Here is a 114134-nt window from a genome sequence, read left to right on the forward strand (position 1 = left end):
TCCTAGGAGTCATACACTTTGTCCATAGCGCGCGGCCCATAGCTCGCGTAGCGAACCAGGAGAGGATTTCCGCCATGGCCTACGGGCCTCCCCCGTCGCCCGGCCCAGGGCAGCAGCCCGGTCAGCAGCAGGCCCCCTGGCAGCAACCTGGAAGCATGTGGCAGCAGCCGCAGCAGCCTCCGCCGCCGCAGCAGCAGCCCGGTGGGATGGGCTGGCAGCAGCCGCCGCAGCCCCAGGGCGGGGGCACCGTCCAGATGCCCGAGCAGCAGTTCGGGCAGCAGTTCGGACAGCAGGGTCCGGTCAGCAATGACGAGCGCACATGGTCGCTCATGGCTTACGTGGGGCAGTTCCTCGTCGGTGCGATCGCACCGGCCGTGGTCTACCTCGGCAAGGCCCGTACGCCGTTCGTGCGCAAGCACGCGGTCCAAGGCCTCAACATGGCACTCGCGGCCATCGCCGTCTGGATCGTCGGCGGGTTGCTGTCGCTGGCCGTCGACGTGCTCATCTGGGTGCCGCTGCTCTTCACGGCCGTCGTGATGTTCTTCCTCGTCTACGCCGGACGGGCCGCCAACCGGGGCGAGTTCCGGCGCGTTCCGGCCGTGGTCGCCTGGCCGCTGCTGAAGAAGTAACCGCACCGACGGCGGACGTGCCTGGAGCGGGCGGCTACTTCTTGCCCTTGTCGGCGGGTTCGCCGCCGGTGGACAGCGCCGCGACGAAGGCCTCCTGCGGAACGTCGACCCGCCCGATGGTCTTCATCCGCTTCTTGCCCTCCTTCTGCTTCTCCAGCAGCTTGCGCTTCCGGGAGATGTCGCCGCCGTAGCACTTGGCGAGGACGTCCTTGCGGATGGCGCGGATGTTCTCCCGCGCGATGATCCGCGCGCCGATCGCGGCCTGGATCGGCACCTCGTACTGCTGGCGCGGGATCAGTTCCTTGAGCTTGGACGTCATCATCAGCCCGTACTCGCGGGACTTGTCACGGTGGACGATCTGGCTGAACGCGTCCACCGACTCGCCCTGGAGCAGGATGTCGACCTTGACCAGGTCGGCCTCCAACTCGCCGCTCGGCTCGTAGTCCAGCGACGCGTACCCGCGGGTGCGCGACTTCAGCTGGTCGAAGAAGTCGAAGATGATCTCGGCGAGGGGCAGCGTGTAGCGGATCTCGACGCGGTCCTCCGACAGGTAGTCCATGCCGAGCAGCGCGCCGCGGCGGCCCTGGCACAGCTCCATGATCGCGCCGATGTGCTCCGACGGGGTCAGCAGCGTCGCCTTCACCACCGGCTCGTAAACGTTCCCGATCTTGCCCTCGGGGAACTCGCTGGGGTTGGTGACGGTGTGCTCCGTCCCGTCCTCCATGACCACCCGGTACACCACGTTCGGCGCGGTCGAGATCAGCGACAGGTCGAACTCGCGCTCCAGCCGCTCCCGGACGATCTCCATGTGCAGCAGCCCGAGGAACCCGCATCGGAAGCCGAACCCGAGCGCCGCCGACGTCTCCGGCTCGTAGACCAGCGCGGCGTCGTTGAGGCGCAGCTTGTCGAGCGCGTCCCGCAGCTCGGGGTACTGGTCGCCGTCCACCGGGTAAAGGCCGGAGAACACCATCGGCTTCGGGTCGCGGTAGCCGCCGAGCGCCTCGGGCGCCTGCCGGGACGCGCCGGTCACGGTGTCGCCGACCCGCGCCTGCCGGACGTCCTTCACCCCGGTGATCAGGTATCCGACCTCGCCGACGCCGAGGCCCTGGACCGGCTTCGGCTCGGGGGAGATCACCCCGACCTCCAGCGTCTCGTGCGCGGCGCCGGTGGACATCATCAGGCTCTTCTCGCGCCGCGACAGACGCCCGTCAATGATCCGGACGTAGGTCACCACGCCCCGGTAGGTGTCGTACACCGAGTCGAAGATCAGCGCGCGGGCCGGGCCGTCCGGGTCGCCCTGCGGCGCCGGCACCTCCTCGACGATCTTGTCGAGCAGCTCGCGGACGCCCTCGCCCGTCTTGCCGGACACCCGCAGCACGTCGCCGGGCTCGCAGCCGATGATCCCGGCCAGCTCCTCGGCGTACTTGTCCGGCTGCGCCGCCGGCAGGTCGATCTTGTTGAGGACGGGGATCAGGTGGAGGTCGGCCTCCAGGGCCAGGTACAGGTTGGCCAGCGTCTGCGCCTCGATGCCCTGCGCCGCGTCCACCAGCAGGACGGCGCCCTCGCAGGCCGCCAGCGACCGCGACACCTCGTAGGAGAAGTCCACGTGCCCCGGCGTGTCGATCAGGTTGAGGACGTGGTCGACGCCGCCGGACGTCCACGGCAGCCGCACCGCCTGGCTCTTGATCGTGATGCCGCGCTCGCGTTCGATGTCCATCCGGTCGAGGTACTGGGCGCGCATCTGGCGCTCCTCGACCACGCCGGTCAACTGCAGCATCCGGTCCGCGAGCGTCGACTTGCCGTGGTCGATGTGCGCGATGATGCAGAAGTTGCGGATGATCGCGGGGTCGGTCTTGTCAGGCTCAGGCGCTGGCACCGTGGTCCGTTTCGCAAAACTCACTGGTGGACATGAATGTGTACCTCCATGGTCCCATGCCGGGCGCGATGCTTCGTGCACGGCCTGGTTTGGGGCGGCCCCCGGTGATTGGTAGGCTGTGCGACTGCGTGTGGCGTAGCGTCGTGCCCCGGGGGCACCGTCCCGCCCCCGTTCAGACATTCGTCAGGGCCTGCGCACGAGCAGGCGACTATCGCGACCAAGCTGAGGCACTACGACGTGGCTAACATCAAGTCCCAGATCAAGCGCAACAAGCAGAACGAGAAGGCCCGCCTGCGCAACAAGGCCGTCAAGTCGGAGCTGAAGACGGCGATCCGCAAGTTCCGCGAGGCCGCCGAGGAGGGCCGCGTCGAGGACGCCGTCGCCCTGCAGCGCCACGCCGCCCGCAAGCTGGACAAGGCCGTCAGCAAGGGCGTCATCCACAAGAACCAGGCCGCCAACCGCAAGTCGGCGATCGCCAAGCGCGCCGCCGCCCTCCAGGCCAAGTAGGGCCCGTCGCACGCCCGGGGCCGGCCGCGAGAGCCGGCCCCGCCCTATGCCGATGGACGAACGCCGCACGGTCAAGATCTCCAAGTATCTCGCCCTGCATCTGCGGCACCGCCCCGAACGGATCGGCCTCACGGTGGACGCCGAAGGATGGGCCGACGTCACCGAGCTACTCGAGGCCGCCACCCGCCACGGGTTCCCCTTCACGCGCGCCGAACTCGAACACGCCGTCGCGAACAACGACAAGAAACGCTTCGAGTTGGACGGCGACCGGATCCGCGCCGTCCAGGGGCATTCGATCCCCGTCGAGTTGAACCTTCCTCCGACGCCGCCACCGGAGTTCCTCTACCACGGCACGGTGCGACGATCCCTGGACTCGATCCTGCGCAACGGGCTGAAGCCCATGGGCAGGCACGCCGTGCACCTCTCCCCCGACCGCGCCACGGCCCGGCGTGTCGGCGCCCGCCGCGGCAGACCCGTCGTCCTCACCGTGCACGCCGGACGGATGGCCGCCGACGGGCACGAATTCCGCGTCAGCTCCAATGAGGTCTGGCTGGTCGATTCCGTTCCGCCGGAATATCTTCGCGAATGACCTCGGCGGCCGCCCAGTTCGGCAGGTGCCGCACCCATTCCGGACCCGGCTCCAACCCGAACAGATATCGGTACGGCACGATGTCACGAATGGCCCGGTGAACGTCCAGCCGGTCGTCGATCATGTGGGTGATTCCGAGTTCCCGGCAATGCCCCGCCTTCTCCGCCCGCTTCCGGCAGAACCGGACGTTCCCCCTGCGCAGCCCGGTCCTCCCGTAGAAGTCATGATGGTCGAGCCAGGCCAGCGTCCGTCTCCGCACCCGGTCACCGCACTTGGAGATGATCCAGACCCGTCCGTCGAACGCCTCGACCAGCCCCGGCAGCACCTCGTACACCCCCGCGGTCGCCGGCGAGGCGAGCGCCTCCTCGAAACTCCCACCGAGGAACGCCGTGTCCTCCTCGCCCGGCGCGAGCAACCCACCGTGAATGACCCGGCCGAAGTCGACGCCGAGCCGATGTTCCCTGTTCATACCTCAACTCTCGACGCCTCCCCCCTAAAACAGAACTATAAAGTGCACCCTTATCTATAACCTGTACCTATGGACCTGGCTCGTCTCTCGACCGACGCGCTCGCCTCGTTCGCGGTCTTCGCCGAGCACCTCAACTTCACCCGCGCCGCCGAGGAACTCCACATCTCCCAGCCGGCCCTCCACACCAAGGTGCGCAAACTCGCCGACACCCTCGGCCGCCCCCTCTACACCCGGCACGGCCGCCGCCTGGCCCTCACCCCCGCCGGCGAACACGTCGCCCGTTTCGCCCACGAACTCGACGCCCGCATGACGACGTTCCTCGCGGACGTCCAGGGCACCGCCCCCACCCGCGTCCCGACCCTCGCCGCCGGTGAGGGTGCCTACCTGTACCTGCTCGGCGACGTCGTCCGCCCCGGAATCCGCCTCATCAACGGCGACCGGTCCCGTACCCTCACCGCCGTCCGCACGGGCCGCGCCGATCTAGGCGTCGCCGTCCTGGACGTCCTGCCCACCGACGTGGAGACCGTCCTCCTCGCCACCTACCCGCAGGTCCTGGTCATGCCGGACGACCACCCCCTGGCCGACCGGACCCACCTCACCCTCGCCGACCTCTCGGGCACGTCCCTGGTCGTCCCCCCGCCCACCGGCCCGCACCGCATCACCCTCGAACGCGCCCTCCGCGCCGCGAACGTCCCCTGGTCACTCGCCGTCGAGGCCGAGGGCTGGCCCCTCCTCCTGCACTTCGTCTCCCTACGCGTCGGCCTGGCCGTCGTCAACGGATGCGTCGTCCCTCCACCCGGCCTGGTCCAACGCGAGATCACCGATCTCCCCGCCGTCCCCTACTACGCCCTCCACCTCCCAGCCCGCGCCACCGACCCCCTGGTCACAGACCTCCTAACCACCATCCGCACCACACTCCCGAAAACCCCACCCAAACTCACCTAAAACCCCTAGGAACACCGACCCAACACAACAACCTCGATCATCCGCGTCGAGGTTCTCGACACCCCCATCCCCCAACCAAGACTCCCGGCCGCCCTACGGGCGGGCGGAAACGGCCTCGAAGAGAACAGGACCTTCCCCTGGAAATCCCATGCGCCTGGAATAACCCTCACCACCGCGCACAACATCACCCAAAGCCTGACGGCACGATTCCGTCCGCCTCATCCTCAACCCAACGGGGCCCTTGGCCTCGCCGGCCGCCTGACCCGCCACTACGTCACTGAAGGAAGCCAACGGCCTGAGGTCGAAGGCCGAGTACTCCTTACCACCGCGCCCGGACACCGGAAAACGCGAATGGCCGTCCCGAGCGGCTCCCGTGACAGGGCCGCAGAACAGGTGACCTATGAAGCGCTTCTCAGGGCTCGGGCGGCAACGATTTCGGTGATGGCCTTCTCCAACGCGTACGTGGTGTCCGCGGCCCCGCCCTTGACCTGCTCATCGGCCTCGGCGACCACCGTCAGCGCCCGCGCGACCCCCGCACCCGACCAGCCCCGCAGTTGCCTCTGCACCCGCTCGATCTTCCACGGCGGCATGCCCAGCTCCTTCGCCAGCGCCGCGCCGCGTGCGCCTCGGGGGGCACCGCCGACCTTCGCCAGCCCCCGGACGCCCGTGGCGAGCGCGCTGACGATCAACAGCGGCGCCACCCCCGTCGCCAGGGCCCACCGCAACTGCTCCAGCGCCTCGGCGAGCTGCCCTTCGATGGCCTTGTCCGCCACCGCGAACCCGGTGACCTCGGCGCGTCCCCGGTAGTACCGCGCCACCGCGGCGTCGTCGACCTTGCCACCGGTGTCGGCGACCAGCTGGCTGCACGCCGCCGCGAGCTCGCGCAGGTCGCTTCCGACCGCGTCGACCAGCCCTCGCGCCGCGTCCGCGGAGATCTTCCCGCCCGCGCGGCGCATCTCGGTCCGGACGAAATCGATCCGCTCCCCCGCCTTGGTGACCTTCGGACACGAGACCTTGCGCGCCTTCAGCTTGGTCAGCCCGTCCACCAGCGCCTTGCCCTTGGCGCCGCCATGGTGGACGGCCACGAACACGACATCGTCCGCGGGCGTCTTGGCGTACTTCAGGACCTCAGCCGTCAGATCCTTCCCGAGGTCCTGCGCCGACCGCACCACGATGACCTTCGTGCCCCCGAACAACGACGGCGACGTCAGCTCCGCGATCCGCCCGGACTCCAACCCGCCCGGTCCAAGGTCGATCACCTCGGTCTCCGGATCCTCCGCCCGCACGGACGCGACGACATCCCCGATCGCCCGCTCCACGAGCAGCTCTTCGTCACCGACGATCACGACGATGGGCTCAACCGACATCCCAGCAGCATGCCACGCCCCCAGGCCCCCCACGACCAGATCCCCAGCCCCCAAGAGATGCACTTAGCACCTCAACACGGCGCGGTGGCGGGGTGGTCAGTGGTGTGGGACGGCTGCTATGCCGGTGGTGGTGCGGATTATGGCGATGTCTCCCTCCTGGTCGGTGCGGTGGATCTGGGTGCGGAGGCTGCGGAGGAGGGTGAGGGTGGTCGGGGAGGGATGGCCGTAGTCGTTGTCCTCACCGGCGGAGATCAGAGAGACGGAGGCCTGGGCGGCGGCGAGGAAGCCGGGGGCCTGGCTGCGGGAGCCGTGGTGGGGAACCTTCAGGACCTGCACGTGTGGGACGGCGCTTTCCAGGGCTCGTTGGGCCTCGGCCTCGACGTCGCCCGTGAGGAGGGCGCTGAAGCCCGGCTTGCGGGCGACGAGGACGACGCTGGCGTTGTTGATCGTGGTGCCGTCGTCCTTGGGTGAGAGGGTCGGGCCGGTGGTCGGCGGGGCGAGGACCGAGAGGGTCAGCGGGCCGATGCGCCATTGCTGGCCCGCCTGGGCGGGGCGGGGCAGGAAGTTCCGGGCGAGGCTCGCCTCGCGGCCGGACGTGCGGGGCGTGGTCAGGATTGTGTGTACGTCGCGGCCGCGAAGCACACCGGATGTGCCGTTGATGTGGTCGGCGTGCGGGTGGGTCAGGATGAGCAGCGGCACATCGTGGACGTGGAGGCGCCGCAGGCACTGGTCGATCGATGCGGGTTCGGGGCCGGTGTCCACGACGACGGCCTGGCCGGGGCCGGTGGAGAGGGCGAGGGCGTCGCCCTGGCCGACGTCGCAGGCGACCATCTGCCAGTTCGGCGGCGGCCAGCCGGGGGCGGTGACGCGTAGCGCGATGACCGCGATGAGGACACCGGTCATCGCGGCGGCCGTGAGCAGGCGGAGGCGGCGGCTGCGCAGGACCAGGACGGTGACCCCGACGGCCAGGAGGAGGGCGGCGGCGCCGGCGCCGCCGTTCGTCCAGGGGATCGTGGCGTAGGGCAGGGCGGCGGCGGTCCGGGCCACCCGGATGATCCAGCCGACGGCGAGCCCGGCGGGCCATACGATCAACTGGGCGAGTGGTAGGGAAAAGGGCGCGGTGACGGCGGCGAGGGCGCCGAGGAGGGTGGCGGGCGCGACGGCCGGAGCCGCCAGCAGGTTCGCGAACACCGAGACGACGCCCACCTCGCCGGAGAGCATCACCAGGACCGGGGCCACGGCGAACTGGGCGGCCGCCGCGACGGCGAGGGCGTCGGCGAAGGGACCGGGCAGGTGACGCGCCAGCCGTTCACGCCACGGGGGCGCGAGGACGAGCAGGCCCGCGGTCGCCAGGACCGACAGCGTGAACCCGTACGAACGGGCCAGTTCGGGGTCGATCAGTACGAGGAGGAGGACGGCGGCGGCCAGCGCGGGCACGCCCTGGCGTTGGCGTCCGGTGAACAGCGCCAGCATGCCGATGAGGCCCATGAGCGCCGCCCTGAGGACGCTCGGCTCCGGGCGGGCCACCACGACGAACGCGAGTACCGCGAGGACGGCGAGGGGCGGGGCTCGGCGCCGTCCGAGCCCGACGAGGCGGCACAGTCCGAGGACGGCCCCGATGACGATCGCCAGGTTCGCGCCCGAGACGACCAGAAGGTGGGTGAGCCCGGCGGTGCGGAAGTCCTCCGCCAAGGCCGGGTCGAGGCGGGAGGTGTCACCGACGACCATGCCGGGCAGGACGCCGCGCTGGTCGGGTGGGAGTTTCGCCGACGCGGCCCGTAGCCGAGCCCGCATGAACTCGGCGGCGCGCTGAACGCGGGAGGGAGGCCCGAGGACGGACGGTGGCCCCCGCACGATCACCACGGCGGCGAGTAGGTCAGCGCCCTGGGGCAGCATGAACCGGCCGTGGAGCCGGACCCGCTGGCTGGGAATCAAGCGGAGCCACCCGGCGTCGGCCGCGAGCAGGAGGACGGGGACCCGAACCCGGGTCTGGGAGATCACCTCCATCCGGGCCCGGACGATGACCATCGGTCGGTGCTTTCCGGGCTTGGCGTGCGGGTCGGCGGTCACGACCGCCTCCGCGGCGGCGGAGCCGCCCAGACGAGCGACGTCCCGCACCGGCCCGGTGTCGACGGCCGTGGCCCGCAGCGCCACCCCGGTCGCGGACGCGGCGGCGCAGACGAGGGCGACTCCCACCAGCCGCCGCCGGGACGCCGCCGCGCGAGTGTCGCCACCCGAGCCGAATCGCCGCGCCGAGCCGAGATCGAGTCGTCGGGTCAGAGCCCGTAATGCCGCTGTCGTGGCTGAGCCCCATCGGGCCACACGCGCGTCAGGGTTTCGCCGCGGCGGACCGTCCCGGTTCGTGGGCGCTCCCTGCCAACTCCCTCGGGCCTGCCTGCGAGTAGGGCGTCCCCAAGGTGGACCCGGTGGTACGGGCTCTTGAGGCGCTGAAGATGAGCCCGGGGGCGTTGGGGACGATTCCCGGCGCGTGGAAGACGGGTTCGGAGGCGTGTCAGGTGAACTGGGCGGTGGCGGAGGGGTGGGAGTTGTGCGTCGAAATCTCGTGGCAGAGGAGGGTGGGCGGCGTGTCAGGAGATAGGCCGCTGTTAAGGCGGTCAGGGCGGCAAGGACGAGCGTGACGACGGCGGGGAGACCGAGAGTGGTGGCCGCCGCGATCCACGTGGCGAGGGCAGGGGCGAGCAGGCGAAGGTCATGGTTCATACGCGCACCATCGGTTCACTGTGAGCTGGATGCCGTGGCAGAGGAGGGTGGACGGCGTGTCAGGACGTAGGCCGCTGTTAAGGCGGTGAAGGCAGCTAGGACGAGCGTGATGGTGGCGGGGACGTCGAGAGGGATGGCCGCTGCGATCCACGTGGGGAGGGCCGGGGCGAGTAGGCGGAGGTCGTGGGTCATACGCGGACCATTGGTTTCAGGTCGGCGAAGCGGCGTGCGCCTATACCGCTGACGTCCTGGAGTTGTTCGACCGAGCGGAAGCCTCCGTGCTGGGTGCGGAAGTCGACGATGCGCTGGGCGAGGACGGGGCCGACGCCGGGGAGGTCGTCCAACTGGTCGACGGTCGCGGTGTTGAGGTCGAGGGGGGCGCCGGGCGCGCCGGGGCCGCCGGGTGGGGACGGGACGGGGCCGGGAGCCGGGGAAGGGCGGGCGACGCCAACGGGGATCTGTTCGCCGTCCACGAGTTTCCGGGCGAGGTTGAGGGGGCCGGTCTGCGCGCCGGGCCGCACCCCGCCCGCCGCCTTGATCGCCTCGGCGACCCGGGAGCCGGACGGCAGGGTCACCACTCCCGGACGCTTGACCTTGCCGAGGACGTGCACGACCACCGAGGAGGCGGCGGCCGGGCTCAGGGACGCGGTGGGACTGGCGGGGGCGACGGTGGCGCTGGGGAGTGGGGCGACGGGGCCGGGGCGGGGCCGGGCCAGCCACAGGTAGCCGGCGGCGACGGCCGCGGCGATCACGCCGATGACGACGAGGACGCGGATGTTCGATCGGTCGGGGGTCGCGCGGATACGGGCCGACGGTGGCGTCTGCGGCGGGGGTGGGCGGTCGGAGACGGCGTGCAGCCGGTCCCGGGCATCGGGTCTCATGGCGCACGACGGTAGGTCTGTCTCCTGGTGCGGCGCCTACGCTCCGGAGATTGTGGATAACTCTCGGTCAGCGGCGCTCGGCGGCCACCGCGGCGGCGATGAGCAGGGCCGTGAGGAGGGCGGCGACCGGGGTCAGCGTGTCAGGCTCGGAGAGGTGGACGCCGCCGAAGACGGCGATGGCCAGGACGTTGGAGAGAAGTACCCCGGTGTTCGACAGCGCGGAGACGGCGGACGCCTGGCCGGGGCCCACGGAGTTCGTGATCCGCTCGACCAGGGGGCTGAACCCCGCGGCGTGGCCCGCTCCGGCGCTGAACAGCAGCGGGACGGACGGTATCGTCGGCCAGCCGTCGCGGGTGAGCAGCGCCAAGGCGGTGGCGGCGACGGCGAACGTGAGCAGGCCGAACGTGGGGAGATGGGTTCTCCCGCGTAGGCGTGTCCAGCCGAGTCCGGCGGTGGCGAACCCGACCGTGTACGGGATGAAGGTCAACCCTGCTCGGAGCGGAGAGAATTCCAGGATGTTCTGCAGGTAGAGGGCCAGGCTGAACAGGAAGCCCGTGTAGGCGCCCATCACCGCGCAGGCCGCGAACAGACCCGGTCGGACGGCGCGGCCGCGCAGGACGGTCAGGTCGAGGAGCGGTGACGGCGTCCGTCGTTCATGGGCACCGAACAAGACGAGGACGAGACAACCCGCGGCCAGGGACGGCCACGTCCAGTTCGGCCAGCCCTGCTCCCTGCCGAGGACGAGTGGCACGACGCAGGCCGCCATCCCGCAGGAGAGCAGCGCCACGCCCGGCAGGTCCAGCCGCGTGGCCTTAGTGGGTTCAGGAGGCATCAACCGTGGGCCCACAGCGAGGAGCAACGCGCCGATCGGAACGTTGACCAGGAATATGGGACGCCAACTGTCACCGGCGCTGACGATGACCCCTCCGGCGATCTGTCCCAGCGCGACGCCCAGCGCGAGCACCATCGAGTACAGGCCGAGTGCGCGTGCCCGTGCCGCTCCTTCGAAGGACAACTGGATGAGCGAGAGGACCTGTGGCAGGAGCAGCGCCGCCGACGCGCCCTGGCAGATCCTCGCGGCGACGAGGACGGCACCCGACGGCGCCAGGCCGCAGGCCAGGGACGTCACGGTGAAGCCGAGCAGGCCGAGGAAGAACATCGTGCGGTGCCCGTACTTGTCGCCCAGGCGTGCGCCGGTGACGACGAGTACCGCGAGGGCGAAGATGTAGCCGCCCGTGACGAGTTGCAGCAGCGCGCCCGACGAGTCCAGGCTCGCCGCGATGTTCGGCAGCGCCACCGCCACGATGGAGCCGTCCATCGACACCATCGTCTGTCCCGTGAGGAGGACCACCAGCAGCCACCGTTTGACCATTCAGTGAGTGTGCGCGGCAGTGGGAACGTGGCGCTTGAAGATTCTTGTCGTCCGTACGATGGCGACCATGCTGGAGTCGGCGGTGGTGACGGTGACGGAGGACTTCGCCGTCCGGACCGTGAGGTGTCATGTTCATCGGTCCGGATGGTCCGAACCTGAACCGGCCACGGGGCACTCGCTCGTTCTCGTACGGGACGGACGGTTCCGCATGCGGTCCCGTCATGGACGCGCCGTCATCGACTCCACGACCGGATACGCGCAGGCTCCCGGTGAGGAGGGTCAGTTCGCTCATCCAGCGGGGGGTGACGTGTGCACCGCGATCACCCTCGCCCCGCACCTGTGGAAAGGCCCGTCCGGAACGGTCAGGGTCAGTGCGCGCGCCGACCTGGCGCATCGGCTGCTGTTGCGGGCCGGTCCGGACGTGGCGTACGAGGCGGCCGAACGGCTGCTCGACCTCCTCGCCCGGCTGGCTCCGGGCGAGGGCGGTCGCGTGCGCCGCCGCGCGTTGGTGGACGAGGCGCGTGAGGCGATCGTCGGCGGGCATCCGCAGGCCGCCGGGCTGATCCCGCTGGCCCGGCTTCTGGAGGTCTCCCCCTCCCACCTCAGCCGGACGTTCCGCCAGGAGACCGGTATGTCCGTCACCCGCTATCGCAACCGGGTCCGGGTGGGCCTCGCGCTCGACCGGATCGAGCGGGGCGAACAGGACCTGGCGGGCCTCGCCGCCGATCTCGGGTTCGCCGACCACGCGCATCTCACCCGGACGGTGAAGGCGGAGACGGGGCATCCTCCCGCCGCCCTCCGGCGCCTCTTCCGTCCCGGCACGTGCCCGCTCGAACGGGTCGCGGGTTCTGGGTCAGGGCTGTACGGGGACGCCGCCGCGCCAGATCCGCAGCGCGCGGAGCCCGAACGCCCAGGCGAAGGCGCCCTCGTGGTCGGCGTCCCACAGAACGATGTCGGCGAGCATGCCCGGCGCGAGGGATCCGCGGTCGCCGACGCGTAGGGCCGCGGCGCCGCCGAGGGTGGCCGCGCGGAGGGCCTCGGTGACGCTGAGGCCGAACATCGCGACCGACAGCCCGATGACGAGCGGCATGGACGTGATGCCGCACTGGCCGGGGTTGTGGTCGGTGCCGAGCGCGACGGTGACCCCGCGGTCGATCATCTGCCGGACGGGCGCGGGCGCGCGGCTGCTGTTGAGGGCGCTGCCGGGGCAGACGGTGGCGGTGACGCCGGCGTGGGCGAGGGCCTTGATGTCGTCGTCGTTGGCCTGGGTGAGCAGGTCGGCGGACGCGCAGCCGACCTCGGCGGCGACCTGCGCGGCGCCGACGCGCTCGTTGGCGCAGGCGTGCATCCGCGCCTTGAGGCCGGCGCGCTTGCCGGTGAGCAGCAGGGCTCGGGCCTCTTCGGCGCTGAAGTGGCCCTCGTCGCAGTACACGTCGATCGAGTCGGCTCCGGCCACGGCGGCGTCGCCCGCCCACAGGCGGACGGCCTCGATGTAGTCGCGGCGGCGGCCGAAGAACTCGGGCGGCAGGATGTGCGCGGCGAGGAACGTCGCGTGGATGCGCGGCATGGACGGCTCGCCCTCCAGCGACCGCAGCATCCGGATGTCGGCGAGTTCGCCGTCGCGGGTGAGGTGGTATCCGGTCTTGGCCTCGACGGTGGTGGTCCCGGCGAGGATCCACTGGCGGAGCCGTTCGCGGACGCCGTTGCAGAGCGTCCAGGGGTCGGTTCCACGGGTGACGGTCACGGTGGAGTTGACGCCGCCGCCCGCGGCGGTGATGGCGGAGTGGGACGATCCGCTGGTGCGCATCGCGAGTTCCGCCCACCGGTTGCCCGCGTAGACGGGGTGGGAGTGCGCGTCGATGAGGCCGGGTGTGACGAGACCGCCGCCGAGGTTCTCGACGTGGTCGACGTCGACGATGTCGTCGATGACGCCGGGAACGCGCTGCGGCAGGTCGGACGCGGGCCCGGCCCAGACGATCCGGTCCTCGTGGATGAGCACGGCGGCGTTGCTGCAGACGTCGGTACCCGTCCAGAGCCTGCCGATGTTCGTCAACAGCCTCACGGTCATAGGGTCACCGGCCCGGCTGGGGCAGGACGCGCTTCAACGCGGTCATGGGGGCCGTGTGGCATCGGTGCGGGCCGCCCGCCCTCGTTCCAGTGTTCGGACCTACCATGGACTGCGCCACCTGCTCTCGATCCGAAACGCCGACTGGGTGCCGACGGCTCACCTGGGTGGGTCGGGTGGTCGGGGGACCACCATTGGCAACGAGACCGGAGATATCGGTTTCGTCACGGTAGTGCACCGAAGGCCCGTCCGACAACCTCTGATCGCAGCACATCGACAGCCATCACCCCGCCCCTTAGCTCTACGACCGTACGGATTCCCACCGGGTCGTCAAGCCGAATGGGAAAGCTGTCACCGTTCGGCGACCAGGATCGCCCCATGAGCCAATTTCGGACAGTGCAGAACCGGCTTCTACCCAGTCCGTTATCTGGTCCTCCAGTGCGACCTCGAACCAGTCCGTAAAAGAGGTCATGCGAAAGCCCGGAACCCGCGAACACTCGCCGGGCCGGGCCATGGCGGCCCGGCCCGGCGGGTGTCGTCAGACGGTCGGTGCCGCGGTCTCGTACCGGGACAGCTCCCCGGCGAGGTCCGCGGGCATCCTGGCGTGGAGCATCGTGCCCTCGGCCAGGTGTTCCTGAGCGAGCACCTCGCCGCGATCGTGCACCTGCGCGACGAGGTCGCCGCGCTCGTAGGGCACCAGGACGCGCAGCTCGCTCTCCAGCCCGGGCAGCTCCGCCTCGATGACCGCGCGCAGCTCCTCGATGCCGTACCCGGTGCGGGCGGACACGACGACGCTGTGCGTCTCCCGGCGCTGGAGGCGGGCGATCGTGAGGTCGTCGGCGGCGTCAGCCTTGTTGATGACGATGATCTCGGGGATGCCGTCCGCGCCGATCTCCCGCAGGACCTCCCGGACGGCGTCGATCTGCGCCTCCGGGTCGGCGTCGGAGCCGTCCACGACGTGCAGGACGAGCCCCGCGTCGGTGACCTCCTCCAGCGTCGACCGGAACGCCTCGACGAGCTGGTGCGGCAGGTGCCGGACGAACCCGACGGTGTCGGCGAGGGTGTAGGCGCGCCCGGCGGACGTCTCCGCGCGCCGGACCGTGGGGTCGAGGGTGGCGAACAGCGCGTCCTCCACCAGGACCCCGGCGCCGGTGAGCCGGTTGAGCAGCGACGACTTGCCCGCGTTGGTGTAGCCCGCGATCGCGACGGCGGGCACCGCGTGGCGGCGGCGCTCGCCGCGCTTGGTGTCGCGCGACTTGGACATCTCGGCGAGTTGCCGGCGCAGCTTGGCCATCCGGGTGCGGATCCGCCGCCGGTCCAGCTCGATCTTCGTCTCGCCGGGGCCGCGGCCGCCGATCCCGACGCCGCCGGCGGCGCGCCCGCCGACCTGCCGGGACAGGTTGCCGCCCCAGCCGCGCAGCCGTGGCAGCAGGTAGTCCAGCTGCGCGAGCTCCACCTGGGCCTTGCCCTCGCGGCTCTTGGCGTGCTGGGCGAAGATGTCCAGGATCAGCGCGGTCCGGTCGATGACCTTGACCTGGACGACCTCCTCCAGGTGCCGAAGCTGGCTCGGCGCCAGCTCGCCGTCGCAGATGACGGTGTCGGCGCCGGTGGCGATGACGATGTCGCGCAGCTCCGCGGCCTTGCCGGAGCCGATGTAGGTCGCGGGATCGGGGCGCGACCGCCGCTGGACGAGGCCCTCCAGAACGTGGGACCCCGCCGTCTCGGCGAGGAGCGCCAGTTCGCGCAGGGAGTTCTCGGCGGCCTCGGCGGTGCCCTCCGTCCAGACGCCGACGAGGACGACGCGTTCCAGCCGGAGTGCCCGGTATTCGACTTCGGTGACGTCGGTCAGCTCGGTGGACAGGCCCGCGACCCGGCGCAGTGCCCGCCGGTCCTCAAGGTCGAGGGCGCCCGTCAGGGGCTCCTCGACGGTCGGGTCCTGAGTCTCGAACTCGGTCTGGTCTGCAGAGAAAGGTTGAGTCATATGTCCTCAGTGCAACGCCGCGGCGCGGCCGTGTCTTCCCCTCGATCGTCTCACGCGCCGTCCACGGAGGTCACGCGGAATTTCCGTGGCCGGGACGATGGCGTCCCGGAGCGGGACGAGCGGTCGCCGCGCCGGCACCGCCACCCGCTGGGTTGACGCAGGCCCGGACGGGGACGTGTCCGAATGAAAGACGTGTCCGGATGAAACCCGTATCCCGCTTTGACCGGTCTCGGAACCGCCGAGTACCGTTCTCCACATAACAGAAGTGGAATTTCGCTATACGAAAGGAAGGCCGATGGCTGGACCTGACGGTGTCGAGATCAAGGGCCCCCTCGGCGACCGGTACGAGGAGATCCTGACCCCCGAGGCGCTCGGCCTGCTCGCCTCCCTTCAGCGCGAGCTCGGCGCCCGGCGCCGGGAACTGCTGGACGCCCGCGCCGAACGCCAGCGCGCGCTCTCCCGGGGCGGCACGCTCGACTTCCTCCCCGAGACCGCGAACGTCAGGGAGGACGACTCCTGGCGCGTCGCCGACCCCGCCCCCGGCCTGGAGGACCGCCGCGTCGAGATCACCGGCCCCACCGACCGGAAGATGACGATCAACGCGCTGAACTCCGGCGCCAAGGTGTGGCTCGCCGACTTCGAGGACGCCAACACCCCGCTGTGGAACAACATGATCGAAGGGCAGCTCAACCTCCGGGACGCCCTCGACCGCACCGTCGACTTCACCGACCCCAAGAGCGGGAAGACCTACGCGCTCAAGGACGACTCCGAACTCGCGACCATCGTCGTCCGCCCGCGCGGGTGGCACCTGGAGGAGAAGCACCTCCTCGTCGACGGCGAGCCCATGTCCGGGTCGCTGTTCGACTTCGGGCTGTACTTCTTCCACTGCGCCCGGCGGCAACTGGACAAGGGCAAGGGCCCCTACTTCTACCTGCCGAAGTTGGAGAGCCACCTTGAGGCGCGCCTGTGGAACGACGCGTTCAACCTCGCCCAGGACGCCCTGGACGTCCCGCGCGGCACCATCCGCGCGACCGTGCTGATCGAGACGATCCCGGCCGCGTTCGAGATGGAGGAGATCCTCTACGAACTGCGCGACCACTCCGCCGGCCTGAACGCGGGCCGCTGGGACTACCTGTTCTCCGTGATCAAGAAGTTCCGGGACCGGGGCGCGGACTTCGTCCTGCCCGAGCGGAACTCGATCACGATGACCGCGCCGTTCATGCGGGCCTACACCGAGCTGCTCGTCCGGACGTGCCACAAGCGCGGCGCGCACGCGATCGGCGGGATGGCCGCGTTCATCCCGTCCCGCCGCGACGAGGAGGTCAACAGGGTCGCGCTGGAGAAGGTCCGCGCCGACAAGACCCGCGAGTCCGGCGACGGCTTCGACGGCTCCTGGGTCGCGCACCCCGACCTCGTGCCGGTCTGCCGGGAGGTCTTCGACGGCGTCCTCGGCGAGCGGCCGAACCAGCGCGACCGGCTGCGCGAGGACGTCCGGGTCTCCGCCGCCGACCTGCTCGACATCAAGTCCACGCCGGGTGAGATCACCGAGGCGGGCCTGCGCAACGACATCGACGTGGCGCTGCGCTACCTCGCCACCTGGCTGGACGGCGCGGGCGCCGTCGCGATCCACAACCTGATGGAGGACGCCGCCACCGCCGAGATCGCCCGCTCCCAGGTCTGGCAGTGGATCTACAACGGCGTGCCCACCGCCGACGGCCGCAAGATCACCAAGGAGTGGGTCGAGGAGCTGCTGGACGAGGAGCTCACGAAGATCCGCGAGGAGCTGGGGCAGGCGTACAACGAGCCCCGGTTCGACCAGGCCGTGACGCTGTTCAAGGAGGTCACCCTCGCCGACGAGTATTCCGAGTTCCTCACCACCCCCGCCTACCAGCGGATGCCGTGACCTCAGCCGTGACCCCACTCCGGCGGGCACCCTTGCGGCGGCCTCGGGCGCGGAGGAGGGTGGGGTGATGGACGCACGACTCGCCGCGCTGGCGGATCGGCTGCGCGGGCTGCTCGGGGCCGAGCAGGTGATCACCGATCCGGTGCGGCTGCGCACGTACGAGTGCGACGGGCTGACCAGCCACCGGTCGACGCCCGCGATCGTCGTGTTGCCCGACACCGCCGAGCAGGTCGCCGCGATCGTGCGGGAGTGCGCGGCGGCCGGGGTGCCGTACGTGGCGCGCGGGTCCGGGACGGGCCTGTCGGGCGGGGCGCTGCCGCACGCGGACGGCGTCCTGGTCGTGACGTCCCGGATGCGCCGGATCCTGGAGATCGACATCCCGGGGCAGCGGGCCGTGGTGGAGCCCGGGGTGATCAACCTGGACGTGACGCGGGCGGTTCGCCCGTACGGGTACTACTTCGCGCCCGACCCGTCCAGCCAGCAGATCTGCTCGGTCGGCGGGAACGTCGCGGAGAACTCCGGCGGCGCGCACTGCCTGAAGTACGGGTTCACCGCGCATCACGTGCTGGCCTGCGAGATCGTCACGCCGGACGGCGAGCTCGTGGAGCTGACGGCCGACGGGCCCGGCTACGACCTGCTGGGCGTGTTCGTCGGCGCGGAGGGCACGCTCGGCATCACCACCAAGATCACCGTTCGGCTGACGCGGGTGCCGGAGACCGTGCAGACGCTGCTGGCGGCGTTCGACTCGATCGAGGCGGGCGGCGGCGCGGTGTCGGCGATCATCGCGGCGGGCGTCGTGCCGGCGGCGATCGAGATGATGGACGCGCTGTCGATCGAGGCGGCGGAGGCCGCGGTGCGCTGCGAGTACCCGCCGGGTGCGGGCGCGGTGCTGATCGTGGAGCTGGACGGTCCGGAGCCGGAGGTCGCGGCGCAGTTCGCCGAGGTCGAACGGCTGTGCCGGGACGCGGGCGCGTTCGAGATCCGCGTCGCCGCGGACGACGCGGAGCGGGCGCTGATCTGGAAGGGCCGCAAGTCGGCGTTCGCCGCGGTCGGCCGGATCAGCCCGGCCTACATCGTCCAGGACGGCGTGATCCCGCGCACGGCGTTGCCGCGCGTGCTGGCCAGGATCGACGCGCTGTCGGCCGAGTCCGGCGTGCGGGTGGCGAACGTGTTCCACGCGGGAGACGGAAACCTGCATCCGCTGGTGCTGTTCGACGACGCCGTGCCGGGCGCGGAGCAGCGCGCCGAAGAAGTGTCGGGCGCGATCCTCGACCTGTGCATCGAACACGGAGGTTCCATCACCGGCGAGCACGGCGTGGGCGTGGACAAGTCCCGGTACATGCCCCGCATGTTCACCGACGCCGACCTCGACACGATGCAGATGGTGCGGTGCGGTTTCGACCCCGCGGGCCTGTGCAACCCGGGCAAGGTGTTCCCGACACCGCGCCTGTGCGGTGAGGTGCCCGGCGTGCGCCGGGGCGCCCACCCGTTCGAGGGAAAGGCGGACCTCTTCTGATGCGGCCCCTGGACGCCCTGGCGAAGGTCTGCGGCGACGTGCGGCCCGGTGATCCGGCGGACGGCGTGCTCGGTGTGGAGCCCGCCGTGGTCGCCGCGCCCCGGAACGTGGCCGAGGCCGCGGACGTCATGCGCGTCGCCGCCGAGAACGGGCTGGCGGTCGTCCCTCGCGGCGCCGAGACCCGCCTGGACTGGGGGGCGCCCCCGGAACGATGCGATCTGCTGGTCGACACTCATCGACTGGACGGTCTCATCGAGCACGCCGCCGGGGACCTGGTGGCGACCGTACAGGCCGGTCTGCCGATGGAACGGTTCGGCGAGATGCTCGCCGGACGGGGGCAGCGGCTCGCGTTGGACGTTCCCCTGCCGGGTTCCACGGTCGGCGGCACGATCGCCGCGGGCGTGGCCGGTCCCCTGCGTTCGCTGTACGGGACGCCGCGCAACCTGGTCATCGGGCTGACGATCGTCCGGGCGGACGGGCAGATCGCGCGTTCCGGCGGGAAGGTCGTCAAGAACGTCGCCGGATACGATCTGGGACGGCTCTTCTGCGGCTCGTTCGGCACTCTGGGGCTCATCGTGGAAGCGACGTTCCGGCTGCATCCCGTGCCCTCGTCGACCGTTCATGTGGCGCGTTCCGTCAACGGCCCGCAGGACGCGCATGACACCGTCCAACGGATCCTTCATTCGGCGGTCGCGCCGAGCGCGGTGGAGTACATCAGTCCGGGCACGGTCGCGGTCCTTCTGGAGGGAGTGCCGGACGGTGTCGCCGCACGCGCTCGAAAGACGGCCGAACTCCTCGGCGAGGGCGCCGAAATCACCGACACCGCCCCTGACGGCTGGGGACAGTACCCGGACGGCACCACTCTCCTCGACGTCACCGCTCCACCTCCCGCACTACGCGACCTGCTCACCATCCTCGGCCCGGACACCGCCGCCACCTGGAGCGGCAGCGGACACGGCCACGTGGCCCTTCCCGCGGACACGTCACCCGGCGAGGTCGCCGAAATCGTGACCCGTCTACGGAACACACTGAGCGGACACCGTGGCGGCGCCGTCGTCCGATACGCCCCGCAGAAGGTGCGCGACGAGATCGACCTGTGGGGTCCCGTCCCGGCGCTTACGCTCATGCGGCGCGTGAAGGACCAGTTCGACCCGCGACACCGGCTGTCCCCCGGTCGTTTCACAGGAGGCATCTGATGAGCGACCAGGACGATCTTCCGAAACTCCTCGGTGACTGTGTGCACTGCGGTTTCTGCCTCCCCACATGCCCGACGTACGTGCTGTGGGGCGAGGAGATGGACTCCCCCAGGGGCCGCATCCATCTCATGCAGCAGCACGCCGACGGAACATCGCTGAGCGGCCCGATGGTGGAGCATTTCGACCGTTGCCTGGGCTGCATGGCGTGTGTGACGTCCTGCCCGTCCGGTGTTCAGTACGACCGGCTCATCGAGATGACACGGGCCGAGGTCGAACGCGAACACCCACGCTCGATGAAGGAACGTGCCATACGGGGATTGGTCTTCCAACTGTTCCCGTACAGGCGGCGGCTCCGTGCGCTGCGTGGGCCTCTGCGCGCGTACCAGAAATCGGGTCTGGACAAGCTCATTCGGCGCAGCGGCGTCCTGGAGCGCGTCTCGCCGTCGATCGCGGCAATGGAACGGCTCGCACCGCCCCTCGGCAAGGCACCGAGACTGCCGGAACGGGTCGCCGCCCGCGGTGAACGCCGCGCGACGGTCGGGATGCTGACGGGATGCGTGCAGGCGGAGTTCTTCCCGGGCGTCAACGCGGCCACGGCCCGCGTCCTGGCCATGGAGGGCTGCGATGTGGTGATCCCGCCCGACCAGGGGTGCTGCGGGGCGCTGTCGCTGCACTCCGGCCGGGAGGACGAGGCCCGCGCGTTCGCCCGCCGCACGGTCGAGACGTTCGAGTGCGTCGACGTGATCGTGGTGAACTCCGCGGGCTGCGGGTCGGCGATGAAGGAGTACCGGGCCCTGCTCGCCGACGATCCCGCCTGGTCGGGCCGGGCGGACGCGCTGTCGGCCAAGACTCGGGACCTGGCCGAGTTCCTCGTTGAACTCGGCCCCCGCGCGGAACGCCGACCCGTCCCGGTGACCGTCGCCTACCACGACGCCTGCCACCTCGCCCACGCGCAGGGCGTCCGGACCCAGCCCCGCACCCTGCTGGCCGGGATCCCCGAACTGACCGTCCGCGAGATCGCCGAACCGGACGTGTGCTGCGGCTCCGCCGGAACCTACAACCTGTTCCAGCCGGAGGCCGCCGCGGAACTCGGCGACCGCAAGGCCCTGAACGTGGCCGCCACCGAAGCCGAACTGCTGGTCGCCGCCAATCCCGGCTGCTCGATGCAGATCGCCACCGCGCTACGCCATCACGGCGCCGCCATCGCCGTCGCCCACACCGCCCAGGTCCTGGACGCCTCTCTCCGAGGCCTCGGCCGGGACACCCTCATCCCCCACACTCCACGCGCGACGACCTAGACGACCTGGACGGCCTAGAGGTCAAGGCGGCCGCCACAGCGGTTGACTCGGGCGGCCTGACGCGCACATGATCACGGCCCGGTCACATGGATCTCTACAGGGCGGCCGAATCAGGGACTTTCGGTCGCCCAGTTCACCGCACAGTTGGACAGAAGATCCTTGATCTTTCAACGCACTACGGCGGGACCATCACCCGCGCCGTACCCGGTCAACCGCCCGGCGGACGGTGCCGCACGCGGCGCTCCGCGGTCTGGCCGGACGACCGTGACCAGGGGGATTCCGTTCTCACCGTCCGATTCCACGGTTAACATCACGGCACATACCCATACGTCCGTGACGACGTGGTCCGGACCGAACCGATGAGCGGTGTCCTGAGAAGGACGGCGCCGAGACTGCTGGACAGGAAGCCGCAAGCTTTAACATTCCATTACCTTCGGTTCGAGGAGCGCATGGTGGAGACGGCAGAACACGACCGCGGGGCGGGCCCCGTCGCGTTCCCGCTCGCGCTCGGCGCCGTGCTCCTCGTCGCCGCTTCCCTCGTCCTCGGCACCGGGCTACCCGCTGACCTGCGGATGGTCTGGTGGCATCCGGAGATTCTCGTCGCGCTCGCCTGGACGCCGGTCGGCGCGATGCTGCTGCGGCACCGGCGCGGGCTGACGGTCGGCTGGCTGATGCTCGGCGCCGGCTTCAACGCCTCGGTGTACGTCCTCGCCCTCAACCTGTCCCCATGGTTCGAGCTGCGCGGATGGCCCGGGGCCGGGTTCGTCGAGTGGCTCGCCACCTGGCTCTGGGCCATTGACACCTACACCCTGACGCTCATCCTTCCGCTGATCTTCCCGAACGGACGGCTCGTGTCCCGCTGGTTCCGCCCGGTGCTCCTGCTCGCCTGCCTCGTCCCGGTCATCGTCTGCGTCCATCTGACGATCGACCCGGGCGTGCGGCGCTGGCACAACGGCGTGTCGATCTATCCGTTCGAGACGATCCCGCTGCCGATCACCGTGGTCATCCTCTCCACCCTGGCCGCGGCCCTGTTCTCCCTGGCGGTCCGGTTCGTCCAGTCGCCGCCGGACGTCCGGCGGCAGATCGGCTGGGTGGTCTATCCCGGCCTGGTCGCCGAGGGGATCATCTACATCGGAGAGAACGGCCCGATCGGAGATCCGTTGCGCAACCTCACCATCGTCGCCGTCCCGATCTGCATCGCCTTCGCGATCACCCGGTACCGGCTCTACGACATCGACCTCGTCGTCAGCAGGACGCTCGTCTACGCGGGCCTCGTCGCCGTCATCACCGGCGTCTACTTCGCGCTGGTCGGCGCCGCGAGCCTGCTCGCGCACGGCCAGGGCGCCCTCGCCGGGCTCGCGGGCGCGATCGTCGCGGGCGCGTTCTTCGAACCCGCCCGGCGGCGCCTCCAGCGGGCCGTGGACGGGCTCATCCACGGCGAGCGCGACCCGTACCGGATCGCCGACCGGCTCAACCGGCGGTTGCAGACCGCCGCCGACCCGGGCGCCGCGCTCGCCGTCGCCGCCGAGGTCGCGCGCTCGGCCCTGCACGCCACCGGCGTCACCATCGAGGTGCTGGACCGCGACGGCCGGACGATCTCCGCGGAGGACGGCGTCCTCGGCCGGCGGCCGCAGCTCATCCCGCTGGTGTGGCACGGGGAGCCCGTGGGCCGGCTGCTGTTCGGCGTCACCCGCACGCCCGACGCCCGGCTGTCGGGCATCCTGGCCCGCAACCTCGCCGAACTGGCGAACGCGGCGCGGTTGGCCGCCGACGTGCAGCGGTCCCGGGAGCACATCCTGCGGACCCGGGAGGAGGAGCGGCGGCGTCTGCGGCGCGACCTGCACGACGGTCTCGGCCCGACGCTGGCGAGCCTCGCCATGACGGTCGACGCGGCGCGCATCACGCTGAAGAGCGACCCCGAGGCCGTCGACGCCCTCCTGGAGAACCTGCGGGCGACGATGGGCCGCACCATCGGCGACATCAGGGAGCTCGTCTACGGACTGCGCCCGCCCGCGCTGGACGATCTGGGGCTGGAGGGCGCGATCCAGGCCCTCGGCGGCGTCGTCGCGACCGGCGACGGCCCGAAGGTCAACGTTCAGGTGGACGGCGACCTGAAGGGCCTTCCCGCGGCCGCCGAGGTCGCCGCGTACCGGATCGTGCAGGAGGCGCTCACCAACGTCCACCGGCACGCCAACGCCGACTCCGCGGTCGTGCGGCTGCATCTGAACGGCGACCTGCACGTCACGGTCGACGACAACGGTGTGGGGCTGCCTTCCCGGGTGCGTTCCGGCATCGGCATGTCCTCGATGCGGGAACGCGCGGCCGAACTGGGTGGGTCGTGCACCGTCGGGCCCGGCCCGCAGGGCGGGACCCTCGTTCGCGCCAGGCTGCCCGTCAACGGCTTTCATCCTTGACGCGTCATACGACGACCACAACGACCGCTGAGTCATCACCGGACCCCCGCTCGCCGCCGGAGCCCCCGCGTCGCCCGGCGTCACCCGGTGGGAGGGCCGGTGACCGCCCCCCGCCAAGAAGGTCGCCACCGGCCCTCGGGCTCCGTACGGCACCGGGGCTCCCATCCCGATCCGTACGGGCCATTCACCAGAGGGTGTGCAAGAAAGAAGTTATTCGGCGAAAGGTCCCGTTGATGAGGGACACCTGTCCCGATCGATCCGGGACCTCCCCGGACGCGGATCTCGCCCTGGTCGGACCGGGAATCCGTCAGAGCCAGCCGGGGCGCGTCTCGCCGTCGGCGACGAGGACCGCGGGCCCCGTCAACCGGCCGGACGTCCCGTCGAGCGCGACCCTCACCCGCCCGCCGGGAACGTCCACCGTCCACTCGGACACGTCGAGGCCCGCCCCGGAGAGCCCTGCCCGCGCGGCGGCGGCGACCGCGACCGTCCCGGTACCGCACGAACGCGTCTCACCGGAACCCCGCTCGAACACCCGCATCTCCACGTGCCGCTCCCCCACGAAGCGGAAGAACTCGACGTTCACCCCGTCAGGGAAGGCGGCGGGATCGAAGCCCGGGGCGCGCGACAGGTCCAGCGCCGCGACCGGGCCGTCCATCCGGCACGCGAGATGCGGATTCCCCACGGAGACGCGCTCTCCCGGGAACACCGTCCCCGCCAGGGACGCCTCGCTGGGCCCGAGCAGCTCGACCTGCCCCATTCCCACGCTCACGTCCCCGGACGGGCCGAGCGTCACCCGCCGCAGCCCCGCCCGGGTCGCCACGTCCCACTCGCCGGGCGCGGCGAGCCCCGCCTCGACCAGGTAGCGGGCGAAGACGCGCAGGCCGTTGCCGCACATCTCGGCGACGCTCCCGTCGGCGTTGCGGTAGTCCATGAACCACTCGGCGTCGGAGTACGGCTCCGCGTCCGGGCCCGCGACCTTCGTCCGGACGGCCCGCAGGACTCCGTCGGCGCCGATCCCGGCGCGCCGGTCGCACAGCCGCGCCACGGCGTCAGGCGTGAGATCCAGAGCCCCGTCCGGATCGGGAAGGATCACGAAGTCGTTCTCGGTGCCATGTCCCTTGACGAACCGCATCCCTCGATCCTAGTTCCCCGGCCCGGCTCCTCGACCGGCCAGAGCCAGGGCGCGTTCTACCAGGTCAGAGGTGTCGGAGGGCAGCCACTGGACGCGCGGGTCGCGGCGGAACCAGGACTCCTGCCTGCGGGCGAACCGCCGCGTCGTCCGGACGGTGTCGTCTCGGGCCTCCTCCTGCGTGCACTCCCCCGACAGGAACCTCAGCACCTGCGCGTAACCGAGGGCCCGGCCGGCGGTCAGCCCGTCCCGCAGGCCGTGTTTCTCCAGCTCTCGGACCTCGTCGACCAGCCCCGCGTCCCACATCCGTCGCACCCGCGCGGCGATGCGCTCGTCGAGCTCGTCCCTCGGGACGCTCAGCCCGATCTGTGTGACGGCCCCGTAGCGGTACCGGTACTCGGGGAGCGACGCCGTGAACGGACGGCCGGTGATCTCGATGACCTCCAGCGCCCGGACGATCCGGCGGCCGTTGCTCGGCAGGATCGCCGCCGCTGCGGCCGGATCGACCCCGCGCAGGCGTTCGTGCAGCGCGCCTGGCCCGACCTCCGCCAGTTCCCCGTCGAGGCGCGCCCGGACGGCCGGATCCGTCCCCGGGAACTCGAGTTCGTCGAGCGCGGCCCGCACGTACAGGCCCGACCCGCCGACGAGGATCGGCAGCCGTCCCCGCCCCCGGATGTCCGCGATGGCGTCGGCGCCGAGCCGCTGGTACTCGGCCACGTTCGCGGTCACGGTCACGTCCCAGACGTCGAGCAGATGGTGCCGGACGCCGCGCATCTCGGCGCGGGACAGCTTGGCGGTGCCGATGTCCATGCCGCGGTACAACTGCATGGAGTCGGCGTTGACCGCCTCCCCGCCCAGCCTGAGGGCCAGTTCCACGGCGAGATCGGACTTTCCCGCGGCCGTCGCGCCGACGACCGCGATCACATCTGGTGAGGTCACAGGCTTAATTGTGGCAACAGAACGGGTATAGCCGGGTTGTACGGGTGTCGCGCGTATTTCGCGCGTCGCCGCCGAACGACAGACGAGGGATCCGGGGGGATGGTCGTATGTCCATCGTCGACAAGGTCAAGCAGATGCTCGGGCAACACCCCGACAAGGCCAGGCACGGCGTCGAGAAGGCCGGCGACAAGCTCGACGAACGCACCGGCGGCAAGTACTCCGACAAGGTCGACAAGGCGCAGGACAAGGCGGGCGACTACATCGACCGCGAGGGCGGCGGCCAGCCCGGCGGCATGGGCGGCCAAGCCGGTGGCATGGGCGGTGGCATGGGCGGTGGCACGGCACCGGGCGACGAGCCGGGTGGCGGTCAACAGCCCTGACCCGTGACCGACCAGGCCGCCACCACATAGCCCACTCCGTACGGTGCTTCATCGGCGAGCAGCTCCGCCATGAAGCGGGCCCGCCTGGCGCGGGCCGCGCCGGCCAGTACCTGCCACGCCGCGCGACCGGCCGCGCGGACTTCCCAGGAGGTCTGAGGGTCCAGCGCGGCCAGGGCGTCGGCATCTGCGGCCCCGAGCGCCCGCGCCACCGCCTCGTCATGGGGTCGCGCCCGCTCGTCGAAGTATCCGGGCGCCTGCTCCGACCGGCACGCCGACCCGTCGCCCATCACCAGCAGCGCGACCCGGTCGGCCGACGCCGCGAGTTCCCGTCCGAGGTTCAGGCACTCCTCCGGTGAGGCGTCGAACGCGACCGCCTGGTACCGCACCCCGGAGGAGGCGAGCCCCGCGCCCTGCCGCTGAAGCAGCCAGCGTCCGATGGTGAGGGAGAGCGGTAGCGCCTCAGCGTCGACGTGGGGCTCGTCGGGGCTCGTCCAGGCAAGGCCGTAGGGCCGCAGCGTGGCGTAGGCGTCCGGGCCGTAGGAGCGCGTCTCAGGGCCGCCGCCGACCACGACGAGCGCGTCCCCGCCCCGGACGCGTCGCACGGCCTCGTCGCACGCGGCGCGCAACGCGTCCAGCTCCGGTGCGGCCTCTCCCGCCATCTCGGGTACGAGGACGGGCGGATGCGGGCACACCGCAGCCGATACGAGCACACTGCCTCCTGGGACCGGGTCCGCGCATGAGGGCACCACGAGGGAACACGCGCGGAACTCCCCCGATGATGCCGGAGGTCAGCGGTGGACCGCGCAGCCCGACACGGGCGCGTCGGCCACGGTGGGCCGTCCGATGGTCGGCATTCCGAGCGAAACGCCCTTCTCGCCGCCCGCGCCGCCCTGGCGGGCCTCCCACGCGTCACCGGCACGCGTCCGGCGGACGTCCAGGACGGGCTTGTCGGCGACCAGGTGATGCGGCGCGGCGTAGGTGACCTCGACGGTGACCATGTCGCCGGGGCGCACCGGCTCGTCGGGCGCGCCGAAGTGGACCAGCCGGTTGTCGCGCGCCCGCCCCGACAGGCGGCGCGTCGCCTCGTCCTTGCGGCCCTCGCCCTCGGAGACCAGGACCTCCAGGGTGCGGCCGAGCTGCTTCTTGTTCTCCGCCCAGGAGATCTCCTCCTGGAGGGCGACGAGCCGCTCGTACCGTTCCTGGACGATCTCCTTCGGCAGCTGCCCGTCCATGGTCGCGGCGGGCGTGCCGGGTCGCTTGGAGTACTGGAACGTGAACGCCGACGCGAACCGCGCCTCCCGCACCACGTGCAGGGTCTCCTCGAAGTCGGCCTCGGTCTCGCCGGGGAAGCCCACGATGATGTCGGTGGTGATCGCCGCGTCGGGGATCGCCGCCCGGACCTTCTCGATGATGCCGAGGTAGCGCTCCTGCCGGTACGACCGGCGCATCGCCCGCAGCACCGCGTCCGACCCGGACTGGAGCGGCATGTGCAGCGACGGCGTCACGTTCGGCGTCTCGGCCATGGCGGCGATGACGTCGTCGGTGAAGTCCTTCGGGTGCGGCGAGGTGAACCGGACCCGCTCCAGCCCCTTCACGCCGCCGCACGCCCGCAGCAGCCCCGCGAAGGCCGACTGGCCACGGGAGGTCATGGCACGGACCTCGTCCGGCGCGTCCGCCAGGGCCCCGAACCCGGAGCCGTAGGCGTTGACGTTCTGGCCGAGCAGCGTGATCTCCAGGACGCCGTCGGCGACGAGGGCCTCCACCTCGGCGAGGATCTCACCGGGCCTGCGGTCCCTCTCCTTGCCGCGCAGCGACGGGACGATGCAGAACGTGCACGTGTTGTTGCAGCCGACGGAGATCGACACCCATGCCGCGTACGGGGACTCCCGGCGCGTCGGCAGCGTCGACGGGAACGTCACCAGCGACTCTTCGATCTCGACCTGCGCCTCGTCCTGGACGCGGGCGCGCTCCAGCAGCGCGGGCAGCGACCCGATGTTGTGGGTGCCGAACACCACGTCCACCCAGGGGGCGCGCCTGACGATGGTGTCGCGGTCCTTCTGCGCGAGGCAGCCGCCGACGGCGATCTGCATACCGGGATGGCCGTCCTTGACGGGCCTGAGATGCCCCAGGTTGCCGTACAGCCGGTTGTCCGCGTTCTCCCGCACCGCGCAGGTGTTGAACACGACCACGTCGGGTTCGGCGTCCCCGGCGCGCACATATCCGGCCGACTCCAGGAGCCCGGACAGCCGCTCGGAGTCGTGGACGTTCATCTGGCACCCGTAGGTACGGATCTCGTACGTACGGGGAGCCGTCTCGATAGGCGCATTCATGACGGTTATCAAGGGTACGGGCCTGACCCGACATCACGGAACGGGTTAACCCTCACACGTCCCCAGCACCGTTGATCACAGTGCGCCACGGCGGACCCCGTCCGACATGGGTTTTCGTGATCGTATCGGTACCGCGCGGCGACTTTCGCTTCGCCGGCGATGACGTAAAGTCCGACCGCATGACCGACAGCGAAGGCGGGCCCGACCTCTCCAAGGACGGGCCGGAGGACACCATCGCGCCGGCCGCCTCCGGTGACCGGCCACTCGTCGTGGTCGAGAACGTCAACAAGCATTTCGGGGAGCTGCACGTCCTCAAGGACATCAACCTCACCGTTGATCCCGGCGAGGTCGTCGTCGTCATCGGCCCGTCCGGCGGTGGCAAGTCGACCCTGTGCCGTTCGATAAATCGGCTGGAACCAATCGACAGCGGAACAATCCGCGTGGACGGGAAGGAACTGCCCAAAGAAGGCAAGGAGCTGGCGAGGCTCCGCGCCGACGTGGGCATGGTGTTCCAGGCGTTCAATCTCTTCGCCCACAAGTCGATCCTGGAGAACGTCACGCTCGGGCCGGTCAAGGTCCGCAGGCAGGGCAAGCAGGAGTCCGAGAAGCACGCGATGGAGCTGCTGGAGCGGGTCGGCATCGCCGACCAGGCGCACAAGTACCCCGCCCAGCTGTCGGGCGGTCAGCAGCAGCGCGCCGCGATCGCGCGTTCCCTCGCGATGCGGCCCAAGGTGATGCTCTTCGACGAGCCGACCTCGGCGCTCGACCCGGAAATGGTCAACGAGGTCCTCGACGTCATGACCGGCCTGGCCCGCGAGGGCATGACGATGATCGTCGTCACGCACGAGATGGGGTTCGCGCGGCGGGCGGCGCAGAAGGTCGTGTTCATGGCCGACGGCCAGATCGTGGAGGAGAACACGCCCGACGAGTTCTTCACCAATGCGCGCACCGAGCGCGCCAAGGACTTCCTTTCCAAGATCCTCACCCACTGAGTCATCGACCGTGCGGCGTGCTCCCACGGACCTGGATCAAGGGACGAGATGATTCACCGAGCCGCGGGACCCCGGCAGAGAGCAGAGGTAGGACGAGAAATGCGAGTACGTCGTTTCGGCGCCCTGATCGGGGCGGGTATGGCGCTGTCACTGGCCCTCACCGCGTGCGGCAGTGACAAGGAGAAGACCGAGGCCAAGACGGTCGTGCAGAAGGCCAAAGAAGACAAGAAGCTCACGGTCGGCATCAAGTACGACCAGCCGGCCCTCGGCCTGAAGAAGCCCGACGGCACCTACGACGGCTTCGACGTCGACGTCGCCAAGTACGTCGCGAAGCAGCTCGGCGTCCCCGAGAGCGGCATCACGTTCAAGGAGACGACGTCCGCCAACCGCGAGGCGTTCATCGGCGGCGGCCAGGTCGACCTGATCTTCGCCACGTACTCCATCACGGAGGCGCGCAAGGCGCAGGTGACCTTCGGCGGTCCCTACTACGTGGCGCACCAGGACACGATGGTCGTCGCCGACAACGACGACATCAAGACGGCGAAGGACCTCAAGGGCCGGAAGCTGTGCAAGGCGGCGGGGTCCAACTCGTTCCGCCGGATCACCGAGCCGCCGCCGGACGGCAAGCTCAACATCAAGGGCGTCACCCTGGTGGACGCCGGCAGCTACTCCGAGTGCGTGAGCAAGCTGAAGGCGGGCGCCCTGGACGCGGTCAGCACCGACGACCTGATCCTGGCCGGGTTCGCCAACCAGCAGAAGGGCTCCTTCAAGGTCATCAACGACCCCTTCACCGACGAGAAGTACGGCGTCGGCATCAAGAAGGGCGACACCGAGACCTGCGAGGCCGTCAACAAGGCCATCACCCAGATGTACTCCGACGGCACCGCGGCGAAGCTGCTCGACAAGCACTTCGCCGGCACGGGGCTGCAACTCGTCAAGACCGCGCCGCCGATGGAGGGGTGCGCCTGACCACGGGTCGGGTGACGCGCGTCATGACGCCCGTCACGTACGGCGCCCGTCGCGCCGGCGCGTGACCCGCGGCGTCCGTCACGTCGGCGCGTCCTCGCGGGAGCTCCCGGGGGACGCGCCGGCCTGGCCTGACAACCACGACCTCCTCATCCTCGGTCGGCCCGAGGGCCGCACCGTGCCTCAGCGGACAGGCCGGATGACACTTCACTGCTGGAACGCCATGAAACAGCCGAGCAATGTTTGACTTCGACCCGTTCTTCGACAACTTCGACGAGATCCTCAACGGGTTCGCGGCGACCCTGCGCCTGGCGGCCGCCGCCGCCGTGCTCTCCCTGATCATCGGCACGCTCCTGGCGAGCTTCCGGGTCTCTCCCGTCCCCGTGCTGCGCGCCTTCGGGACGGGCTACGTCAACGTCCTCCGGAACACGCCGCTCACCCTGGTGCTGCTGATGTGCAGCCTCGGCCTCAACGACATCCTCGCGCTGAAGTTCTCGGACACGACGTCCACCTCGTACTACTGGTGGGCGGTCCTCGGCCTCTCGGCGTACACGGGGGCCTTCGTCTGCGAGACGCTCCGGGCCGGGGTCAACACCGTCCCGCTGGGTCAGGCGGAGGCGGCGCGCTCGATCGGGCTGACCTTCACCCAGTCGCTGCGGATCATCATCCTGCCCCAGGCGTTCCGGGCGATCATCGCGCCGCTGGGCAGCGTCTTCATCGCGATGATCAAGAACACGACGGTGGCGGCCGCGGCGAGCTACGCCGAGGTGGCGCTGGTCACCAAGACGATCGTGGACAAGCCCACGTTCGCCGACGGCGTCATCCCTCTGTTCCTCGGGGTGGCCATCGGCTTCCTGATCCTCACCCTGCCGACCGGATACTTCTTCGGCTGGCTCGCCAAGCGGATGGCGGTGGCGCGATGAGCAAGGAAGCGACCGTACTCTTCGACGTCCCCGGGCCGCGGGCGCGGGCGCGGAACATGCTGCTCACCGTCGTGGTGTCGGTGGTGTTCGCCGCCGTCCTCACCGCGCTGGTCTGGCGTCTGGACGCCAAGGGGCAGTTCGAGGAGAAGCTCTGGACGCCCTTCACCAAGTGGGAGGTCTGGCGGGGCCTGCTCCTGCCCGGCCTGGTGAACACGCTGAAGGCCGCCGCGGTGGCGACGGTGCTGGCGCTGCTGTTCGGCGCCGTGTTCGGCCTGGCCCGCCTGTCGGACCACTGGTGGATCCGCGTGCCCGCCGGGGTCGTCGTCGAGTTCTTCCGCGGCATCCCGCTGCTGATCCTGATCTTCCTGGCCTTCTTCGTGCCGAACAAGGTCAGCCCGCAGATCGCCGAGTCGCCGTTCGGGCAGGCCCAGCGGATATCGGTGGACTACTTCTTCTCCATCTTCGGGGTCGAGATCAACGCCGGGGTCGTCACCGTGCCCGCGTTCGCCGCGGTGGTGTTCGGCCTGACCATGTACAACGGCTCGGTGCTCGCCGAGGTGGTGCGCGCCGGGGTCCTGTCGATCCCGAAGGGACAGTCGGAGGCCGCCTACTCCATCGGCCTGCGCAAGAACGGCGTGATGCGGCTCGTGCTCCTGCCGCAGGCCGTCACCGCGATGATGCCCGCGATCGTGAGCCAGATCGTCGTCCTGCTGAAGGACACCGCGCTCGGGTTCATCATCGCCTACGGCGAACTCCTGTCCGCGGGCTTCCGGACGGTCCCCGCCAACTACCACAACAACGTGCTCCAGGCGGGCATCATCGTCGCGATCATCTACATCGCGCTCAACATGTCGCTGAGCCGGTTCGCGACCTGGCTGGAGAGGCGCAGCCGCCGCAGTCGCAGGACACAGGCCAAGACCCTCGGCGCGGGCGGCCCACCGCCCGTCGCGGGAGTGGGGGTCACCCAGCAGTCCGTCTGACCGGACCTCACCTCCGCGTCGGGGCGTCGCCGAAGGTCGGCGGCGCCCCGACGCCGTCCGCGGGCGGCGTTCCGTTTCGACGCGGCGTCTTCGAGGTATACGGGCACCGATGGACGTTCGGGACGAGGAAGCCGTGAACACGGGTGTCACCCCTGGGTCCGCTGGTCGTTCACTTGTATCTTTCCGAATTCAAACCGTCGGTCATGGCCCCAACACGTCCCCGTATGCGGGACGATTCCTGGTATGACCGCTCGTGCGACCCTCCCCTACGGCTCATGGCCCTCACCCATCTCCGCGGCCGATGTCGCCCGCGCCCGGCTGCGCCTCAGCTTCCCCACCGTCGCGGGCAACGACGTGTGGTGGCAGGAGACCCGACCCGAGGAGGGCGGGCGGACGACGGTCATCCACCTCAAGGGCGGGCATCGCACCGAGCTGCTCCCGGCTCCCTGGGACGCGCGCACCCGCGTCCACGAGTACGGCGGGCGGTCGTACCTGCCGGTCAGCGGCGAGCGCGGCACGTCGATCGTGTTCGCGAACTACGAGGACCAGCGGCTCCACCGGCTCGACGAGGGCGACGCGAAACCGTACCCGCTGACCCCCGAACCGGCCGTTCCGGCGGGGCTGCGGTACGCCGACTTCGTCCTGTCTCCTGACGGCACGGAGATCTGGTGCGTCTGCGAAGGCCACATAGCCGCGCCACCCGAGCCCGCGGACGCTCCCCAGAGCGGACCGGCCACGGACGGCGACCCGGCCGGGGAGAACGAGGCGGACACGGCGGACCGGGCGGAAGCGGCGGGTCCCCCGCCCGTGGTGGGCATCCGGCGCGCGATCGTCGCCATCCCCCTCGACGGCAGCGCCGCCGACGACGCGGGGGCGATCCGCGAACTCGTCACCGGCGCCGACTTCTACGCCTCCCCCGCGCCGTCCCCGAGCGGCGGGCACCTGGCGTGGGTGCAGTGGAACCACCCGCGCATGCCGTGGGACGGCACCGAACTGCGCGTCGCCGCGATCGAGGCCGGCACGACCGTCGCGCCCCGCACCGTCAAGGGCGGGCTCACCGAGTCGGCGCTGGCGCCGCTGTGGCGTGACGACCAGTCCCTGTACGTCATCTCCGACTGGCCCGGCTGGTGGAACGTCTACCAGGTCGGCCTGCACGGCGAGTCGCCGCAGGCGCTGTACCCGGCGGAGGAGGAGTTCGCGGGCCCGCTGTGGCAGCTCGGCGGCATGCCCTACGGGCTGCTCGGCGACGGCCGGCTCGCCGTCCTGCACGGCGAGGGGAACCTGCGCCTCGGCGTGTACGACCCCGAGACGCTGGAACTCGTCGACCTGGAGGTCCCGTACGAGCACTGGCAGACGCAGCTCTCCACGGACGGCACCACGATCGTCGGCGTCGCGGGCGGACCCGGCCTGCCGACGTCCGTCGTCCGGGTCGACACCGCGACGGGCCGTGTCGAGGGGCTGCGCCGGGAACTGGCCGACCTTCCCGACGCCGCGTACCTGTCCAGGCCCCGCGCCGAACGGCTCGACGGGCCGTTCGGACGTCCCGTCCACGCCTACGTCTACCCGCCCGCCAACCCGGAGGCCGCCGGACCGGACGACGAACTGCCGCCGTACGTGGTGTTCGTGCACGGCGGTCCCACCGGCCGCGCCTCCACGCTCCTCGACCTGGAACGGGCGTACTTCACCAGCCGCGGCATCGGCGTCATCGACGTCAACTACGGCGGCTCCACCGGATACGGCCGCGCCTACCGCGAACGGCTCCGCCGCCAATGGGGCATCGTGGACGTCGAGGACGCCGTCGCCGCCGCCCGCGCCCTCGTGGACGGCGGCATCGCCGACCCCGCCCGCCTCGCCATCCGCGGCGGCTCCGCGGGCGGCTGGACCACACTCGCCTGCGTCACCCAGACCGACGTGTTCAAGGCCGCCACGTCCTACTACGGCGTCAGCGACCTACAGAGCTTCATCGAGGCCACCCACGACTTCGAGTCGCAGTACCTGTTCGGTCTCATCGGCCCCCTCCCCGGCTTCGAACGCGCCTACGAGGAACGGTCACCGCTGAGCAGCGCCGACAAGACGGCCTGCCCCGTCCTGCTCCTCCAAGGCCTCAACGACCCGGTGGTCCCACCGGACCAGTCGGAACAGTTCGCGCTGGCGCTGGCGGCTAAGAAGGTGCCGTACGCGTACCTGACGTTCGAAGGCGAGTCGCACGGATTCCGCCGCGCCGACACCGTCATCCGCTGCCTGGAGGCCGAACTCGCCTTCTACGGTCAGACCCTCGGCTTCGAGCCACGCGGCGTCGAACCCATCGACCTGACCGTCGGCTGACCCCTCAGCGCGCGAACTCGATCGCCCGGGACTCCCGGACGACCGTGACGCGGATCTGCCCGGGATACGTCAACTCGTCCTCGACCTGCTTGGCGATGTCCCGCGCGATGACCTGCGCCTGGATGTCGTCCACGGAGTCGGGCTTCACCATCACCCGGATCTCCCGTCCGGCCTGCATCGCGAAGACCTTCTCCACGCCCTCATGCTTTTCGCGAGCGATCTCCTCAAGCCGTTCGAGCCGCTTCACGTACGCCTCCAGCGACTCCCTGCGCGCGCCCGGCCGGCTCCCGCTGATCGCGTCCGCGGCCTGCGTCAACACCGCCTCGACCGTCCGGACCTCCACCTCGTTGTGGTGCGCCTCGATGGCGTGCACGACGTCCTCGTGTTCGCCGTACCGGCGCGCGATCTCCGCCCCGATCAGCGCGTGGCTGCCCTCCACCTCATGGGTGAGCGCCTTGCCGATGTCGTGCAGCAACGTGCACCGCTTCGTGCTCTCCACCGGCAGCCCCAACTCACTCGCCATGATCCCCGCGATGTGCGCCGACTCGATCAGATGCTTCAGCACGTTCTGCCCATAGGACGTCCGGTACCGCAACTGCCCCAACAACGCGATCAGCTCGGGATGCATGTCCCCGATGCCGACCTCGACCAGCGCGTCCTCACCGGCCCGGACGCACAGCTGCTCCACCTCGCTCTTACTGCGCTCGTAGATCTCCTCGATCCGCTGCGGATGGATCCGCCCGTCCAGGACGAGCTTCTCCAACGTCAACCGCCCCACCTCACGCCGCACCGGGTCGAAACAGCTCAGCAGCACCGCCTCCGGCGTGTCATCGATGATCAGGTTCACCCCGGTCGTCGTCTCGAACGCCCGGATGTTGCGCCCCTCCCGACCGATGATGCGGCCCTTCATCTCATCGCTCGGCAGATGCAACACCGACACCACCGACTCCGCCGTCTGCTCGCTCGCGACCCGCTGGATCGCCAACGTCACGATCTTGCGGGCCCGCTTGTCGCCCTCCGCCCGCGCCGCGTTCTCGATCTCCCGCACGATCGGGATCGACTCCCGCTTCGCCTGGTTCTCGATCGCCGCGACCAGCTCGTTCTTCGCCTGCTCCGCGGTGAGCCCCGCCGCCCGCTCCAGAACCCTGCGCCGCGCCTCCTCGACCCCGGCGAGCTCCTCCTTACGGGCCTCCAGCTCCCGCGTCGACTCGGCGAGCCGCCCGGACCACTCCTCCAACCGCCGCACCTCGTCGTCCAGCCGCTGCTCCCGCTCCGCGAGCCGCGCCTCCCGACGCTCCAAATCCTCCCGGACCGTCCGCAGATCCTCCCGCTGCGACCGGCCCTCCTCCTCGACGTCCGTACGCGCCCGCGCCACGATCCGCCGCGCCTCCTGCTCCGCCTTCTCCACGATGGCCAAGGCGTCCCGCTCCACCCCCGCCTTGAACTCATCGGCCTCGCTCCGCGCCCGAGCCACCTCCGCCGCGGCCCTGCCCGGCGCACCCGGACGCCGCAGCACAAGCACGAGAGCGACCAGGGTCACCAGCAGCGCTGCGCCCAGCAGGACGCTCTCCATGAGGCAGATCCTTCCTCGCCGCGGGCCCGTCCGGAGTACGGACCCTGCCTAACGAGGATTTACTCGCACCAGCGGACGGCCGAACACCCGGACCGCGCCCCGCGCCGCCCGCCCTGTCCGGTCGACGAACCTGTCCTCTATGCCTCTCAGCTGCTGGAACGTGCTCGATCGTATGGCAATCCGCAAGATGCGGAGTAACTCCTCACTGCCGTAACGGTAAGCGGCATAGAGGTAATGAGCAAGCAATGTTTATTGCAGTGCACTCCTCCTTCGGCCCTGAAGGGCCTCCATCGTCGTGAACTGCGGTGCGATCGCTGGCATCGCTCCGACTCGCCTTGCGGCTCGCTGCGCGATCAGGTTCTTGCTTCGCTTGAACCTGCCTTCGGACGCGATCGCAGGGGCCGAGGTCGTCGCGGGGTTGCGCAGACGGGCTTAGGTCAGCTCGCACGGACGGCTGAGGCGTTTATGACAGTGCACTTCTCCTTCGGGCCCGGAGGGCCCTCGATCGTCGTGAACTGCGGTGCGATCGCTGGCATCGCTCCGGCTCGCCTTGCGGCTCGCTGCGCGATCAGGTTCTTGTGTGACGAGCTGTTAATTACAGCAGGCGTTTTGGCTGGTAGGTCGCTGCGCGGCCGGGGTTTGTGGGATCGAACTTGTTGTTGCGGTAGTGCGGAGAGTGGTCTCCTCGTGGCCGGCATCGTCGCGCTTTGGGGATGGTGCCTTATTGCGACGGTGGGGTCTACGGGGGTGGTTGGCGCTGTTGTGTCGGGTCTGGGTGCGTTAGTCGGGGGGTGGGGGGTCGGGGAAGGTTTCGGGGGGTGCGCCCTCGTTGGTTAGGGCCTCTTTGGTTATGCGGTAGGCGAGGGCCGGGGAGTAGCCCTTGCGGGCGAGCATGCCTACCAGGCGGCGCATGCGTTTGGTGGGATCCAGGCCTGCGGTGGACGGGAGTTTGCGGGCTACCAGGGCGCGGGCCGTCTGTTCCTCCTGGGCGGGATCCAGGGACTCGACGGCCTCGTTGACGGTCTCCTCGGCGACGCCGCGGTGGCGGAGTTCGGCTGCCAGGGCTCGTTTGGCGAGGCCTCGACCCCTGTGGCGGGACTGGACCCAGGCCTGAGCGAACGCCTCGTCGTCGATGAGGCCCACGTCGTCGAAGCGGACGAGGACGTTCTCGGCGACGTCGTCGGGGACGTTCTTGCGGCGGAGCGCGTCGGCGAGTTGGGCTCGGGTGCGTGGGGACGTCGCGAGCATGCGGAGGCAGGTCTCGCGGGCCAGGGCTTCGGGGTCGTTCATGTCGCCGTGGGAGCGGCGGCGCCATCGGGGAAGGTCCGCGCACCGGGGTGCCGGGTAAGGCGCCGCCGCCCTGTATACGAGATCATCGCTTACTCGTCGTCAAGAGTCACCCACATCGAGGGATTCCTGGTCAGGAATCACCCACCTTGGCCTTGGAGGTCTTCCGCCCGGCGGGCTTCGGGGCGGCGGACAGGGGCGCGGGGGCGGCGTCGGGAGCGGCGGGGTCGGCCTCCTGGTCGACCTTGGGGCCGATGCCGAGCTTCTCCTTGATCTTCTTCTCGATGCCGTCGGCGAGGTCGGGGTTGGCCTTGAGGAAGTTGCGGGCGTTCTCCTTGCCCTGGCCGAGCTGGTCGCCGTCGTAGGTGTACCAGGCGCCGGACTTGCGGACGAAGCCGTGCTCCACGCCGAGGTCGATCAGGCCGCCCTCGCGACTGATGCCCTGGCCGTAGAGCAGGTCGAAGTCGGCGACGCGGAACGGCGGGGCCATCTTGTTCTTGACGACCTTGACGCGGACGCGGTTGCCGACGGCCTCGGTGCCGTCCTTGAGGGTCTCGATACGGCGGACGTCCAGCCGGACGGAGGCGTAGAACTTCAGCGCCCGGCCGCCGGTGGTGGTCTCCGGGGAGCCGAACATCACGCCGACCTTCTCGCGCAGCTGGTTGATGAAGATGGCGGTGGTCTTGGTCTGGTTGATGGCGCCGGTGAGCTTGCGCAGGGCCTGTGACATGAGGCGGGCCTGGAGGCCGACGTGGCTGTCGCCCATCTCGCCCTCGATCTCGGCGCGGGGGACGAGCGCGGCGACGGAGTCGATGACGACGATGTCGATCGCGCCGGAGCGGATCAGCATGTCGGTGATCTCCAGGGCCTGCTCGCCGGTGTCGGGCTGGGAGACCAGCAGGGCGTCGATGTCGACGCCGAGCTTGGCGGCGTACTCGGGGTCGAGCGCGTGCTCGGCGTCCACGAACGCGGCGATGCCGCCCTTCTTCTGGACGCTGGCCACGGCGTGCAGGGCGATGGAGGTCTTGCCGGAGCCCTCCGGGCCGTACACCTCGACGACACGGCCGCGCGGCAGGCCGCCGATGCCGAGCGCGATGTCGAGGGAGATCGCGCCGGTGGGGATGACCTCGACGGGGGCGCGCGCCTCCTCGCCCATCCGCATGACCGAACCCTTGCCGAACTGCCGCTCGATCTGGGCGAGTGCGGTCTCGAGAGCCTTCTCCCGGTCGTTCGCTGCCATGTGAGCTTTCCTTCTCGTCGTGGTGTCGGCTCTCGGCCGTTTGCGATGTCGACGGCGACGTTACGGCGGGCCTCCGACACTTTCGAGACTCCGGCGGAACTGTGGATGACGCCGGTGTGCTCGCATCAGCGTACCGAACATAGGTTCGATCATCGTCCGGTACGGCGATTCGGGGCGGATTCTCCGTGCGCTCCATGGTCTCGACCCCGTACGCTGGCGCCGTCCACGGAGGGTTCCATCATGACGCTGACCGTTCTCTTCTGCGTCGATCCGCTCCACCCTCGGCGCGTTGACCCCCATTTCGCCCGCGAGGCCGCGGCCGTCCGCGACCACTACGGAGAGATCGCCCTGATCGACCACGACGCCCTGCGGCGCGGCGATCTGGACGACGCGGTGCGCGGGGTGCCGGCCGACCTGGGTCCCGTCTGGTATCGCGGCTGGATGCTGACGGGTGAGGAGTACGCGGCCGTCGCCGCCGAGTTGAAGCGGCGGGGGACGATGCTGCTCACGCACCCGGACGACTATCGGCGCGCCCACGAGCTGCCCGGCTGGCACGACACCTTCGCGGGGCTGACCCCGCACAGTGTGTGGCGGCCCCTGCGGGTCGGTGAGGACCCCGGCGATCTGAGCGTGCTGGGGGAACTGGTCCGGCCACTGCGAAGCGGGCCCGGCGTGGTCAAGGACTACGTGAAGTCGTGCAAGCACGAGTGGGAGGAGGCGTGTTTCGTCCCCGACGTGAAGAACCTCGCCCAGCTCCACGACGTCGCGTCGAAGATGGTGGCGCTCCGGGACGACCACCTGGCGGGCGGGCTCGTCGTCCGCGAGTTCGAGGAGTACGACGGTGACGGTGAGGCGCGCGTGTGGTGGGTGGACGGTGAGCCCGCCCTGATCGGGCCGCATCCGGACAGCCCCGGCATGGAGCCCGATCCTGATCTGGCGGAGGTCGCCCCGGCCGTGCGCGCCCTGGGCTGCCGTTTCATCACGACCGATCTCGCCCGCCGGACGGACGGCGCGTGGCGGGTCGTGGAGGTCGGTGACGGCCAGGTCAGTGATCTGCCGTCGTCGGTGGACGCGATGGACCTGTACGCGCATCTGCCCGTCCCTGACTGACCTCTATCGCAAAGTCGAGGGGACGTCGAAGGTCGCGACGACGGCCTGCCAGACCCGCTTGGCGGATTCCCCGTCGGCCAGGGCCTGTTCGATGGTGCGGCCGTCCAGTTCGGCCATGACGTAGTCCTTGGCGACGCTCTCGGCGTAGGCCTCGCCGAACTGCTGCCGCATTCGATCCCAGAAGACTGTGAGCCGCACCCGTCCACGCTATCCGACCGGGACTGTCGGACCGGCGAGGCAGTATGGGTGCATGCGTGGTGACGTGCTCGAACGCTTCTCCCCGGCGACCCGTGCCTGGTTCTCGGGGGCCTTCGCCGCGCCCACGCCGGCCCAGGCGGGGGCGTGGGAGTCGATTTCGAGTGGTGACAACACGCTCGTGGTGGCGCCGACCGGGTCCGGTAAGACGCTCGCGGCGTTCCTGTGGTCACTCGACCGGCTCGCCACGGAGGCGGCCGTGGAGGATCCGCTGCGGCGCTGCCGCGTCCTGTACGTGTCGCCGCTGAAGGCTCTCGCCGTGGACGTGGAGCGGAACCTGCGCGCCCCGCTGACGGGCATCCGCCAGGCGGCGCGGCGGCTCGACCTGCCGGAGCCGGGCGTCCGCGTCGGGATGCGGTCGGGCGACACCCCGGCCGACGAACGGCGGCGGCTGGCCGTCAAACCGCCCGACATCCTGATCACGACGCCGGAGTCGCTGTTCCTGATCCTCACGTCGCGGGCGCGCGAGTCGCTGCGCGGCGTCGAGACGGTCATCGTGGACGAGGTGCACGCCGTGGCGGGCACCAAGCGCGGGGCGCACCTGGCCCTGTCCCTGGAACGTCTCGACGCTCTACTCGATCGGCCGGCGCAGCGGATCGGGCTGTCGGCGACCGTCCGTCCCACCGACGAGGTGGCGGCGTTCCTCGGCGGGACGAGGCCCGCGACGGTCGTCCAGCCGCGCGCCGACAAGGTCTTCGACCTCGACATCGTCGTTCCCGTGGAGGACATGGGCGAGGTGGGCGGGTTCGTCGATGACGCGGGGACGGCCGATCCGCGCCAGCGCAGTATCTGGCCGCATGTCGAGGACCGTCTGCTCGATCTCATCGAGGCGCACCGTTCGACGCTCGTGTTCGCCAACTCGCGGCGGCTGGCCGAACGGCTCTGCGGACGGTTGAACGAACTGGCCTACGAACGCGCCACGGGCGGGCCCCTGCCGGAGGACCACTCCCCCGCGGAGATGATGGCCGAGGCGGGGTCGTCCAGGGGCGCGCCGCGGGAGATCGCCCGCGCGCACCACGGTTCCGTGTCCAAGGAGGAGCGGGCCGGCATCGAGAACGCTCTGAAGGAGGGGCGGCTCCCTGCGGTCGTGGCGACCTCCAGCCTGGAACTGGGCATCGACATGGGCGCGGTCGATCTGGTCGTACAGGTGGAGTCGCCGCCGTCGGTGGCCAACGGGCTCCAGCGAGTCGGACGGGCGGGTCACCAGGTCGGCGCCGTGTCCAAGGGGGTCATCTTCCCCAAGTACCGGGGTGACCTCGTCCAGACGGCGGTGGTGGCCGAACGGATGCGCGGCGGCGAGATCGAGGAGCTGCGCTACCCGCGCAACCCGCTGGACGTCCTCGCCCAGCAGATCGTCGCGATGGTCTCGATGGACGAGTGGTCCGTCGACGAGCTGGAGGCCCTGGTCAGACGAGCCGCGCCCTACGCCACGCTGCCTCGTTCGGCGCTGGAGGCGACCCTGGACATGCTCGCCGGGCGGTACCCCAGCGACGAGTTCGGGGAGCTGCGCCCACGCCTGGTCTGGGACCGTGTGACGGGCGTCCTGCGCGACCGTCCGGGGGCGCAGCGGCTCGCGGTGACCAGCGGCGGGACGATCCCGGACCGTGGCCTGTTCGGCGTGTTCCTCGTCGGTGAGAAGGCGTCGCGGGTCGGCGAACTCGACGAGGAGATGGTGTACGAGTCGCGGGTCGGGGACGTGTTCGTACTCGGCGCCAGCTCGTGGCGCATCGAGGACATCACGCCCGACCGTGTGCTCGTCTCCCCCGCGCCGGGCCAGCCCGGCAAGCTGCCGTTCTGGCATGGCGACACGCTGGGGCGTCCCGCCGAGCTGGGCCGGGCCCTCGGCTCGTTCACCCGCCGGTTGGCCGGGCTGCCCATCGAGGAGGCCCGCGCGCAGGTCTCCGCCGCCGGGTTGGACGACTGGGCGGCCGCGAACCTCGTGTCGTACGTGTCCGAGCAACGGGAGGCCACCGGGCACGTCCCGGACGACCGCACGCTGGTCGTCGAACGGTTCCGTGACGAACTCGGCGACTGGCGCGTGGTCGTCCATTCGCCGCTGGGCGCCCGGCTGCACGCGCCGTGGGCGCTCGCCATCGCGGGCCGCCTGCGTGAGCGGTACGGCGTCGACGCGCAGGCGATGCACGCCGACGACGGCATCGTCATCCGCATCCCCGACATGGACGAGCCGCCCGGGCTCGACCTGGCCGTCTTCGACGCCGACGACATCGAACGGGTCGTGGTGGACGAGCTGGGCGGTTCGGCGCTGTTCGCGGCCCGGTTCCGGGAGTGCGCGGCGCGTTCGCTGCTCCTCCCTCGCCGCCGTCCGGACAAGCGGATGCCGCTGTGGCAGCAGCGCCAGCGGGCGGCGCAACTGCTGGCGGTGGCGAGCAAGTACCCGTCGTTCCCCATCGTCCTGGAGACGATGCGGGAGTGCCTCCAGGACGTGTTCGACGTCCCGGGCCTGGTGCAGTTGATGCGCGACATGGCGGGACGCAAGGTCCGCATGGTCGAGGTGGAGACGCCCGAGCCGTCGCCGTACGCGCGTTCTCTGCTGTTCCGCTACATCGGCGCGTTCATGTACGAGGGCGACTCGCCCCTCGCCGAACGCCGCGCGCAGGCGTTGGCACTGGACTCCGCGCTGCTCGCCGAGCTGCTCGGCCAGGCCGATCTGCGGGAGCTGCTCGATCCGGACGCGGTCGCCGAGATCGAAGGCGAACTCCAGCGCCTCGTCGCCGATCGTCGCGCCCGCGATCTGGAGGGCGTCGCCGACCTCCTGCGGATCCTCGGTCCCCTCACGACGGCCGAGGTCGCGGAGCGGACGCTCCCCGCCGGCGACGGGACGGACGACGGCGTGCTCGTGCAGGCGTCGCGGTGGCTGGCGGAGCTGGAGGGGACGCGGCGGGCGATCCGCGTCAGGATCGCCGGCGCGGAGCACTGGGCCGCGGTGGAGGACGCCGGGAGGCTCAGGGACGCGCTCGGCGCGCCGCTGCCCGTGGGCGTTCCGGAGGCGTTCCTCGAACCGGTCGCCGATCCGCTCGGCGACCTGATCTCCCGGTACGCGCGCACGCACGGCCCCTTCCGGGTGGGCGACCCGGCGGCGCGGTTCGGGCTCGGCGCCGCCGTGGTCGTGGAGGCGCTGCGGCGGTTGTCGGGCGCGGGACGCGTCGTCGAGGGCGAGTTCCTGCCCGTGGAGGCCGTGACCGGCCCGCTCACCACCGAATGGTGCGACGCGGGAGTGTTGCGGACGCTCCGCCGCCGTTCCCTGGCCCGGCTGCGCGCCGAGGTCGAACCGTCCCCGCCGGAGTCGCTCGGGCTCTTCCTGCCGGCCTGGCACGGCATCTCCGGCGGCTCCCGGCTGCGCGGGGTGGACGCGCTCGGCCAGGCGATCGAGCAGCTCCAGGGCTCGGCGGTGCCCGCGTCGGCGCTGGAGTCGCTGGTCCTGCCGGCGCGGGTCGCCGGCTACTCCCCGGCGATGCTGGACGAGCTGACGTCAGCGGGCGAGGTCGTGTGGGCGGGTCAGGGCGCGCTGCCGGGCGGGGACGGCTGGGTGTCGCTGTACCTGGCCGACACCGCGCCGCTGCTCATGCCGGAACCCGCGGAGATCACCCTCACGCCCGTGCACGAGGCCGTCCTGGACGCGCTGGGCGACGGCGGCGCGCTGTTCTTCCGGACGCTCTCCGACCGGGTCAATCAGCACGTCACGGCCGGTGACGCCGATCTGGTCACCGCCGTGTGGGACCTGGTCTGGGGGGGCCGTCTCACGAACGACACGATGGCCCCGCTGCGCGCCGCGCTGGGGTCCGGCCGTCCCACGCACCGGTCCCGGACGACGCGCCGTGGACGGCCCGTCCTGCCGTCCAGGACGGGCCCGCCGACCGTCGCCGGCCGGTGGTGGCCGCTTCCCGAACGGGAGGCGGGCGTCACCGTCCGGTCGCACGCTCTGGCCGAGGCGCTGCTGGAGCGGTACGGCATCGTCATCCGCGGCGCCGTCGCCGCCGAACGCACCCCCGGCGGGTTCTCCGCCGTCTACCCGGTGCTGCGCGCGTTCGAGGAGACCGGTCGTTGCCGCCGCGGCTACTTCGTGGAGGGTCTCGGCGCGGCCCAGTTCGCGCTCCCCGGGGCCGTCGACCGGCTCCGCGCGCTCCGCCCGACGGCGACGCCGCCGGACGACCTCTCGGCGCTGTGGGAGACGCCCCGCAAGCCGGGGAACCGGGCCCTCGTCCTGGCAGCCGCCGACCCCGCCAACCCGTACGGAGCCGCGCTGCCCTGGCCGGAGCGCGGCGACGAGACGACCTCCGGGCACAGGCCGGGCCGCAAGGCGGGGGCGCTGGTCGCGCTGGTCGAGGGCCGGCTGGTCCTCTACGTCGAACGCGGCGGCCGGACGCTGCTGACCTGGGACGACGACCGGGACGTCCTGCAACCGGCGGTCGACGCGCTGGCCCTCGCCGTCCGGGAGGGCGCGCTCGGCAAGCTCACCGTCGAACGTGCCGACGGCGCCGCGATCACCGACTCACCACTGGCGGCGGCACTGGAGTCCGCCGGCTTCCACCCCACACCCCGCGGCCTACGCCTACGCGCCTGATCAGGACCCGCACGGCTCACCACCGGTGGCGGCCTTGGAGACCGCCGGGTTCCATCCCACGCCCGCGGCCTGTGCCTGCGCGCCTGACCGGGGCTCGAGCGGGTCGCGCGGGTCAGCGGCGGCGGCCCTTGAACATGGTGATCAGGCCGCGCAGGGCGCGTTCGTCGAGGGAGCCGAACGGGTTGTCGTGGACGAGGTACGTCCAGGTCGCCGAGGGACGCTGGAGTCCGGCGGCGTCGAGGTCGATGCCGTCCTCGGACGCGGTGAGGGCCTCGAACGCCGCGATCGAGCGTTCCCGCGCGTCGGACAGGAGCCGTTTGCCCGCCGGGACGGCCTCCCGGTTGAACTCGACGAGCGGGTCGAGCCCCCGGCCGAGCGACCGCAGGTGGATGCCCTCGCGCAGGTCGGCGAGGTAGGCGAGGTGCTCGGACCAGCAGCGGTCCAGCTGGTACAGGACGATCTGGCGGGCGGCCGCGGCCACCGCCTCCGCGCCCGCGATCTTGGTGAGTTCGGCGTGCCGTTCGGGGGCGCCCGCGGCCATGGCACGGTCGGCGGCGTCGCCGCGCAGCACGGCGTCGCGTTCGGCGAGGACCTCCTGCCGTTGCAGGCCGATCAGCTGGTTGTAGCGCCAGGTGTTGCGGTGGAGTTCGAGGTCGACGCCCTCGGCGACGCGCTGCGCGTGCCCGACGATCCAGTGCGCGCCCTTGTCGGTGACGAGGCCGTCGTCGTCGGCGGGCGCCTTCGACTTCTCGTCGGGCGCGAACCGGGTGACGAGGTCGTCCTGGAGGCTGGTGAAGAACACCGACCCGCCGGGGTCGCCCTGCCGCCCCGCGCGGCCTCTGAGCTGGTCGTCGAGGCGGCTGCTGTGGTAGCGGCCGGTGCCGATGACCAGCAGGCCGCCGGCTTCGACGACCCTGTCGTGGTCGGAGCCGGACGCGTCGGCGGGGGCGGTGCCGGGCGCGGCGGACGGGTTGCCGCCGAGCCGGATGTCGGTGCCGCGGCCCGCCATCTGCGTGGAGACGGTGATCGCCCCGTACGCCCCGGCCTCGGCGATGATCGCCGCCTCCTCGGCGTCGTTCTTGGCGTTGAGGACGACGCGGTCGAGCCCGGCGCGGGCGAGGCGGCGCGCGAGGCGTTCGGACTCGGCGACGTCGGCGGTGCCGACCAGCACGGGACGTCCGGTGGCGTGCGCGGCGGCGATCTCCTCGACGATCGCGACCTCCTTGTCGGCGGAGGTCGCGTAGAGGCGGTCGGGTTCGTCGACGCGGACGCAGTCCCGGTTCGGCGGGACGACGGCGATCTGCAACCCGTAGAACTCGGTGAGCTGCCCGGCGACGGCCATCGCCGTACCGGTCATGCCGCAGCGGACCGGGTAGCGCCCGATCAACTCCTGGACGGTGATCGAGTCGAGGATCTCGCCGCTCGGGGACGCCTCCAGCGCCTCCTTCGCCTCCACGGCGGCCTGGAGCCCGTCCGGCCACCGCTGGAGCAGCGCGACCCGTCCCCGGGACTCGCTGATCAGCTTCACCTCGCCGTCGCGGACGATGTAGTCGACGTCGCGGCGCAGCAGCACCTCGGCGTGCAGGGCGACGTTCACGGCGGTGAGGGTGCGCAGCTGGTCGGGCGCGTAGAGGTCGAGGCCGTCGTCGCCGCCGAGGACGCGTTCCACCTCCTGCGCCCCCGCCGGGGTGAGCTGGACGCTGCGGGCCTCGTCGTCGGTGGCGTAGTGCAGGCCGGGCCGCAGCCGACGGACCAGGTCGGCGTACCGCGGGTCGGCGCCGTCGAGGTCGGTGGCGCCCGCGAGGACGAGCGGCACCATCGCCTCGTCCACCAGCACCGAGTCGGCCTCGTCGACCAGCGCGACGGACGGCTCGGGCTGGACGACGGCGTCGGCGCTCGTGGCGACCCGGTCGCGCAGCAGGTCGAAGCCGATCTCGCTGACGGGCGCGTAGGTGACGTCCGCCCGGTACGCGGCGCGGCGCTCGTCGGGGGTGGACGACTGCCCGACCCACGCGACGGAAACGCCGAGCATCTCGTACAGCGGCCCCATCCATTCGGCGTCGCGGCGCGCGAGGTAGTCGTTGACCGACATGACGTGGACCCGGTCGCCGCGCAGCGCGTATCCGGTGGCGGCCAGCGCCCCCGACAGGGTCTTGCCCTCGCCGGTGGCCATCTCGGCGACATGCCCGGAGAGCAGGGCGAGCGTTCCGACGAGCTGCACGTCGAACGGACGCTCACCGAGCGTGCGGCGCGCGGCCTCCCGGCCGAGGGCGCACAGTTCGGCGAGGTCCTCCTCGCGGCGGAGGTCGGACGCGGCCGCGGTCAGGTCGTCGTCGGTCAGTTTCCGGACGCGCGTCTCCCGCTCGCCCGCCTCGGCCACCACGGCGCGGAACGGCGCGAGATCGACGCTGCCCGGCTTCTGGACGAGTCTCCGAAACCGGTCACGCAGCGCCATGGCGTCCCCTAGTTTCTACGGTCACGACTCCCCCAACGGGCTGGTGCGGGACTGCGTTCCCACCATGATCCCAGGGCGGATCCCCGGGTCGTCCCGGATCTTCTCCCCATTGGGTCTGACCTCGAATTCATTCCCTGGACGGATCCCTCTCGGCCTCTCGTTTGGGACGATGAGGTCATCACGGGGTTTGCGGTGGCGAGGGGAAACGTCACCGCGGAACGGGGTTCGTCATGACACCTACCGCTCGCAAGGCCGCGGCGCTCCGGCGCAAGCGGCAGATCATCAGCCGGACGGTCATCGACCGCGCGCTGAACGACCCGCGGCGCCACCGGGAAGAGGTCGCCGCCGCTCCCGCCAAGTAAACAGTGTCCGCCGAGTAAGCGGCAACCGCCAACCAAGACACCCCTCAACGAGCGCCTCCGCCGTCCGGCGGGGGCGCTGACGGTTTCCGGGGCCTGGGACGCGCCGCCTTTCGGGGTCTAGGACGCACCGGCCGCCGAGAACACGTCGTCGCGGGCCTGCTCCAGCGCCGCGTGCAGGGCGCCGCGCAGCACGGGGTTCCCCTCCACCTCGGTCATGGCCACGGTCGGGCGGGTGGGGCTGATACGGCCGACGATCTCCTCGATGCGGGTGGCGAGCGGTCGGCCGCCGGCACGGCCGAGGTTGCCCGACAGCACCACGAGCCCCGGGTCCAGGACGATGTTGACCGAGGTCACGCCGTAGGAGATGCGGCGGGCGAGATCGTCGAGGAACGGGCCGCCGCGCTCCGGGTCGGCGGCGGCCGCGCGGACGCAGTCCACGGCCGTCGGCTCGGTGACGCCGTACTCGTGGGCGAGGGCGCGGACCGCGTCCGCGCCGACCAGCGCGCCGTAGCCGCCCGCCAGAGTCGGGATCCCCCAGGTCGTCGACTCGGTGACGCCCTCGTCCTGGGGGGCGCGGCGGGCGGCGCCGAGCGGCAGCGGCGCGCCGGGCACGGGCAGGTAGCCGATCTCCCCGGCGCCGCCGGACCTGCCGCGGTGCAGCCGTCCGCCCAGCATCACCGACAGGCCCATGCCGCGGTCGAGCCACACGAGGGCGAAGTCGTCGGCGCCGTGCGCGGCGCCGTAGGCGCGCTCGGCGATGGCGGCGAGGTTGACGTCGTTCTCGATCGTCACGGGACGCCGCAGGTCGGTCCGCAGGGCGGCGAGGACGCCCTCGTGCCAGGAGGGCAGGTCGAAGGAGAACTGGACGTCGCCGGAGCGCGGGTCCACGACACCGGGCGTGCCGATGACGAACGCGCTCAGTTTGGACAGCGCGACCTTGGCGGAACGGCACGCTTTGACAACGGCGCTGTGGACCATCCTGACCGGTTCGTCGGCGCCGTTCGGGTCGACGGTGACCTGTGCGACGATCCGCCCGGTGATGTCGGCGACGCCGGCGGTGACCCCGTCCGGGCCCACCTCGAGTCCCGCGACATAGGCGCTCGAAGGGACGACCGCGTACAGTGCGGCGTTGGGGCCACGGCCTCCGGCCTGCGATCCGACGACCGAGACCAGGCCCCGGGTCTCCAGCCTGGACAGCAGCTGGGAGGCGGTGACCTTGGACAGACCGGTGTGCTCACCGATCTGGGCGCGGGTCAGCGGGCCCTGCCGGACGAGCAGGTCCAGCGCCGCGCGATCGTTGAGTTCGCGCAGGAGCCTCGGCGTCCCCGGGCGGTTGGCGACCATGCTGGCTACCCCTCGATTGTCTTCAGTGTCTCAATCCGCTAACGGCAGTTTTGTTTAGGAAAGTTTCTTGTTAGTTTACGCCCAAGCGTCGACCGGTCCGGTACCCCGGACCGGGGGCGCGCGCAGAGCGCGGACTGGCGAGCAGGGCGCCCGCGAGCGTTGCGACCGCAAGAGGAGCATGGCTGGACCCTAAAGGGTCGCCATCTCCCCTTGCACCGCAGGCCACAAGGCCGCGCGAGGCGATGCCGGAAAGGATCTCCAGTGAAGTACATCAAGGTTGCGGCCGTCGCGGCCGCGATCGCCCTGGCCGCCACGGCCTGCGGGGGCGACGGTGACGGCGAGGAAGGCGCGGGCAAGGACCCGGCGCAGCTCAAAGTGTGGATGATGGGCGAGGGAACCCCGGAGCAGACGAAGTTCCTCGACGCCGTCGAAGCGGAGTTCAAGACCAAGCACCCGAACACCGACGTGCAGATCAAGTACGTCCCCTGGCCGCAGGTGGCTACAACGTTCCAAAAGGCGGCGGCCGGAGGTGAGGGGCCCGACGTCACGGAGCTGGGCAACACCGACGTCCAGTCCCACATCGAGCAGGGAAACCTGGCCGACATCACCGACGAGTACGACGACTGGGCCGACTCCAAGACGCTGAACAAGACGGCGCTCGCCAACGACCAGGCGGACGGCAAGACCTACGCGGTGCCGTGGTACGGCGGCGTCCGGGCCATCTGGCACCGCAAGGACTGGTTCCAGGAGCTCGGCATCCAGCAGCCGAAGAACTGGGCCGACCTCGTCGCCGCGGCGAAGAAGATCCAGGACGAGAAGAAGGTCCCCGGCATCGGGGTGCCGACCGACCAGACCAACGCGCTGCTCAGCTTCATCTGGGGCAACGGGGGCGAAGTCGCCGTCAAGGAGGGCGACAAGTGGGTCGGCAAGCTCGACCAGCCGCAGGCCGTCGAGGCGGTGAACTTCGTCGCGGGCCTCATCTCCAAGGAGAAGGTCGCGCCCGAGAAGTACATCGGCCTGGACGAGCTGGAGGGCCCGCAGCGCGACTTCGCGCTCGGCAAGCTCGGCATGTACATCGACGGCAGCTGGTCCCTGAAGGAACTGAAGAAGATCTCCGACAAGGACGCCTCCCAGTGGGCCGTCTTCCCGATCCCGAGCAAGAGCGGCGGCAACGCCCCGGTCCTCGCGGGCGGTTCCGACCTCGGCGTCTGGAAGGACACCAAGGCCAAGAAGGCGGCGTTCGACTACATCACCGTCCTCAACAACGCGAAGAACGCCAAGGCCTGGGCCGACTACAGCGGCTTCTCGTCGATGCGCTCGGACGTGGCGTTCACCGACCCGCAGCTTGCGGCCTTCACCAGCATCGCCACGAACACCAAGTTCGCGCCGATCAGCACGGGCTGGGGCGAGTTCGAGCAGGCCAAGAAGGTGCTGCCGAACGCCCTCAAGGCCATCGTGCAGGGCAAGTCCGCCGATGAGGAGTTGAAGAAGGCGAACGAGCAGGCCAACACCCTGCTGAACCAGTAGTCATCGGCTGATCGGAACGTCCATGCTCGACACCGCACCGGCGGTGGGGAAGGCGCCCGGCCGGAGATCGTCCGGCCGGGCGCGGTCCCGCCGCAGGCCCCGTCTCGGTCCCTACCTGCTGATCGCGCCGACCGTGATCGTGATCGCCGTCCTGATGTTCTGGCCGATGATCCAGATCGGGATCATGTCGTTCCAGAAGGTCGGCAACCGCCAGTTGCGCGGCGAGCCGGCGGAGCCGGTCGGCACCGAGAACTTCGACAAGATCCTCAACGACCCGTTCTTCTGGCAGACCGTCCGGCACACCGTGCTGTTCGCCATCGTGGCGGTGTCACTGACGCTGGTCATCGGGACGCTCATCGGGCTCCTGCTGAACAGGCTCGGCAAGAAGATGTCGTCCTTCGTCGCGGGCGGCGTGATGGTCGCCTGGGCCACCCCGCCCGTCACCGCGGCCATCATCTTCACCTGGCTGTTCGGCTCCACGGGCGGCGTCGTCAACTGGTTCCTCGACCTGCTGCCGAACTTCCTCGTCGGCGGCGGCTGGTCCGACTACAACTGGTTCGCCACCCCGCTGTCCACCTACACCGTCCTCACGGTGTGCGTGGTGTGGCAGGCGTGCCCGTTCATCGCCGTGTCCGTGCTGGCCGGGCTGAAGAGCATCCCCGGCGAACTGTACGAGGCGGCGCGGGTGGACGGCTCGGGCCCGTGGCGGACGTTCTGGAGCCTCACCTACCCGATGCTCAAGCCGATCTTCCTCGTGCTGCTGGTCATGTCGATCATCTGGGACTTCAAGGTCTTCACCCAGCTGTTCATCATGTCCGGAATGGCGAACCGCGACGCGTTCAACCTGTCGCTGTACGCCTACTCCGAGGCGTTCGGCTCGCTTAATCCGAAGCTCGGCATGGGCTCGGCGATCGCGCTGGTGCTCACGGTGATCCTGCTCATCGTCACCGCCCTCTACGTGCGGGTCATGGTGCGTCAGGGGGAGACGAAATGACGTTCGCGACCACGAAGCGGCGGGCGGGCACGGGCCACCGCCGTCCCGCCGGACCGCACCGCCTGCGGCGCAAGATCCTGCTGAACGGCGCGGGGGTGCTGGTCTTCTTCCTCGCCGTGTTCCCGGTCTTCTGGATGGCGTCCACCGCCTTCAAGCCCAACACCGAGATCTTCAGCACGACCCCGAAACCGTTCCCGTCCGACCCGACGCTGGACCACTTCGACCTGGTCCTGAACGGCGGCATCGCGGAGGTCAGCTTCTGGGAGTACTTCCGCAACAGCGCCATCCTGGCGATCGTCACCGTCGTGGCGTCGAGCCTGCTCGCGCTGATGGCGGCCGTCGCGGTGGCCCGGTTCCGCTTCCGGTTCCGCACCACCTTCCTGATCATGCTGCTGATCGTGCAGATGGTGCCGCTGGAGGCGCTGGTCATCCCGCTGTTCCTCGACCTGAAGCAGCTCGACCTGCTGAACAGCCTGGCCGGGCTGGCCCTCGTCTACATCGGCTTCGCCGTGCCGTTCGCGATCTGGATGCTGCGGGGATTCGTCGCCGCGGTACCGCCCGAACTGGAGGAGGCCGCCGCCATCGACGGCGCCGGCCCCATCCGGACGTTCTTCACCGTCCTGCTCCCGCTGGTCGCTCCCGGGCTGGTGGCGACCAGCATCTTCTCCTTCATCACCGCGTGGAACGAGTTCATCTTCGCGTTCACGTTCCTCGACGACCAGAACAAGTACACCCTCCCGATCATGCTGCAGTTCTTCTTCGGACGCAGCGGCAACGCTTGGGGGCCCATCATGGCAGCGTCCACGCTGCTCACCATTCCCGTCATCGCGTTCTTCCTCCTCGTCCAGCGCCGTATGGTGTCCGGCCTGACCGCCGGGGCGGTGAAGGGGTGACGACCGACGACATCACCACCGCGGCCGAGCTCGGCCGGCTGGCCCGCGGCACCCTGCTCCCGTCCTTCCCGGGCCCGACCGCGCCGCGCTGGCTGCTGGACGAACTGGAGGCCGGCCTCGCCGGCGTCACCCTGTTCGCCCTCACCGGCAACGTGCAGAGCCCCGAGTCCCTGGCCGCGCTCACCGCGCAGATGCGCAAGGCCGGCGACCCGTTCGTCACGATCGACGAGGAGGGCGGCGACGTCACCCGCCTCGGCGGTCACCAGACCGGCAGCCCCTACCCGGGCAACGCGGCGCTCGGCGCCGTGGACGACCCGGAGCTGACCCGGCGGATCTACCGCTCCCTGGGCGCGGAGCTGGCCGAGGTCGGCGTCAACTTCAACTTCGCGCCGTCGGTGGACGTCAACACCGCCGACGACAACCCGGTGATCGGCACCCGCTCGTTCGGCTCCGATCCCGACCTCGTCGCCCGGCACGCCGCCGCGTCCGTCACCGGGACGCAGGAGGCGGGCGTCGCGGCCTGCGCGAAGCACTTCCCCGGCCACGGCGCGACCGTGGACGACTCCCACCTGTCGATCCCGCTCGTCGACGCCGACCTGGACCTGCTGGACCGGCGCGAGCTGGTCCCGTTCCGGGCGGCGATCGAGGCCGGCACCCGCGCGGTGATGACCGGGCATCTCAACCTGCCCACCATCACCCGCGGTGTGCCGGCGACCCTCTCCCCCGCCGCCATCACCGGACTCCTGCGGGAACGGCTCGGCTACGAGGGCGTCATCGTCACCGACGCCCTCGACATGGAGGGCGCGAGCGGCGCGATCGGCATCCCGGAGGCGTCCGTGCGGGCCCTCATCGCGGGCGCCGACCTGCTGTGCCTCGGCCCGAACGAGCACGCCGAGACGCTCCGGGCGACGCTCGCCGCCATCGGTGCGGCCGTCCAGACCGGGCGGCTGTCCCCGGACCGGCTGCGGGCCTCGGCCGAGCGCACCCAGCGGCTCAAGGAGTGGCTCGCCGCCCCCTCGCCCGCCGTCATCGACCGCGCCGCCGGACTGGAGGCCGCCCGCCGCGCCATCCGCGTGTCGGGCTCACTGCCCGGCTGGGAGTCGGCGCCGCTCGTCGTCGAGTCGGAGGCCACCGGCAACATCGCGGTCGGTCCGACCCCGTGGGGCCTCGGCCCCTGGGCGCCCGACGCGATCCACGCGGACGGCGCGGACGGGACGGAGGACCAGGCCATCGCCCGCGCCCGGGGCCGCGGCCTGGTCGTCGTGCTGCGCGACGCCCACCGGCACGCGGGCCAGCGGGCGCTCGCCACGGCGCTGCTGCGGGCCCGTCCCGACACCGTCGTCGTGGAGATGGGCCTGCCCGTCTGGCGTCCCGGCTCCGCCGTCTACATGGCCACCTACGGGGCCGCCGCCGCCAACGCCCAGGCCGCCGCCGAGCTGCTCGGGCTGACCCCGGCCGCCTGAAGGCCGCCTGAAGGCCACCTGAGGCCGCCTGATGAACCCGCGACGCGCCCGCCGGACACAGAGCCCGGTTCCGGCGGGCGCGTCGTGCCGGGGCCGAGCGGTCTGATCGGCAAGGGATAATGGTCCTATGAGATTGTCCGCCCGGGTCGACTACGCGTTGCGCGCCGCCGCCGAGCTGGCGGTCGCCGGGAGCCGGCCGGTGACCGCGGTACAGCTCGCCGAGGCGCAGCAGATCCCGCCCAAATTCCTGGAGAACATCCTCGGCCAACTGCGCCGGTCCGGCCTCGTCCGGAGCCAGCGGGGACCCGAGGGCGGCTACTGGCTGGCCCGCCCGGCCGACCAGATCTCCCTCGCCGACATCATCCGCGCCATCGACGGGCCGCTGCTCGGCGTGCGGGGCGAACGTCCCGAGCACGTCGGGTACGAAGGGCCCGCCCGTTCGCTCCAGGACGTCTGGATCGCGCTGCGCGCCAGCGAGCGCGCCATCCTGGAGCACGTCAAGCTCGGGCACATCGCCACGGGCGAACTGCCCGACCCCGTCCGCAAGCTCACCGAGGACCCGGCCGCCTGGGAAAGCCCGTCGTTCATCTGAGGCCCTTCCATGCCGGAAGGTGACGTCGTCTGGCTGACCGCCCGGCGCCTCGGCGAGGCGCTCGCCGGGCGGCCCTTGCTGCGCTCGGACTTTCGCGTCCCCCGCCTGGCGACCGCGGACCTGCGCGGGCGGACGGTCCTGGACTCCGCGTCCCGCGGCAAGCACCTCCTGCTCCGCGTCGAGGGCGGCCTCACCGTCCACACGCACCTGATGATGGAGGGACGCTGGGTCGTCCGCCGCGCCGGCCCGCCACCGCGCGACCACCGCGTCCGGCTGGTCCTCGCGAACGCCGAATGGCAGGCCGTCGGCTACTCGCTCGGCCTGGTCGAGTTGCTGCGCACGGCCGACGAGGCCGGGGCCGTCGGCCATCTCGGCCCCGACCTGCTCGACGCCGCCTGGGGCCCGGACATGGTCGCGCGGGCGGTGGCCCGCCTGGCCGAGGACCCGGAACGACCGATCGGCGAGGCGCTGCTCGACCAGACCCGGCTGGCGGGAATCGGCAACGTCTACAAGGCCGAGATCCTGTTCCTGCGGGGTGTTCACCCGTGGACGCCCGTTGGACGCGTCCCCGACCTCGACGGCCTCGTGGAGCTTTCTCACAGGCTCCTGGACCTCAACAAGGATCGGCACGGCCACATCACCACCGGTGACCTCGCGCGGGGCCGCGAACACTGGGTCTACGGCCGCGGGTCTCGCCCCTGCCGACGTTGCGGAACCCGTATCGAGCGCGCCACGCAAACGTCGCAAGGTGCCCAGCGCGTCACGTACTGGTGCCCCTACTGCCAACCGCCGCCTACCGCACCACCAACGCGCCGTTGACGATGGTCAGGCTCGCCTGAGGGGCGCCTTCGCCGCAGTCCGGGCCGTTCGGGGCCGTGGCCTCGGGGATGAGTTCGATCCGCCGGTTGAGAAACGTCCGGCCCTGGGAGTCGCGCAGCCTGAGGGTGACCCGGACGATCGACGCCGGCAGGTCCTCGACGTGGGCGAAGCCGTGCTTGGCCCCCTCGGATTCGGCGGAGGCGCCGCAGGAGTCGTCGGGGTCGTCGCGGTCGCAGTCCATGGGAACGGCCCTGGACGACGGCCTGAACCTGACCGGGGTCTCCCGGCACGTGCCGTCCCAGCACACCCGCAGGGACGCCGACGACACGCGGGCGGCGTCCGGGGCCGGGATGTCGACGCTGAGGCCGGGCCGTGCCCCGGTCGCCGCGCACTCCCGCTCCGCGCCGTTCCCCACGGCGCCGCACCCGGCGACGGCGAACAGCGCGGCGCCGAGTGCCGCGGATCTCAGGAGCGGGACGTCCATGATCCATGATCACCCGAACGGAGGAACATCCCGAAATAAACCGGAAAACGGTCTCGCACAGCAGGCGGCCCCGGCCCGCCGTAATGGCGTGGGCCGGGGCCGGTCTCCGGTCGGGGCGCCGGGATCGCTGTGAGCGCGCCGCCGGGAGTCGCCGGGCCGAGGGATCGGCCCGGGTCAGATCTGCGCCTGGAACATCCAGTGCTGCTTCTCGAGTTCGCCGGTGATGCTGATGAGCAGGTCCTGCGTCACCTGGTCCGGTTCGTCGGTGGCGCTGATGCGTTCGCGGAACCGGGCGATGAGCTGCGCCAGGACGTCGACGACCGCGGCGACGACCTTGTCGTCGTCGAGGTAACCGGCCTCCAGCTGCGGGATCTTCGTCCGGTCGGCGACCGTACGGGCGCGCCCGTCCGGGCTCACACCGATCGCCACGGCGCGTTCGGCGACGTCGTCCTGCCCGGTGCGGGCCAGTGCGACGATCTCGTCCAGATGCTCGTGAACGACCTTGAAGTTGCGTCCGGTGAGGTTCCAGTGCGCCTGCTTGGCGAACAGCGAAAGATCGATGAGATCGATGAGGGAACCCTGAAGAGCCTCCCCCGCGACCTTCAGGGCCTCGTCGTTGAGCGGGCTCTTGATTGCCGTCATGGTGGGCTCCTTCCGCATCGTTACGGTATGTCCGTTACAACACGGGACCCTCCCCGCGAATGCCGCGTTCATGCGTGAGACCGCGCACACCCGCGGCCCCGGTCGGGCATGAACGCTCGACGCTCGACTCGGCGCTCGACAAGCGAGAGCCGATCAGGCCGCCACCATGTCGGCGCGGAACTCCCCGGTGATCTCCTCGGGCGTCTCCGGGATGTTCTCGGTCGTGATGCGCTCGTGCTCCGGCGCGCCCGCCATGACGGGCTCGTGCTGCAGCTCGGCGAGGGCCAGTTGGTCCGCCACGTCCCTCAGCACATGGGACAGCGGAACACCGAGCGCCTTGCAGATCGAGGACAGCAGTTCCGACGAAGCCTCTTTCTGCCCTCGTTCGACCTCGGACAGGTAGCCGAGTGACACCCGCGCCGCCGCGGACACCTCACGGAGGGTGCGTCCCTGGCGCAGCCGCAGCTGCCGCAGTACGTCACCGAGCAGCTGGCGAAGCAGGACCATCGTCTCGCTCCCTCCCTCAGTTCGGACCATCTGCCGGTTCCACCGTACCCGCCCTGACGGTGGGCATGGCAGACCGTTGAATTCGTGTTCGCTCGGAACGTAACGCTGTAATCAGCCTCAGACTTCCCGATCCGTCTGAGCCGCGTCGCTCCGATCGTCGACGTCGAGCCCGAGAAGGACGCGTCGCAGCAGCTCAAGGGCGTGCACGACGGTCATCCGGCGGATCACGTCGCGGACCTCGATCCCGGTGCCCGGCACGGGGAGTCGCGGAGCGATCACGATGGAGAGTTCTCCGGGTCCGGCCAAACCGATGAAGATCGTGCCGACCGGACGGCCGTCCTGCGGGTCGGGACCGGCCACACCCGTCACGGCGAGCCCGTAGGTCGCGTCGAGCGCGTCCCGCGCCCCGGCGGCCATCGCGGCGGCCACGTCCGGGTGGACGGCGCCGTGCTCGGCCAACAGGTCCGCAGGGACGCCGAGGAGCCGTTCCTTGGCCTCGGTCGCGTAGGTCACCAGGCCGCCCCCGAACGCCACGGACGAGCCCGGCATCGCGGTCAGCTCCGCGCCGATGAGCCCGCCGGTCAGCGACTCGGCGGTGGCGACGGTCGCGCCGCGCTCGGCGAGCAGCCGGTGGACGACCCGGTCGAGCGACTCGTTCCCGGTCCCGTACACGACCGGGCCGAGCAGGTCCCGCACGCGCGCCTCCGCGTCCGCGAGCCGGGCGGCGGCGCCGGGGCCGGTGACGGTGATCCGGATCTTCACCTGGGCGGGTTCGGGCAGGTAGGCCAGACGCACGTCGTCCATCGCCTCGACCTCGGCGAGCCGCGTCGCGACATCCGACTCCCACATCCCGACGGTGCGCAGCGTGCGGCGCGCGACGACCGGCCGCGCGCCCAGGTCCGCCAGTTCGGGCAGTACCGCCTCGTCCATGATGGTGCGCATCTCGTGCGGGACGCCGGGCAGCGCGTACACGATCCCGCCGGGCAGTTCGACGCGCAGCCCCGGCGCCGAGCCCGCGGAGTTGCGCAGGACCTTCGCGCCCTCCGGGACGTCCGCCATGCGCAGCGCCATCGGTCGCAGCTCGCGTCCCGCCCGCGCGACCCGGTCGCGCAGGCGCCGCTCCAGGTCCGGATCCCGGACGAGGGCGACACCCGCCGCCGCGGCCAGCGCGTCCCGGGTCAGGTCGTCGTAGGTGGGGCCGAGCCCACCGGTGGTGATCACCGCGTCGGCGCGCCCCAGCGCGGACGTCACCGCCTCGATGATGACGTCGAGGTGGTCGCCGACGACCACGCTGCGGGTCACCTCCAGGCCGTGGTCGGCGAGCCGGCGCCCGAGCCACGCCGCGTTCCCGTTGACCGTGTCGCCGAGCAGCAGCTCGTCCCCGACGGTGAGCAGTTCGACCCGCATCACGTCCCCCATCCCCGCTCTTCACCGGCCTCTTCGTCAGCCGCCTCATCAGCACGGCGTCCCGAAATCTACCGGTAGCGGCCCCGCCGGACGGGCCCGGCCACCGCCCGGTTGACCGAGAAAACGACCGAATGAGGACGTGGTGGATGCAGGCCGATCGTATCGGTCCAATCGGGTTTCCCTTTTCGCTCGCCCGGGAAAAGGGAGGGCCGCGCTTTGTAGCCCCCATGGAGCGTGTCCCGCCGCAGCGTGCGGTGGGAGCCGTGGCAGGGGCGCGGATCGTCGCCGCGCGTCCCGGCCGCCACGTCCACCAATTCCCGGAGGCGCAGGTCACAATGTGAGTCAAACCTCAGCCGCACGATTCGTCCGCCCGGGGATTCGCGGGGATAATCGCTACCGCGGCGCCGACGAGCGGGGCTGCGGGACTACGACCGGGGTGGGCGTGGTCCCGCAGCCCACCCGTCCGGCGTGCCGTCGGACGCACCTCCCAGGCGCCACGCCCGGACGACGTAGTCGGCGCCCGTGACGACCGTGACGACCACCGCCGCCCCCATCGTGACCCAGCGCAGCGGGTCCAGCGGGCCGGGCAGGATGTACAGGCCGATCGCGATGACCTGAAGCATCGTCTTCAGCTTCCCGCCCTTGCTGGCCGGGATGACCCCGCGGCGGATCACGACGAACCGCAGCACGGTGACGCCGATCTCGCGGACCATGATGGCGGCCGTCACCCACCACCACAGCTCCCCCATGACGGACAGGCTGACCAGCGCCCCGCCGGTGAGCGCCTTGTCGGCGATCGGGTCGGCGATCTTGCCGAAGTCGGTGACCAGGCCCCGGGCCCGCGCGATATCTCCGTCGATCTTGTCGGTGATCGAGGCGATCGCGAAGACGGCGAACGCGGCGAGGCGCCAGCCGGTGCCGTCCAGGAAGAACAGCCAGACGAAGACGGGCACCAGCGCGATCCGGACGAGCGTCAGCGCGTTCGCCACGTTCCACACACCGGCCGGCGGCGGGTCCTGCGAGCCCGCCACCGGATCCGGAGCGCCCGCGATCATGTCAGGTCCGCGACGAGGTCCACGCCGTCGCTGCCGGTGACGCGGGCGGTGACGAACTCCCCGACGGCCGGGGCGGCGCCGCGGACCCGGACCGTCCCGTCCACCTCGGGCGCCTGGTGCGCGGCGCGGCCCTCCGGCTCGCCGTCCTCGGTCTTGCCCTCCAGCAGGACGTGGACCCGCGAACCGATCCGGTCCTCGGCGCGCTGCGCGGTCAGCTCGTCGGCGAGGCTCGACAGCTCCTCGACGCGGGCGGCGACCTCGGCGGGGTCGAGCTTGCCGTCCAGGGTCGCCGCCTCGGTTCCGTCCTCGTCGGAGTAGCCGAACACGCCGACCGCGTCCAGGCGCGCGGCGGTCAGGAACTCCGCCAGCTCGTCGACGTCGTCCTCGGACTCGCCGGGGAACCCGACGATGAAGTTCGACCGGACGCCCGCGTCAGGGGCGAGGGCGCGGATCTGGTCGAGCAGCCCCAGGAACCGCTCCCGGTCGCCGAACCGCCGCATCGACCGCAGCACCGGACCGCTCGCGTGCTGGAACGACAGGTCGAAGTACGGTGCGACGCCGGGCGTACCGCAGATCGCCTCGATCAGCCCGGGGCGCGTCTCGGCGGGCTGGAGGTAGCTGACGCGGACGCGTTCGACGCCGTCCACGGCCGCGAGCCGCGGCAGCAGCTTCTCCAGCGCCCGCAGGTCGCCGAGGTCCTTGCCGTAGGACGTGGAGTTCTCGCTCACCAGCACCAGTTCGCGGACGCCGTGCCCGGCGAGCCACCGGGCCTCCTCCAGCACCTCCGCCGGCGGACGCGACACGTACGCGCCGCGGAACGCCGGGATGGCGCAGAACGAGCAGCGCCGGTCGCAGCCGGACGCCAGCTTCAGCGGCGCGACCGGGCCGCCGCCGAGCCGCCGCCGCAGCACCCGCGGCCCGGACGCCGGCGCCAGACCGGCCGGAAGGTCGTCCGGCGCGGAACGTCCCTCGAACGAGGCGTGCCCGGGGGTCGCGACACCGGACGCGGAACGCTCGACCGGGGAGATTGGCAGCAGCGTCCGGCGGTCACGCGGGACGTGCGCGTCGCGCCTGCGTCCGGCCATGACGTCGTCGAGCCGGTCACCGATGCCCGCGTAGTCGTCGAAGCTGAGGATCGCGTCGGCCTCCGGCAGCGCCTCCGCCAGTTCCCTGCCGTACCGCTCGGCCATACAACCCGCCGCGACGACCTTCGCGCCGGAGTCGTGCGCGGCGAGCAGCGTGTCGATGGAGTCCTTCTTGGCGGCCTCGATGAACCCGCAGGTGTTGACGACGACCACGTCCGCGCCGTCCGCGCCGTCGGCCAGGTCCCAGCCCGCGTCCTCGATGCGCGCGGCGAGCTCCTCGGAATCGACCTCGTTGCGGGCGCAGCCGAGCGTGATGAGCGAAACCTTGCGGCGAGTAGACATCCCCCTAAGGTAATCGCCCCGGACTCCCCGGAGGACCGGCGCCTCGCCTCCTCAGTCGGATCGTCGGGAAGCGGGACGGCCGCCCGCGCCCGGTCAGGCGGTCTCGGGGTCGTCCCTGTCGAAGCTCAACCGCTGGACGCCTTTGCCCTTGCCGGGTGAGCCGAGGTCCTTGCCGTTGACGGTCAGGTCGACGCTGCCGCCCACGCCGATCACGAGCCTGACCTTCTTCTTGGCGGTGAAGTCCTTCTGGTCGCCCTTGCGGAGCATGCCGCTGAACAGCGTCTTCCCGCCGTCACCGCGCACGTTCAGCCATGTCGTGAACTTGGCCTCGACCCGCACGTCGACCTTGGTGCGCGGCGCGACCGCGACCGGATCGCCGCTCTTGGGCGGCGCGGGCCTGGCCGGCGCCGACGTCGTGGGCGCGGGCGTCCCGGCGACCTGCCGCGCCGTGCGCCGCTCGGGCCCGCCGCCCTGCCCGACCACATGGAACACCCCGTAGATCACCACGGCGGCGAGGGCCAGCGCCATCGCGGCGCTCCAGTTCGGCGACCTGCGCTCGCGGAACGCGACGGGCTGCTCCGGCTCGAACGCCGACACGGCCGAGACGGGCTGCGGCGCGCCGCCGTGCGTCGCGTCGAACTCGGCGACGAGGGGCTCCGGATCGATGCCGATGACGCGGCTGATACTGCGAATGTGCCCGCGGGCGTAGAAATTGCCGCCGCAGGCGGCGAAATCGTCGGCTTCGATGCCACGGATCACCGTTTCGCGTATCCGCGTCTGGAGACTCACCTGTGTCACCGAGAGACCGGCCCGCTGACGCTCCTCCCCCAAGGTCTCACCGATGCTCACGCCGGGCCTCCTTCGAGGGCAGCTCGTCGCCGAACTCCTGCGACACCAGTCTAGAAACGGCAATGCCCACTGGGCGACAGCCAACACGTTCGAAACAGGGCAAGATTTCGCATCATTCCGCAATGCCCCCGCCCCGTTCGGGCCCGCCCGAACGGGGCGGCGTGTCAGGCTCCGCCGCGCAGTTCCGCGAGCACCCCGGGAAGGTCGTCCGGCTTGGTCAGCACGTCCCGCGCCTTGGAGCCCTCGCTGGGGCCGACGATCTCGCGGCTCTCCATCAGGTCCATGAGTCGGCCCGCCTTGGCGAACCCGACGCGGAGCTTGCGCTGGAGCATCGACGTCGATCCGAACTGCGTGGACACGACCAGCTCGATGGCCTGGACGAGCAGGTCCATGTCGTCGCCGATCTCCTCGTCGATCTCCTTCTTCGGCCCGGCGGCGGCGCCGACGTCCTCCCGGTAGTTCGCCTCCATCTGCTTCTTGCAGTGGTCGACGATGCCGTGGATCTCCTTCTCCGCCACGTAGGCGTTCTGGATCCGCATCGGCTTGCTCGCGCCCATCGGCAGGAACAGCGCGTCGCCCTGCCCGACCAGTTTCTCCGCGCCCGGCTGGTCGAGGATGACCCGGCTGTCGGCCAGCGACGACGTCGCGAACGCCAGCCGGGACGGCACGTTCGCCTTGATGAGCCCGGTCACCACGTCCACCGACGGACGCTGCGTCGCCAGCACCAGATGGATCCCGGCCGCCCGCGCGAGCTGGGTGATGCGCACGACCGAGTCCTCGACGTCGCGGGGCGCGACCATCATCAGGTCGGCCAGCTCGTCCACGATGACCAGCATGTACGGGTACGGGGTGTAGACCCGTTCGCTGCCGGGCGGCGGCTTCAGCTTCCCGGCCTTGACGGCCTTGTTGAAGTCGTCGATGTGCCGGTACCCCGACGCCGCGAGGTCGTCGTAGCGGCGGTCCATCTCACCGACGACCCAGTCCAGCGCCTCGGCCGCCTTCTTCGGGTTCGTGATGATCGGCGTGATCAGGTGCGGGATGCCCTGGTACATCGTCAGCTCGACCCGCTTGGGGTCGACGAGGATCATCCGCACCTCGTCGGGCGTCGCGCGCATCAGCACGGACGTGATGAGCCCGTTGATGCACGTCGACTTGCCCGCCCCGGTGGCGCCCGCGATGAGGATGTGCGGCATCTTCGCCAGGTTCGCCACGACCGTGCGTCCCTCGACGTCCTTGCCGAGTCCGACGATCATCGGGTGGTGCTCGTTGGTCGCGGCGGGCGAGCGGAGCACGTCACCGAGGCTGACGATGTCCTTGTCGGTGTTGGGGATCTCCACCCCGATCGCCGACTTGCCGGGGATCGGGGAGATGATCCGCACGTCCGCGCTCTTCACCGCGTAGGCGATGTTCTTGGTCAGCGCGATGACCTTCTCGACCTTCACCGCCGGGCCCAGCTCGATCTCGTACCGGGTGATCGTCGGACCGCGGGTGAACCCGGTCACCTGCGCGTCGATGTCGAACTGCTCCAGCACCCCGGTGAGCGCGTTGACGACCGTGTCGTTGGCCTTGGTGCGGGGCTTGGCGACGCTGCCGGGCCGCAGCGCCGACGGGTCGGGCAGGACGTAGATCTCGCCGGACGAAGACAGCGGCAGCTGCTCGGACCGGCGCGGCGCGGGCGTCGGGTCCGGCACGTCGGCCGCCCGCGGCGTGGACGCGCCCGCGACGAGATCGTCGTGGACGGTGTGGTCGTCGTGGTCGCCGCGGTCGTCGTCCCGGTCGTGGTCGTCCGGCGGCGCCTCCTCGTCGACCGGCGGCGCGGGCGGGGGGACGTCGGCCTGGAACGGGTCCGGTTCGAAGAGGTCGTCGGCCAGCTCGCGCCGGGGACGGTCGGCCTTCTTCGGGGCGTCGTCCAGGAGCGGAGAGTCATAGGGCCTGGAGTGCTCGCCGACCTCCAGCTCGTCGCCGTCCCCGCCGTCGGACTTCTTCCGGCGGCGGCGCTTCTTCGGCGCGGCGTCGTCCCCGGCGGCGTCCTTGTCGTCCGTGGCCGGACGTGGGGCACGGCTCTGCAACGTCGCCACGGCCCAGAGGTCGGAGACCCGCTCGGGCACCCGGTTGATCGGCGTCGCGGTCACGACCAGCACGCCGAACCCGGACAGGAGCAGCAGCAGCGGGACCGCCACCCATCCGCTCAGCGCCGCCTCCAGTGGGGCCGACACGACCCAGCCGACGACGCCGCCGGACGCGCGGACGCCGTCCATGTCCTTGGCTGGTGAGGGGACGCCCGCCGCGATGTGCAGGATGCCGAGCACGCCCACGCCGAGCGCGGTCATGCCGATGACGACGCGTCCGGTGTCCTCGTGCTGCTCGGGGTGGCGCAGCGTCCGCCACGCCAGCAGGGCCAGCAGGACGGGCAGCGCCATCGCCGGCAGTCCGAGGCCGCCCCGCACGACCTTCTCCAGCGCGATCGTGACGACGCCGTCCGGGCGGAACCAGGTCACCGAGGCCAGCACGATGGACGAGCCGAGCAGCGCGAGCCCGAGCCCGTCGCGCCGGTGCTCGGGGTCGAGGTTGCGGGCGCCATGCCCGTAGGCGCGGAAGACCGAGCCGACCGCGACGGCCGCGAGCAGGTACAGCTTGAACAGGAGCTTGAAGAACCCGAGGAACGCCTGGGAGATCGGGTCGGGCTTCTGCGGGGCACGCCCCCGGCCCGAGCCGCGACCCCCCTTGGGACCGCCGCTGGCGCGCTTCCGGGGGGACGACCCTGCGGGCTTGCGAGCCGCGCTGCCCCCCGCACGCGAAGAGGTTTTCGCACCCCCGGACGCACGTGTGGCCATGGTTATGAGAGTAACCAAGGACCCAAGAGGTTCCCGGGATGCGGGCGGGCGTGTTGACACGCCCGCCCGCGTCCCGTCGGAACCGCGGACCGCTACACCTCCACGACCACCGGGACGATCATGGGGCGGCGGCGGTAGTTGTCGCTCACCCACTTGCCGACCGTGCGGCGGATGAGCTGGCTGATCTGGTGCAGGTCGTTGACGCCGTCGCCGGCGGCCTCCCGCAGCACGCCCTCGATCCGCTCGATGACCTCTTCGAAGTCCTCGTTGACGATGCCGGCGCCGCGGGCGTGCACCTCCGGCCCGGCGACGACCTTGCCGGACGTGGAGTCGATGCCGACGACGATGGACACGAAGCCCTCCTCGCCGAGGATGCGCCGGTCCTTCAGGGACGTCTCGGTGACCTCCCCGACCGACAGGCCGTCGACGTACACGTATCCGGCCGGGACCGCACCGACGATCTTGGCGCGGCCGTCGACGAGGTCGACGACGACGCCGTCCTCGGCGATGACGATGCCCTCCTCGGGGACACCGGTCAGCGCGGCGAGCTTGGCGTGGGCGCGCAGATGCCGCCATTCGCCGTGGATCGGCACGAAGTTGGCCGGTTTCGTCACGTTCAACACGTACAGCAGCTCGCCGGCGGGGGCGTGCCCGGACACGTGCACGAGCGCGTTGGCCTTGTGCACGACGCGGGCGCCCCACCGGGTGAGGCCGTTGATGACACGGTTGACCGCGTTCTCGTTGCCGGGGATCAGCGAGGACGCCAGGATCACCGTGTCGCGTTCGGTGATCCGGATGGAGTGGTCGCGGTTCGCCATCCTCGACAGCGCCGACATCGGCTCGCCCTGCGACCCGGTGCACACCAGCACCAACCGGTCGCCGGGGATGTCGTCCAGCTCCTTCTGGTCGACCATGATGCCGTCGGGGACGTCGAGGTAGCCGAGTTCGCGCGCCACGCCCATGTTGCGGACCATCGACCGCCCGACGAAGCAGACCTTGCGGCCGTTGGCGACCGCGGCGTCGAGGACCTGCTGGACGCGGTGGACGTGCGAGGCGAAGCAGGCGACGATGAGCCGCTCCTGCGCGGTGCGGAACACCTCGTCCACGACCGGGCCGATGTTGCGCTCGCTGGTGACGAAGCCGGGCACCTCGGCGTTGGTCGAGTCGGACATCAGCAGGTCGACGCCCTCGGCGCCGAGCCGCGCGAAGCCGGGCAGGTCGGTGAGCCGTCCGTCCAGCGGAAGCTGGTCCATCTTGAAGTCGCCGGTGTGCAGGACGAGCCCGGCGGACGTGCGGACGGCGACGGCGAGCGCGTCGGGGATCGAGTGGTTGACGGCGAGGAACTCGCAGTCGAACGGTCCGAGGCTCCGGCGCTCCCCCTCCACGACCATGTCGGTGACGGGTTTGATGCGGTGCTCGGCGAGCTTGGCCTCCAGTAGCGCGAGCGTCAGTTTCGAGCCGACCAGCGGGATGTCGCGGCGCTCCCGCAGCAGGTACGGGACGGCGCCGATGTGGTCCTCGTGGCCATGGGTGAGGATGACGGCCTCGATGTCGTCGAGCCGATCCCTGATGTACTCGAAGTCGGGCAGGATCAGGTCGATTCCGGGCTGCTCGGTCTCGGGGAACAGGACGCCGCAGTCGATGACGAGCAGGCGACCGCCGTGCTCGAACACCGTCATGTTGCGACCGATCTCCCCGAGCCCGCCGAGCGCGACGATGCGCAGGCCCCCCTCGGGCGGCTCGGGCGGGTCCGAGAGCTCCGGGTGAGGATGGCTCACCGGGCGACCTCCGGGATCGCGACCTCCGGCACTTTGACTCCCCCTATCGTCAGGTCTTCACGCAGGCGCGCCGCGAACTCGGGCGTGGCCTCCACGAGCGGCGCGCGGAGCGGGCCGCCTCCGGGGAGACCGAGCAGGTTCAGCGCTGCCTTGACGGCGATGGCGCCCTGCGTACGGGTCATGATGGCGGCGACCACGGGCAGCAGTCGCCGGTGGATGTCCAGCGCACGCGCGGTCTCGCCGGCGCGATACGCATCGATCATCTCATGCAGTTCGACGCCGACGACATGTCCGATCACGCTGACGAACCCGGCCGCGCCGACCGACAGCCAGGGCAGGTTCAGGTTGTCGTCGCCGGAGTACCAGACGAGGTCGGTCTCCGCCATGACCATGGACGCGCCGAACAGGTCCCCCTTGGCGTCCTTGACGGCGATGATCCGCGGATGCTCGGCGAGCTGGATCAGCGTGTCGTTCTGGATCGGCACCCCGGCGCGGCCCGGGATGTCGTACAGCATGGCCGGCAGGTCCGTCGCGTCGGCCACCGCGGTGAAGTGGCGGATGAGCCCTTCCTGCGGGGGCTTGTTGTAGTACGGCGTGACCACCAGCAGACCGTGCGCGCCCGCGGCCTCGGCCTGCCGCGCGAGTTTCAGGGTGTGCTCCGTGTGGTTGGTTCCGGCACCGGCGACGACCACGGCGCGGTCGCCGACCGCCTCGATGACCGCGCGCAGAAGCTGCTGTTTCTCGTCGTCGCTCGTGGTCGGCGACTCTCCCGTGGTCCCGTTGACGACGAGGCCGTCGTGGCGCCGCTCGTCGACCAGGTGGGTCGCGAGGCGCGCGGCGCCGTCGTAGTCGACGCCGCCGTCCGGCAGGAACGGGGTGACCATAGCGGTCAGCATCCGCCCGAACGGAGCGTCAGGTGTTGTGCTGGGTGCCATGCATCGAACGGTACCGTTCCGACCGTGTCAGGTGGACCCGCAGGTCCCAGTGACCTTCACCCGAAACGGGCGCCGCGGCGCCGCGCGTGCGCGGCGATGTATGGAGGAAGCCGCCGCCACACGCTCGGGGGTACGCGTGGCGACGGCTCCATCTCCACATCGTCGCACGCAAATGGGTCGTTACGGGGTCAGTCCGGCCACTTCCCGGACTCGGTTGGATAACGTGACCCGTTGGTCATGTGCCGGCGCCGGACACGGCGGTCCGGGGAAGCCAGACGGCGCGATAGAGCGCCCATTCGTCCGGCCCGGTGGTCCAGTCCGCGTACACGCCGACGCCGTAGGGACGTTTCGGCGGACGTTCCAGATCGTCGATGCCGCGTCGGACGCCGCGCAGCGCGACGTCCAGGTCCTCGGCCCAGTGCATGAGGGGACGGTACGTCGGAACGCCGATGAAGACGGTCGTGCGGTCGCCGATGAGCTCCAGCGTCGTGCGGGTGTGCCGGGCGAAGTGCCATCCGGCCAGCGCGCCGGTCGGGAGCGCCGTGTCATAGGTCATGATCGCGACCTGGTCGGCGAGGTCCGCGACGGCGCGCAGGAAGTCGCGGTTCGGGCGCGGCGGCTCGTGGTACCTGCCGCCGCGCGGCAGCAGGGTCTTGTAGACGGGTTGGACGGTGTCCATCAGCGTCGCCTGCTCCAGCGCCACCGACAGCAGGCGTCCCCGGGACCGGGTGAGCTCACGGGTCTGCCGCATGAGCGTGATGAAGGCGGCGTCGTCGGGGTAGATGGGTTCGAAGTCGTAGTGGATGCCGTCGAACCCGAGATCGAGGAAGGCCGCGTCGGTCCTGAGCACCTGCGCGCGGACCTTCGGGTCGTCCAGTTCGATGACGCCGTCGCCGTCCACCACCCGGATCTGTCCGAGGTAGGCCTGGGCGCGCACGCCGGGCGCGTACTTGCGGACGGCGTCGATCAACTGGCGCGCGTAGCGGTACTTGTGCGGGGGCACCGTCCCGTCGGCCTCGAACGGCCCGGTGTGGAAGTACACGTCGGTGATGCGGTTGTGCCGTAGCCGTTCGGCGAGCTCGCGGTACTCGGCGTCACTGTGCGGCTCACCCACCCACTGGTGCCGGGCCCAGAGCGCGTTCACCTCGGTGCCGCGCGCCTCCGGCTCCTGCTGCCACCACACCCACGCCCCGGCGAACACGAGCGCGACGAGTCCGAGCACGTAGGCGACGGTCCAGCCCGTCCAGCGCAAGATTCTGCCCGGCATCCCACGAACCCGCCCGCTCTTCGCCATCCCGCAATGATCCCGGATCGAACGGACGGACCGGGCGCGTCGCACCGCGTTCGGCCCTCGCGCGGCCCTTCCGCGGCCCATGGAACGATCATGATTGGGATGTGATCGCGCGCCGCGTGCGGCGGCGGTTGACACCGGGGGAACCCTGATGACAGAGGTCAACCGTCCATCGGGATGGAGGTCGAACCGACATGCGAGTACGACCGGATCAGACCGAACCACGACCGCTGATCAGCACCCGCGCCCTGGTGATCATCCTGACGGCGGTCGGCGCCGCCGTCCTCGCCGCCCTGGCCCCGCGGGCGGCGATCCCGATCGGGGTGGGCGTCGGGGTCGTCACGCTCCTCGCCCAGATCGTCCGGGACTGACCTCACCGACCGTCCGGCGGGGACAGGGACGCGGACGGAGACGCGGCCGGGGCCGGGGCCGGGGTCGCCGGCCGCGACGCCTGCCGGACGCGGGCGCGCTGGGTCAGGGCCACGCAGACCAGCACGGCCACGGCCGCGAGGGCGGTGGTGGCGTCGATCCGCTCGAAGAGGAAGATCCCCGACCAGACGAGGGTCAGCAGCGGTTGGACGAGCTGGACCTGGCTGGCCCGCGCGATCCCGGCCCGCGCCAGGCCCTCGTACCAGGCGAAGAAGCCGATGTAGGCGGAGAAGGCGGAGACGTAGCCGAAGCCGAGGACGGCGCGTCCTGTCCAGTCGGGCTCGGTCGTGGCGAGCAGCCAGGCGGTCACCGGGACGGTGACGGGCGCGGACAGCACGAGCGCCCAGGAGATGACGCGCCAGCCCGGCATGTCGCGGGTCAGCCGCGCGCCCTCGGTGTAGCCGGCCGCCGCGGCGACGAGCGCGGCGAACAGCAGCAGGTCGGCGGGCGTGAGGTGGCCCGCGCCGCGGACGAGCGCGAAGCCGGTGACGCAGGCGGCGCCCGTCCCGGCCGCGAGCCAGAACGCGCGGGACGGCCGTTCCCCGGCGCGGACGACGCCGAACACCGCGGTGGCGGCCGGCAGCAGCCCGACCACGACGGCGGAGTGGGAGGAGGACGCGCCGTGGTCGAGCGCGAGCGTGCTGAGGACGGGGAAACCGAAGACCACTCCGACCACGGCGACGGCGAACGCCGGGAGCTGGTCGCGGCGCGGTGGACGGGCCCGCACCGATAGCAGTGCGACGGCGGCCAGGACGCTCGCCGTGGCGGCGCGGCCGACCCCGATGAGGTACGGGTCGAGGCCCTCCAGCCCGAAGACCGTGCTGGGAAGGGTGAAGGAGAAGATCAGGACACCGATTCCGGCGAGCCAGAGGCCCGGCCCGAGACCGACGACCGCTATCGGCTCGGGGTCAGTAGCGCTACTGTGGTCTCTCATGAAACACGATAGCAGTGCGATGGCGCTGGCCGACGCGCTGCGTGCCGACGTCCGGCGGATGAGCCCCGGGGAGCGGCTGCCGTCGAGCCGGAGCCTGGTCGAGCGGCACCGGGTCGGCCCGGCGACGGTGTCGCGTGCGCTGGGTCTGCTGGCCGCCGAGGGGCTGGTGGTGACACGGCCCGGCAGCGGCGCGTTCGCCGTCGGCCGCCGCGAGACCGTCACCGAACCGGCCGACTTCGGCTGGCAGGCCGTGACGCTCGGCGACAGGTCCGTCGACTCGGCCGGGGTGTCGTGGCTGCTCACCCCGCCACCGGAGGGCGTGATCGCGCTCAGCGGCGGATATCTGCATCCGACGCTGCAACCGACGCGGGCGCTCGCCACGGCGGCGGCGCGGGCGGCGCGGCGCCCGGACGCCTGGGAGATGCCCCGCCTCGGCGGGATGCCGGAGCTGCGCGCCTGGGTGGCCCGGACGGTCGGCGGCGCCGTCTCCCCCGCCGACGTGGTGATCACCAACGGCGGGCAGCAGTCGCTGACGACCGTCCTGCGGGCGCTGCTCCCCCCAGGCGCGCCGGTGCTGGTCGAGTCGCCGACGTATCTGGGCGTCCTCGCCCTCGCGCGGGCGAGCGGGCTGCATCCGGTGCCCGTCCCGGTGGACGCGCACGGGGTCCGCCCCGACCTGCTCGCCGAGGCGTTCGCGATGAGCGGGGCCCGGGTCTTCTACTGCCAGCCCGCGTTCCACAATCCGACCGGGACCGTGCTGGGCGAGGATCGGCGCTCGCGGGTCCTCGACGTGGCGCGCGCCGCGGGCGCCTTCGTGATCGAGGACGACTTCGCGCGGCATCTCGGGCTCGTCCCGCCCCCGCCGCCGCTGGTCACCCGGGACGCCGACGGACGCGTCGTGCACATCGCGTCGCTGACGAAGGCCACGGCGCCGAGCCTGCGCGTCGCGGCGGTGATCGCCCGCGGCCCGGTCGCCGAGCGGATCCGTGCCACCCAGCTGGTCGAGGAGTTCTTCCCGGCCAGGCCGCTCCAGGAGACGCTGCTTGAGCTGGTCAGCTCGCCCGGCTGGCCGCGGCACCTGCGCGCCGTCCGCGCGGCGCTGCGCTCGCGCCGGGACGCGGTGCTCGCCGCCCTCGCCCGTGACCTGCCCGAGCTGCGGGTGAACCGGCCGGACGGCGGGCTCCACGTGTGGGCGCGGCTGCCGGACGGCGTGGACGACACCGCGCTCGCCGAGGCCGCGTTGCGCGCCGGTGTCCTGGTCAGCGCCGGGCGCCCCTTCTTCCCCGCCGAGGCTCCCGCCCCGCACCTGCGGATCAGCTACGGGACGGCGGCGTCGGAGGCGGAGCTGGCGGAGGGCGTCCAGCGTCTCAGCGCCGTCCTGCGGTCATGACTAGGCTGAATCGTGAACCGGCGGGAGGGGTGATGGTCGACGCTCAGGACGACCCCGCGCTGCTGCTCAGGGACTTCGTCAACACGCTCAACGTCGAGGACGCCGCCGACGAGTTCGCGACCCCCGCCGCGCTCGCCGGATGGCTCGCCGGGCGCCGTCTCGTCCCGGCCGGCGCGACGGCCACCGATCTCGACCTGGCCACCGCGGTCACGCTCCGGGAGGGCCTGCGCGAGGCGTGGTCGGCCCACCACGGGCCGCGCCCCGCCGACCTTCCCGCCGACCTCCCCGACGATCTGGAGGACGCCCTGGCCGCCCTGCCGCTGCGGCTCACCCTCGCCGGAGCGTCGCCGGGGCTCGTCCCCGTCGACCCGTCCGCGACGCCCGCCGCCGCGCTGGCCCGCCTCGCCGCCGCGATCATGAACGCGGTCGCCGCCGGGACGTGGCCGCGGCTGAAGGTCTGCCAGGAGGACACCTGCCGGTGGGCGTTCCTGGACACGTCCAAGAACCGGTCCCGGACCTGGTGCTCGATGAGCGTCTGCGGCAACCGCACCAAGACACGCGCCTACCGGGCCCGCCGCAGGAACTGACCGTGCCCGCCGCCGGCCCGCCGTGCCCCGCGATCTAAGGTGGGCGGTGATCCCGGACGAGAGGACGTGCCACGTCATGGCCGATGTCGGAGTGCGGCCCGCCCGGCGCGCGGACGCCGCCGCGGTCGCCGGCGTCCAGGTGCGGGCGTGGCGGCAAGGCTACCGCGACCTGCTGCCCGCGGACGTCCTCGCCGAGGTGACCGCGCCCGCCGCGCTGGAGGTGTGGCGGGACAGGTGGGCGGACGCGGCGACGGCGCCGCCGAGCCCGCGCCACCGGCTGCTCGTCGCGGTGGCGTCCGACCTCGTCGTCGGGTTCGCCGCGCACGGACCGGCCGAGGACCCCGACCTCGCCCCGGAGCGGACCGCGGAGCTGATCACACTGCTGGTCGACCCGCCGCACACCCGCGCCGGGCACGGCAGTCGGCTGCTCGCCGCGACCGCCGACCTGCTGCGCGAGGACGGCTTCGACACCCTGATCACCTGGGTGTTCGAGGACGACGAGGTGACGCGGACGTTCCTCGGCTCCGCCGGATGGGCGCCCGACGGGACGTCCCGGACGCTCGACATGGGCGAGCCCGTCCGGCAGATCCGCCTGCACACCGACATCAGCGGTTGAGCAGGGGCCGGTTAAGGCCACCACGGCCCCGGCCATATCTTTGAGTCCGTGCCCGAGTCCACCTCCCTGTCGCCGCCGCGTGCCCCGGCGGCCGAACCCGCCGCCGGAGACCGCAGGCGCTGGCTCGGCATGGTCGTGATGAGCCTCGGCGTCTCCCTGGTCGTGGTGGACGCGACGATCGTCGGCGTACTGCTGCCGCGGATCGTCACCGAGCTGGGCCTGACGACGTCCGACGCCGAATGGGTCACCTCCGTCTACGCGCTGGTGTTCGCGGCGCTGCTGATCCCGTTCGGACGCGCCGGTGACCTGTTCGGGCGACGCCGGATGTTCGTCCTCGGCGTGGCGGTGTTCGCGACGGCGAGCGTCGCCGCCGCGCTCGCGGGCGGCGGTTCGGCACTCATCGGCGCACGCGCGCTCCAAGGCGTCGGCGCGTCGATGATCCTGCCCGCGACGCTGTCCACCGTGCACACCGTGTTCACCGGGCGGGACCGCGCCGTCGCGTTCGGGATCTGGGGCTCGATGATCAGCGGCATGGCGGCGCTCGGCCCGCTGGCGGGCGGCGCCCTGGCCGCGGGCGGCGGCTGGCGCTGGGCCTTCGCGGTCAACCTGCCGCTCGGCGCCGCGCTGATCGTCGGGGCGCTGCGGCTGATGCCCGAGACCCGCCAGGGTCTGCCCGCGAACGCGCGGCGCGACATCGACTGGACGGGCGGGCTGCTGGCCGCGCTCGGCCTCGGCGCGCTGGTGTGCGGGATCATCGAGGGGCCCTCCTACGGCTGGTGGGCCGCGACGCGCCCCTTCTCGATCGGCGGGCTCGACTGGCCGGAGTCCGGGATCTCGCCCGTCCCGGTCGTCCTCGCGCTGGGCGTCCTGCTGCTCGCGGCGCTGGTCGCCGTCGAACGGTCGCGGGCGGCGGCCGGACGGTCCGTGATGCTCGACCTCGACCTGTTCCGCATCCCGAACTTCCGCCGGGGGAACCTGGCGTCGGCCCTCGTCAACGTCGGGGAGCTCGGGCTCCTGTTCGTCCTGCCGCTGTTCCTGCTCGGCGTGCACGGCACCTCCCCGTTGCAGATCAGCGTCGCGATCCTGCCGCTCGCCGCGGGCGCGTTCCTCTCCGGCGGCTACGCGGGCAGGCTCGCCGACCGGCACGGCGCGCACCGGGTCGTGCAGATCGGCATGGTGCTGGAGGTCGCCGCGGTCACCGCGCTGGGCCTCACCGTGTCGGCGTCCACGGGCGGGCTGGGGCTCGCGCCGTGGATGCTGCTGTACGGGTTCGGTCTCGGGCTGACGTCCGCGCAACTGACGAACGTGTCGCTGGCGGACGTCCCGCCCGCGCGGGCCGGGCAGGCGTCCGGCACCCAGTCCACGGCCCGGCAGGTCGGGGCCGCGCTCGGCATCGCCGCCGTCGGAACGGTGTTCGCGACGAGCCTCGGGCACTCCATGGCCGACCGGCTCTCCGGCTCCGCGCTCCCCCCGGAGCAGCGCGCCGCGATCGTCCACGACCTGCGTGAGAGCGCCGGGACCTACGGGCGCGAGCTGCACGCCACGCCCGCACGCGCCGCCGAGGCCCGCGCCGCCGACGCGAGCCTCGCCGTCGCGACCAGGTACGCCGCGCTCACCACCGCCGCGATCCTCGCGCTCGGCTTCGCCATGACGCTGCGGCTGCGCCCCGGCGATGATCGGCGTCCGGCAGAATCCGAGGGGATAGTCCCCCTGTCGTCCCAGGAGAACAAGCGGTAACCGTGGCCACGCTTTCCCAATGGGTCGCCGGATCCCGGCCCCGCACCCTGCCCGCGTCCCTCGTCCCCGTCGTCGTCGGCACCGGCGTCGCCGTGGGCGAGGGCGGCGCCGTCTGGTGGCGCGCCGTACTCGCCGGGTTCGTGTCCGTCGCCCTGCAGGTCGGCGTGAACTACTCCAACGACTACAGCGACGGGGTCCGCGGGACCGACGAGGCCCGCGTCGGCCCGCTCCGCCTCGTCGGGTCGAAGGTCGCGCCGCCGAAACAGGTCCTCGCCGCCGCGTGCGGCTGCTTCTTCGCCGCCGGCGTCGCCGGGCTCGTCCTCGCCGCCGTGACGAGCTGGTGGCTGCTGCTCGTCGGGGCCGCCGCGATCCTCGCGGCCTGGTTCTACACGGGCGGGCGGACCCCGTACGGGTACCGGGCGCTCGGCGAGGTCTCGGTGTTCGTCTTCTTCGGCCTCGTCGCCGTGGTCGGGACGACGTACGTGCAGGTGGAGGGCCTGCCGTGGGAGGCGTGGGCCGCGGCCGTCCCGGTCGGGCTGCTGGCCTGCGGGCTGCTGGCCGCCAACAACCTGCGCGACATCCCCACCGACCGCGAGGCCGGCAAGCGGACCCTCGCCGTGCTGCTCGGCGACCCCTGGACCCGCGTCCTGTACGCGGCGTGCACCGCGCTGCCGTTCATGGTCGTCCTGGCGCTGGGGGCGCCGCATCCGTGGGCGCTGATCGCGCTGCTCGCGGCGCCGCTGTCGCTTCCGCCGACGCAGAAGGTGCTGGGCGGCGCGACCGGTCCCGCCCTGATTCCCGTGCTGGGCGAGACCGGCCGGTTGCAGGTCGCCTACGGCGCGCTGCTGGCGGTGGGCCTGGCGCTCTGAGCGTTCGCGCCCCGCTCCGCGAGCAGGACGGCCCCGGTGACGCCCATGAGCAGCCCGGCGAGCAACCCGCACAGGACCGTCAGGTTGAGCGCGCTCGTCGAGCCCGAGTCGAGGAACTCCGGCTGACTGAGCACGGTGAGGAGTTCGTACAGCGACCAGGCGAACGTGGCGCCCGTCCCGATCCAGGCGCCCGCCAGCGGCACCGCGAACCGCGCCGGACGACGGCCCCGCTGGACGATCAACAGCAACGTCACCGCGCCCGCGACCGCCAGCAGGCCCATCACGCCGTCGATCGTCTGGTGGGCCGGACCCCGACGGGCGAGTTCCTCGGCGCGGATTCCGGCCGTCCCGCCGAACGCCCAGTAGAACTGCACGGCCGCGAAGACCGCCGCGAACACTCCCGCCGTACGCGCCATGAGCACCTGCAACCCGTGCGTCGCGCCCCGGGCGACATCCTTGGTGCGGACGGTGAACACGTCCGGCCACCGGTCCCTCGCGTACAGGAGGAAGGCGACGAGCAGCCCGACCCCCTGCACCGTGAAACCCGTGTACACGACGCCGTACACCCAGCTCTGGAGCTCGTCACCGGCCCCTGACTGGATCAGCGGCTCGTCGGAGAAAAGCGTCTGCACGGCGACACCGATCGGGAGGGCCAGGCCGATCGGCGCGAGCAGCCCCGCGCCGACCCAGATCGGCGTCAGCACCATCCAGGCCGGGACGCGCCGCCCCCAGGGAAACGTGAACGCCAGCACGACCAGCACGGCCACCGCGTCCATGCCCATGGTGATCGCGTTGCCCACGTAGAGCGCGGAGGACTTGGCCGCCTCCGCGTCGTTCCACCCCACCGTGCTGCCGGACAGCCAAGCGAGCTTGATGGTGAGGTAGGGAACGCACGCGGCGACGGTCACCGCGCACACGGCCAGCCGGAGACGCCCCGGCCCCCGGTGCGCGGTCGACGCCCACCGGTTGAGAACTGAAACGGTCATGGTCAGACGATGGCGAAACCCGTTCCCGTGCCGCCTCCCGCCGCCGGGTGAAACGGAGGCCGCCGCTCCCCCACGCGGGGGAGTCGTGCGCTCAGCGCGGCGCCGCTTCCGACCCCCAGTCGATCTCCGGGAGACCGGCGTCGACCAGTGCCTTGTTCACGGCGCTGAACGGACGCGTCCCGAAGAACTTCTTGGCGCTGAGCGGGCTCGGATGCGCCGACTCGATCACGGTGTGGTGCGGCCCGGTGACGAGCCGGGCCTTCTTGCGGGCGTAGGCGCCCCAGAGCACGAACACCACCCGTTCGGTCTTGTCGTTCAGTGCCCGGATCGCGGCGTCGGTGAAGTCCTCCCAGCCCTTGCCGGCGTGCGAGCCCGCCTCACCGGCCCGAACGGTCAGCACCGCGTTGAGCAGCAGGACGCCCTGCGCCGCCCACCGGGTCAGGTCGCCGGACTTCGCTACCGGCACGTCGAGATCGGTGGCCAGTTCCTTGTAGATGTTGCGCAGCGACGGAGGCACCCGGACCCCGTCGCGGACGCTGAAGCTGAGCCCGTGCGCCTGACCGGGCCCGTGGTAGGGGTCCTGCCCGAGGATCAGGACGCGCGCACCGTCGAACGGGCAGTGGCGGAACGCGCTGAAGAGGTCCTCACGCGGCGGGTAGACGGTCTGCTGCGCGTACTCCCCCGCGACGAACGCTCCCAGCGCGGCGGTGGCGATCGGGTCGAGCAGCGGGTCGAGCCGCTCCCGCCAGTCGCCGGGCAGCATTTCCATCAGGTCGAGGGACATTGTTTTCGGGCCTCCGAGGACGTGATCGCCAGTGCGGCTCACCCTAGTCCGCGGCACTGACACGCCAGGGCGGAATTCCGGGAGCGAAACCATCCCGACCCTAGGATGAAGCCATATGCCCGATTCCCCCCGTCGGCGGCGGCTCCTAGCGTCCGTCCCGCTCACCGCGCTCACCGTCCTCACCTTCGGCGCGGGCTGCGGCGGCTCGTCCGGGCCGACCACGCTCACCGTCCTCGCCTCCTCGTCGCTGACCGAGGCGCTCGACGAGATCGGCACGGCCTACCACCACAAGCACCCCGACGTCAGGCTCCACTTCGAGTTCGGCGACGCGCCCAGGATCGCCGACCGGCTGTCCGGCCACCATCCCGGCGATGTGGTGGTGACGGCCGACCACGTGAGCCTGAACGACTCCGACGAGGCTCTCACCGGACGGCGCCGGACCGTCGCGCACACGTCCCTGACCATCGCCGTCGCGCCCGGCAACCCGCACCGCCTCCGCGGCCTGGACGACCTGACACGCCCCCGGCTGCGCGTCGCGGTCGGCGCCGACACCGTCCCCGTGGGCCGCTACACCCGCCAGGTTCTCGCCAAGGCGGGGCTGACCGTCCGGTGGAGCTCCCAGGAGATCAGCGCCCGCGCCGTCCTGGACCGGGTCCGGTCCGGCGAGGCGGACGCCGGGCTCGTCTACGTCACCGACCTGCGCTCGGCGGGCGTCGCCGTGAGCAGCGTCCCCATCCCGGCGACCCAGAACGTCACCGTCACCTTCCCCGCCGCAGCCATCGGGGACAGCGACCACAAAGAGGCCGCGAGCGCGTTCGTTTCATGGCTGGTGACACCGACCGCCCAGAAGCTACTCAACAAGCACGGCTTCGCCACCCCAACCTCCCCCCAGTAAGGCTCACCGGAGGCGATCACAGGATCCGGGTACGCTGACTACACACGGTCCTCTAGGATGACGGGAGCCGAACGTGATGGAGGAATCACCCAAAGTGAGCATTATTGCCGCTGCCTGCCGCTATCACGAGCTCCCCGACACCCCCTACAACCTCTGGATGCGGGACGAACTCGCCGATGCACTGGAACTCCCCCACGACGGCACTCGTGTCGAAATCATCGGTGGGGAGATGATCGTGTCACCAGGGCCTGACTATGGCCACAACGCCGTCATCCGCGGTATCCAGCAGCGATTCTTCGCCGCGGAACTGACGGACCCCTCGTTCCCATGGCGCTGCATCACCACCCAGGACGTGAAACTGAGCGACATCCACGATGGCTACATTCCCGACCTGTGCGTGCTGAGCGTGGAGAACGACAAGCAAGCACGGACCGCGCAGCTCAAGAAGCTGCCTCCCCGGTCGCTGGAACTCGTGGTCGAAGTCACCTCGCCGAACAACGCGTTCGTTGACCGCGAACCTCGTCGCCGCCATCCCGCCTTCACGAAATGGATCGGGTACGCCAGGGTGGGCGTCCCGTACTATCTGCTGGTCGATCGCGACCCGCGGGAGGCGCGGACAACGCTGTTCACCCAGCCCGACCCAACCAGCGGCGAGTATCGGGAGTCGGTGAGCTGGGCTTTCGGGGAGGCCGTGAAACTTCCCGAGCCGTTCTGTCTGGAGATCCCCACGGATGAATGGGAGCCGTGGCAGCGGAGCTGAGGACTTCTCTGGGCCCTGTCATTGTCACATCCTCCTCACTCGGTTCGTCAGTGCTGTGACGTGACCGACGAGGGGGATGTTCGATGGACCAGCGCGAGTTCTTGGCGGACGAGTTCGAGAAGCACCGCGTGCACCTCAAAGCGGTGGCCTACCGGATGCTCGGCTCGCTCAGCGAGGCGGAGGACGCCGTCCAGGAGGCGTGGCTGAGGCTCAACCGCTCCGACGCGGACGGAATCGATAACCTGGGCGGCTGGCTGACCACGGTCGTGGGCCGCCTCTGCCTGGACATCCTGCGTTCCCGCACCGCACGGCGCGAGGAACCCCTGGAGGAACGCCTCCCGGACCCGATCATCGGCCCGGCGTCCGGTGTCGACCCCGAACACGAGGCGTTGATGGCCGATTCCGTCGGCCTCGCGCTGTTGGTGGTCCTGGAGTCCCTTACTCCCGCCGAGCGGCTCGCGTTCGTCCTGCACGACACCTTCGCCATACCGTTCGAGGACATCGCCCCCATCGTCGGACGGTCCCCGGCCGCGGCGCGGCAACTCGCCAGCCGGGCCCGCCGCCGGGTGCGGGGCGCCGCGCCCGATCCCGAACGCGACCGGGCCCGCCAGCGCGAGGTCGTCGACGCGTTCCAGGCGGCGGCGCGCGGCGGCGACTTCCAGGCCCTTCTCGCCGTCCTGGCTCCCGACGTCGTGCTGCGCGCCGACCTCGGGATCCGCGGCCGGAAGGTGGTCCGCGGCGCGGAGGCCGTCGCCGGTCAGGCGCTCCTGTTCCGCCGGGTGGGCGGCGAGTCCCGGCCCGCGCTGGTCAACGGCACGGCCGGGATGATCGGCTCCATCAACGGACGGACCACGTCCGTGCTGTCCTTCGTGATCGTGGACGGCAGGGTGTCCGCCATCGACATCCTCGCCGACCCCGACCGCCTGGCCGACCTCGACCTCAGCGTCCTCGACTGAGCGGGATCACAGCCCGAGCAGGCCCTCGATTCCGATCGTGAGGCGGTCGAGCCCCGCGACCTTGCGGACGGCGAGAAGGACGCCCGGCATGAACGACTCGCGGTTCATCGAGTCGTGCCGGATGGTGAACAGCTCACCGTGCCCGCCGAGAACGACCTCCTGATGGGCGACGGCGCCGGACATACGAACCGCGTGAACGCGGACACCGTCCACGTCGGCGCCGCGGGCTCCAGCGATCTCGGACGTGGTGGCGTCCGGCGACGGCGCCACCCCGGCCTCGGCGCGGGCGGCGGCGACCAGTTCGGCGGTGCGGTAGGCGGTGCCGGACGGGGCGTCGGCCTTGTTCGGATGGTGCGTCTCGACGATCTCGACGGACTCGAAGAGCGGGGCCGCCTTCTGCGCGAAGTGCATCATCAGCACCGCGCCGATGCCGAAGTTCGGGGCGATGACGACGTTGCCCGCCGACTCGTCGGTCAGCCAGGACCGGACCGTGTCGACCCGCGACGGGTCGAACCCGCTGGTGCCGACGACGGCGTGCAGGCCGTGTTCGACGCACCATTTGAGGTTGTCCATGACGACGCCGGGGTGGGTGAAGTCGACGACGACCTCGGCGGCGGCCAGCTCATCGAGCGCGTCACCCTGGTCGACGGCGGCGACGAGCTCCATGTCGTCGGCCCCCTCCACGGCGCGGCACACCTCGATGCCCATCCGGCCCCGCGCGCCCAGCACCCCGACCTCGATCACGTGTGTTCCTCCCGGTTGGCGTCCCGCCGAGCCTATCGCTCAGAAGCGCTTACCGAGCTCCCGCGCCTCCGCGTAAGCGGCACGACGCCCGGCTTCGGCGTCGGCGGTGGCCAGGTTAGGGCGGAACATCACGGAGCTGATGTCGTCGATCCCGGCCCAACGCAGCCACCCCTCCAGAAACGGCACCTGATGATCGCTCCCGAACGCGGCCGGCCGCCCCTCCCCGTAGACGGCACTGGTGTAGACGACGGCGGCCTTCTTACCACTCAGCAGACCGCTGTAGCCCTTCTCGGGATCGAAGGTGAACACCCACCCCGGCTGGGACACCACATCGACGAACTGCTTCAGGATGTATGGAACGCTCGTGTTCCACATGGGAACGCTGAACAGGTAACGGTCATAGGAGTCGAACCGCTCGAAGACCCGCCGAAGAGCCTCCCAGGCAGCAGCCTGCTCACCGGACAGCTCTTCCCCCGCGAAAACGGCCATCTTGGCCCCCGCCGCCGCGGGTCCGAACTCGGGCAGCGTGCCGTCCCACAGGTCATAGTGATCGACGACATCACCATGAACCTCGCGATAGGCGTCCACGAACACCCCGGCGAGCGCCAACGACTCCGACGCGCCCCCTCGCGGCGAAGCAGAAACATGCAGCAAACGAGACACGAGCACTCCTCCAAAGATCCGGACCAAGGTCCACTTACCACTGAAGAGAAGATTAGCGGACCTCAGTCCGCTTAGCAAGCCACACCTCACCACTCCAAGCCGCCGTGATCGAGTCCAAGGGCCCGGCCGCGGGCTGAGGCGACCGAATCAAGAACGATCGCGCAGTGAGCCGACGCGATGCAGCGATCGCCCGCAGTGCACGTGAACACAGCGACCTCAGCCTGCCTTCGCAACCACGCAACCACCTCGACCACTGCGATCGCGTCCAAAGGCAGGTTCGAGCGAAGCGAGAACCTGATCGCGCAGCGAGCGGCAAGGCGAGACGGAGCGATGCAAGCGATCGCACCAATTTCTCGACGATGGAGGCCCGCCAGGGCCGAAGGAGGAGAGAAATTAAATAGACACAGGCCCTATGACGGTGAGGGCTTGGGGGGTGGTGAGGATGTCTTGGGCGATCGCGCGGATGTCGTCGAGGGTGACGGATTCGATGCGGGCCAGGACCTCGTCGACGGGGAGGAGGGATTCGTAGACGAGTTCGCTCTTGCCGATGCGGCTCATGCGGGAGCCGGTGTCCTCCAGGCCGAGGACCATCGCGCCGCGTAGTTGGCCTTTTCCGCGTTCGAGTTCCTCGGCGGTGAGGCCGGTGGTGACGGCCTTGTCGAGTTCGTCGCGGCAGATGGACAGGACCTCTTCGGCCTTGGCGGGCTGGCAGCCCGCGTAGACGCCGAAGATGCCGGAGTCGGCGTACTGGGCGGTGTAGCTGTACACCGAGTACGCCAGGCCGCGCTTCTCGCGGATCTCCTGGAAGAGGCGGGAGGACATGCCGCCGCCGAGTGCCGCGTTGAGCACGCCGAGGGCGAAGCGGCGGTCGTCGGTGCGGGAGACGCCGGCGCCGCCGAGGATGATGTGGGCCTGCTCGGTGTCCTTCTCGATCACGACGCGCCGGGGGTCGATCGGGACGGGGGTGCCGTCGAGGCGGGGCGGGGCGGGTTCGGCGTCGCCGGTGAGGTGCGGTTCGAACGCGCGGGCGACCAGGCCGACGACCTCGTCGTGGTCGATGTTGCCGGCCACCGACACCACGAGGTTGGACGGGACGTAGTGCCTGCGGTAGTAGCCGTGGATGCGGTCGCGGGAGAGCGCGTTGATGGAGTCCTCGGTGCCGAGGATGGGACGTCCGAGGGGGGTGTCGCCGTAGAGCGCGGTGGCGAACTCGTCGTGGATCAGGTCGCCGGGGTCGTCGTCGCGCATGTGGATCTCTTCGAGGATCACGCCGCGTTCGGCCTCGACGTCCTCGGGACGGTTCACCGACGCCACGACCATGTCGGAGACGACGTCCACGGCGAGCGGCAGGTCGGCGTCCAGGACCCGCGCGTAGTAGCAGGTGTACTCCTTGGCGGTGAACGCGTTGAGGTCGCCGCCGACCGCGTCGATCGCCGCGGAGATCTCCAGCGCGGACCGCCGTTTCGTGCCCTTGAACAGCACGTGTTCGAGGTAGTGGCTGGCTCCGGCGTCGGCGGGGGCCTCGTCGCGGGAGCCGACCGCGGACCAGATGCCGAACGCGGCGGACCGCACGGTCGGCATCGTCTCGGTGATGATCCGTAGCCCGCCGGGGAGGACGGTGCGGCGTACCGCGCCGGCGCCGTCGGTGTGGATCGTGGTGGTGGTGCCGGGCTCCTGCGCCCTCGCCGGCAGGGTCACGTGTCGCTCACATTCAGATGCGGCCGACCAGCCGTCCCGCGTGGGGACGGCCGGTCGGTCATCGGCCGGGGTCAGGAGTTGCGCTGGCCTGCGTCGTCGCCGCCACGGCGGGTGCGGCGGCGGCGCGGGCGGCGCTCGCCGTCGTCACGGCGTTCCCGGCGCTCGCCGGAGTCGCCGCCGGTGGACTCGGCGGCGGGGGCGTCGCCCTCATCGGAGTCGCCCTTGTCGGCGGCCTCGCGATCGATCACCTCGACCGGCACCAGCGACAGCTTGCCGCGCTGATCGATCTCGGTGACCTCGACCTGGATCTTCTCGCCGACGCCCATCACGTCCTCGACGTTCTCGATCCGGGCGCCGCCGTGCAGCTTGCGGATCTGCGAGACGTGCAGCAGGCCGTCCTTGCCGGGCAGCAGCGACACGAACGCGCCGAACGTGGTGGTCTTGACGACGGTGCCGAGGAACCGCTCGCCGACCTCCGGCATGTGCGGGTTCGCGATCGAGTTGATCGCCTGCCGGGCCGCCTCGGCGGACGGGCCGTCGGTGGCGCCGACGTAGATCGTGCCGTCGTCCTCGATCGTGATGTCGGCGCCGGTGTCGTCCTGGATCGAGTTGATCATCTTGCCCTTGGGGCCGATGACCTCGCCGATCTTGTCGACGGGGACCTTGATGGTGATGATCCGCGGCGCGTTCGGGCTCATCTCGGCGGGCGCCTCGATGGCCTCCTGCATGACGTCCAGGATCGCGAGGCGGGCGCCCTTGGCCTGCTTCAGCGCGGCGGCCAGCACGGAGGCGGGAATGCCGTCGAGCTTGGTGTCGAGCTGGAGCGCGGTGATCACGTCACGGGTGCCGGCGACCTTGAAGTCCATGTCGCCGAAGGCGTCCTCGGCGCCGAGGATGTCGGTCAGCGTGACGTACTCGCCGCCCTCGTTGATGAGGCCCATGGCGATGCCCGCGACCATCTGCTTGAGCGGGACTCCCGCGTCCAGCAGCGACATGGTCGACGCGCACACCGAGCCCATCGACGTGGACCCGTTCGACCCGAGCGCCTCCGACACCTGCCGGATCGCGTACGGGAACTCCTCGCGGCTCGGCAGCACCGGGATCAGGGCGCGCTCGGCGAGCGCGCCGTGCCCGATCTCGCGGCGCTTCGGCGAGCCGACGCGGCCGGTCTCACCGGTGGAGTACGGCGGGAAGTTGTAGTTGTGCATGTACCGCTTGGTGCGCTCGGGGTTGAGCGTGTCGATCATCTGCTCCATGCGGAGCATGTTCAGCGTGGTCACGCCGAGGATCTGCGTCTCGCCGCGCTCGAACAGCGCCGACCCGTGCACCCGCGGGACGACGTGCGCCTCGGCGGTGAGCTGCCGGATGTCCTTCGGGCCGCGGCCGTCGATGCGCAGCCCGTCGCGGACGACCCGCTCGCGGACGAGCTTCTTGGTCACGGCGCGGTACGCGGCGGAGATCTCCTTCTCGCGGCCCTCGAAGGTCTCGGCGAGCTTCTCCGCGACGGCCGTCTTGATCTCGTCCAGGCGGCTCTCGCGCTCCTGCTTGCCGACGATCGTGAGGGCCTGCGCGAGGTCCTCGGTGACGGCGTCGGAGACGGCGGCGTACACGTCGTCCTGGTAGTCCAGGAAGATCGGGTACTCGGCGGTCTCCTTGGCGGCGACGGCGGCGAGTTCGCTCTGCGCCTGGCAGAGGGCCTTGATGAACGGCTTGGCCGCCTCCAGGCCCTCGGCGACGGTCTCCTCGGTGGGGGCGGCGGCGCCCTCGCCGACGAGCTTCAGGGTGTCGCGGGTGGACTCGGCCTCCACCATCATGATCGCGACGTCGCCGTCCTCCAGGACGCGTCCGGCGACCACCATGTCGAAGGTGGCGTTCTCCAGCTCGGGGTGGGTCGGGAAGCCGATCCAGCGGCCCTCGATCAGCGCGACGCGGACGCCGCCGATCGGGCCGGAGAACGGCAGGCCCGCCAGCTGCGTGGACATCGAGGCCGCGTTGATCGCGACGACGTCGTACAGGTGGTCGGGATGCAACGCCATGATCGTCTCAACGATCTGGATCTCGTTGCGCAGGCCCTTGACGAACGACGGGCGCAGCGGCCGGTCGATCAGGCGGCAGGTCAGGATCGCGTCCTCGGACGGCCGGCCCTCCCGCCGGAAGAACGAGCCGGGGATGCGCCCGGCCGCGTACATCCGCTCCTCGACGTCCACGGTCAGCGGGAAGAAGTCGAGGGTCTCCTTCGGCTTCTTCGACGCGGTGGTCGCCGACAGCACCATCGTCTCGTCGTCGAGATAGGCGACGGCGGAGCCGGCGGCCTGGCGGGCCAGCCGGCCCGTCTCGAAGCGGATGGTGCGGGTGCCGAAGTCGCCGTTGTCGATGACGGCCTCGGTGCTGTGGGCGCCGTCGATGCGCACGGCTTCTGTCACGGGAAACCTCCTCAGGGTTCCATGTCGGTCCTCGCGGCCGTTTCCCGTGGTTTCACGCTGCCGGTCTTCGATCGAAGCGCCCGGATCGAGATGTCCGCCGATGCGGCGGAACGGATCCGGAAGCCACTACCGAGGACCGGCCCGCACCAGCGGTGTCCGCGAGGCTTGTCTACAGTTGTCCGGCCCGCCCGCGCCTGCCGGGGCGGTCGGGCGGCCGGTGCGCCGGTGGCGGCCCGTCCAGCGGGACCCGGCGCGTTCGGACGGCGCGTCGCTCACCCCGTCCGGCCATGGACGCTCGGCCCACGGCGGGCCATAAAGGAAGGGAGTGGCCCGGCGGGCCACTCCCTCACCGTCCTAGCGGCGCAGACCGAGTCGCTCGATCAGCTGCCGGTAACGGTTGATGTCCTTGTTGGCGAGGTACTTCAGGAGCCGGCGACGACGGCCGACCAGCAGCAGCAGACCGCGGCGGCTGTGGTGGTCGTGCTTGTGCTCCTTGAGGTGCTCGGTCAGATCGTTGATCCGACGCGTGAGCAGCGCGACCTGGACCTCCGGGGATCCGGTGTCACCCTCAGTGGTCGCGTACTCCGAGATGATCTTGTTCTTGGTGGCGGTGTCGAGCGACACGTGGCTCCTTCGATGCGATCGTCACCCGCAGATCCGAAAGCCCGTCGGGCGGGGTCCGCATGGTGCGTGAAGAGATTGGCGGGCCGCATGAGGGTGCAGCCAGCCGCGCCGGAACTCTTCCCGGCGACTATTCACCGTACCATGTCGGAAAGGCCCTCGGTCACGAAGAGGAAAGCCCCGTTGTCGCAGGGTACGCATTCCGCCGGAACCTAAACGGAGGTGATCTCCCGGGCGCGGGCCACGTCCCGGTGCATCTCCTCGATCAGCGCCTCGACGGACTCGAACTTGAGCGTGTCCCGGATCCGCGCGACGAAGTCGACGGCCATGTGCTCGCCGTAGAGGTCGAGGTCGTCACGGTCCAGCGCGTACGCCTCGACGGTCCGCTCGCCCGTGCCCTCGAACGTCGGGTTCGTTCCGATGGAGATCGCGGCGGGCCAGCTGAAGTCGGGATAGCGGCCCGAGTCGCAGACCAGCCGGCCCGCGTACACCCCGTCCGCGGGGATCGCCGTGTGCGGCGGCGTCTCCAGGTTCGCGGTGGGGAAGCCGAGCGCGCGTCCGCGCATGTGGCCCCGCACGACGACGCCCTCGACGCGGTGCGGACGGCCGAGCGCCCGCGCCGCCGTCTCGACGTCGCCCGCGTCGAGCCGCCCGCGGATGTAGCTGGACGAGATCGTGTCGCCGTTGGCGACCAGCGGCACGCCCTCGGCGGTGAAGTCGTACTTCTCGCCGAGCTCCCGCAGCAGCGCCACGTCGCCCTTGGCTCTGTGCCCGAACCGGAAGTCCTCGCCGACGACGACGTGCGACGCGTGCAGCCGGTCGACCAGGACCGACTGGACGAACTCGTCCGGCGCCATCTTCGACAGCTCCAGCGTGAACGGCACGACGACGACGGCGTCGGTGCCGAGCCCCTCCAGCAGCTCGATGCGGCGCCGGGTGGTGGCGAGCACCGGCGGGTGCGTGCCGGGCCGGACGACCTCGTCCGGATGCGGGTCGAACGTGATCACCACGGATCGCAGGCCACGGCGACGCGCCTCCTCGGCGGCGGATCCGACGATCCGCTGGTGGCCGCGGTGCACACCGTCGAACACCCCGATCGTGATGACAGAACGGCCCCAGTCTGCGGGAACCTCGTCGAGGCCATTCCAGCGCCGCACCATTCACTCCCTGTGTAGGACGTGCCTGCCCGTTCTTGCTGCCGTCCTAAGAGTGCCATGCGCGGGCGGGCTAGTCGGAACCCGGGTTCACCCCGACTGGTACACCACGAACGATACGGCGATGTACTGCAGGATGTAGGCGGCGAGCGTGCAGGCGTGGAAGACCTCGTGGTACCCGAACCAGCGCGGCGACGGGTCCGGGCGGCGCAGCCCGTACACGACTCCGCCGACGCTGTAGCAGATGCCGCCCGCCGCGACCATGACGCAGGCCGCGACGCCCGCGCCGGACAGGAGCTGCGGCATGAAGAACACCGCGACCCAGCCGAGCACGATGTAGAGCGTGACGTAGAGGGCCCGCGGCGCGCCGATCCAGACCGTCCGGAACACGACGCCGAGGACGGCGCCCGTCCACACGATGATCAGGACGGTGAGGCGGACGCCGCCGTCGAGCGCGAGGACGGCGAACGGCGTGTAGGTCCCCGCGATGATCAGGTAGATGTTGGCGTGGTCGAAGCGGCGCAGGACCTCCAGCAGCCGGTGCGAGGTCTGGCGGTGGTACGTTCCCGAGATCCCGAACAGCATCGCCGACGTCGCCACGTACACCGCCGACGCCAGCCGCGCCTGCACGCTCGGGCCGAGCGCGACCAGGACGAGTCCGGCGACCAGAACGGCGGGGAACGCGCCGATGTGCAGCCAGCCGCGCAGCCGGGGACGGGTCGGGGACGCTACCTGGGCGTCGTGCTTCACGGTGGTCACGGGCACCTCCTCACAAAGCCTACGCACTAGTAGGTTACGCGAGCGTAGGTTGGTACGCACCGTTTTCTCCGGTGATGATGGCCACCGGTGGACAGGTTCGTCCAGGTCCCGTGAGCGATCAGGAGATGAACACCGCGAGAGGCCGGGCGACGGCGCCGCGCTCCTCGACGAGCGCCAGCAGGGCGCCGTCGGGCGCGAAGACCCCGATGGGCCCCGGGCCCAGTCCCGCGGCGGGAAGGCGCCCGCCGTGGGCGACCTTGCGGGCGTCGTCGTCCGACACGTCCCGGCGCGGGAACGCCGCGGCGACCGCCTCGCCCATCGGAAGGATCTCCATCTTCTCGGCGAGCCGGTCGAGCGTCCGGGCCATGCCCAGGTCGTAGGGGCCGACCCGGGTGCGGCGCAGCGCCGTGAGATGGCCGCCGCAGCCGAGGGACGCGCCGAGATCGCGGGCCAGGGCCCGGATGTAGGTGCCGGACGAGCAGGTGACGGAGGCGTCCACGTCGATCACGTCGCCGTCGCGCCGGACGTCCAGGACGGCGAAGTCGTGCACGGTCACCGACCGGGCGGCGAGTTCGACCTCCTCGCCCCTGCGGGCCATCCGGTAGGCCCGCTCACCGTTCACCTTGATCGCGCTGACCTGGGGCGGGACCTGCCGGATCGGCCCGGTCAGCGCCGCGACGCCCGCGTCGAGCGCCGGGCCGGTGACGGACGCGGCGGACGCCGTCGCGGTGACCTCGCCCTCGGCGTCGTCGGTGTTGGTCGACACGCCGAGCCGGATCGTGGCCTCGTAGACCTTGTCCGTCAGCGCGAGATGCCCGAGAAGGCGCGTGGCCTTGCCGACCCCGAGGACGAGGACCCCCGTCGCCATCGGGTCCAGCGTGCCCGCGTGCCCGACGCGGCGGGTCTTCGCCAGCCGCCGCATCCTGCCGACCACGTCGTGGGACGTCCAGCCGGACGGCTTGTCCACGATGACGAGTCCCGAGTTCTCCACACCCGCTCCGAAGTCTTCAGTCCCGGTCGCCGGGCACGCGCAGCGCGGCGCGCAACCGGTCGATGATCGAGGCGGGCTCGCCGCCCATGGTGAACGCCGCGGCGGTGCGGTGCCCGCCGCCGCCGAGCTCGACACAGGCGCGGCCGACGTCGACCGAGCCCTTCGACCGGGTCGACACGTACCACTCGCCCCGGTCGTTCTCCTTGCAGACGACCGCGACCTCCGCCTCGTCGGTGCGTCTGAGCTGGTCGATGACTCCTTCGAGCTGGTCGTACTCGACGTCGCGGGCGACCCGGTCGGACCGCGCGACGGTCGTCCACACCAGCCCGCGCCCACCGGCGGCGTCGCGTTCCAGCCTGGCCCGCGCCAGCGCGCCCGCGAGGACCTGAAGGTAGCCGAACGGGGCGCGGTCCCACAGTTCCCGGCTGACCGCCTCGGGCCGGACGCCCGCCGTCAGCAGCCGTCCCGCGAGGTCGTGCACCTCGGGTGTCGTGCACGGGTATTTGAACGAGCCGGTGTCGCTCGCGAGCCCCGCGTACAGGCCCTGCGCCATGTCCCGGTCCAAGGGGACGCCGAGCCTGCGGATCAGCTCTTCGACCAGCACCGCCGTGGCGGCGGCGTCCGGGTCGACGATCCGCACGCCGCCGAACCCGATGTTGGACGCGTGATGGTCGATCACGATCAGGGCCCCGGCCCGGCCCGCGGGCCCGGCGAGCGCGCCGAGCCGCGACCGTCCGGCCGCGTCCAGCGAGATCATGAGCTGCGGGGCCTCGGGCACCCGGGCGGGCTCGACCAGCATCTCCTGGCCGGGCAGGAACCGGAGGATCGCGGGCACGGTGAACGGCTCCCCGAAGGACGCGAGGCAGTGCTTGCCCAGCGCGCGCAGGGCCCGCGCCAGCGCCAGCATCGAGCCGAGCGCGTCGCCGTCCGGGGCCACGTGGCAGGCGAGCCACACCTCCCCCGCGGCGTCGATCAGCTGGACGGCCCGGTCCCACTCCAGTTCCTTGAACGCCCTGGTGGCCGCCTCGGGCACGCCCGGCGCCGGCTGCTCCACCGACGTGGGCTGCTCCACCGGCGCGGGCGGCTCGACGGTCGGGGGCGGACCCCCGGCGCGGGGCCCGGCGTCATGGCCGTTCGCGGAATGCCCGCCCGCGTCGCGGGGGAGGCAATTCCCGTTCCAGCCGGCGCGCGGCGCCTCCGCACGCCTCTCGGGAGCGCTCACGGCGACGGGCGTCCCGATCGGCCGTCCTCACCGTCCCCCGCGGTGTCCCGGTCGTCCTCGTCGTCGACCTCGTCCTCGCCGGCCTCGTCCTGGTCTTCGTCCGCGTCTTCGTCCTGGTCTTCGTCCTCGTCGACCACGCGGTACGGGTTGGCGTCACCGGCCGGGGACGCGTTCTGCGCGTTCCTGGCCACCTCCGCGTCCTTCGCGCGGGCCTGGGCCAGCAGGTCGTCGATGTGCGCCGCGTTCTCCATCAGGGAGTCCATGACGAAGGTGATGCTGGGCGTGTGGCGGACTCCCGTCTTCCTGCCCACCTCCGACCGGATGACGCCCTTGGCGCTCTCCAGCGCGGCGGCCGTCTCGGCGCGTTCGCCGTCGGACCCGTACACCGTGTAGTACACGGTCGCGTCACGCAGGTCGTTGGTGATGCGGGTGTCCGTCACGGTCACGAAGCCGAGCCGCGGATCCTTGATCCGCCTCTCCAGCATCTCGGCCACGATCTGCTGGATGCGGTCGGCGAGCTTACGCGCCCGAGCTGCGTCCACCATGATCGCACTCCCTTTCTGTGGTCTCACGACCCGTCCGTGGTCTGTCGACGCCTCCCGCCCGGCGCTCCCGTCCGGGGCCGCTCAGTCGTCGTCGTTGAAGAGCCGCCGCCGCGCGGACAGCAGCTCGATCTCCGGTCGACCGGCCACGAGCCGTTCGCACCGGTCGAGCACCTGGGTGCAGTTCGCGGCGGTGCCCGAGACCACCGCCACCCCGATCTCCGCCCTGCGGTGCAGGTCGTTGTCGCCGGTCTCGGCGACCGCCACGGCCGGGAAGTGCTTGCGCACCTCGGCGATGACGGGCCGCAGGACGGACCGCTTCTGTTTCAGCGAGCGGACGTCCCCCAGCAGCAGGTCGAGCGTCAGCGCACCCACGTACACCTGGTCGATCACCTCGGGATCCTCAGAAGATGGAACGGCGGTGGTCACCCGCCGTGTTCCCGGCCACCCATCCCCCGAATCAGGGACGGACCGGACATGACAGACGCCAGGCTAGAAGATCCACCTGGCGCCGTGTCACCCGTTTAAACGATCACACCGCCGGAGACCGCGGAGAGCGGGGCGCGGCGGCGTTCCGCGTCCCGATCGCCCAGGGCTCAGGTGCCCCGAGTCGCGGGCCGCGACTCTACCGGGACCGCGTCCTCCGGCCGGGAAGGCGCCGCCGAGGGCGGACCTTCCCGGCCGGATCGAAGCGATACGGCGACGTCCCGTCAGTCGCGGGGCTTCTCCCGCATCTCGAAACACTCGATGACGTCGCCGAGCTTGACGTCGTTGTAGCCCACGCCGATACCGCATTCGAAGCCCTCGCGGACCTCGGTCGCGTCGTCCTTGAAGCGCCGCAGCGACGTCACCGTCAGGTTGTCGGCGACCACGACGCCGTCGCGGACGAGACGGGCCTTGGCGTTGCGCTGGATGACGCCCGAGGTGACCATCGAGCCCGCGACATTGCCGATCCGCGGCACCCGGAAGATCTCCCGGATCTCGGCGGTGCCGAGCTGGACCTCCTCGAACTCCGGCTTGAGCATGCCCTTGAGGGCCGCCTCGATCTCCTCGATCGCCTGGTAGATGATCGAGTAGTACCGGATGTCGACGCCCTCGCGGTCGGCGAGCTCCTGCGCGTTGCGCTCCGGCCGCACGTTGAAGCCGATGATGACCGCGCCCTCGGACGCCAGCGAGAGGTTGACGTCGTCCTGCGTGATCGCGCCGACGCCGCGGCGGATGATCCGCAGGTTGACCTCCTCGCCCACGTCGATCTTGAGGAGGGAGTCCTCCAACGCCTCGACGGAACCGGACACGTCGCCCTTGAGGATGAGCAGCAGCTCCTGCCGGTCGCCCCGCTCCAGGTCCTTGAACAGCTCTTCGAGGGAGCTGCTCTTGCGGCTCTTGAGCAGTTCGGCGTTGCGCTTGCGCGCGACCCGCTTGTCGGCGATCTGCCGGGCGACCCGGTCGTCGTCGACGACCAGGAAGTTGTCGCCCGCGCCGGGCACGGCGGCGAGGCCGAGCACCTGCACCGGACGGGACGGGCCCGCCTCCTCGACCGGCTCGAAGTTCTCGTCGAGCATCGCCCGGACGCGACCGTTGGCCACGCCGCAGACGATCGAGTCGCCGACCCGCAGCGTGCCGCGCTGCACCAGCACGGTCGCCACGGCGCCCCGGCCCTTGTCCAGGTGGGCCTCGATGGCCGAGCCCTGGGCGGGCATGTCGGGGTTGGCCTTCAGGTCGAGCTCGGCGTCGGCGGTCAGGATGATCGCCTCCAGCAGCCCGTCGATGTTGAGGCCCTGCTTGGCCGACACGTCGACGAACTGGGTCTGGCCACCGAACTCCTCGGCGACCAGCCCGTACTCGGTGAGCTGCGCGCGCACCTTGTTCGGGTCGGCGCCCTCGACGTCGATCTTGTTGACGGCGACGACGATCGGGACCCCGGCCGCGGTGGCGTGGTCGATCGCCTCGGTGGTCTGCGGCTTGACGCCGTCGTCCGCGGCGACCACCAGCACCACCAGGTCGGTGGTGTCGGCACCGCGGGCACGCATGGCGGTGAACGCCTCGTGACCCGGGGTGTCGATGAAGGTGATCCGGCGCTCCTCGCCGTCGACCTCGGTCTCGACCTGGTAGGCGCCGATGTGCTGGGTGATGCCGCCGGCCTCGCCCGCCTGCACGTTGGCCTGCCGGACGGCGTCCAGCAGCTTGGTCTTGCCGTGGTCGACATGACCCATGACGGTGACCACCGGCGGGCGCGACTGGAGGAGTTCCTCGCCGCCCTCGTCCTCGCCGTACTCGATGTCGAACGACTCGAGAAGCGCGCGGTCCTCGTCCTCGGGGCTGACGACCTGGACGTCGAAGTCCAGTTCGAGCCCGAGCGCCATCAGGTCGTCGGGGTCGACGGACTGGGTCGCGGTGACCATCTTGCCGAGATGCATCATGATCGCGACGAGCGACGCCGGGTTGGCGCCGATCTTCTCGGCGAAGTCGGTCAGGGTCGCGCCCTGCGGCAACCGGATGGTCTTGCCGTTGCCGCGCGGAGCGGAGACGCCGCCGGCGGCGGGCGCCTGCATGCTCTCGAACTCCTGACGGCGCGCCCGCTTGGACTTGCGTCCGCGCTGGGGACGTCCGCCGGGCCGGCCGAAGGCGCCCTGGGTGCCGCCGCGACCGCGACCGCCACCACCGGGACGGGGACCGCCGAAGCCGCCGGGACGGCCACCGCCGCCACCGCCGGCCGTGCGCGGGCCGCCGAAGCCGCCGGGACGACCGCCGCCGCCACCGCCGGGACCGCGACCGCCACCACCGGGGCCACGGCCTCCGCCACCGGGGCCACGACCACCGCCGCCTCCGCCGGGACCGCCGCGCCCGGGGGCGCCGGACGGCCGCGAGGACGGCATGTTCATCGGGCTGGGACGCGGGCCGCCCGGACGGGGCGGCATGCTTCCGGGACTCGGCCGCGGGCCGCCGGCACCGGCGGGACCGCCGGGCCTCGGCCCGGGACGCGGACCCGCTCCACCGGCGCCGCCGCCGGGACGGTCGCCGCCCTGGCGGGGCCCGGGACGCGGGCCGGGCTTGGGCGCCTGGCCCATGCCGCTGGCGTTCGAGCTGAACGGGTTGTTACCGGGACGCGGAGCGCCCGCTCCACGGCCGCCTCCGCCGCCCTGGCGCGGGCCGGGACGCGGGCCCGGCTTCGGCGTGCGGGGACCCGGCTTCGGGCCCCCGGGCGCGCGGCCTCCGGGGCCGGCGCCGCCGGGACCGGCCGCGGGCGGGGCGCTCGGGCCCTGCGCCGCGGGCGCGCTGACCGGCTGGCTCGGCGCCGGCGGGACCGGCCGGGGCGGGCCCGGCTTCGGGCCGCCGCCGGGGCCGCCCGCGCCACCCGGCCCGCTCGGAACACCCGGACCACCCGGACCACCGGCACCGCCGGGGCCCGGCTTGGGCGCGGCGGGACGCGGCGCGGCGGGACCGGGACGCGGCCCCTGCCCCTGCCTGCGTCCGCCCTGAGAATCTGGGGCGCCGCCGGGGGGTCCCGGACGCGGCGCGGCGGGCCGCGGAGCCGAAGAACGCTTCGGCGCGACCCGCTTCTCCCCCTGCTTGGAGGAGGAAGACGAATTTGAGAAGGCTTCTGTCAGCCTACGTACGACCGGCGCCTCGATCGTGGAGGACGCCGACCTTACGAACTCGCCCATTTCCTGGAGCTTGGCCATGACGACCTTGCTCTCGACACCGAACTCCTTGGCGAGTTCGTACACCCGGACCTTCGCCACTGCACTCCCTAACTCGGTCCGGGGGTGCGGCCTCCGGACCGTCGCTAACTTGCCGTACTCATCGCGGCGTGCTCATCGAGCGCTCATAGCAATCTCGACCTGCTTCCGACTAGACGTCGCTTACCATTCGGCCATCCTGCTGCCGCGCGGCGTGTGCCGCAAGCCGCTCCCGCAGGGCGCTACCGTCGAGCGGCCCCGGAACGCGCAGCGCCCTCGGGAACGCCCGACGCCGCTCTGCGAGCTCGAGACACGCCGGATCGGGGTGCAGATACGCACCCCGTCCCGGCAGTCGCCCACGCGGGTCGGGAACGAGAACGCCCTCGACCACCACCAGGCGCAGCAAGTCGGACTTGACCGAGCGAACCCGACATCCGACACACGTGCGGACAGGGACCTCTCGGCCACGTGTCATGAGTCTACCGTGCCGACGCGTCGGCGGGACCTGTCGCATGCGCCCCCGGCGTAGAAGATCGCGAAGAAGATCCGGATTCACCCGACTCGGCCGTCTTCGGCGCCGCCCGCTCGGACTCGGCGCCGGTGGTCCCGGTCTCGGGCTTGGTGTCGGTTTCGGTGTCGGCGACGGTGCCGGTCTCGGTGTCGGACCGGATGTCGATCCGCCAGCCGGTGAGCCGGGCCGCCAGGCGCGCGTTCTGCCCTTCCTTGCCGATCGCGAGCGACAGCTGGTAGTCGGGCACCACGACCCGGGCGACCCGGGCGTCGGCGTCGACCACCTCCACATGGGAGGCCTTCGCGGGCGACAGCGCGTTCTTGACGAAGTCCGCGGGCTCCTCGGACCAGTCCACGATGTCGATCTTCTCGCCGTGCAGTTCGGCCATCACGTTGCGGACCCGGCTGCCGAGCGGACCGATGCAGGCCCCCTTGGCGTTCACCCCCGACTTGCGGGAACGCACCGCGATCTTGGTGCGGTGGCCGGCCTCGCGGGCGATCGCCGCGATCTCCACCGTGCCGTCCGCGATCTCAGGGACCTCCAGCGCGAACAGCTTCCGCACGAGGTTCGGGTGCGTGCGCGACAGCTGGATCGACGGCCCGCGGTGGCCCTTGCGGACCTGCACCACGTAGGCGCGCAGCCGTTCGCCGTGGTCGTAACTCTCGCCGGGCACCTGCTCCTGCGGCGGCAGCACGGCCTCGATCTTGCCGAGGTCGACCAGCACGTTCCGCGGGTCCTTGCCCTGCTGGATGATGCCGGAGACGATGTCGCCCTCGCGCCCGGCGTACTCGCCGAAGGTCAGCTCGTCCTCGGCGTCCCTGAGGCGTTGCAGGATGACCTGCTTCGCGGTGGTCGCCGCGATGCGGCCGAACCCGGTCGGGGTGTCGTCGTACTCGCCGACGGGGTCGCCCTCGTCGTCGGTCTCGGTGGCCCACACGGTGACGTGGCCGCTCTGGCGGTCCAGTTCGACGCGCGCCTTGGGCGCCGCGCCCTCCGTCCGGTGGTAGGCGATCAGAAGTGCGTCTTCGATGGCCTTGACGGCCACGTCGAGCGAGATGTCCTTCTCGCTCTCCAGGCCCCGCAGGGCGGTCATGTCGATGTCCACGAGGTTCCCCCCTCTAGTCCGGCTCAGCCGGAGAACGCGTATCCTCGGCCCCGCGTTCGGACGGAGCGGGCTTGAACTCCACCTGCACACGGCCGCGCCCCAGCTCGCCGAGGCCGAACCGGCGCCGCACCGTCTCGGTCGCCGCACCCTTCGAGCCGCCCTTCGAGGCGCCCTTCGAGGCGGGTCGCGACCCGGCGGCCTTCGACCCCGCGGACCCGCCGCCCCCACCACCGGCTCCCCTGCCTCGGCGCTTCTGGACGACGTCGATCTCGACGGACTCGTCGTCGGCCGCGACCACCCGGCCCTCGACCTGGCCTCCCTCGGTCAGCGGGACGACGACCAGCCGGCCGACCGCACGGCGCCAGTGCCGCGGCTCGGTGAGGGGGCGGTCGACGCCCGGGGAGGTCACCTCCAGCACGTACGGGGAGGTCCCCATGACATCGGTCGTGTCGAGGAGTTCGGAGGCCGTCTCGCTGATCGTGGCGATGTCGTCGAGGTTGACGCCGTCGTCGCCGTCCACGACCACCCGGACGAGGCGGCGCCTGCCGGCGGGCTTCACGTCGACCTCCTCGAGGTCGAAGCCGGCCTCGTCCACCGCGGGCGCGAGCAGCCGGGTCAGCTCGGCGACGGTGGCGGAACGCGCCTGGCGCGCCGGACGTGAGGGCACGTCACCGTGCCCGCCCTGGCCGCGCCCCCCTTGAGCGCGGCCGCCGCGGGACTCGACGCTCATGGGCCCTCCTCGTGTTGTGTCGCCTGCGGTCGCGGTGTCGCCGCTCGTCCGTTGACTCACCTCAAGACTATCGACAGCCGGAGACCGCGGCGGATTTTCGGACGGCTCACCGGCGCGGCGAGTGTGGAATGCTTGGGCGCGCCCGACGATCGCGTCCGGGGACGCGGACCGCGAGCGGGCCGCCGCCCCCCCTCGTCCCACCCCATCGTCCGGTGAGGAGAACTCCCTTGCCAGAGGCCATGCCGAGCCCGCCGGAGACCGTGTCGCGCCGCGCGCTGCTCGGCCGGGGCGCGGTGCTCGGCGGGGGCGCGCTCGTCCCGCCGTGGCTGGCGGGTTGCGCGGCGCGGGCGGAGGCTCCGCGCGAGGACGTGCCGACTCTGGTCGCGGCGATCGCGTCCGAGCAGAACCTGGTCGCCACCTATGCGGCGGCGCGGGCGGCGAACCCTTCACTGGCCGGACGGCTGGACCCCGTCCTCGCGCGGCACCGGGAGCATCTGGCCGTTCTGCGGCGGCACTACGTGCCCGGGTCGGGCGACCGCGCCGACGAGGGCGGGGCGATCCCGTCCCCGAGCGCCCTCCCGGTCCCCGGTGGCGGCGCGGCCCTCGCGGCGTTGCGCGACGCGGAGGACCGCGCGGCGCGGGAACGCGCGGCCGCCGCCGCGAAGGCGGCGCCCGGCCTGGCGCAACTGCTGGCGAGCATCGGCGCCTGCGAGGCGGGCCACGCGATGGTGGTGCGGCGGGCGGTGCGGGACCAGGCCCCGCCCGTCCGGTCGAAAGCCGACACGGAGGCGGTCCAGCGGGTCCTGGCCGCCGAGCACGCGGCCGTGTACGGGTACGGGGTGCTCGGCGCCCGGTTGGGCGGCGCGGCGCGCGAGACCGCGAAGGCCGTCTGGAACGCGCATCGGACCCGGCGGGACGAGCTGATGTCGGCCCTGCCCGCCGCGCCGGTCGCGGCCGCGCCCGCCTACCGGCTGCCGTTCACGGTCACCTCGCCCCGCGCCGCCGCCCGGCTCGCCGCGGTACTGGAAGAGGACCTCGTCCCCGCCTACGTCGGTCTCGCCGGCGCCTCGACCCCCGAGCTGCGGGCCTTCGCCGCCGACGGCGCGCGCCGGGCGATGGCGCGGTCGGCGGCCTGGCGCGTGCGGGCGAACGAGCCCGCGCCGCGGGCCGCGTTCCCCGGGCTGCCCGCCACGGCGCTGTCCCCGCGTTCCGAACCGGGTGAGTGATCTTCCGCACGCGGGGAACGAAGCGCCCGTCATGTCGCGTTGATCCTTTTGTCAGAGACGACGGCAGGGGACGACTCGGGGGAGGAGTACGGACAGCATGACCACCACACCGCACGGCAGCGCGCTCGACGAACTGCGGGCCGCCTACCACGAGCAGCTGACGCGTCTCGCCGCCGAGCGCGACGCCGCGCGTCGGCAGGCGCGCAGGGCCCAGGCGCAGGCCGATGTGGCGCGGGCCGACCTCGCCAGCCTGAAGAGCCGGGTCGCCGAGTTGCTGAACGCCGCCGCGCGGCACCTTCCCGACCTTCCGGCCGTGGAGGCTCCGGACGCTCCGGAGCGTCCGGCCCCGCGGCGGGCCCTGCCCGCCCCCGCCGAGGAGCGCCCGGCCCGAGCGGCCTGACCGGCGGGCCGCTCGGGCCGTTCGGGCCGGGCGCCGACGGTGGTGTTACCGACGTGTGTTGAGGTCGTGTCGAGGGCTGTAGGGTCAAGCGGATGACCGCGTACGGGCTCCTCGTCTCCCCCTCCCACAACCGGGTGTACGCGCAGGCGGCGGCCGGCCTGGTGAAGGCGGAGCTGGGTGTGTTCAGCGAGCGGGCCCTCGACGGACGGGTCCGCGACATCAGGGAGACGGAGCTCGGTGGCGTCCCGTACGTCACGTTCTCCGGCGACCTGACGGAGCAGGACGTCAGGCTCCTGTCGAACCTGTCGTCGCTGTACGCGCTGTTCCGCATCGAGGGCGACCTTCTCCGGCCGGTGACGCTCCGGCCCCTCGACCTGTTCGGCAGTGACCTGCTCACCATCCAGAAGTACGCCGGCAAGACGAACGAGTACTTCACCAAGCTTCTGTTGAACGTCACCGCGATGGCGATGGACGCTCCCATGGACCTGGTCACCGGCCGTCCGCGCGTCCTCGATCCGATGTGCGGGCGCGGGACGACCCTGAACCAGGCCATGATGTACGGGTTCGACGCCGCCGGGATCGACATCGACGGCAAGGACTTCGACGCCTACGCGGCCTTCATCAAGACCTGGCTGCGCAACAACCGGGTCAAGCACCAGGCCGAGATCACCAACATCCGCCGGGAGAGGTCCGTGCTGGGGCGCCGCCTGCACGTGACGTACGGGGCGTCCAAGGAGCAGTACAAGAGCGGTGAGACGAGGGAGATCACCGTGGTGAACGCCGACTCCCTCGACGCCGGCAAGTTCTTCAGGCCCGCCTCGTTCGACATGATCGTGACCGACGCGCCGTACGGCGTCCAGCACGGCAGCCGCCCCAGGGGCGGGCGACCCGGCCCCCAGGGCGACAAGGGACGCAAAGGCAGACCGCAACTGTCGCGCAGCCCGGTCGAACTGCTGACGGCGGCCGTCCCCGAGTGGGTTCGCCTCCTGCGTCCCGGCGGTGCCGTCGGCATCTCCTGGAACACGTTCGTGGGCGGTCGTGACGAGATCGCGGGGATCCTGGCGTCCAACGGACTGGACGTCCAGGACTCCGAGGCCCACCGGGGCTTCCGCCACCGCGTGGACCAGGCCATCACCCGCGACCTCGTCACCGCCCGCAAGCCCTGACCGTCACCCCGTCATGGAGCGTGCCAGCGTTCGACGTGCGGGAGCAGTTCGGTCAGGTCGTGGATGAGGGCGTCGGGCGGCGTGAGGCCGGGACGTTCGAAGGCGTGGGTGGTCTGGTGCCGGATCTGGACGGCGCGCAGCCCGGCGGACTTGGCGCCGTGGATGTCGTCGTAGGGGCGGTCGCCGACGAAGACGCAGGACGCGGGGTCGGTGGCGCCGACGGCGTCCATGGCGGCGCGGAACGCCTCGGCGTGCGGTTTGGTCCAGGGGATCTCGCTGGAGTAGACGGCGCCGTCGAGCAGATGCAGGACGTCGTCGCGGGCGAAGATGCGTTCGTGCAGGTCACGTGACCAGATGGTGTTGGACAGGACCCCGATCCTGATGTCGCGGTCGCGAAGGGCGCGGAACAGGTCGGGAACGGCCGGGTCGGTGTGGGTGTGCGGTGTCCATGTCTCGAAGTGGGTGGCGAGAAGCGCCTCGGTGGGCTCGATCCCGGCGATCTCGAAGAGTTCGGCGAGGGTGGCGCTGCGGTGCTCCTCGTCGCCGCGTCGCCACAGGTCGAGTTCGGCGGCGGCGAGGGCGGTGGCGGCCCGCTCGACGTCGTCCGGGGGGAGGTGGGCGGTGCAGATCGTGCGCCACATGTCGGCCAGTTCGATGTCGTGCCAGGGGGTCAGCGTGCCGCCCCAGTCGAAGATCACAGCTTGTACGCCCATGACCGGATCGTAATTCCTGATCTGGAAGGCGCCACCGGGAGTAGGCGGCCGGTCAACGGGGATACCGGACCGATCAGCGCAAACCACAACGAACCGGGAGGAGCCATGAGGGCGCGTAAGCCCGGTGAGGACAGGGACTTCCGCGACGACATCGACGACATGGGCGACAACACGCAGGACGAGCAGATCCGGCTGACGGAGGAGTACGTGACGGATCCGCCGGCGGAGGAACTCGTCCGGGAGGAGCCCGACCAGAGCCGGGACGGGCTCGGCATCACCGACTACGAACGGCAGACGGCCCGGGAGGACGAGGAGGAGCGGCCGCGCCCGGACACACCCGCGGAGTCCGACGCGGTGAACCCGACCCGAAGGCCCTGACCAGGATCGGCCTAGACGGATCGGCCTAGACGGGAGTGTCCTCGGGCGCCTTCAACCGGGCGAGGACCTGGACCGGGTCGGCGAGGACGTCGGCGAACGCGAACTCGGCGGCGCCGACGAGGGTGGTGTCGTCGCCGAGCGCGGCGGTGCGGAGCTTGACCTTCTCGCGGGGCGCGGCGAGCGCGCCGGTCGCGAGGACGCTGCGGACCTGCGCGGCGGCCCCGAGGTAGATGTCGCGGAGCGTTCCGCCGAAGACGACGAGGCCGGGGTTGAAGACGTTGACGAGGTTGGCGACGCCGAGGCCGAGCCAGGTGCCGACGCGGTGGAGTGCCTCGCGGGCGTCGATGTCACCGGCGTCGGCGGACACGACGACGTCGCGGACGGCGTCACGGCCCGGCCGCCCGGCGATCTCCTCGCGGCCGGCGTGGGCGAGCAGCGTCCGCTCCCCCACCTCCGCCTCCAGGCAGCCCCGCGAGCCGCAGGCGCAGGTCCGCCCGCCCGGGTTGACGATCATGTGGCCGACTTCGCCGCCGTAGCCCTCCTCGCCGCCGAGCAGCCGCCCGTGCGCGATGATGCCGCCGCCGACGCCGACGTCGCCGTGGAGGTAGATGAGGTTGTCGTAGCCGACGCCCGCGCCACGCGCGTGTTCGGCGAGCGCGCCCAGGTTCGCGTCGTTGCAGACGGAGACGGGGATGCCGAGGCCGAGCCGCCGGGACAGCGCGTCGCCGAGCCGCGGGTCGCCGACGTCGAGGTTGGGGCCGAACATGATGGCGCCGTCGGAGCGGCGGACGACGCCGGGGAACCCGACGGCGGCGCCCACGCACACGGCGTCGCTTCCGGCCTTGCGGACGAGGGAGCGGGCGCCCGCGGCGAGGACGCCGAGCAGGTCGCCGGGGTCGGCGTCGCGGGCCCTGACGCCCTCGCGGCGGTCCAGGACGACGCCGCCGAGCCCGACGCGGGCCACGACGACCCGGTCGACGCCGACCTCGAACGCCAGCACGTACACGCGGGTGGACTCGGGCCGGACGACGAGGGACGGCCGTCCGGCGCGGCGCCCCGGGCCGCGGGGCAGTTCCTCGCGGACGAGCCCGGCGGCGGTGAGGTCGGCCGTCAACGCCATGATCGTGCTGCGGTTGAGGCCGAGGGACTCGGCGAGCGTCGCCCGGGACGCGGGCCCGCGCAGGTGCACGAAGCGCAGCAGCGTCCCGAGGTTGTGCCGCCGGATGTCCTCCTGTGACGGGCCGGCCTTCATCATCGGCGCGGCCCCGGCGCTCCGCCCGCCCCCGACGTGATCAGTTCCACGACCTCCCGGTGCGTGACGTCGGCGGTCTTGACCTGGGCGACCATCCGGCCGAGGTACAGCGCGGCGATCCGGTCGGAGACCGCGAACACGTCGTTCATGTTGTGGGAGATCAGCACGACGGCCAGGCCCCGGTCGGCGAGCCGCCGGACGATCTCCAGTACCTGCTGGGTCTGGGCGACGCCGAGCGCGGCGGCGGGCTCGTCCAGGATCACGACCTTGCTGTCCCACAGGACGGCGCGGGCGATCGCGACGGTCTGCCGCTGCCCGCCGGACAGCGTCGAGACCCGGTGCCGTACCGAGCCGATCGCGCGCACGGAGAGCCCCGACAGGGTGGTGCGCGCCATCTCCTCCATCGTGTCCTCGTCGAGCGCGAGGCCGCGGCGTTGCTCCCGTCCAAGGAAGAGGTTCTGGACGATGTCGAGGTTCTCGCAGAGCGCGAGGTCCTGGTGGACGATCTCGATGCCGAGCCGGCTGGCGTCCCGCGGGTCGCCGACCCGGACCGGCCTGCCCTCGAAGCGGTACTCGCCCGCGTCGAACGGGTGGATCCCGCCGATGCATTTCACCAGGGTGGTCTTGCCGGCGCCGTTGTCGCCGACGAGCGCGGTGACCTCGCCCGGGTAGGCGCGGAACGCGACGTCGTGCAGGACCTTCACGGAACCGAAGCTCTTGTCGATGCCGCGCAGATCCAGTGCTGGCGTCACTGACATGCCGAGGGGCTCCCACCGTGCCACACCGCCGCCGCGCGCCAGGCGGCCGTGATCCGCGAGCGTACCAGCAGCGTTCGGCGGCCCGGAACCGCCGGTCGGGCCGGGGGGCAGTGCGGGGGAACCGATGGTCCGGGCCATCGGTTCCCCCGCGCCCCCGGTCGCGTTCACGGGCTCATCTCCCCACGTTCGACCGGCGACGCCTGGCCAGGGCGTCGATGGCGGCGGCGAAGAGCAGCACCAGCCCGGTGATCAGGTAGCTGAGGTAGGCGCTGGTGCCGAGCAGCCCGAGCCCGTTGTCGATGAGCGCGATGACGAGCCCGCCGAGGACGGCGTCGCGGGCCTTGCCGCGCCCGCCGAACAGGCTCGTCCCGCCGATGACGGCGGCGCCGACCGCGTACAGGAGGGTGTTCCCGCCGCCCGCGTCGGTGGCGACGGAGTTCAGCCGGGACGCGGCGACGATCCCGCTGACCGCGGCCAACCCGGAACCGATCATGAAGACGGAGACGCGGACGCGGGTGACGTTGATCCCGGCGCGGCGGGCGGCCTCGGCGTTGCCGCCGACCGCGTAGATGTGCCGTCCGTAGGCGGTGCGGCCGAGCACGAACGTGCAGACGATCAGCAGGGCGCCGACCAGCGGCACGCCCCACGGGATGCCGCCCAGCGTGATCAGCGGGCTCGGCGCCCGGTCCAGGCTGAGCACATAGGTGCCGATTAGCAGGGCCGCCGCGACGACGGCGCACTGCGCGAGCACGAACCCGATCGGCTTCGAGTGCAGGTCGCGGACGTGCCGGCGCCGCCACCGCAGCAGCTGCGTCGCGGTGTATCCGGCGACGCACGCGGTGGCGAGCGTCCAGCCGAGCCAGATCGGCATGTTCCTGTTGGACAGCGCGACGATCAACTCGTCGCGGACGGCCACGGTGCCGCCCTCGCCGATCAGCCGGAGCGTCACCCCCTGCAACCCGAGGAAGAACGCCAGCGTGACGACGAACGACGGGATGCGCAGCACGGACACGAGCCAGCCGATGGTGGTCCCGATGACGATGCCGATCGCGACGGCGCTGAGGACCGCGACGTACCAGGGCTGCCCGGCGTCGGTGATGAGCTTGGCGAGGACGGCCGCGCACAGCCCGCTCGCCACGCCCGCCGACAGGTCGATCTCTCCGAGCAGCAGGACGAACACCAGCCCCATCGCGAGGATCGTGATGGGCAGGGCCTGCACGGACAGGTTCGCCATGTTCCCCTTGCTGAGGAACGTGTCGGGCTTCAGCGCGGTGAACAGCGCGACCAGGGCGATCAGGCCGAGGACGGCGGGCAGCGCGCCGAGTTCGCCCGCCCTGATCCTGTCCCGGTAGTCCCGCAGCGCGGAGCCCATGTCGTGGACGCGCCGGTCGGCCGCGAAGTCCGACTCCGCCAAGGTCATGGCGGTCTTCTCACCGCCCGGGATGTCGGTGGACACCTGGTCCCCCTTCAGATGTTCTCGGCGGCGGTCCGCGGCGCGAGGCCGAGACCGCCGGAGCGGCCGGAGGTGATGAGTTCCACGATCTGGCCGTGGGTGACCTCGGAGCGGGCGACGTCCGCCGCGACCCTGCCGAGGTACAGCGCGGTGATGCGGTCGGCGACGGCGAACACGTCGTTCAGGTTGTGGGAGATGAGCACGACCGCGTGCCCGGTGTCGGCGAGCCGCCGGACGAGGTTGAGGACCTGCTGGGTCTGGGCGACGCCGAGCGCGGCGGTGGGCTCGTCCAGGATCACGACCTTCGACTCCCACAGCGCGGCCTTCGCGATCGCGACGGTCTGCCGCTGCCCGCCCGACAGGCTCGCCACCTGCTGCCGGACGGACTTGACGGTGCGGATCGACAGCCGCGCGAGGGTCTCCCTGGCCGCCTGCTCCATCGACGGCTCGTCCAGCACGAGCCCCCTGCGCCGCTCCCGGCCGAGGAACATGTTCTGCACGATGTCGAGGTTGTCGGCGAGCGCGAGGTCCTGGTAGACGACCTCGATGCCGAGCGCCGAGGCGGCGCGCGGACCGTCGACGGACACCTGCCGTCCGTCGAACTCGATCCGCCCTGAGTCGAAGGGATGGGTCCCGGCGATGCACTTGATCAGCGTGGACTTGCCCGCGCCGTTGTCGCCGACGAGGGCCATGACCTCACCGAGCCGCACCGTGAAGTCCACGTCGTGCAGCACATGGACGGCGCCGAAGCTCTTGTTGAGCCCGGTCACTCGGAGGACGGGGTCTCCGTTGTCTGCCACGTGTCTCCCTCCGGCTACTGGATGCCCGCGTCCTTGCACTTGGCGGCGTACGCGCCCTTGCACAGGTCCGCCTTCTTGACGAACCCGTCGTCGACGACCCGCTTGACGTTGCCCTTGTCGACGGGGACCGGCGTCAGCAGCACCGACGGAACGTCCCGCTTGCCGGTCGGGTCGTGCACGGTGCCGTTGGTGGTGCCCTTCTCCCCTCTGATCAGGGAGACGGCGAGCCGTGCGGCGGCGTCGGCCTCCTGCTTGACGGGCTTGTACACCGTCATGCACTGGTTGCCGTCCAGGATGTTCTGTAGGCCCTGAAGGGTCGCGTCCTGCCCGGTCACGGCGACCTCACCGGCCTGCTTGTTCTTCTTGAGGATCGACACCACCGCGTTGCCGAGCGCGTCGTTGGCGGCGACCACGCCGTCGATCCCGCCCCGCTGCCCGGTCCACATCTGCTCGAAGATCGTGGCGGCCCGCTCGGCCTTCCACTCCGGAACGGCCTGCTCGGCGACCTTCGTGTAAGTGGTCGCCTTGTCGAGGACGCTGTGCGCCCCCTGGGAGAACAGGGTCGCGTTGTTGTCCGTGGGCGCCCCGTTCAGGTACACGATGTTCGCCTTCTCCTCGCCCAGGCACTTCCGCAGCCCCCGGCCGAGTTCCTCCCCGACCTTCACGTTGTCGAACGACACGTAGTAGTCGGCGACGCCGCCGAGGGTGAGCCGGTCGTAGTCGATGGTCTTGACGCCCTGCGCCTGCGCCTTGCGCTGGACGGCGGCAGCGGAGTTGGAGTCGAGACCGTCCACGACCAGGACGGTGACTCCGCTGGTGAGCATCTGGTCGGCGATCGTCTGGAACCGCTGCGCCGACCCCTCGGCGTTCTGGATGTCGTACTCGACGCCCGCCGCCTTGAACGCCTGCTCCAGGTACGGCCGGTCGAAGCTCTCGTATCGGACGGACGAGGTCGTGTCAGGAAGGATCACGCCGACCTTGCCCTTGGCCGCCTCCGCGTCGCCGCCGGAGCCGGAGTCGTCCCCGCACGCGGTGAGCGCGAGCCCCGCGGCGGTCGTGAGGGCCATCAGGCCGAGGAACCCCTTGCGCATAGCCCGGGTCCTTTCTGGCGCGGCCGCCGTGCTCGCGGCCGGGGTGGACCGACGCCGGTGTCCCCGCCCACCGACGAATGTTGTGCCCCGCAACTTATGCCGCCACCACGCCCCGCACCAGACCCACCACGCCACGAATTTGTTGACCGCCATAACAATCACATAACACACGCCCACCACATAGGAGACCGCCCGATCACCCCGGTGGCACGGGCCCCGGCCTCCTCCCGGCTTCAACCCGAATGTTCGACGCCCCAACATTCCGGCAAGTCGGGAGCAACAGGGCCACGCCTCACATCACAGACGTGACAACCTCAGCCTGCCCCCGCAACCCCGCAGCGACCTCAGGGTCTGCGATCGCGTCCGAAGGCAGGTTCAAGCGAAGCGAGAACCTGATCGCGCAGCGAGCCGCCAGGCGAGCCGGAGCGATGCAGCGATCGCACCGCATTTCACGACGGTGGAGGCCCTTCAGGGCCGAAGGAGGAGGGGAATGCAAAAAGCACTCTTGCTATTCGGTCGGCGGCGGTGGTGGGTTCGGTGGCGGGGGCGATGCGTTCGGCCCAGGACCACCAGTACCACCAGCCGTCGGCGGCCTCTTCGGCCAGGATGTTCTCGGTGAGCGCGGACACGTCGGGGTTCAGGACGTGCAGCGTGGGCGACTGGCCTCGGGGCAGGACGAGGCGGGCGCGGAGGCCGCGTGCGACCAGCTCGTCGCCGAGTTCTTCGAGATATTCGATCCGCGTCTTGGTGGGCGCGGTGGTTCCCGTATCGTCAGGCGTCATCCTCAGTTCCTCACGGACTCCGCGCGGCCCGACGGGTCCAGCCTTGCGCTTCTTCCGCCGGTGTGCAAGCACTTCGGGCTGGTCAGCCGGGGCGTGGCGCGGCGGGCGGTGGACGGTTCGAACCCCGGTGCCCCATCCGGGATATCTTTCGCACAGCAGTTCAACGGGAGCTTGGGGGCGAGTATGACGCTGGGGCCGGATCCAGCAGCCGACCCGGACGCCACTCCGGTCTTCGGCGTCGCGACGGGCGCCGCCCCGGGGGCCGGTCGGGCGGGCGGGCCGTCCGGTGCGCGGACGTGGCATCGGTTCCACTACGCGGTGGGCGTGTTCCTCATCGCGTACGGCGTGACGAACCTGGCCGGTGCCGTCGTGCTGTGGGGCGACCGGCGGGACGAGATCGAGGGCTACTTCGGGGCGGGCCCGGCGGTGGCAGTGCTCGTGCTGGTGAAGCTGTTCGAGGCGGCGCTTCTGCTGGCCGCGGCGGCGGGGGTGGCCCTTCGTCGGGATCTGCTGTTCGTGCCGGCGACGGCGGGGTGGATGGCGGGGTTCGCGATGTTCGGCGTCCTGGACGTGTTCACCGCCAGGTGGGGCGGGCTGCTGGAGCATCTGCTGTATCTGGTCGGGTTCGTCACGCTGCTGTTCGTGTCGTACGGGTTGAGCACGAAGGCCCAGCTCGCGGCGGCGCCGAGGGACGCCGAGCCCGGTTCGGCGCGCGGTCCTGGCGGGCTCACCCGCACGCAGGAGTTCGCGCTTCAGACGATCAACCGGGCGGCGGCCCTGAAGAACTCGCGTTCCCGTCCCGGACGACCTGGCTGATCTTGGCAGATGTTGCCCTGGTCGGGCGTTCGGGTCGGTGTCACGTTGTGCCTCATGAGAGCCCGAAAACTGGTGGCGTCCGTGGTGGCGTCCCTGGCGGTGCCCGCGGCGCTCGCGGCGCCCGCCGTCGCGCGGCCGCCCGCGGCCCCGGCGGCCCCCTGCGATCCGACGCGGACCGAGCCGGTCTATCGCGGCGAGGTCCCCTCCCCCAAGGAGGTCCTCGGTTTCGATCTCGGTGAGCGGCAGGTCGGCGTCGCCGAGTCCGACAGGTATCTGGAGACGGTCGCCGCGAAGAGCGACCGGGTGATCTCCGGGACGCTGGCCCGGACGGCGCGGGGCCGTCCGCTGCGGTACGCCGTCGTCGGGCGTCCGGAGCTGTTGTCGAAGGCGGGGCTGGCCAGGGTGCGGCGGGACGCCGGGAGGCTGCGCGACCCGAGCACGCCCGAGCACCTCGCCAGGCGGATCGCCGAGCGGGGCGTGCCGATCCTGTGGGTCAGCGGGAACGTGCACGGCAACGAGCCGAGCGGGACGGACGCGGCGCTGAAGGTGCTGCGCGACCTCGGCGACCGCGCCGACTGCGCGGCCACGACGATCCTGAACAACGCGCTGGTGATCGTCCTGCCGTCGCAGAACCCGGACGGCCGGGAGGCGGGAACGCGCCAGAACGCGTACGGCTTCGACATGAACCGCGACTGGTTCGCGCGCACCCAGCCGGAGACCGACGGCAAGCTCGCGATGCTGAACGAGTACCCGCCGGCGCTGTACATCGACGCGCACGAGATGGGCGGGGACTCGTACTTCTTCCCGCCGAACGCCGACCCGATCTACCACGAGACGCCGGAGCAGGCGATCGGCTGGATCAACGACCTGTACGGCGCGGCGATGGCGGCCGAGTTCCAGCGGCAGGGCATCGACTTCTTCAACCGCGACGTCTACGACCTCTTCTACCAGGGCTACGGCGACTCGGTGCCGACGACCGCGTTCCACGCGGCGGGCATGACGTTCGAGAAGGGCGCGGGAAGCCCGTACCCGGAGCGGGTTCGGGAGCAGTACCTCACGCAGTGGGTGACGTTGTCGGCGGCGGCCCGTAACCGGCGGAGCATCCTCAGCCAATGGCGCCGGATGACCGTGGACGCCCACGAGCAGGGCGAGGCGGGGACGCTGGAGCCCAACCAGATCTACAACCCGCCGAACCAGATCGACCGGCCGGTTCCGGACCGGAGGGTGCGGAGCTACTTCCTGCGCGACGACGACCCGGCCAAACGCGACGAGGTGCGGCTCATCGTGCGGCGGCTCCAGCGGATGGGTGTGCGCGTCGAGAAGCTGGTGAAGCCGCTGACCGTCCCGGACTTCAAGCCGTACGGGCGCCCGGAGGCGAAGACGACGCTCCCCGCGGGCACGTACCGGATCTCGATGGCCCAAGGTCAGAAGCACTGGATCCAGGCGATGCTGAACGAGGACGCCTACACGCCGTTCCCGTACTTCTACGACGTGACGGCGTGGAGCCTGCCACTGCTCGGGAACGTGTCCGGCGGGTCGTCCGGTGCCGTGCTGCGTCCGCGTGCCGTCCCGGTGGGAACGCCGCCCGCTCCGCGTCCCGGCCATGACGGCAAGGCGCCGAAGATCGGCGTCCTGCAACTGGCGGAAACGCCGTCGGCCCGCGAGTCGACGGGTTGGCTGCGGCACCGCCTCGACCGTGAGTGGAGACTACCGTTCACGCTGCTGAGCCCCGCCGACGTGGCCGCGGGCAAGCTGGACGGCATCGAGGTGCTGGTGACGCCGAACGGCCCGGCGAAGACCGCCCACGAGGAGCTCGGCGACACCGGGCGGGCCGCGCTCCAGGAATGGACACGGAACGGCGGCCGCTACGTCGGCTGGCAGGGCGGCACGGAACTCGCGGCGCTGCTCGGGTTGACGACCGCGACGCTGGCCGAGCCGACGTCCGACATTCCCGGCACGTTGCTGCGCGTGAAGGTGGACGGGACGAGCCCCCTGTCGGCGGGCGTCGGCCCCACCGCGTGGAACTTCACGTCCTACGACGTGGTGATGCGGGCGTCCTCCGGCGTCGTCGTGTCGTACCCGCGGCCCGATTCACCGGACTGGTTCGTGTCCGGGTTCGAGCGGGGCGCGGCCGAGCTGGGCGGCACCGCCGCGGTCGCCGACCAGCCCGTCGGCGCGGGACGTTCCGTGCTGTTCGCCGCGGAACCGAACTTCCGCGCGTTCACCGACGGGACGGCGAAACTGCTCGCCAACGCGATCCTCGGGCCGAACCCGGCCAACGCGCAGACCCCGCGGGCGGACTCGACCGCCAAGGCGGCGCAGCAGGCCGCGGCGTTGCCATCGTACGAGTCCCCGATCCGCGTCTCGGTGAAGACGGCCGACGCGGCGAAGGCGGCGGGCGTCCTGCGGTCGGTCGGCGCGGCATGGACCGAGCGCCGCACCGGCGACGTCGTCCACTACGTGATCGACAACCCGCGCGGGCTGCCGACCGATCATCACCCGTTCGCGGGACGACTCCCGTCCCTCATCCGTAAGGCGGGGATCGCGCCGGTCGCCGTCACCCTTCCCTGACGGGAGCGGCGGCGTGCCGGGACACCCCGGCACGCCGCCCCTACTTGCGCACGATCCAAGCGATGGCGGTCATGGTGCCGGGCGGGACCTCGGTGAACCCGCCGTCACGAACCGCCACCGTCGCGTTCTTCACGCAACGGTCCCAGGGGACGTCGCGCGCCAGGTGGACGCGGGCGCCGCCGTCCACCCACGCCTTCACGTCCTTGCGGCGCCCCTGACGCAGCAGCAGCTGCGCCGCGTGCCCGCACTGGGCGGCGGCCTTGCCCGTCGTGATCGTCACATCCGGATTGAGCGCGATCACCGCGTACGGGGGTTCGGGCGGCGGGGAGGGCTCCTCGGCGTCCGCGAGGTCGAGCCCGGCGACCTGGAGTTTCGCCAGCTCCGGCGGGACCTCCGACATCGGGCCCGGCGGGAACGCCCGCACCTGCGCGCCCGCGTGCTCGACGGTCACACCGGGCAACTCCTGCGCCTGCGGCCACCGCACGCCCCGCGCACGCCGCGTCACCTTCCGTATGCGGCGCGACTCCCATTCGCGGACGGCCTCGCGCCACTCCCCGTCGGGCTCCACGGCCCGCGGGTCGGTGAGGAGCCGGACGACCGCCGTCGCCGTCGCCTCGCAGACCGCGCCGTGATTGGGCGGTTCCGCCTTCTCGGCGCGTACCACCAGTTGCATGGCCCACGGCGGATCGTCGCGGGGGTCGTAGTCGGGTCGCACGCGAGGAGTATTCCAAACCCGGCGCGGCTTTCCGGACACGGATGTGGGTACTGCAACTTGTGTCGTCCCCCGGACGTTTTTCCTGTTGCGGGCTGGACGGCCCTCGCCGGAGACGGCGGGGGGACACGGCGGAACGGTCGGGTCGGAGGTCGCCGGTGACCAGTGGCACGTGGAGTGATTCCATACCGGGTGTCGGGACGTTCTTCGTGGGGATCGACGTCGCCCCGGGCCGCTACCGCTGTGACGAGGGCAAGGGCGGCTGGTGGGTGCGTTTCACCGGCCCGGGCGGGGGCGATCCGGTCGGTTCGTGGCCGCTGCCCCCCGGCCCCACCGAGATCGAGATCGCGCGGACCGACTTCGCGTTCGAGACGCACGTGTCCACGTACTGGCGGCGGGTCGCGCCGCCCCGCGCGCCGGAGGACGGCGCGCCCGCCGAACCCCGTCCCGTCGCCGACCCGGGCCTGCGCGCCGAACTCGACACGATCGTCGCGCGCCGCAGACCGCTGATGTGGCTGGCGCCGCTGACGGTCCTCGGCCTCGGCCTGCTCGGCTCCCCGCTACTCGGTTCGCTGTGGCTGATCGGCCTCGGCATGCTCGCGGTCCTCGTCGCGCTCGGCACCCCGTCGGTGTCGCTGGACCTGCGCCGCGCCCGCGAACTCCAGCGTCGCCGCGACCGCTATCTCACCCCCGAGGACTTCGACGACGAGGGCCGCGCCCTGCTGGCACGCGCACAGGCGGCGGTGGACGCCGTCCGCGACTCCGCCGTCAACCGTGAGGGCCTGCTGGACGCGGTCGACAACGCCGTCACGCTCCCCCGCCAGGAGTGGGAGATCGCCCAAGTCCTGGCGAAACAATCGAAGCTCCGCGCGGACCACGCCGAAATGGAGAACGCCTCCACCCTCCCCGAGGTCGAATCGGCTCTGCGCCCGTTGCGCGCCAAACTCGACCTTTCCGTCGAGGCCGTGACCCGCCGCGTCGAAGCCCTGGAACGCTACGCGGAACGCGCCAAAGCGGCGGACGAGGCCCTACTCGCCCAGCGGCATCTGGAGGCCATCGCGGAGAAGGCCCACGAATACGACGAACTCCTCGCCGACACCGTCCGCGACGACCTGGCCCTCCCCGCGATCGAACGCCTCACCGAACAGGGCGACGAACTCGTCCGTACCCTCCGCGACCGCCTCTCCCAGGCCGCCGAAGCCGCCAACGAACTCCCCCCGCACTCTTAGCCCGGCCGTTCGACGTCCAGGTCGTCCAACTGCTCTTTGAGCCGCTGAAGCTCTTGCATCTTCTCCGTGATCTCCCCCAACGCCCGCCGCACCTCGGCCTGCAGCCCCGTCAGCCTGTCGACCTCCTCCGCATCGACCACCTCCTGACCCTCGGCCATCGTCTCGTCCCACTTCTCCTTGAACATGTCGATGTGCGGGGACAACTCGGCGTCGAAGAGCGAACTGCGCGCCGCCTCCCGAAGGGACATCCGGCCGTCCAGAACCTCCTGGACGAACCGCTGGAACTGGGAGTTCTCGGACTTGTCGCGAAGAATCTCAAGATTTTTGCGGACCGCCCTGGAGGCGCTCTGGTCTCCCCGCGCGATATCCATCATCGGAAGCCCGTCATCGTCGAACTCCGCCATCACGCGACCACCAGGTTGTCGTAGGAGCCCTTGGGGTAGGGCTGAGAGTCCAATCCACAGAGAGCGGCAAGGCCTCCAACGAGTAGGCCGACGACGGTGAATACCGCGGCGACGGCGAGGCCGACATATCCGATGATCTTCAGCCACTTCTGGATGGCCAGGCCGATCTGCGCCATGATCACGGCCATGGCCACGGACGGACCCACGACGGTCCAGCTGACCGCGGCAGCGGCAGCGGCCTCGATGGCGATCATCACCGCCAGATCCATGAGCGCCTCCAGCCCACTCACCGCCGCCTTGGACAACGACCACACGCCGTATGCAGCAGATTGAATCTCGCCCGCGATCCTTTGAATAGGCTCCACCTGCTTCTCAATGGCGTTCGCTAACTCTGTGAAGTACTTGTCGCAGGCGTCGGCGGCATTGCCGTCCCAACTCTTCAGCATCGTGGCCTGCCCCTCTCGCAGGCCCTTGGCGTACTCCGTATAGAACTCCCCGACGTGTCCGAGGGAGCCGGCGAATTTTGAGATCGACTCCCAATCTCCGGCAAGTTGCTGCGCCAGCCATTCCGCCGGGTTCACCCCACAAATCTTGTCGATAGCCCAGAGTAACCAGTGGCTAGGACTAACGAAGTCGGTGATCGAGAGTGAAATGTCGAGCGCCTTGGGCATGGGTTCCGTCGCCATTGGAGGAACCAGCTTGGCGGCGGGTGAAGCGGTCATGGTCGTCCCTTCTGAGCAGCTTACTTTTTCGGATAGGTCTGGTCGATGCGTTCGGCGATCTTCTTCTCGGTACGCCGGTACACCTCGGCGCACTTGCGCAACTCCTGTGCCGACCCCGCACTGAGCCCCGCCAAGCGTTCAACGTTCTTCTGGACCTGATCACCAACGCGAAGCGCAAACCAGGTATAGCCTACGATATGTAGGATTCCAGCCTTGTCAGACGCTGCATTCTGATGAGTCTCAAGGTAGCTCTTAGCCTTCTTGGCATCACCGGCCAGCGCGTCCACCGACTGAGCGAACGAATCCAACGCGGCGGGTTGCACACGGAACGACATGACCTTTCCTCTCAGCAGCTGATGGAGTGCCGCGACCACTTGCACTCTTCCGGTTGCACTGCCACAATCTAACCATTATCAACATCCAACGAAAACCAAAAGGTATTTCATGGACAACCAGCGTTGGCGCCTATATTTTCCCGGCGGTTTCATCCTCGGCATAGGCGCGGTGATGTTGCTCGCCACCCCCGTGTTCGGCATCGCTACCCAGAAACCTTCTACCTTTATCATGCTCATACCGGCCATGGGCTGGATAATCGGAGGCTACCTGGTGCTCCGTGCAACAAAGTACTCCGGTCGGCGCATAGCCGGATTTGTTTTGATCGGTCTGAGCATCACAACAGTCTCAACCCTTTTAGGGCAGCTCCTTATGCGCCTAGCAGGCGAATAGCCAGCATAGGGGCTGTGCTCGCCGAAGACGACTGTGCACCTCCCATATTTACTGCGCCACAAAGCAAAGGATACGGACAGCCCAATATAGGTCATCTGTCGCCCCATCCCCGCTCTGGCGATTCACAACCCAAGCCCCTTCCAACCGGACCGCAAAAATCACAAATCAGGCTGACCGTAACCGAACTAGAAGGAGCCGACCGTTTTCGCGCCCGCGCGGCGCCTTAACCGAAATCGTGGCCGAATGCGGCCACGATGGGCGGGTGATATGTTTCGCTTTGAGCAATTCTCAGAGAGAAGGCCCGACCTATCGGGGATCGACGGACACTCCTCGATTCGTATGGCGCCGCTGTGCGCCGGGGCGGGGTCAGAGAATGGCGCGGACCTGGTCGATGGTGGTGAAGAGTTCGGCGCGCATGCCGGTAGTGCGGGCGGCGAGGACGTTGCGTTCCGTGTCGTCGAAGAAGAGGGCGTCGGTGAGGTCGACGCCCAGGCGGGCGGCGCAGATTTCGTAGGCTCGGGGGTCGGGCTTGGCGACGCCGATGTCGCAGGAGTAGACAAGGGCGTCGAAACGGGACAGCCAGTCACGGTGGCGTGCCTCGAAGCGGGGAACCAGGTCGCCGATGATGTTCGAGAGCAGGCCGAGGGTGCGTCCCTGGTCGGCGAGTTCGTGGACGAGGGCGACCATGGCGTCGTCCGCCTCCGTCCAACTGTCCAGGTCGGCCTCGATCAGCGCGGGGACGTCGGGGAAG

Annotated in this window: 100 protein-coding genes and 1 pseudogene (1 of these 101 only partly in view); 42 read left to right on the forward strand and 59 right to left on the reverse strand. The window is 71.1% G+C overall.

Annotation, left to right across the window (positions count from 1 at the left end; translation table 11 throughout):
* The first annotated feature begins 74 nt into the window (after positions 1 to 74).
* On the forward strand, positions 75 to 629 hold the full coding sequence (locus tag D0T12_RS11360) for a DUF4870 domain-containing protein (protein ID WP_158581469.1): 555 nt from the start codon (positions 75 to 77) through the stop codon (positions 627 to 629).
* A 34-nt stretch (positions 630 to 663) separates the two neighbouring features.
* Here D0T12_RS11360 and lepA read toward each other — a convergent pair whose 3' ends face one another.
* Complete coding sequence (gene lepA / locus D0T12_RS11365) at positions 664 to 2505, reverse strand: translation elongation factor 4 (RefSeq protein WP_117399465.1); 1842 nt, start codon at positions 2503 to 2505, stop codon at positions 664 to 666.
* Between the two features lie 237 nt (positions 2506 to 2742).
* Between lepA and rpsT the strand changes: the two genes are divergently transcribed.
* Positions 2743 to 3012, forward strand: coding sequence for a 30S ribosomal protein S20 (gene rpsT / locus D0T12_RS11370; protein ID WP_117399466.1), 270 nt, complete (start codon positions 2743 to 2745; stop codon positions 3010 to 3012).
* Between the two features lie 52 nt (positions 3013 to 3064).
* Positions 3065 to 3601 (forward strand): RNA 2'-phosphotransferase, encoded by a 537-nt coding sequence (locus D0T12_RS11375; RefSeq protein WP_117399760.1) that lies wholly within the window; start codon positions 3065 to 3067, stop codon positions 3599 to 3601.
* On the opposite strand, the gene D0T12_RS11380 is transcribed toward D0T12_RS11375, so the two are convergent.
* The gene (locus tag D0T12_RS11380) at positions 3543 to 4070 is read right to left on the reverse strand and encodes a hypothetical protein (protein WP_117399467.1); all 528 of its coding nucleotides are present in this window, start codon (positions 4068 to 4070) and stop codon (positions 3543 to 3545) included. The two genes, D0T12_RS11375 and D0T12_RS11380, sit on opposite strands and share 59 nt — an antisense overlap.
* A 69-nt stretch (positions 4071 to 4139) precedes the next feature.
* Here D0T12_RS11380 and D0T12_RS11385 point away from each other — a divergent pair, with 69 nt between their 5' ends.
* Positions 4140 to 5015 carry a LysR family transcriptional regulator gene (locus D0T12_RS11385; RefSeq protein WP_117399468.1) on the forward strand — a complete coding sequence of 292 codons (876 nt, stop codon included), beginning with the start codon at positions 4140 to 4142 and terminating at the stop codon, positions 5013 to 5015.
* Between the two features lie 398 nt (positions 5016 to 5413).
* Here the strand turns inward: D0T12_RS11385 and holA are convergent, their stop codons facing one another.
* From holA to D0T12_RS11405, 4 genes are all read right to left on the reverse strand, one after another.
* Positions 5414 to 6382, reverse strand: a complete 969-nt coding sequence (holA, locus tag D0T12_RS11390; protein WP_117399469.1) for a DNA polymerase III subunit delta — start codon at positions 6380 to 6382, stop codon at positions 5414 to 5416.
* A gap of 96 nt (positions 6383 to 6478) precedes the next feature.
* Complete coding sequence (locus D0T12_RS11395) at positions 6479 to 8578, reverse strand: DNA internalization-related competence protein ComEC/Rec2 (RefSeq protein WP_233525974.1); 2100 nt, start codon at positions 8576 to 8578, stop codon at positions 6479 to 6481.
* A gap of 713 nt (positions 8579 to 9291) precedes the next feature.
* A complete protein-coding gene (locus D0T12_RS36995) occupies positions 9292 to 9984 on the reverse strand; it encodes a ComEA family DNA-binding protein (RefSeq protein WP_117399471.1) in 693 nt (230 codons plus the stop codon).
* A 67-nt stretch (positions 9985 to 10051) separates the two neighbouring features.
* On the reverse strand, positions 10052 to 11356 hold the full coding sequence (locus D0T12_RS11405; protein WP_117399472.1) for an MFS transporter: 1305 nt from the start codon (positions 11354 to 11356) through the stop codon (positions 10052 to 10054).
* Positions 11357 to 11564: 208 nt separating this feature from the next.
* On the opposite strand from D0T12_RS11405, the pseudogene D0T12_RS36470 reads away from it, so the two are divergent.
* A pseudogene (locus D0T12_RS36470) lies at positions 11565 to 12149 on the forward strand (helix-turn-helix domain-containing protein); the annotation flags it as partial.
* Positions 12150 to 12209: 60 nt separating this feature from the next.
* On the opposite strand, the gene hutI reads toward D0T12_RS36470, so the two are convergent.
* Both hutI and hflX read right to left on the reverse strand, forming a co-directional pair.
* Complete coding sequence (gene hutI / locus D0T12_RS11415) at positions 12210 to 13424, reverse strand: imidazolonepropionase (RefSeq protein WP_117399473.1); 1215 nt, start codon at positions 13422 to 13424, stop codon at positions 12210 to 12212.
* A 535-nt stretch (positions 13425 to 13959) separates the two neighbouring features.
* Positions 13960 to 15402: a GTPase HflX gene (gene hflX, locus D0T12_RS11420; RefSeq protein ID WP_117399474.1), complete on the reverse strand. Its 1443-nt coding sequence runs from the start codon at positions 15400 to 15402 to the stop codon at positions 13960 to 13962.
* A 295-nt stretch (positions 15403 to 15697) separates the two neighbouring features.
* Between hflX and aceB the strand changes: the two genes are divergently transcribed.
* From aceB to D0T12_RS11445, 5 genes are all read left to right on the forward strand, one after another.
* Entirely contained in the window at positions 15698 to 17305 is a 1608-nt protein-coding gene (gene aceB, locus D0T12_RS11425; RefSeq protein ID WP_117399475.1) for a malate synthase A, read from the forward strand.
* A gap of 67 nt (positions 17306 to 17372) precedes the next feature.
* Positions 17373 to 18821: an FAD-linked oxidase C-terminal domain-containing protein gene (locus tag D0T12_RS11430; RefSeq protein WP_117399476.1), complete on the forward strand. Its 1449-nt coding sequence runs from the start codon at positions 17373 to 17375 to the stop codon at positions 18819 to 18821.
* Positions 18821 to 20017, forward strand: coding sequence for an FAD-binding oxidoreductase (locus D0T12_RS11435; RefSeq protein ID WP_117399477.1), 1197 nt, complete (start codon positions 18821 to 18823; stop codon positions 20015 to 20017). The genes D0T12_RS11430 and D0T12_RS11435 overlap by 1 nt, the downstream gene beginning before the upstream one ends.
* Positions 20017 to 21315, forward strand: coding sequence for a (Fe-S)-binding protein (locus D0T12_RS11440; protein WP_117399478.1), 1299 nt, complete (start codon positions 20017 to 20019; stop codon positions 21313 to 21315). Before D0T12_RS11435 ends, D0T12_RS11440 begins: the two co-directional genes overlap by 1 nt.
* 449 nt (positions 21316 to 21764) lie before the next feature.
* Positions 21765 to 23729, forward strand: coding sequence for a sensor histidine kinase (locus D0T12_RS11445; RefSeq protein WP_117399479.1), 1965 nt, complete (start codon positions 21765 to 21767; stop codon positions 23727 to 23729).
* A gap of 307 nt (positions 23730 to 24036) precedes the next feature.
* On the opposite strand, the gene dapF is transcribed toward D0T12_RS11445, so the two are convergent.
* Together dapF and miaA are read right to left on the reverse strand one after the other, a co-directional pair.
* Complete coding sequence (gene dapF, locus D0T12_RS11450) at positions 24037 to 24861, reverse strand: diaminopimelate epimerase (protein WP_117399480.1); 825 nt, start codon at positions 24859 to 24861, stop codon at positions 24037 to 24039.
* A gap of 9 nt (positions 24862 to 24870) precedes the next feature.
* A complete protein-coding gene (gene miaA, locus D0T12_RS11455) occupies positions 24871 to 25782 on the reverse strand; it encodes a tRNA (adenosine(37)-N6)-dimethylallyltransferase MiaA (protein WP_117399481.1) in 912 nt (303 codons plus the stop codon).
* A gap of 122 nt (positions 25783 to 25904) precedes the next feature.
* Here miaA and D0T12_RS11460 point away from each other — a divergent pair, with 122 nt between their 5' ends.
* Positions 25905 to 26177 (forward strand): antitoxin, encoded by a 273-nt coding sequence (locus D0T12_RS11460; protein ID WP_117399482.1) that lies wholly within the window; start codon positions 25905 to 25907, stop codon positions 26175 to 26177.
* Here the strand turns inward: D0T12_RS11460 and D0T12_RS11465 are convergent.
* Together D0T12_RS11465 and miaB are read right to left on the reverse strand one after the other, a co-directional pair.
* Entirely contained in the window at positions 26165 to 26887 is a 723-nt protein-coding gene (locus D0T12_RS11465; RefSeq protein WP_117399483.1) for a class III extradiol ring-cleavage dioxygenase family protein, read from the reverse strand. The two genes, D0T12_RS11460 and D0T12_RS11465, sit on opposite strands and share 13 nt — an antisense overlap.
* A gap of 78 nt (positions 26888 to 26965) precedes the next feature.
* A complete protein-coding gene (miaB, locus tag D0T12_RS11470; RefSeq protein WP_117399484.1) occupies positions 26966 to 28507 on the reverse strand; it encodes a tRNA (N6-isopentenyl adenosine(37)-C2)-methylthiotransferase MiaB in 1542 nt (513 codons plus the stop codon).
* Between the two features lie 179 nt (positions 28508 to 28686).
* Here miaB and D0T12_RS11475 point away from each other — a divergent pair, with 179 nt between their 5' ends.
* The 5 genes from D0T12_RS11475 to D0T12_RS11495 all read left to right on the forward strand — a co-directional run bounded on the left by D0T12_RS11475 (position 28687) and on the right by D0T12_RS11495 (position 34693).
* Complete coding sequence (locus D0T12_RS11475) at positions 28687 to 29499, forward strand: amino acid ABC transporter ATP-binding protein (RefSeq protein WP_117399485.1); 813 nt, start codon at positions 28687 to 28689, stop codon at positions 29497 to 29499.
* 99 nt (positions 29500 to 29598) lie between these two features.
* Positions 29599 to 30468, forward strand: a complete 870-nt coding sequence (locus D0T12_RS11480) for a glutamate ABC transporter substrate-binding protein (protein WP_117399486.1) — start codon at positions 29599 to 29601, stop codon at positions 30466 to 30468.
* A gap of 236 nt (positions 30469 to 30704) precedes the next feature.
* A complete protein-coding gene (locus tag D0T12_RS11485; protein WP_117399487.1) occupies positions 30705 to 31388 on the forward strand; it encodes an amino acid ABC transporter permease in 684 nt (227 codons plus the stop codon).
* A complete protein-coding gene (locus D0T12_RS11490) occupies positions 31385 to 32368 on the forward strand; it encodes an amino acid ABC transporter permease (RefSeq protein WP_117399488.1) in 984 nt (327 codons plus the stop codon). Before D0T12_RS11485 ends, D0T12_RS11490 begins: the two co-directional genes overlap by 4 nt.
* A 243-nt stretch (positions 32369 to 32611) precedes the next feature.
* A complete protein-coding gene (locus D0T12_RS11495) occupies positions 32612 to 34693 on the forward strand; it encodes a S9 family peptidase (protein WP_117399489.1) in 2082 nt (693 codons plus the stop codon).
* Between the two features lie 4 nt (positions 34694 to 34697).
* Here the strand turns inward: D0T12_RS11495 and rny are convergent, their stop codons facing one another.
* The 3 genes from rny to recA form a co-directional block, all read right to left on the reverse strand.
* Positions 34698 to 36266, reverse strand: a complete 1569-nt coding sequence (rny, locus tag D0T12_RS11500) for a ribonuclease Y (RefSeq protein ID WP_117399490.1) — start codon at positions 36264 to 36266, stop codon at positions 34698 to 34700.
* 780 nt (positions 36267 to 37046) lie between these two features.
* Positions 37047 to 37556, reverse strand: a complete 510-nt coding sequence (locus D0T12_RS11505) for a regulatory protein RecX (RefSeq protein ID WP_199487405.1) — start codon at positions 37554 to 37556, stop codon at positions 37047 to 37049.
* Between the two features lie 130 nt (positions 37557 to 37686).
* A complete protein-coding gene (recA, locus tag D0T12_RS11510; RefSeq protein WP_117399491.1) occupies positions 37687 to 38793 on the reverse strand; it encodes a recombinase RecA in 1107 nt (368 codons plus the stop codon).
* 240 nt (positions 38794 to 39033) lie between these two features.
* On the opposite strand from recA, the gene D0T12_RS11515 reads away from it, so the two are divergent.
* Positions 39034 to 39903, forward strand: a complete 870-nt coding sequence (locus tag D0T12_RS11515) for an ATP-grasp domain-containing protein (protein ID WP_117399492.1) — start codon at positions 39034 to 39036, stop codon at positions 39901 to 39903.
* A 3-nt stretch (positions 39904 to 39906) separates the two neighbouring features.
* Here D0T12_RS11515 and D0T12_RS11520 read toward each other — a convergent pair whose 3' ends face one another.
* Positions 39907 to 40101 (reverse strand): DUF3046 domain-containing protein, encoded by a 195-nt coding sequence (locus tag D0T12_RS11520; protein WP_117399493.1) that lies wholly within the window; start codon positions 40099 to 40101, stop codon positions 39907 to 39909.
* A 52-nt stretch (positions 40102 to 40153) separates the two neighbouring features.
* Between D0T12_RS11520 and D0T12_RS11525 the strand changes: the two genes are divergently transcribed.
* Positions 40154 to 44740 (forward strand): ATP-dependent helicase, encoded by a 4587-nt coding sequence (locus D0T12_RS11525; RefSeq protein WP_117399494.1) that lies wholly within the window; start codon positions 40154 to 40156, stop codon positions 44738 to 44740.
* A gap of 112 nt (positions 44741 to 44852) precedes the next feature.
* Here D0T12_RS11525 and secA2 read toward each other — a convergent pair whose 3' ends face one another.
* The gene (gene secA2, locus D0T12_RS11530) at positions 44853 to 47195 is read right to left on the reverse strand and encodes an accessory Sec system translocase SecA2 (RefSeq protein WP_117399495.1); all 2343 of its coding nucleotides are present in this window, start codon (positions 47193 to 47195) and stop codon (positions 44853 to 44855) included.
* A 230-nt stretch (positions 47196 to 47425) separates the two neighbouring features.
* Between secA2 and D0T12_RS37000 the strand changes: the two genes are divergently transcribed.
* Positions 47426 to 47557, forward strand: a complete 132-nt coding sequence (locus D0T12_RS37000) for a hypothetical protein (protein ID WP_267900395.1) — start codon at positions 47426 to 47428, stop codon at positions 47555 to 47557.
* Between the two features lie 117 nt (positions 47558 to 47674).
* Here D0T12_RS37000 and D0T12_RS11535 read toward each other — a convergent pair whose 3' ends face one another.
* The gene (locus D0T12_RS11535; protein ID WP_117399496.1) at positions 47675 to 48901 is read right to left on the reverse strand and encodes an ROK family transcriptional regulator; all 1227 of its coding nucleotides are present in this window, start codon (positions 48899 to 48901) and stop codon (positions 47675 to 47677) included.
* A 261-nt stretch (positions 48902 to 49162) separates the two neighbouring features.
* On the opposite strand from D0T12_RS11535, the gene D0T12_RS11540 reads away from it, so the two are divergent.
* The 6 genes from D0T12_RS11540 to D0T12_RS11565 all read left to right on the forward strand — a co-directional run bounded on the left by D0T12_RS11540 (position 49163) and on the right by D0T12_RS11565 (position 55189).
* A complete protein-coding gene (locus D0T12_RS11540; RefSeq protein WP_117399497.1) occupies positions 49163 to 50428 on the forward strand; it encodes an extracellular solute-binding protein in 1266 nt (421 codons plus the stop codon).
* A 22-nt stretch (positions 50429 to 50450) separates the two neighbouring features.
* Positions 50451 to 51422 (forward strand): carbohydrate ABC transporter permease, encoded by a 972-nt coding sequence (locus D0T12_RS11545; RefSeq protein WP_117399498.1) that lies wholly within the window; start codon positions 50451 to 50453, stop codon positions 51420 to 51422.
* Entirely contained in the window at positions 51419 to 52315 is an 897-nt protein-coding gene (locus D0T12_RS11550; protein ID WP_199487406.1) for a carbohydrate ABC transporter permease, read from the forward strand. The genes D0T12_RS11545 and D0T12_RS11550 overlap by 4 nt, the downstream gene beginning before the upstream one ends.
* Entirely contained in the window at positions 52312 to 53778 is a 1467-nt protein-coding gene (locus D0T12_RS11555; RefSeq protein WP_233525975.1) for a glycoside hydrolase family 3 protein, read from the forward strand. The genes D0T12_RS11550 and D0T12_RS11555 overlap by 4 nt, the downstream gene beginning before the upstream one ends.
* A gap of 127 nt (positions 53779 to 53905) precedes the next feature.
* Entirely contained in the window at positions 53906 to 54370 is a 465-nt protein-coding gene (locus D0T12_RS11560) for an RrF2 family transcriptional regulator (RefSeq protein WP_117399499.1), read from the forward strand.
* A gap of 9 nt (positions 54371 to 54379) precedes the next feature.
* Positions 54380 to 55189 carry a DNA-formamidopyrimidine glycosylase family protein gene (locus D0T12_RS11565; RefSeq protein ID WP_117399500.1) on the forward strand — a complete coding sequence of 270 codons (810 nt, stop codon included), beginning with the start codon at positions 54380 to 54382 and terminating at the stop codon, positions 55187 to 55189.
* On the opposite strand, the gene D0T12_RS11570 is transcribed toward D0T12_RS11565, so the two are convergent.
* From D0T12_RS11570 to D0T12_RS11620, 11 genes are all read right to left on the reverse strand, one after another.
* A complete protein-coding gene (locus D0T12_RS11570) occupies positions 55164 to 55673 on the reverse strand; it encodes a hypothetical protein (RefSeq protein ID WP_117399501.1) in 510 nt (169 codons plus the stop codon). The two genes, D0T12_RS11565 and D0T12_RS11570, sit on opposite strands and share 26 nt — an antisense overlap.
* Before the next feature lie 174 nt (positions 55674 to 55847).
* Positions 55848 to 56315: a Dps family protein gene (locus D0T12_RS11575; protein ID WP_117399502.1), complete on the reverse strand. Its 468-nt coding sequence runs from the start codon at positions 56313 to 56315 to the stop codon at positions 55848 to 55850.
* 153 nt (positions 56316 to 56468) lie between these two features.
* The gene (locus tag D0T12_RS11580) at positions 56469 to 56822 is read right to left on the reverse strand and encodes a helix-turn-helix domain-containing protein (RefSeq protein WP_117399503.1); all 354 of its coding nucleotides are present in this window, start codon (positions 56820 to 56822) and stop codon (positions 56469 to 56471) included.
* Positions 56823 to 56939: 117 nt separating this feature from the next.
* On the reverse strand, positions 56940 to 58241 hold the full coding sequence (locus tag D0T12_RS11585) for a CinA family nicotinamide mononucleotide deamidase-related protein (protein ID WP_233525976.1): 1302 nt from the start codon (positions 58239 to 58241) through the stop codon (positions 56940 to 56942).
* A gap of 413 nt (positions 58242 to 58654) precedes the next feature.
* Entirely contained in the window at positions 58655 to 59284 is a 630-nt protein-coding gene (locus tag D0T12_RS11590; protein ID WP_117399504.1) for a CDP-alcohol phosphatidyltransferase family protein, read from the reverse strand.
* Positions 59281 to 60711 (reverse strand): 30S ribosomal protein S12 methylthiotransferase RimO, encoded by a 1431-nt coding sequence (gene rimO / locus D0T12_RS11595; protein ID WP_117399505.1) that lies wholly within the window; start codon positions 60709 to 60711, stop codon positions 59281 to 59283. Before rimO ends, D0T12_RS11590 begins: the two co-directional genes overlap by 4 nt.
* A gap of 93 nt (positions 60712 to 60804) precedes the next feature.
* Complete coding sequence (locus tag D0T12_RS11600; protein WP_117399506.1) at positions 60805 to 61560, reverse strand: helix-turn-helix domain-containing protein; 756 nt, start codon at positions 61558 to 61560, stop codon at positions 60805 to 60807.
* 164 nt (positions 61561 to 61724) lie between these two features.
* Positions 61725 to 64394, reverse strand: coding sequence for a DNA translocase FtsK (locus D0T12_RS11605; RefSeq protein WP_117399507.1), 2670 nt, complete (start codon positions 64392 to 64394; stop codon positions 61725 to 61727).
* A 92-nt stretch (positions 64395 to 64486) separates the two neighbouring features.
* Positions 64487 to 66172: a ribonuclease J gene (locus D0T12_RS11610; protein WP_117399508.1), complete on the reverse strand. Its 1686-nt coding sequence runs from the start codon at positions 66170 to 66172 to the stop codon at positions 64487 to 64489.
* Entirely contained in the window at positions 66169 to 67107 is a 939-nt protein-coding gene (gene dapA, locus D0T12_RS11615) for a 4-hydroxy-tetrahydrodipicolinate synthase (protein WP_117399509.1), read from the reverse strand. Before dapA ends, D0T12_RS11610 begins: the two co-directional genes overlap by 4 nt.
* Positions 67108 to 67342: 235 nt before the next feature.
* Positions 67343 to 68374: a glycoside hydrolase family 18 protein gene (locus tag D0T12_RS11620; RefSeq protein WP_233525977.1), complete on the reverse strand. Its 1032-nt coding sequence runs from the start codon at positions 68372 to 68374 to the stop codon at positions 67343 to 67345.
* 218 nt (positions 68375 to 68592) lie between these two features.
* On the opposite strand from D0T12_RS11620, the gene D0T12_RS35310 reads away from it, so the two are divergent.
* Positions 68593 to 68769 (forward strand): hypothetical protein, encoded by a 177-nt coding sequence (locus tag D0T12_RS35310; protein WP_158581470.1) that lies wholly within the window; start codon positions 68593 to 68595, stop codon positions 68767 to 68769.
* A 2-nt stretch (positions 68770 to 68771) separates the two neighbouring features.
* On the opposite strand, the gene D0T12_RS11625 is transcribed toward D0T12_RS35310, so the two are convergent.
* Positions 68772 to 69761, reverse strand: coding sequence for a DMT family transporter (locus D0T12_RS11625; protein WP_117399510.1), 990 nt, complete (start codon positions 69759 to 69761; stop codon positions 68772 to 68774).
* On the opposite strand from D0T12_RS11625, the gene D0T12_RS11630 reads away from it, so the two are divergent.
* The 5 genes from D0T12_RS11630 (at position 69760) to D0T12_RS11650 (ending at position 74960) form a co-directional block, all read left to right on the forward strand.
* Entirely contained in the window at positions 69760 to 71151 is a 1392-nt protein-coding gene (locus D0T12_RS11630; protein ID WP_117399511.1) for an aminotransferase-like domain-containing protein, read from the forward strand. The two genes, D0T12_RS11625 and D0T12_RS11630, sit on opposite strands and share 2 nt — an antisense overlap.
* A 32-nt stretch (positions 71152 to 71183) precedes the next feature.
* Positions 71184 to 71738 (forward strand): CGNR zinc finger domain-containing protein, encoded by a 555-nt coding sequence (locus D0T12_RS11635; RefSeq protein WP_117399512.1) that lies wholly within the window; start codon positions 71184 to 71186, stop codon positions 71736 to 71738.
* A 76-nt stretch (positions 71739 to 71814) separates the two neighbouring features.
* Entirely contained in the window at positions 71815 to 72354 is a 540-nt protein-coding gene (locus tag D0T12_RS11640) for a GNAT family N-acetyltransferase (RefSeq protein ID WP_117399513.1), read from the forward strand.
* A gap of 48 nt (positions 72355 to 72402) precedes the next feature.
* Positions 72403 to 74091, forward strand: coding sequence for an MFS transporter (locus D0T12_RS11645; RefSeq protein ID WP_233525978.1), 1689 nt, complete (start codon positions 72403 to 72405; stop codon positions 74089 to 74091).
* Positions 74092 to 74093: 2 nt separating this feature from the next.
* On the forward strand, positions 74094 to 74960 hold the full coding sequence (locus D0T12_RS11650; protein ID WP_117399514.1) for a 1,4-dihydroxy-2-naphthoate polyprenyltransferase: 867 nt from the start codon (positions 74094 to 74096) through the stop codon (positions 74958 to 74960).
* On the opposite strand, the gene D0T12_RS11655 is transcribed toward D0T12_RS11650, so the two are convergent.
* Both D0T12_RS11655 and D0T12_RS11660 read right to left on the reverse strand, forming a co-directional pair.
* A complete protein-coding gene (locus D0T12_RS11655) occupies positions 74924 to 75946 on the reverse strand; it encodes a hypothetical protein (protein ID WP_117399515.1) in 1023 nt (340 codons plus the stop codon). The genes D0T12_RS11650 and D0T12_RS11655 overlap by 37 nt on opposite strands.
* 91 nt (positions 75947 to 76037) lie before the next feature.
* Positions 76038 to 76730: a uracil-DNA glycosylase gene (locus tag D0T12_RS11660; RefSeq protein WP_117399516.1), complete on the reverse strand. Its 693-nt coding sequence runs from the start codon at positions 76728 to 76730 to the stop codon at positions 76038 to 76040.
* Positions 76731 to 76845: 115 nt separating this feature from the next.
* On the opposite strand from D0T12_RS11660, the gene modA reads away from it, so the two are divergent.
* The 3 genes from modA (at position 76846) to sigJ (ending at position 79341) form a co-directional block, all read left to right on the forward strand.
* Entirely contained in the window at positions 76846 to 77625 is a 780-nt protein-coding gene (gene modA, locus D0T12_RS11665; protein ID WP_117399517.1) for a molybdate ABC transporter substrate-binding protein, read from the forward strand.
* Positions 77626 to 77701: 76 nt separating this feature from the next.
* A complete protein-coding gene (locus D0T12_RS11670; protein ID WP_117399518.1) occupies positions 77702 to 78385 on the forward strand; it encodes a Uma2 family endonuclease in 684 nt (227 codons plus the stop codon).
* 83 nt (positions 78386 to 78468) lie between these two features.
* Complete coding sequence (gene sigJ / locus D0T12_RS11675) at positions 78469 to 79341, forward strand: RNA polymerase sigma factor SigJ (RefSeq protein ID WP_117399519.1); 873 nt, start codon at positions 78469 to 78471, stop codon at positions 79339 to 79341.
* Positions 79342 to 79347: 6 nt separating this feature from the next.
* Here sigJ and dapB read toward each other — a convergent pair whose 3' ends face one another.
* From dapB to rimP, 15 genes are all read right to left on the reverse strand, one after another.
* On the reverse strand, positions 79348 to 80085 hold the full coding sequence (gene dapB, locus D0T12_RS11680; RefSeq protein ID WP_117399520.1) for a 4-hydroxy-tetrahydrodipicolinate reductase: 738 nt from the start codon (positions 80083 to 80085) through the stop codon (positions 79348 to 79350).
* Between the two features lie 39 nt (positions 80086 to 80124).
* Positions 80125 to 80748 carry an FMN-dependent NADH-azoreductase gene (locus tag D0T12_RS11685; RefSeq protein ID WP_117399767.1) on the reverse strand — a complete coding sequence of 208 codons (624 nt, stop codon included), beginning with the start codon at positions 80746 to 80748 and terminating at the stop codon, positions 80125 to 80127.
* 393 nt (positions 80749 to 81141) lie between these two features.
* Entirely contained in the window at positions 81142 to 82446 is a 1305-nt protein-coding gene (locus D0T12_RS11690) for a M16 family metallopeptidase (RefSeq protein WP_117399521.1), read from the reverse strand.
* Between the two features lie 71 nt (positions 82447 to 82517).
* The gene (locus tag D0T12_RS11695) at positions 82518 to 84851 is read right to left on the reverse strand and encodes a polyribonucleotide nucleotidyltransferase (protein ID WP_117399768.1); all 2334 of its coding nucleotides are present in this window, start codon (positions 84849 to 84851) and stop codon (positions 82518 to 82520) included.
* Between the two features lie 372 nt (positions 84852 to 85223).
* Entirely contained in the window at positions 85224 to 85493 is a 270-nt protein-coding gene (gene rpsO, locus D0T12_RS11700; RefSeq protein ID WP_117399522.1) for a 30S ribosomal protein S15, read from the reverse strand.
* A 209-nt stretch (positions 85494 to 85702) separates the two neighbouring features.
* Positions 85703 to 86647 carry a bifunctional riboflavin kinase/FAD synthetase gene (locus D0T12_RS11705; protein ID WP_117399769.1) on the reverse strand — a complete coding sequence of 315 codons (945 nt, stop codon included), beginning with the start codon at positions 86645 to 86647 and terminating at the stop codon, positions 85703 to 85705.
* Positions 86648 to 86734: 87 nt separating this feature from the next.
* A complete protein-coding gene (gene trhA / locus D0T12_RS11710; protein WP_233525979.1) occupies positions 86735 to 87403 on the reverse strand; it encodes a PAQR family membrane homeostasis protein TrhA in 669 nt (222 codons plus the stop codon).
* 118 nt (positions 87404 to 87521) lie between these two features.
* Complete coding sequence (gene truB / locus D0T12_RS11715; RefSeq protein WP_117399523.1) at positions 87522 to 88394, reverse strand: tRNA pseudouridine(55) synthase TruB; 873 nt, start codon at positions 88392 to 88394, stop codon at positions 87522 to 87524.
* Positions 88395 to 88410: 16 nt separating this feature from the next.
* Positions 88411 to 89616, reverse strand: a complete 1206-nt coding sequence (locus tag D0T12_RS11720) for a DHH family phosphoesterase (protein ID WP_233525980.1) — start codon at positions 89614 to 89616, stop codon at positions 88411 to 88413.
* Positions 89613 to 90161: a 30S ribosome-binding factor RbfA gene (gene rbfA / locus D0T12_RS11725; RefSeq protein ID WP_117399525.1), complete on the reverse strand. Its 549-nt coding sequence runs from the start codon at positions 90159 to 90161 to the stop codon at positions 89613 to 89615. The genes D0T12_RS11720 and rbfA overlap by 4 nt, the downstream gene beginning before the upstream one ends.
* 81 nt (positions 90162 to 90242) lie before the next feature.
* Entirely contained in the window at positions 90243 to 90551 is a 309-nt protein-coding gene (locus D0T12_RS11730) for a DUF503 domain-containing protein (RefSeq protein WP_233525981.1), read from the reverse strand.
* A 317-nt stretch (positions 90552 to 90868) separates the two neighbouring features.
* A complete protein-coding gene (infB, locus tag D0T12_RS11735; RefSeq protein ID WP_117399526.1) occupies positions 90869 to 93901 on the reverse strand; it encodes a translation initiation factor IF-2 in 3033 nt (1010 codons plus the stop codon).
* Positions 93902 to 94010: 109 nt separating this feature from the next.
* Complete coding sequence (locus D0T12_RS11740) at positions 94011 to 94352, reverse strand: YlxR family protein (protein WP_325050762.1); 342 nt, start codon at positions 94350 to 94352, stop codon at positions 94011 to 94013.
* Complete coding sequence (gene nusA, locus D0T12_RS11745; RefSeq protein ID WP_233526012.1) at positions 94318 to 95442, reverse strand: transcription termination factor NusA; 1125 nt, start codon at positions 95440 to 95442, stop codon at positions 94318 to 94320. The genes D0T12_RS11740 and nusA overlap by 35 nt, the downstream gene beginning before the upstream one ends.
* A 25-nt stretch (positions 95443 to 95467) precedes the next feature.
* Entirely contained in the window at positions 95468 to 96184 is a 717-nt protein-coding gene (rimP, locus tag D0T12_RS11750; RefSeq protein WP_117399529.1) for a ribosome maturation factor RimP, read from the reverse strand.
* 227 nt (positions 96185 to 96411) lie between these two features.
* Between rimP and D0T12_RS36475 the strand changes: the two genes are divergently transcribed.
* The 3 genes from D0T12_RS36475 to D0T12_RS11765 all read left to right on the forward strand — a co-directional run bounded on the left by D0T12_RS36475 (position 96412) and on the right by D0T12_RS11765 (position 98976).
* On the forward strand, positions 96412 to 97410 hold the full coding sequence (locus D0T12_RS36475; protein ID WP_233525982.1) for a ferritin-like domain-containing protein: 999 nt from the start codon (positions 96412 to 96414) through the stop codon (positions 97408 to 97410).
* 97 nt (positions 97411 to 97507) lie between these two features.
* Positions 97508 to 97810 carry a hypothetical protein gene (locus D0T12_RS11760; RefSeq protein WP_117399530.1) on the forward strand — a complete coding sequence of 101 codons (303 nt, stop codon included), beginning with the start codon at positions 97508 to 97510 and terminating at the stop codon, positions 97808 to 97810.
* Between the two features lie 92 nt (positions 97811 to 97902).
* The gene (locus D0T12_RS11765) at positions 97903 to 98976 is read left to right on the forward strand and encodes a TRM11 family SAM-dependent methyltransferase (RefSeq protein WP_117399531.1); all 1074 of its coding nucleotides are present in this window, start codon (positions 97903 to 97905) and stop codon (positions 98974 to 98976) included.
* A gap of 11 nt (positions 98977 to 98987) precedes the next feature.
* On the opposite strand, the gene D0T12_RS11770 is transcribed toward D0T12_RS11765, so the two are convergent.
* Positions 98988 to 99689: an HAD family hydrolase gene (locus tag D0T12_RS11770; RefSeq protein ID WP_117399532.1), complete on the reverse strand. Its 702-nt coding sequence runs from the start codon at positions 99687 to 99689 to the stop codon at positions 98988 to 98990.
* A gap of 105 nt (positions 99690 to 99794) precedes the next feature.
* Here D0T12_RS11770 and D0T12_RS11775 point away from each other — a divergent pair, with 105 nt between their 5' ends.
* A complete protein-coding gene (locus tag D0T12_RS11775) occupies positions 99795 to 100067 on the forward strand; it encodes a hypothetical protein (RefSeq protein ID WP_117399533.1) in 273 nt (90 codons plus the stop codon).
* A 25-nt stretch (positions 100068 to 100092) separates the two neighbouring features.
* On the opposite strand, the gene D0T12_RS11780 is transcribed toward D0T12_RS11775, so the two are convergent.
* The 6 genes from D0T12_RS11780 to D0T12_RS11805 form a co-directional block, all read right to left on the reverse strand.
* On the reverse strand, positions 100093 to 101319 hold the full coding sequence (locus tag D0T12_RS11780; protein WP_117399773.1) for an ROK family transcriptional regulator: 1227 nt from the start codon (positions 101317 to 101319) through the stop codon (positions 100093 to 100095).
* A complete protein-coding gene (locus D0T12_RS11785; protein WP_117399774.1) occupies positions 101319 to 102077 on the reverse strand; it encodes an ATP-binding cassette domain-containing protein in 759 nt (252 codons plus the stop codon). The genes D0T12_RS11780 and D0T12_RS11785 overlap by 1 nt, the downstream gene beginning before the upstream one ends.
* Positions 102078 to 102249: 172 nt before the next feature.
* Entirely contained in the window at positions 102250 to 103533 is a 1284-nt protein-coding gene (locus D0T12_RS11790) for a sugar ABC transporter permease (protein WP_233525983.1), read from the reverse strand.
* Between the two features lie 11 nt (positions 103534 to 103544).
* Positions 103545 to 104330, reverse strand: a complete 786-nt coding sequence (locus D0T12_RS11795) for an ATP-binding cassette domain-containing protein (protein WP_117399534.1) — start codon at positions 104328 to 104330, stop codon at positions 103545 to 103547.
* 14 nt (positions 104331 to 104344) lie between these two features.
* On the reverse strand, positions 104345 to 105421 hold the full coding sequence (locus tag D0T12_RS11800) for a sugar ABC transporter substrate-binding protein (RefSeq protein ID WP_117399535.1): 1077 nt from the start codon (positions 105419 to 105421) through the stop codon (positions 104345 to 104347).
* Between the two features lie 449 nt (positions 105422 to 105870).
* A complete protein-coding gene (locus D0T12_RS11805) occupies positions 105871 to 106203 on the reverse strand; it encodes a hypothetical protein (protein WP_117399536.1) in 333 nt (110 codons plus the stop codon).
* Positions 106204 to 106386: 183 nt separating this feature from the next.
* On the opposite strand from D0T12_RS11805, the gene D0T12_RS11815 reads away from it, so the two are divergent.
* A complete protein-coding gene (locus D0T12_RS11815; protein ID WP_117399538.1) occupies positions 106387 to 107019 on the forward strand; it encodes a hypothetical protein in 633 nt (210 codons plus the stop codon).
* A 54-nt stretch (positions 107020 to 107073) separates the two neighbouring features.
* A complete protein-coding gene (locus D0T12_RS11820) occupies positions 107074 to 109590 on the forward strand; it encodes a M14 family zinc carboxypeptidase (protein WP_158581471.1) in 2517 nt (838 codons plus the stop codon).
* Between the two features lie 40 nt (positions 109591 to 109630).
* Here D0T12_RS11820 and D0T12_RS11825 read toward each other — a convergent pair whose 3' ends face one another.
* Complete coding sequence (locus D0T12_RS11825) at positions 109631 to 110305, reverse strand: aminoacyl-tRNA hydrolase (protein ID WP_117399540.1); 675 nt, start codon at positions 110303 to 110305, stop codon at positions 109631 to 109633.
* 155 nt (positions 110306 to 110460) lie between these two features.
* Here D0T12_RS11825 and D0T12_RS11830 point away from each other — a divergent pair, with 155 nt between their 5' ends.
* On the forward strand, positions 110461 to 111531 hold the full coding sequence (locus D0T12_RS11830; RefSeq protein ID WP_117399541.1) for a hypothetical protein: 1071 nt from the start codon (positions 110461 to 110463) through the stop codon (positions 111529 to 111531).
* On the opposite strand, the gene D0T12_RS11835 is transcribed toward D0T12_RS11830, so the two are convergent.
* From D0T12_RS11835 to D0T12_RS11845, 3 genes are read right to left on the reverse strand one after another with little or no spacing between them, the layout of a single operon-like run.
* Positions 111528 to 111935 carry a hypothetical protein gene (locus D0T12_RS11835; protein WP_117399542.1) on the reverse strand — a complete coding sequence of 136 codons (408 nt, stop codon included), beginning with the start codon at positions 111933 to 111935 and terminating at the stop codon, positions 111528 to 111530. The two genes, D0T12_RS11830 and D0T12_RS11835, sit on opposite strands and share 4 nt — an antisense overlap.
* A complete protein-coding gene (locus D0T12_RS11840; RefSeq protein WP_147339480.1) occupies positions 111935 to 112657 on the reverse strand; it encodes a WXG100 family type VII secretion target in 723 nt (240 codons plus the stop codon). The genes D0T12_RS11835 and D0T12_RS11840 overlap by 1 nt, the downstream gene beginning before the upstream one ends.
* 20 nt (positions 112658 to 112677) lie before the next feature.
* Positions 112678 to 112992 carry a type VII secretion target gene (locus tag D0T12_RS11845; protein WP_117399544.1) on the reverse strand — a complete coding sequence of 105 codons (315 nt, stop codon included), beginning with the start codon at positions 112990 to 112992 and terminating at the stop codon, positions 112678 to 112680.
* Between the two features lie 109 nt (positions 112993 to 113101).
* On the opposite strand from D0T12_RS11845, the gene D0T12_RS11850 reads away from it, so the two are divergent.
* The gene (locus tag D0T12_RS11850) at positions 113102 to 113383 is read left to right on the forward strand and encodes a hypothetical protein (RefSeq protein WP_117399545.1); all 282 of its coding nucleotides are present in this window, start codon (positions 113102 to 113104) and stop codon (positions 113381 to 113383) included.
* 366 nt (positions 113384 to 113749) lie between these two features.
* Here the strand turns inward: D0T12_RS11850 and D0T12_RS11855 are convergent, their stop codons facing one another.
* Positions 113750 to 114134, reverse strand: the 3' portion of a protein-coding gene (locus tag D0T12_RS11855) for an HAD family hydrolase (RefSeq protein ID WP_158581472.1). Its footprint extends 200 nt past the window's final position; 385 of the gene's 585 nt are visible here — the last part of the coding sequence; its start codon lies beyond the right edge, outside the window; its stop codon occupies positions 113750 to 113752.

Origin of the sequence: Actinomadura spongiicola (genome assembly GCF_003432485.1) — a bacterium.
In the GTDB taxonomy this organism is placed as follows: domain Bacteria; phylum Actinomycetota; class Actinomycetes; order Streptosporangiales; family Streptosporangiaceae; genus Spirillospora; species Spirillospora spongiicola.

Excerpts from the sequence above, each read along its gene's own strand:
- miaB (WP_117399484.1), bottom strand. The coding sequence starts at position 28,507 with ATGAATGCGCCTATCGAGACGGCTCCCCGTACGTACGAGATCCGTACC.
- D0T12_RS11785 (WP_117399774.1), bottom strand. The coding sequence starts at position 102,077 with ATGTCAGTGACGCCAGCACTGGATCTGCGCGGCATCGACAAGAGCTTC.
- dapA (WP_117399509.1), bottom strand. The coding sequence starts at position 67,107 with ATGGCACCCAGCACAACACCTGACGCTCCGTTCGGGCGGATGCTGACC.
- hutI (WP_117399473.1), bottom strand. The coding sequence starts at position 13,424 with ATGACCGTGAGGCTGTTGACGAACATCGGCAGGCTCTGGACGGGTACC.
- D0T12_RS11655 (WP_117399515.1), bottom strand. The coding sequence starts at position 75,946 with ATGACCGTTTCAGTTCTCAACCGGTGGGCGTCGACCGCGCACCGGGGG.
- hflX (WP_117399474.1), bottom strand. The coding sequence starts at position 15,402 with ATGACTCAACCTTTCTCTGCAGACCAGACCGAGTTCGAGACTCAGGAC.
- D0T12_RS37000 (WP_267900395.1), top strand. The coding sequence starts at position 47,426 with ATGACACCTACCGCTCGCAAGGCCGCGGCGCTCCGGCGCAAGCGGCAG.
- D0T12_RS11385 (WP_117399468.1), top strand. The coding sequence starts at position 4,140 with ATGGACCTGGCTCGTCTCTCGACCGACGCGCTCGCCTCGTTCGCGGTC.
- dapF (WP_117399480.1), bottom strand. The coding sequence starts at position 24,861 with ATGCGGTTCGTCAAGGGACATGGCACCGAGAACGACTTCGTGATCCTT.
- D0T12_RS11640 (WP_117399513.1), top strand. The coding sequence starts at position 71,815 with ATGGCCGATGTCGGAGTGCGGCCCGCCCGGCGCGCGGACGCCGCCGCG.
- D0T12_RS11590 (WP_117399504.1), bottom strand. The coding sequence starts at position 59,284 with ATGATCGCGGGCGCTCCGGATCCGGTGGCGGGCTCGCAGGACCCGCCG.
- D0T12_RS11490 (WP_117399488.1), top strand. The coding sequence starts at position 31,385 with ATGAGCAAGGAAGCGACCGTACTCTTCGACGTCCCCGGGCCGCGGGCG.
- D0T12_RS11605 (WP_117399507.1), bottom strand. The coding sequence starts at position 64,394 with ATGGCCACACGTGCGTCCGGGGGTGCGAAAACCTCTTCGCGTGCGGGG.
- D0T12_RS11430 (WP_117399476.1), top strand. The coding sequence starts at position 17,373 with ATGGACGCACGACTCGCCGCGCTGGCGGATCGGCTGCGCGGGCTGCTC.
- D0T12_RS11625 (WP_117399510.1), bottom strand. The coding sequence starts at position 69,761 with ATGAGAGACCACAGTAGCGCTACTGACCCCGAGCCGATAGCGGTCGTC.
- D0T12_RS11740 (WP_325050762.1), bottom strand. The coding sequence starts at position 94,352 with ATGCGACAGGTCCCGCCGACGCGTCGGCACGGTAGACTCATGACACGT.
- D0T12_RS11580 (WP_117399503.1), bottom strand. The coding sequence starts at position 56,822 with ATGGTCCTGCTTCGCCAGCTGCTCGGTGACGTACTGCGGCAGCTGCGG.
- D0T12_RS11820 (WP_158581471.1), top strand. The coding sequence starts at position 107,074 with ATGAGAGCCCGAAAACTGGTGGCGTCCGTGGTGGCGTCCCTGGCGGTG.
- nusA (WP_233526012.1), bottom strand. The coding sequence starts at position 95,442 with ATGACCGCCCTGCGGGGCCTGGAGAGCGAGAAGGACATCTCGCTCGAC.
- D0T12_RS11515 (WP_117399492.1), top strand. The coding sequence starts at position 39,034 with ATGACGCTGACCGTTCTCTTCTGCGTCGATCCGCTCCACCCTCGGCGC.
- rimO (WP_117399505.1), bottom strand. The coding sequence starts at position 60,711 with ATGTCTACTCGCCGCAAGGTTTCGCTCATCACGCTCGGCTGCGCCCGC.
- D0T12_RS11550 (WP_199487406.1), top strand. The coding sequence starts at position 51,419 with ATGACGTTCGCGACCACGAAGCGGCGGGCGGGCACGGGCCACCGCCGT.
- D0T12_RS11835 (WP_117399542.1), bottom strand. The coding sequence starts at position 111,935 with ATGGCGGAGTTCGACGATGACGGGCTTCCGATGATGGATATCGCGCGG.
- D0T12_RS11545 (WP_117399498.1), top strand. The coding sequence starts at position 50,451 with ATGCTCGACACCGCACCGGCGGTGGGGAAGGCGCCCGGCCGGAGATCG.
- D0T12_RS11565 (WP_117399500.1), top strand. The coding sequence starts at position 54,380 with ATGCCGGAAGGTGACGTCGTCTGGCTGACCGCCCGGCGCCTCGGCGAG.
- D0T12_RS11765 (WP_117399531.1), top strand. The coding sequence starts at position 97,903 with ATGACCGCGTACGGGCTCCTCGTCTCCCCCTCCCACAACCGGGTGTAC.
- D0T12_RS11660 (WP_117399516.1), bottom strand. The coding sequence starts at position 76,730 with ATGTCCCTCGACCTGATGGAAATGCTGCCCGGCGACTGGCGGGAGCGG.
- D0T12_RS11585 (WP_233525976.1), bottom strand. The coding sequence starts at position 58,241 with ATGGGGGACGTGATGCGGGTCGAACTGCTCACCGTCGGGGACGAGCTG.
- secA2 (WP_117399495.1), bottom strand. The coding sequence starts at position 47,195 with ATGGCGCTGCGTGACCGGTTTCGGAGACTCGTCCAGAAGCCGGGCAGC.
- D0T12_RS11495 (WP_117399489.1), top strand. The coding sequence starts at position 32,612 with ATGACCGCTCGTGCGACCCTCCCCTACGGCTCATGGCCCTCACCCATC.
- D0T12_RS11360 (WP_158581469.1), top strand. The coding sequence starts at position 75 with ATGGCCTACGGGCCTCCCCCGTCGCCCGGCCCAGGGCAGCAGCCCGGT.
- D0T12_RS11780 (WP_117399773.1), bottom strand. The coding sequence starts at position 101,319 with ATGAAGGCCGGCCCGTCACAGGAGGACATCCGGCGGCACAACCTCGGG.
- rimP (WP_117399529.1), bottom strand. The coding sequence starts at position 96,184 with ATGAGCGTCGAGTCCCGCGGCGGCCGCGCTCAAGGGGGGCGCGGCCAG.
- rbfA (WP_117399525.1), bottom strand. The coding sequence starts at position 90,161 with ATGGTGGACGCAGCTCGGGCGCGTAAGCTCGCCGACCGCATCCAGCAG.
- D0T12_RS35310 (WP_158581470.1), top strand. The coding sequence starts at position 68,593 with ATGCGAGTACGACCGGATCAGACCGAACCACGACCGCTGATCAGCACC.
- D0T12_RS11840 (WP_147339480.1), bottom strand. The coding sequence starts at position 112,657 with ATGACCGCTTCACCCGCCGCCAAGCTGGTTCCTCCAATGGCGACGGAA.
- D0T12_RS11775 (WP_117399533.1), top strand. The coding sequence starts at position 99,795 with ATGAGGGCGCGTAAGCCCGGTGAGGACAGGGACTTCCGCGACGACATC.
- D0T12_RS11760 (WP_117399530.1), top strand. The coding sequence starts at position 97,508 with ATGACCACCACACCGCACGGCAGCGCGCTCGACGAACTGCGGGCCGCC.
- D0T12_RS11630 (WP_117399511.1), top strand. The coding sequence starts at position 69,760 with ATGAAACACGATAGCAGTGCGATGGCGCTGGCCGACGCGCTGCGTGCC.
- D0T12_RS11770 (WP_117399532.1), bottom strand. The coding sequence starts at position 99,689 with ATGGGCGTACAAGCTGTGATCTTCGACTGGGGCGGCACGCTGACCCCC.
- rny (WP_117399490.1), bottom strand. The coding sequence starts at position 36,266 with ATGGAGAGCGTCCTGCTGGGCGCAGCGCTGCTGGTGACCCTGGTCGCT.
- D0T12_RS11380 (WP_117399467.1), bottom strand. The coding sequence starts at position 4,070 with ATGAACAGGGAACATCGGCTCGGCGTCGACTTCGGCCGGGTCATTCAC.
- D0T12_RS11800 (WP_117399535.1), bottom strand. The coding sequence starts at position 105,421 with ATGCGCAAGGGGTTCCTCGGCCTGATGGCCCTCACGACCGCCGCGGGG.
- D0T12_RS11805 (WP_117399536.1), bottom strand. The coding sequence starts at position 106,203 with ATGACGCCTGACGATACGGGAACCACCGCGCCCACCAAGACGCGGATC.
- modA (WP_117399517.1), top strand. The coding sequence starts at position 76,846 with ATGCCCGATTCCCCCCGTCGGCGGCGGCTCCTAGCGTCCGTCCCGCTC.
- sigJ (WP_117399519.1), top strand. The coding sequence starts at position 78,469 with ATGGACCAGCGCGAGTTCTTGGCGGACGAGTTCGAGAAGCACCGCGTG.
- D0T12_RS11435 (WP_117399477.1), top strand. The coding sequence starts at position 18,821 with ATGCGGCCCCTGGACGCCCTGGCGAAGGTCTGCGGCGACGTGCGGCCC.
- holA (WP_117399469.1), bottom strand. The coding sequence starts at position 6,382 with ATGTCGGTTGAGCCCATCGTCGTGATCGTCGGTGACGAAGAGCTGCTC.
- D0T12_RS11845 (WP_117399544.1), bottom strand. The coding sequence starts at position 112,992 with ATGTCGTTCCGTGTGCAACCCGCCGCGTTGGATTCGTTCGCTCAGTCG.
- D0T12_RS11560 (WP_117399499.1), top strand. The coding sequence starts at position 53,906 with ATGAGATTGTCCGCCCGGGTCGACTACGCGTTGCGCGCCGCCGCCGAG.
- aceB (WP_117399475.1), top strand. The coding sequence starts at position 15,698 with ATGGCTGGACCTGACGGTGTCGAGATCAAGGGCCCCCTCGGCGACCGG.
- D0T12_RS11475 (WP_117399485.1), top strand. The coding sequence starts at position 28,687 with ATGACCGACAGCGAAGGCGGGCCCGACCTCTCCAAGGACGGGCCGGAG.
- D0T12_RS11405 (WP_117399472.1), bottom strand. The coding sequence starts at position 11,356 with ATGGTCAAACGGTGGCTGCTGGTGGTCCTCCTCACGGGACAGACGATG.
- D0T12_RS11375 (WP_117399760.1), top strand. The coding sequence starts at position 3,065 with ATGGACGAACGCCGCACGGTCAAGATCTCCAAGTATCTCGCCCTGCAT.
- D0T12_RS36995 (WP_117399471.1), bottom strand. The coding sequence starts at position 9,984 with ATGAGACCCGATGCCCGGGACCGGCTGCACGCCGTCTCCGACCGCCCA.
- D0T12_RS11670 (WP_117399518.1), top strand. The coding sequence starts at position 77,702 with ATGGAGGAATCACCCAAAGTGAGCATTATTGCCGCTGCCTGCCGCTAT.
- D0T12_RS11480 (WP_117399486.1), top strand. The coding sequence starts at position 29,599 with ATGCGAGTACGTCGTTTCGGCGCCCTGATCGGGGCGGGTATGGCGCTG.
- D0T12_RS11635 (WP_117399512.1), top strand. The coding sequence starts at position 71,184 with ATGGTCGACGCTCAGGACGACCCCGCGCTGCTGCTCAGGGACTTCGTC.
- D0T12_RS11485 (WP_117399487.1), top strand. The coding sequence starts at position 30,705 with ATGTTTGACTTCGACCCGTTCTTCGACAACTTCGACGAGATCCTCAAC.
- D0T12_RS11525 (WP_117399494.1), top strand. The coding sequence starts at position 40,154 with ATGCGTGGTGACGTGCTCGAACGCTTCTCCCCGGCGACCCGTGCCTGG.
- D0T12_RS11445 (WP_117399479.1), top strand. The coding sequence starts at position 21,765 with ATGGTGGAGACGGCAGAACACGACCGCGGGGCGGGCCCCGTCGCGTTC.
- D0T12_RS11535 (WP_117399496.1), bottom strand. The coding sequence starts at position 48,901 with ATGGTCGCCAACCGCCCGGGGACGCCGAGGCTCCTGCGCGAACTCAAC.
- D0T12_RS11460 (WP_117399482.1), top strand. The coding sequence starts at position 25,905 with ATGTCCATCGTCGACAAGGTCAAGCAGATGCTCGGGCAACACCCCGAC.
- D0T12_RS11620 (WP_233525977.1), bottom strand. The coding sequence starts at position 68,374 with ATGCCGGGCAGAATCTTGCGCTGGACGGGCTGGACCGTCGCCTACGTG.
- D0T12_RS11850 (WP_117399545.1), top strand. The coding sequence starts at position 113,102 with ATGGACAACCAGCGTTGGCGCCTATATTTTCCCGGCGGTTTCATCCTC.
- D0T12_RS11570 (WP_117399501.1), bottom strand. The coding sequence starts at position 55,673 with ATGGACGTCCCGCTCCTGAGATCCGCGGCACTCGGCGCCGCGCTGTTC.
- D0T12_RS11575 (WP_117399502.1), bottom strand. The coding sequence starts at position 56,315 with ATGACGGCAATCAAGAGCCCGCTCAACGACGAGGCCCTGAAGGTCGCG.
- D0T12_RS11440 (WP_117399478.1), top strand. The coding sequence starts at position 20,017 with ATGAGCGACCAGGACGATCTTCCGAAACTCCTCGGTGACTGTGTGCAC.
- D0T12_RS11815 (WP_117399538.1), top strand. The coding sequence starts at position 106,387 with ATGACGCTGGGGCCGGATCCAGCAGCCGACCCGGACGCCACTCCGGTC.
- recA (WP_117399491.1), bottom strand. The coding sequence starts at position 38,793 with ATGGCAGCGAACGACCGGGAGAAGGCTCTCGAGACCGCACTCGCCCAG.
- D0T12_RS11505 (WP_199487405.1), bottom strand. The coding sequence starts at position 37,556 with ATGAACGACCCCGAAGCCCTGGCCCGCGAGACCTGCCTCCGCATGCTC.